The organism is Planctomycetota bacterium, from assembly GCA_033763975.1.
GTDB lineage: Bacteria > Planctomycetota > Phycisphaerae > Phycisphaerales > UBA1924 > RI-211.
In genome coordinates this window covers 1-104,038 of record JANRJM010000004.1, presented here as the reverse complement: position 1 = coordinate 104,038, position 104,038 = coordinate 1, and the positions used below count along the sequence as shown (strand labels likewise).

General features: G+C 71.6%; 83 protein-coding genes. 55 read left to right on the top strand and 28 right to left on the bottom strand.

All coding sequences use genetic code 11. The features are described from left to right. The first annotated feature begins 132 nt into the window (after positions 1 to 132). The 5 genes from SFY69_03285 to SFY69_03265 all read left to right on the top strand — a co-directional run bounded on the left by SFY69_03285 (position 133) and on the right by SFY69_03265 (position 5,986). Entirely contained in the window at positions 133 to 1,203 is a 1,071-nt protein-coding gene (locus SFY69_03285; protein ID MDX2131062.1) for a hypothetical protein, read from the top strand. 388 nt (positions 1,204 to 1,591) lie between these two features. Beyond that, complete coding sequence (locus SFY69_03280; protein ID MDX2131061.1) at positions 1,592 to 2,764, top strand: hypothetical protein; 1,173 nt, start codon at positions 1,592 to 1,594, stop codon at positions 2,762 to 2,764. Between the two features lie 252 nt (positions 2,765 to 3,016). Continuing rightward, complete coding sequence (locus tag SFY69_03275; protein ID MDX2131060.1) at positions 3,017 to 3,313, top strand: cold shock domain-containing protein; 297 nt, start codon at positions 3,017 to 3,019, stop codon at positions 3,311 to 3,313. A 59-nt stretch (positions 3,314 to 3,372) separates the two neighbouring features. Then, the gene (locus tag SFY69_03270; protein MDX2131059.1) at positions 3,373 to 4,245 is read left to right on the top strand and encodes an ATP-binding protein; all 873 of its coding nucleotides are present in this window, start codon (positions 3,373 to 3,375) and stop codon (positions 4,243 to 4,245) included. 19 nt (positions 4,246 to 4,264) lie between these two features. Then, positions 4,265 to 5,986: an ATP-binding protein gene (locus SFY69_03265; GenBank protein ID MDX2131058.1), complete on the top strand. Its 1,722-nt coding sequence runs from the start codon at positions 4,265 to 4,267 to the stop codon at positions 5,984 to 5,986. A gap of 19 nt (positions 5,987 to 6,005) precedes the next feature. On the opposite strand, the gene SFY69_03260 is transcribed toward SFY69_03265, so the two are convergent. Continuing rightward, positions 6,006 to 6,869: a segregation/condensation protein A gene (locus SFY69_03260; GenBank protein MDX2131057.1), complete on the bottom strand. Its 864-nt coding sequence runs from the start codon at positions 6,867 to 6,869 to the stop codon at positions 6,006 to 6,008. A 60-nt stretch (positions 6,870 to 6,929) separates the two neighbouring features. On the opposite strand from SFY69_03260, the gene SFY69_03255 reads away from it, so the two are divergent. Beyond that, positions 6,930 to 7,997, top strand: a complete 1,068-nt coding sequence (locus SFY69_03255) for a KpsF/GutQ family sugar-phosphate isomerase (GenBank protein MDX2131056.1) — start codon at positions 6,930 to 6,932, stop codon at positions 7,995 to 7,997. Further along, on the top strand, positions 7,994 to 11,122 hold the full coding sequence (locus SFY69_03250) for a hypothetical protein (protein MDX2131055.1): 3,129 nt from the start codon (positions 7,994 to 7,996) through the stop codon (positions 11,120 to 11,122). Before SFY69_03255 ends, SFY69_03250 begins: the two co-directional genes overlap by 4 nt. A 9-nt stretch (positions 11,123 to 11,131) precedes the next feature. Here SFY69_03250 and pyk read toward each other — a convergent pair whose 3' ends face one another. Both pyk and SFY69_03240 read right to left on the bottom strand, forming a co-directional pair. Beyond that, entirely contained in the window at positions 11,132 to 12,721 is a 1,590-nt protein-coding gene (gene pyk, locus SFY69_03245) for a pyruvate kinase (GenBank protein MDX2131054.1), read from the bottom strand. Between the two features lie 9 nt (positions 12,722 to 12,730). Beyond that, positions 12,731 to 14,368: an extracellular solute-binding protein gene (locus SFY69_03240; protein MDX2131053.1), complete on the bottom strand. Its 1,638-nt coding sequence runs from the start codon at positions 14,366 to 14,368 to the stop codon at positions 12,731 to 12,733. Positions 14,369 to 14,433: 65 nt separating this feature from the next. Between SFY69_03240 and SFY69_03235 the strand changes: the two genes are divergently transcribed. Both SFY69_03235 and SFY69_03230 read left to right on the top strand, forming a co-directional pair. Continuing rightward, complete coding sequence (locus SFY69_03235) at positions 14,434 to 15,147, top strand: SDR family oxidoreductase (GenBank protein ID MDX2131052.1); 714 nt, start codon at positions 14,434 to 14,436, stop codon at positions 15,145 to 15,147. Positions 15,148 to 15,232: 85 nt separating this feature from the next. Continuing rightward, complete coding sequence (locus SFY69_03230) at positions 15,233 to 16,606, top strand: dicarboxylate/amino acid:cation symporter (protein MDX2131051.1); 1,374 nt, start codon at positions 15,233 to 15,235, stop codon at positions 16,604 to 16,606. Positions 16,607 to 16,615: 9 nt separating this feature from the next. Here SFY69_03230 and aspS read toward each other — a convergent pair whose 3' ends face one another. Both aspS and SFY69_03220 read right to left on the bottom strand, forming a co-directional pair. Then, the gene (aspS, locus tag SFY69_03225; GenBank protein ID MDX2131050.1) at positions 16,616 to 18,472 is read right to left on the bottom strand and encodes an aspartate--tRNA ligase; all 1,857 of its coding nucleotides are present in this window, start codon (positions 18,470 to 18,472) and stop codon (positions 16,616 to 16,618) included. Between the two features lie 43 nt (positions 18,473 to 18,515). Next, entirely contained in the window at positions 18,516 to 18,938 is a 423-nt protein-coding gene (locus SFY69_03220; protein ID MDX2131049.1) for a globin domain-containing protein, read from the bottom strand. A gap of 152 nt (positions 18,939 to 19,090) precedes the next feature. Here SFY69_03220 and SFY69_03215 point away from each other — a divergent pair, with 152 nt between their 5' ends. After that, positions 19,091 to 20,614, top strand: coding sequence for a S41 family peptidase (locus SFY69_03215; protein MDX2131048.1), 1,524 nt, complete (start codon positions 19,091 to 19,093; stop codon positions 20,612 to 20,614). On the opposite strand, the gene SFY69_03210 is transcribed toward SFY69_03215, so the two are convergent. Further along, entirely contained in the window at positions 20,595 to 22,568 is a 1,974-nt protein-coding gene (locus tag SFY69_03210; protein MDX2131047.1) for an OPT/YSL family transporter, read from the bottom strand. The genes SFY69_03215 and SFY69_03210 overlap by 20 nt on opposite strands. A gap of 113 nt (positions 22,569 to 22,681) precedes the next feature. After that, positions 22,682 to 23,887 carry a thiolase family protein gene (locus SFY69_03205; protein MDX2131046.1) on the bottom strand — a complete coding sequence of 402 codons (1,206 nt, stop codon included), beginning with the start codon at positions 23,885 to 23,887 and terminating at the stop codon, positions 22,682 to 22,684. An 88-nt stretch (positions 23,888 to 23,975) separates the two neighbouring features. Between SFY69_03205 and SFY69_03200 the strand changes: the two genes are divergently transcribed. From SFY69_03200 to SFY69_03185, 4 genes are all read left to right on the top strand, one after another. Beyond that, complete coding sequence (locus SFY69_03200) at positions 23,976 to 24,656, top strand: CPBP family intramembrane glutamic endopeptidase (protein ID MDX2131045.1); 681 nt, start codon at positions 23,976 to 23,978, stop codon at positions 24,654 to 24,656. Between the two features lie 69 nt (positions 24,657 to 24,725). Then, a complete protein-coding gene (locus SFY69_03195) occupies positions 24,726 to 26,402 on the top strand; it encodes an MmgE/PrpD family protein (GenBank protein MDX2131044.1) in 1,677 nt (558 codons plus the stop codon). A 74-nt stretch (positions 26,403 to 26,476) separates the two neighbouring features. After that, positions 26,477 to 27,610, top strand: a complete 1,134-nt coding sequence (locus SFY69_03190; GenBank protein ID MDX2131043.1) for an alpha/beta hydrolase — start codon at positions 26,477 to 26,479, stop codon at positions 27,608 to 27,610. Beyond that, the gene (locus tag SFY69_03185; protein MDX2131042.1) at positions 27,607 to 28,410 is read left to right on the top strand and encodes an NAD-dependent deacylase; all 804 of its coding nucleotides are present in this window, start codon (positions 27,607 to 27,609) and stop codon (positions 28,408 to 28,410) included. Before SFY69_03190 ends, SFY69_03185 begins: the two co-directional genes overlap by 4 nt. Here SFY69_03185 and SFY69_03180 read toward each other — a convergent pair. Both SFY69_03180 and SFY69_03175 read right to left on the bottom strand, forming a co-directional pair. Then, complete coding sequence (locus tag SFY69_03180; protein ID MDX2131041.1) at positions 28,407 to 29,336, bottom strand: isocitrate lyase/phosphoenolpyruvate mutase family protein; 930 nt, start codon at positions 29,334 to 29,336, stop codon at positions 28,407 to 28,409. The two genes, SFY69_03185 and SFY69_03180, sit on opposite strands and share 4 nt — an antisense overlap. 72 nt (positions 29,337 to 29,408) lie before the next feature. Further along, complete coding sequence (locus SFY69_03175; GenBank protein ID MDX2131040.1) at positions 29,409 to 30,293, bottom strand: hypothetical protein; 885 nt, start codon at positions 30,291 to 30,293, stop codon at positions 29,409 to 29,411. Positions 30,294 to 30,455: 162 nt separating this feature from the next. Here SFY69_03175 and SFY69_03170 point away from each other — a divergent pair, with 162 nt between their 5' ends. From SFY69_03170 to SFY69_03160, 3 genes are all read left to right on the top strand, one after another. Further along, positions 30,456 to 31,028, top strand: a complete 573-nt coding sequence (locus SFY69_03170) for a hypothetical protein (GenBank protein MDX2131039.1) — start codon at positions 30,456 to 30,458, stop codon at positions 31,026 to 31,028. 90 nt (positions 31,029 to 31,118) lie between these two features. After that, positions 31,119 to 31,910: a TIGR00266 family protein gene (locus SFY69_03165; protein ID MDX2131038.1), complete on the top strand. Its 792-nt coding sequence runs from the start codon at positions 31,119 to 31,121 to the stop codon at positions 31,908 to 31,910. A 98-nt stretch (positions 31,911 to 32,008) separates the two neighbouring features. Continuing rightward, positions 32,009 to 33,202, top strand: a complete 1,194-nt coding sequence (locus SFY69_03160; protein MDX2131037.1) for a citrate/2-methylcitrate synthase — start codon at positions 32,009 to 32,011, stop codon at positions 33,200 to 33,202. A 13-nt stretch (positions 33,203 to 33,215) separates the two neighbouring features. Here the strand turns inward: SFY69_03160 and SFY69_03155 are convergent, their stop codons facing one another. Continuing rightward, positions 33,216 to 35,378 carry a glycosyltransferase gene (locus SFY69_03155; protein ID MDX2131036.1) on the bottom strand — a complete coding sequence of 721 codons (2,163 nt, stop codon included), beginning with the start codon at positions 35,376 to 35,378 and terminating at the stop codon, positions 33,216 to 33,218. Between the two features lie 40 nt (positions 35,379 to 35,418). Then, positions 35,419 to 37,005: a glycosyltransferase gene (locus tag SFY69_03150; protein ID MDX2131035.1), complete on the bottom strand. Its 1,587-nt coding sequence runs from the start codon at positions 37,003 to 37,005 to the stop codon at positions 35,419 to 35,421. A gap of 70 nt (positions 37,006 to 37,075) precedes the next feature. Here SFY69_03150 and SFY69_03145 point away from each other — a divergent pair, with 70 nt between their 5' ends. Both SFY69_03145 and SFY69_03140 read left to right on the top strand, forming a co-directional pair. Beyond that, positions 37,076 to 37,699 (top strand): PH domain-containing protein, encoded by a 624-nt coding sequence (locus SFY69_03145; protein ID MDX2131034.1) that lies wholly within the window; start codon positions 37,076 to 37,078, stop codon positions 37,697 to 37,699. A gap of 50 nt (positions 37,700 to 37,749) precedes the next feature. Continuing rightward, positions 37,750 to 38,052 carry a hypothetical protein gene (locus tag SFY69_03140; protein ID MDX2131033.1) on the top strand — a complete coding sequence of 101 codons (303 nt, stop codon included), beginning with the start codon at positions 37,750 to 37,752 and terminating at the stop codon, positions 38,050 to 38,052. A 162-nt stretch (positions 38,053 to 38,214) separates the two neighbouring features. Here the strand turns inward: SFY69_03140 and tig are convergent, their stop codons facing one another. Beyond that, positions 38,215 to 39,597: a trigger factor gene (gene tig / locus SFY69_03135; GenBank protein ID MDX2131032.1), complete on the bottom strand. Its 1,383-nt coding sequence runs from the start codon at positions 39,595 to 39,597 to the stop codon at positions 38,215 to 38,217. A gap of 195 nt (positions 39,598 to 39,792) precedes the next feature. Between tig and SFY69_03130 the strand changes: the two genes are divergently transcribed. The 9 genes from SFY69_03130 (at position 39,793) to SFY69_03090 (ending at position 49,326) form a co-directional block, all read left to right on the top strand. Next, complete coding sequence (locus tag SFY69_03130) at positions 39,793 to 41,469, top strand: M20/M25/M40 family metallo-hydrolase (protein ID MDX2131031.1); 1,677 nt, start codon at positions 39,793 to 39,795, stop codon at positions 41,467 to 41,469. A gap of 163 nt (positions 41,470 to 41,632) precedes the next feature. Then, positions 41,633 to 43,636: a hypothetical protein gene (locus tag SFY69_03125; protein ID MDX2131030.1), complete on the top strand. Its 2,004-nt coding sequence runs from the start codon at positions 41,633 to 41,635 to the stop codon at positions 43,634 to 43,636. 187 nt (positions 43,637 to 43,823) lie between these two features. Further along, positions 43,824 to 44,234: a hypothetical protein gene (locus tag SFY69_03120; protein MDX2131029.1), complete on the top strand. Its 411-nt coding sequence runs from the start codon at positions 43,824 to 43,826 to the stop codon at positions 44,232 to 44,234. A gap of 186 nt (positions 44,235 to 44,420) precedes the next feature. Beyond that, a complete protein-coding gene (locus SFY69_03115) occupies positions 44,421 to 45,641 on the top strand; it encodes a hypothetical protein (protein MDX2131028.1) in 1,221 nt (406 codons plus the stop codon). Positions 45,642 to 45,669: 28 nt separating this feature from the next. Continuing rightward, on the top strand, positions 45,670 to 46,227 hold the full coding sequence (locus tag SFY69_03110) for a sigma factor (protein MDX2131027.1): 558 nt from the start codon (positions 45,670 to 45,672) through the stop codon (positions 46,225 to 46,227). After that, entirely contained in the window at positions 46,224 to 46,715 is a 492-nt protein-coding gene (locus SFY69_03105) for a hypothetical protein (GenBank protein ID MDX2131026.1), read from the top strand. The genes SFY69_03110 and SFY69_03105 overlap by 4 nt, the downstream gene beginning before the upstream one ends. Before the next feature lie 72 nt (positions 46,716 to 46,787). Then, a complete protein-coding gene (locus tag SFY69_03100; protein MDX2131025.1) occupies positions 46,788 to 47,963 on the top strand; it encodes a saccharopine dehydrogenase C-terminal domain-containing protein in 1,176 nt (391 codons plus the stop codon). A gap of 75 nt (positions 47,964 to 48,038) precedes the next feature. Further along, complete coding sequence (locus SFY69_03095) at positions 48,039 to 48,563, top strand: hypothetical protein (GenBank protein MDX2131024.1); 525 nt, start codon at positions 48,039 to 48,041, stop codon at positions 48,561 to 48,563. Between the two features lie 64 nt (positions 48,564 to 48,627). Further along, positions 48,628 to 49,326, top strand: a complete 699-nt coding sequence (locus SFY69_03090; protein MDX2131023.1) for an OmpH family outer membrane protein — start codon at positions 48,628 to 48,630, stop codon at positions 49,324 to 49,326. On the opposite strand, the gene lipB is transcribed toward SFY69_03090, so the two are convergent. Continuing rightward, a complete protein-coding gene (gene lipB / locus SFY69_03085; GenBank protein ID MDX2131022.1) occupies positions 49,295 to 50,056 on the bottom strand; it encodes a lipoyl(octanoyl) transferase LipB in 762 nt (253 codons plus the stop codon). The genes SFY69_03090 and lipB overlap by 32 nt on opposite strands. Positions 50,057 to 50,092: 36 nt before the next feature. Between lipB and lpxA the strand changes: the two genes are divergently transcribed. From lpxA to SFY69_03050, 7 genes are all read left to right on the top strand, one after another. Beyond that, positions 50,093 to 50,920, top strand: coding sequence for an acyl-ACP--UDP-N-acetylglucosamine O-acyltransferase (gene lpxA / locus SFY69_03080; GenBank protein ID MDX2131021.1), 828 nt, complete (start codon positions 50,093 to 50,095; stop codon positions 50,918 to 50,920). A gap of 48 nt (positions 50,921 to 50,968) precedes the next feature. Beyond that, the gene (locus SFY69_03075) at positions 50,969 to 51,796 is read left to right on the top strand and encodes an MBL fold metallo-hydrolase (protein ID MDX2131020.1); all 828 of its coding nucleotides are present in this window, start codon (positions 50,969 to 50,971) and stop codon (positions 51,794 to 51,796) included. Then, the gene (gene rsfS, locus SFY69_03070) at positions 51,789 to 52,736 is read left to right on the top strand and encodes a ribosome silencing factor (protein MDX2131019.1); all 948 of its coding nucleotides are present in this window, start codon (positions 51,789 to 51,791) and stop codon (positions 52,734 to 52,736) included. The genes SFY69_03075 and rsfS overlap by 8 nt, the downstream gene beginning before the upstream one ends. Before the next feature lie 3 nt (positions 52,737 to 52,739). Next, complete coding sequence (panD, locus tag SFY69_03065) at positions 52,740 to 53,108, top strand: aspartate 1-decarboxylase (protein MDX2131018.1); 369 nt, start codon at positions 52,740 to 52,742, stop codon at positions 53,106 to 53,108. Positions 53,109 to 53,137: 29 nt separating this feature from the next. After that, a complete protein-coding gene (locus SFY69_03060; protein MDX2131017.1) occupies positions 53,138 to 54,352 on the top strand; it encodes a 3-dehydroquinate synthase family protein in 1,215 nt (404 codons plus the stop codon). A gap of 130 nt (positions 54,353 to 54,482) precedes the next feature. Then, on the top strand, positions 54,483 to 56,000 hold the full coding sequence (locus SFY69_03055; protein MDX2131016.1) for an AAA family ATPase: 1,518 nt from the start codon (positions 54,483 to 54,485) through the stop codon (positions 55,998 to 56,000). Positions 56,001 to 56,011: 11 nt separating this feature from the next. Then, the gene (locus SFY69_03050) at positions 56,012 to 57,367 is read left to right on the top strand and encodes a hypothetical protein (GenBank protein ID MDX2131015.1); all 1,356 of its coding nucleotides are present in this window, start codon (positions 56,012 to 56,014) and stop codon (positions 57,365 to 57,367) included. Here SFY69_03050 and clpX read toward each other — a convergent pair whose 3' ends face one another. The 5 genes from clpX to SFY69_03025 form a co-directional block, all read right to left on the bottom strand. Then, positions 57,368 to 58,693 carry an ATP-dependent Clp protease ATP-binding subunit ClpX gene (gene clpX, locus SFY69_03045; protein MDX2131014.1) on the bottom strand — a complete coding sequence of 442 codons (1,326 nt, stop codon included), beginning with the start codon at positions 58,691 to 58,693 and terminating at the stop codon, positions 57,368 to 57,370. Positions 58,694 to 58,799: 106 nt separating this feature from the next. Next, complete coding sequence (locus SFY69_03040; protein ID MDX2131013.1) at positions 58,800 to 59,129, bottom strand: hypothetical protein; 330 nt, start codon at positions 59,127 to 59,129, stop codon at positions 58,800 to 58,802. Then, a complete protein-coding gene (locus SFY69_03035; GenBank protein ID MDX2131012.1) occupies positions 59,126 to 59,875 on the bottom strand; it encodes a hypothetical protein in 750 nt (249 codons plus the stop codon). Before SFY69_03035 ends, SFY69_03040 begins: the two co-directional genes overlap by 4 nt. A gap of 74 nt (positions 59,876 to 59,949) precedes the next feature. Further along, a complete protein-coding gene (locus SFY69_03030) occupies positions 59,950 to 60,663 on the bottom strand; it encodes an HAD hydrolase-like protein (protein ID MDX2131011.1) in 714 nt (237 codons plus the stop codon). Positions 60,664 to 60,693: 30 nt separating this feature from the next. After that, positions 60,694 to 60,993 (bottom strand): acylphosphatase, encoded by a 300-nt coding sequence (locus tag SFY69_03025; GenBank protein MDX2131010.1) that lies wholly within the window; start codon positions 60,991 to 60,993, stop codon positions 60,694 to 60,696. 180 nt (positions 60,994 to 61,173) lie between these two features. On the opposite strand from SFY69_03025, the gene dnaG reads away from it, so the two are divergent. Further along, positions 61,174 to 63,072 carry a DNA primase gene (gene dnaG, locus SFY69_03020; protein MDX2131009.1) on the top strand — a complete coding sequence of 633 codons (1,899 nt, stop codon included), beginning with the start codon at positions 61,174 to 61,176 and terminating at the stop codon, positions 63,070 to 63,072. A gap of 157 nt (positions 63,073 to 63,229) precedes the next feature. Next, a complete protein-coding gene (gene rpoD / locus SFY69_03015; GenBank protein MDX2131008.1) occupies positions 63,230 to 65,266 on the top strand; it encodes an RNA polymerase sigma factor RpoD in 2,037 nt (678 codons plus the stop codon). Here the strand turns inward: rpoD and mnmA are convergent. From mnmA to SFY69_03000, 3 genes are read right to left on the bottom strand one after another with little or no spacing between them, the layout of a single operon-like run. Then, positions 65,260 to 66,438: a tRNA 2-thiouridine(34) synthase MnmA gene (gene mnmA / locus SFY69_03010; GenBank protein MDX2131007.1), complete on the bottom strand. Its 1,179-nt coding sequence runs from the start codon at positions 66,436 to 66,438 to the stop codon at positions 65,260 to 65,262. The genes rpoD and mnmA overlap by 7 nt on opposite strands. 43 nt (positions 66,439 to 66,481) lie before the next feature. Then, positions 66,482 to 67,600, bottom strand: a complete 1,119-nt coding sequence (locus tag SFY69_03005; protein MDX2131006.1) for a hypothetical protein — start codon at positions 67,598 to 67,600, stop codon at positions 66,482 to 66,484. A 9-nt stretch (positions 67,601 to 67,609) separates the two neighbouring features. Next, positions 67,610 to 68,458 carry a phosphoribosylformylglycinamidine synthase subunit PurQ gene (locus tag SFY69_03000; GenBank protein MDX2131005.1) on the bottom strand — a complete coding sequence of 283 codons (849 nt, stop codon included), beginning with the start codon at positions 68,456 to 68,458 and terminating at the stop codon, positions 67,610 to 67,612. Positions 68,459 to 68,507: 49 nt separating this feature from the next. On the opposite strand from SFY69_03000, the gene SFY69_02995 reads away from it, so the two are divergent. Beyond that, positions 68,508 to 69,851, top strand: a complete 1,344-nt coding sequence (locus tag SFY69_02995; protein MDX2131004.1) for a DUF1015 domain-containing protein — start codon at positions 68,508 to 68,510, stop codon at positions 69,849 to 69,851. On the opposite strand, the gene SFY69_02990 is transcribed toward SFY69_02995, so the two are convergent. Both SFY69_02990 and SFY69_02985 read right to left on the bottom strand, forming a co-directional pair. Then, positions 69,832 to 70,383 carry a thioredoxin family protein gene (locus SFY69_02990; GenBank protein MDX2131003.1) on the bottom strand — a complete coding sequence of 184 codons (552 nt, stop codon included), beginning with the start codon at positions 70,381 to 70,383 and terminating at the stop codon, positions 69,832 to 69,834. The two genes, SFY69_02995 and SFY69_02990, sit on opposite strands and share 20 nt — an antisense overlap. 51 nt (positions 70,384 to 70,434) lie before the next feature. Continuing rightward, positions 70,435 to 70,923: an iron-sulfur cluster co-chaperone HscB C-terminal domain-containing protein gene (locus SFY69_02985; GenBank protein MDX2131002.1), complete on the bottom strand. Its 489-nt coding sequence runs from the start codon at positions 70,921 to 70,923 to the stop codon at positions 70,435 to 70,437. Between the two features lie 74 nt (positions 70,924 to 70,997). Here SFY69_02985 and SFY69_02980 point away from each other — a divergent pair, with 74 nt between their 5' ends. From SFY69_02980 to SFY69_02970, 3 genes are all read left to right on the top strand, one after another. Beyond that, a complete protein-coding gene (locus tag SFY69_02980) occupies positions 70,998 to 72,326 on the top strand; it encodes a DUF1080 domain-containing protein (protein ID MDX2131001.1) in 1,329 nt (442 codons plus the stop codon). Positions 72,327 to 72,360: 34 nt separating this feature from the next. Next, a complete protein-coding gene (locus SFY69_02975; GenBank protein MDX2131000.1) occupies positions 72,361 to 73,089 on the top strand; it encodes an amino acid racemase in 729 nt (242 codons plus the stop codon). A gap of 369 nt (positions 73,090 to 73,458) precedes the next feature. Continuing rightward, positions 73,459 to 81,381, top strand: coding sequence for a hypothetical protein (locus tag SFY69_02970; protein MDX2130999.1), 7,923 nt, complete (start codon positions 73,459 to 73,461; stop codon positions 81,379 to 81,381). Between the two features lie 104 nt (positions 81,382 to 81,485). Here SFY69_02970 and SFY69_02965 read toward each other — a convergent pair whose 3' ends face one another. Beyond that, positions 81,486 to 81,989: a rhodanese-like domain-containing protein gene (locus SFY69_02965; protein MDX2130998.1), complete on the bottom strand. Its 504-nt coding sequence runs from the start codon at positions 81,987 to 81,989 to the stop codon at positions 81,486 to 81,488. Between the two features lie 109 nt (positions 81,990 to 82,098). Between SFY69_02965 and SFY69_02960 the strand changes: the two genes are divergently transcribed. The 6 genes from SFY69_02960 (at position 82,099) to SFY69_02935 (ending at position 88,807) form a co-directional block, all read left to right on the top strand. After that, the gene (locus tag SFY69_02960; protein ID MDX2130997.1) at positions 82,099 to 82,989 is read left to right on the top strand and encodes a protein-disulfide reductase DsbD family protein; all 891 of its coding nucleotides are present in this window, start codon (positions 82,099 to 82,101) and stop codon (positions 82,987 to 82,989) included. Between the two features lie 78 nt (positions 82,990 to 83,067). After that, on the top strand, positions 83,068 to 83,835 hold the full coding sequence (locus SFY69_02955; protein MDX2130996.1) for a thioredoxin family protein: 768 nt from the start codon (positions 83,068 to 83,070) through the stop codon (positions 83,833 to 83,835). Positions 83,836 to 83,965: 130 nt separating this feature from the next. Then, positions 83,966 to 86,116, top strand: a complete 2,151-nt coding sequence (locus tag SFY69_02950; protein ID MDX2130995.1) for a site-2 protease family protein — start codon at positions 83,966 to 83,968, stop codon at positions 86,114 to 86,116. Between the two features lie 39 nt (positions 86,117 to 86,155). Next, positions 86,156 to 87,223 carry an alpha/beta hydrolase gene (locus SFY69_02945; protein MDX2130994.1) on the top strand — a complete coding sequence of 356 codons (1,068 nt, stop codon included), beginning with the start codon at positions 86,156 to 86,158 and terminating at the stop codon, positions 87,221 to 87,223. Continuing rightward, entirely contained in the window at positions 87,201 to 88,199 is a 999-nt protein-coding gene (gene deoC / locus SFY69_02940) for a deoxyribose-phosphate aldolase (protein MDX2130993.1), read from the top strand. Before SFY69_02945 ends, deoC begins: the two co-directional genes overlap by 23 nt. 26 nt (positions 88,200 to 88,225) lie before the next feature. Further along, entirely contained in the window at positions 88,226 to 88,807 is a 582-nt protein-coding gene (locus SFY69_02935; GenBank protein MDX2130992.1) for an SIS domain-containing protein, read from the top strand. 48 nt (positions 88,808 to 88,855) lie between these two features. On the opposite strand, the gene SFY69_02930 is transcribed toward SFY69_02935, so the two are convergent. Next, complete coding sequence (locus tag SFY69_02930; GenBank protein MDX2130991.1) at positions 88,856 to 90,106, bottom strand: hypothetical protein; 1,251 nt, start codon at positions 90,104 to 90,106, stop codon at positions 88,856 to 88,858. A gap of 307 nt (positions 90,107 to 90,413) precedes the next feature. Here SFY69_02930 and SFY69_02925 point away from each other — a divergent pair, with 307 nt between their 5' ends. From SFY69_02925 to lptD, 5 genes are all read left to right on the top strand, one after another. Beyond that, entirely contained in the window at positions 90,414 to 91,157 is a 744-nt protein-coding gene (locus SFY69_02925; protein MDX2130990.1) for a hypothetical protein, read from the top strand. 191 nt (positions 91,158 to 91,348) lie between these two features. Beyond that, positions 91,349 to 92,782: a homogentisate 1,2-dioxygenase domain-containing protein gene (locus SFY69_02920; GenBank protein MDX2130989.1), complete on the top strand. Its 1,434-nt coding sequence runs from the start codon at positions 91,349 to 91,351 to the stop codon at positions 92,780 to 92,782. Continuing rightward, entirely contained in the window at positions 92,783 to 93,085 is a 303-nt protein-coding gene (locus tag SFY69_02915) for a DUF4258 domain-containing protein (protein ID MDX2130988.1), read from the top strand. It begins immediately after the preceding gene. Then, a complete protein-coding gene (locus SFY69_02910; protein MDX2130987.1) occupies positions 93,082 to 93,306 on the top strand; it encodes a type II toxin-antitoxin system MqsA family antitoxin in 225 nt (74 codons plus the stop codon). The genes SFY69_02915 and SFY69_02910 overlap by 4 nt, the downstream gene beginning before the upstream one ends. A 94-nt stretch (positions 93,307 to 93,400) precedes the next feature. Beyond that, positions 93,401 to 96,739: an LPS assembly protein LptD gene (gene lptD / locus SFY69_02905; GenBank protein ID MDX2130986.1), complete on the top strand. Its 3,339-nt coding sequence runs from the start codon at positions 93,401 to 93,403 to the stop codon at positions 96,737 to 96,739. Here lptD and SFY69_02900 read toward each other — a convergent pair. From SFY69_02900 to SFY69_02890, 3 genes are all read right to left on the bottom strand, one after another. Further along, complete coding sequence (locus SFY69_02900) at positions 96,736 to 97,692, bottom strand: hypothetical protein (protein ID MDX2130985.1); 957 nt, start codon at positions 97,690 to 97,692, stop codon at positions 96,736 to 96,738. The genes lptD and SFY69_02900 overlap by 4 nt on opposite strands. A gap of 39 nt (positions 97,693 to 97,731) precedes the next feature. Further along, entirely contained in the window at positions 97,732 to 98,292 is a 561-nt protein-coding gene (locus SFY69_02895) for an NADH-quinone oxidoreductase subunit C (protein MDX2130984.1), read from the bottom strand. Positions 98,293 to 98,369: 77 nt separating this feature from the next. Then, complete coding sequence (locus SFY69_02890; protein MDX2130983.1) at positions 98,370 to 98,744, bottom strand: VOC family protein; 375 nt, start codon at positions 98,742 to 98,744, stop codon at positions 98,370 to 98,372. Positions 98,745 to 98,972: 228 nt separating this feature from the next. Here SFY69_02890 and SFY69_02885 point away from each other — a divergent pair, with 228 nt between their 5' ends. The 3 genes from SFY69_02885 to SFY69_02875 form a co-directional block, all read left to right on the top strand. Next, positions 98,973 to 99,737, top strand: coding sequence for a hypothetical protein (locus tag SFY69_02885; GenBank protein ID MDX2130982.1), 765 nt, complete (start codon positions 98,973 to 98,975; stop codon positions 99,735 to 99,737). After that, the gene (locus SFY69_02880; GenBank protein MDX2130981.1) at positions 99,673 to 101,199 is read left to right on the top strand and encodes a DNA polymerase Y family protein; all 1,527 of its coding nucleotides are present in this window, start codon (positions 99,673 to 99,675) and stop codon (positions 101,197 to 101,199) included. Before SFY69_02885 ends, SFY69_02880 begins: the two co-directional genes overlap by 65 nt. Positions 101,200 to 101,211: 12 nt before the next feature. Then, positions 101,212 to 104,038, top strand: a 2,827-nt coding sequence (locus SFY69_02875) for an error-prone DNA polymerase (GenBank protein MDX2130980.1), incomplete at its 3' end; no start/stop codon positions are given.

Sequence of the window (104,038 nt, the reverse complement as noted above, 5' to 3'; positions counted from 1 at the left end):
CCCCCCCCCCCCGCCCCCCCCCCCGCCCCCGCCCCCCCCCCCGCGGCCCCCCCCCCCCCCCCCGGCGCGCCCGATCGCCCTGTGGTGTTGGCTGGCTCCCGTGTCAGCCCGAGGGCGCGCCGAGGGCAGTGTGTGTTCGCCTTCGTCGCAACGATGTGCTGCACAAGAGTGCATGCGGTTGCGCAGCCGGTACCGCAGGAACACGTTCAAGGGTGGGTGGACGGGCGGAGTGCGCTAGGGGCTCAGGTCGGCAACAAGTTCGCTGTTGAAGCGAACTGGAAAGTCAACCTGCGAATCCCGCTTGATCCTTCGACCACAGAGGCACTCGCGCGTGACCTTTCCGAGTTCCCCGATCACCCGCTTCGCGGGCGGCAGCAGAAGATGCGCGACGCGGCAGAAAAGGGAATCGAGACCGCCCGATACCTCGCTGCGGCGGACAACCTGTGGAGAATTGCAAAGGACGAAGCCGGGCCGGACGGCACGCGTTGGCACTCCGGCGGATCGGGCGACGACGCCTGGATGTGGTACCAGACCGAGGTCACGGTTGTGCATGCGGAGCGCCCGCCCCATGGTCGAGACTACCCTGACCTCCGCTTCGAGTACCTGGTCGACATCCTCGACTTCACAACGGGCGGACTCGCAGACTTGCCTCCACGGACGCGCACGTGGCGGGTCACCGAGCACTCCGGAAGTAGTTGGAAGGCGGTGGCCCATGTCGGCGAGCCACCTGTGCAATATACGGCGGTGGGTAGCTGGGATCCCGGCGCCGGTCGAGGCACCGTGCTCGCAGTAACATCTGATACGTCCCGAACCGAGTACTCGGAATGGCGTGAACGGAGCGGATTCTGGACCGCGGGCGTCGTCAAGCAGTCTACCAATGATGGCTATCGCCGAACGGCAACGCTGATCGACATTGGCACGCCGCCGCGGGAGAAAGTCGCGGCGCTCGCTCGAACTCCGACGCCGGGCACCCCCGATGCACTTCTTACGGAGGCGCCGCCGATGACTCTCGTTGATCTTCGCGGCACCGTGCCGTCCGCGATCCGCCACACGCCGGAGGGAATGATACAACTCGACCTCCAGGAGACGCCACAGAGTGCAGCCCGGCGGATGTTCCGCTGGGCTGGGTGGGCGATCGGTGGTTCGCTGACGGCATTGCTCGGCGCGGCGGTCTGGTGGCGTGTTCGTCGAGGGAGTACCTGAAGCCAAGGAGATTCACATGCTTGGTCGTCTCTCGTGTGTTGTGGTGATTGGTACGGCGGGGCTGCTCACTTCCATGGCCTGGGCGCAGTTCTGCTATGTAAACTCCCAGGTACAATGCTGCAGCGTCGTGGCGCCGGGACCCGGCACCCAGCAATGCGGCTCTACAACATGCGTCGACGTGATTCTCATCGATTCGACCATAAACTATGTGCAACCCACATCGTCGAGCGGCCACAAGACAACTGTCGTGCAAGAAACACCGGTCACATGCAAGTGGGAAAAGCGGTACTGTGTCAATGGGGTCTGCAAGCAAGGGCCAAATGAAGAGCTTCAATGCACCCCTTCTCGCCTCGATACGCCGCTTACTGCTTGCCCGTGAGGGGTCGACATGCGCCGGCTCTCCGTCATCCTCTGCTGGCTCACGGGCACGGCGTTCGCCGCGACGGGCTTCGCAAAGTTGATGGACCTCGGCGAGTTCGAGGCCCAGCTCGCGGGCTGGACTTTGCTCAGCGAACCCTCGTTGCGCGCACGCCTTGTCATCGGGCTGCCGGCCATTGAGATCTTGCTCTTCGTGGGCTTTGCATGTTTCCCAGAGAAGCGAGCAGTCTATGCGTGCTGCATGCTCGTGGTTCTGATCACGTTTTCGGCAGCCTACAGCATCGAAGCACTCGGTAGCGGCCCTCCGGACTGTGCGTGCTTTGGGATCTTTTCGCGGCACGTGGCGTTCCAGCACGAAGCCGGATGGGTGATTGCCAGGAACGCATTTCTCGCACTGCCGCCCGCAATGCTGCTGGCGGCCAACAGAGGACGCGGCGGGTTATCGCCTCGGGCCTCGGTCTCGCGCGGCGCGAGGGGATTTTCCGTTCTCGAGATGCTCATTGTGATTGTGGTGGTCGTGGCGCTGCTGGCTATCCTCTTTCCGGTGCTTCGCCACGTGCGTCGATCGGGTCGAGACGCAGGCACGCTCAACAACCTCCGCCAGCACGCGGGCGTGTTCCTCCTCTACAGCGCCGATCATCGCGAGCAGTTCCCATACTTCACGAAGCCGCTGCCCGGCCCCGCCACCCCCCTCGAAGACCCGAGCGGCCGGATCTGGAATGTAGGCTACTTCCACGCACACTTCATGTGGCCCGTAGCACTTTCTCATGGATATTACAACGGAACAACCACACGCGGCAGCATTCGCAGCCCGTTCCGTTCGCCCGAACCGACGTGGGATTATCAGTATCCGTGCGTCTTTATAGCCGACCCGGCTTATTGGAGCACGTTTACGCGCAAGCATCCTCCGGTGCAGTTCCGCGCGGTCAAACTCAGCGAGGTCGCTCACCCGGGATCGAAAGTGCTCATCAGCGACGATGCGCTGTGGAAGTCGACCGAACGCACGTCGCCGCAAGGCGCCGGCGGCTGCGTCGATGGCCACGCCGAGATCATCGCCGTCGGTCGCATGGCACCCTTCTACCGACCCGGCGACACGAGCTTCGAGTATGGCCGGCACATCTCGTCCAATCCGCTGATGCACACCCTCGGGGGCGTCCACGCCGCCGACTTTGGTCCGCGTTAGACGGGGCCGACTGCACGCGGCGGGCGTGGTGAACGCTTAATTCGCGACTACTCGATCGTTTCCGAGGACTGGCAGTCCACAAGGTGTCCCCGGCCACGCATCCAGCCGCGCGCCCGGATTCGAACGGGAACGCGAGTTCGGGAGCTTCGTGCCAATAACCTTGACCGACGCCGCCTGTCGTGGTAACTTGGGTAGAGTTCGCGGTCGTGGCGGGCGGGCGCGGTGCGCTCGCGTTCGCCGGGAGTCCTCGGCATGGACGACCAGGCACCCAAGCCGGATCTGGAAGGCGTCGAGGGCGTCGTGAAGTGGTTCGACCCTCGCAAGGGGTACGGCTTCATTATCGGGCCCGAGGGCCAGGACATTTTCACGCACTACAGCGTGATCCAGGGCGAGGGGTTCCGCGCCCTGAAGGACGGGGCGGCGGTCAACTACGACGCCGTGAAGTCGGACAAGGGCTGGAAGGCGACCCGGGCGGCCCGGATCGAGCGGGTCGAGGTGACCGACGCCGTCAAGCCCACCGGCTATTCCCGCGCGCCGCGGCCTTCCTGACCGGCCTCACAGGCGCCCCGTCCGACGCGTGCCGCGCCCAGGCCCGCAATACTCAGGCCGTGATCTGGGCGGCGGTCTTTACTTTGGGCATGCTGGCGGGCGGGTTGATCGCTGGGCTGACGGCGCGCGCACGCGATCGAGCGGCGCGGGAGCGGTCGCTCGAGGCGGAGCGACGCGCGCAGCACGGCGAACGCCTGGCCGAGTTGGGCGCGATGACCTCCGGGCTCGCGCACGAGATCAAGAACCCGCTCTCGACCATCGGGCTCAACGCGCAGCTCTTGGGCGAGGCGATCGAGGGACTGCCGGACGGGCGGCCCGTGCCCGCCGACGAGCGCCAACGCCTCGTCCGTCGCGTGACGTCGCTGCGGCGCGAGGTCGAACGCCTGCGGGGCATCCTGACCGACTTTCTGTCGTACGCAGGCGAAGTGCGGCCCGATCTCGCCCGTGCCGACCTGAACGGCGTGGTGGAGGAACTGGCCGATTTCTTCCAGCCGCAGGCGCTGCAGCAGGCGGTGCGTTTGCGGACGGACCTCTCGCCCGGGGAGGTGTGGGCGACGATCGACGTGCAACTGGTGAAGCAGGCGGTGCTGAACCTGATGCTGAACGCGGTGCAGGCGATGACGCGGGGCGGGGGCGGGGACGGCGCCCAGGCGGCGGTACGCGAGCTCATCATCCGGACAGAACGGACGCGCGAGGGCCCGTCGTGGCGGGCGCGGGTGCACGTGATCGACACGGGGCCGGGGATCGCGCCCGAGGTGCTGGGCCGCCTGTTCACGCCGTACTTCACCACGAAGGCGGGTGGGAGCGGGCTGGGGCTGGCGACGTCGCGCCGGCTGATCGAGGCGCAGGGCGGGCGGATCGACGTGCACACGGAGCCGGGGAAGGGGACGGACTTCACGGTAACGCTGCCCGGGGCGGAGCCGGCGGGCTAGGCGCCCCGTATCGTCCGGCGTGCTGATCCTCACCGTGCTGCAAGGGCCCGACAAGGGGCGGAAGTACGAACTGCCGGCGCACGAGCCCCAGTTGATCGGGCGGTCGAGCGAGGCGTTGCCGATCTCGGACGACGCGGTGTCGCGTCGGCATGCGGAACTGACGCCCGACGACGGCGGGTGGTACATCCGCGACCTTCAATCGCAGAACGGGACGCACGTGAACGGCGTGCGGATCGCGGACCGGACGCGCCTGCGCGTGGGGGACCAGATCCGCGTGGGGCAGACGCTGTTCGTGTACGGCGTGACGGACAGCACGGACCCGGACGTGGTGCGCGTGGTCGGGCCGTCGCGGATGGACGCGTCGATCGATCGGACGCTTCCGAGCACGACCCCGCCGGGGCTGCTGCTGCCGGGGGGCAACGACGACTCGGTGATCCTGGCCGAGCCCGAGCCGCGTGCGGCGGCGGTGGACCACCTGCGGGTGATCTACCGCCTGACGACGCTGATCACGCGTCCGATGGACCGGCAGGAGCTGTGCCGCGTGGTGCTGGACCTGGTGTTCGCGGAGTTCAAGCCGCAGCGCGGGTGCATCATGCTGGCGGGCGAGACGCCCGACGCGCCGCCGACACCCGCGGCGGTGAAGTACCGCGAGGCGCCGCTGGATCCGGAGGACGCGAAGATCCTCGTGAGCCGCACGATCCTGTTCCACACGCTGACGAAGGGCGAGGGCGTGCTGTCGAGCAACGCGATGAACGACCCGCGCTTCCAGAGCGGGGACAGCGTGCAGCGACTGCACATCCGCTCGGCGATCTGCTCGCCCATCCGGTTTGGCGAGCGGACGTTCGGGGCGATCTACATCGACTCGACGATGGCGAACTACACGTTCACGCCCGAGCAGTTGGCGCTGCTGAACGCGATCGGGCAGCACGTGGGGCTCGCGCTCGCGAACACCGAGGCGCACCAGCAGAAGCTCCAGAGCGAGCGCCTGGCGGCGATCGGCGAGACCGTCGCCTCCCTCTCGCACTCCATCAAGAACATTCTGCAGGGGCTGCGGGGCGGGGCCGACCTGGTCGAGATGGGGCTGCGCAAGGAAGACCTCAAGATCGCGGCGGGCGGGTGGCCCATTCTGCACCGGAATCTCTCGCGCATCATCAGCCTCACCATGAACATGCTCGCGTTCTCGCGCCAGCGACGCGTCGAGGTCGACCTCGCGCCGCTGGGCACGCTCGTGGACGACTGCGTGCAGTTGCTCGAAGGGCAGGCGGCCGCCCGGCAGGTGGCGATCATCTCGGACGTCGATCCCGAGATGCCCCCGGTGCCGATGGACGCCGCGCTGATGCACCAGGCGCTGATGAACCTGCTGACGAACGCGATCGAGGCGTGCCCGCCCGGCGACGGGGCGGTGACGGTGAAGGGGCTGTACCACCCGGGCGGGGGCGGGCGAGCGGCGGAGGCCGAGATCGCGGTGATCGACAACGGGCCGGGCATCCCGGCGAGCAAGCAGCGCTGGATCTTCGAGCCGTTCAACACGACCAAGGGCATCAAGGGCACCGGCCTGGGCCTGGCCGTGGCGAAGCGCGTGGCCGAGGACCACGGCGGGCGCATCGTGCTGGAGAGCACCGAGGGGCGCGGCGCCACGTTCCGGATTCTCATCCCCGCCGACGCCCACGGCATGGGCGATCCGTCGGCGACGGCCGCCTCACGCGGACCGATGTTCCCGGGCGATCTCGGCGGGCGCTAGGCCGGTGCGGCCCGGCACCTCAGGCCCCGGCGGGCGCGTCGGCACCCACGGCGGACGACGCGTCGGCGGGCGGCTCGGGCTCGCGCCGGAACACGACGATGCCGCTGTGCTCGTCCTGGCGCACGCCCGCGCGGCGCGTGCGCACGAGTTCCAGCAGCGCCAGGAAGAGCCCGATCATCTCGCCCCGCGTGCGCCCTTCGAAGAGCGACGCGAGCGCGACGCCCGGGCGGCCCGCGGGGGCGTCGCCGGCGTCGGGCGCCGTGACGCGCGCCAGGATCTCCTCGGCGTGCACCTCGATGGGGGTGTCGTCGTACGTGACCTCGTGGTCGCCCAGGCGTTCGAAGTTCACGGACTCGGCGATGCGCGCGAACGCGTCGGCCAGGTCCATGATGCTCAGGTCGTCGAGGTCGAGGTCCTCGGCCTGCGCCAGGGCGGCGCGCAGGCTCTCGTCGGGCACGTCGACGCCGGTGATCCCGGCGCGTCGACGCCACTCTTCGCCCCGGCGTTCGAGCGCGTCGCCCGCGTCGCGGAATCGCTTGTACTCGATGAGTTGTCGCACGAGGTCGGCGCGCGGGTCATCCTGGCTGGGCGGGGGCGCGTCGCCCGGGCCGGCGGGCGCCTGCCCGGGGCGGTCCTTCGCGAGCACGCGGCTCTTGATCTCCATGAGCGTGGCGGCCATGACGAGGAACTCGCCGGCGACGTCGATGTCGAGGCGCGCGGGCGAGGTCTCGCGCAGGGCGGTGAGGAACGACAGGTACTGCTCCGCGACGCGCGCGATCGGGATGTCGTGGATGTCGACCTCGTCGCGCTTGATGAGGAACAGCAGCAGGTCCAGCGGGCCTTCGAACGCGTCGAGCCGGACTTTGTACTCGTCGATCTGCATGCTCGCCCTCGTGCGACCCCCGTGCCGCGCCCGCCCGCTCCGGGCAGTTTACGCTTGTCCATGACGATGACGGGAGAACCGGCGGCCCACGCCCGCCCGGTGACGGCCTCGGGGGAGATCGAGTTCGCCCGGCGCGTGCTGGAGCACGAGGCCCGGGCGCTGCAGGCGACGGCGGGCGGCCTGGGCGAGGACTTCGCCAGGGCGGTCGGCCTGATCGTGACGTGCGCGGAGCGCGGCGGGACCGTGCTGATCTCGGGGCTGGGCAAGAGCGGGCTGGTGGGCGCGAAGATCTCGGCGACGCTCGCCTCGCTGGGCATCCCCTCGCACGCGGTGCACCCCTCCGAGGCCGCCCACGGCGACCTGGGGCGCTTCCGCCCCACCGACACCGTGATCTGCATTTCCTGCTCGGGCGAGACGGAGGAAGTGGTGGCGCTCGCGGGCATCCTGCGTCAGGACGGGCTGCCGATCATCTCCATCACGTGCGTCGGCGAGCCTGGCGCGCCGAGCACGCTGGAGCGCCTGGCGACGGTCGCGCTGCGCTTGCACACCTCGGGCGAGGCGGGTGCGCCGGAGTTCATCGCGCCCACGAGCTCCACCACCGCGACGATGGCGCTGGGCGATGCCCTCGCGCTGGCCGCGGCGAAGCGTCGCAACTTCACCGACGCCGACTTCGCCCGGCGGCACCCGGGCGGTGCGCTGGGCGAACTGATGCGCCCCGTGACGGACGTCATGCGCTTCGTGGCCGGGAAGAACCTGCCGCTGCTCGCTCGAGGCCTGTCGGTGCGCGATGCGCTCGTGCGGGCGGCGCAGGGCGGGCGGCGCCCGGGCGCGATGCTCATCGTCGACGACGACGGGCGCCTCGCGGGGATCTTCACCGACGGCGACCTGCGCCGGCTGGTGCTGCGCGGGCCGGACGAACTCTCGCGCCCCGTGGGCGAGGTGATGACCGCGTCGCCCCGCACGCTGTCGAGCGTGGCGCTCGTGCGCGACGCCGTCCGCATGTTCCGCGAGTTCCGCCAGGACGAGACGCCGGTGGTTGACGGCGACGGGCGTCCGGTGGGTCTGCTCGACGTGCAGGACCTGATCGCGCTGCGCCTGGTGGCGGACGAGCCCGGGGGCCGCGCGTGACGCCGCACATCCGAGCCTCGGGGCGGGGCGAGCGCCGTGCTGCGCGCCGCGGGTCGGCGCGCAGCACCGGGCTGGGCGTCGCGGCGGGCGTCGGCCTTGTGGTCATCGGCGGGCTGGCGTGGATGGTCGCGCGGTCGCCGTCGGCCGGTGATGCCGATGCCCCCGCGCCGGTAGTGGCGCCGCCGCCGGATGTCCGCGAGTTGGGCACGGGCGGCGGGGCGATCCAGGGCGTGGGCGGCGCGGGCAAGATGTTCTTGCAGGTGGTGGACCCGGGCGACCCGACGCGGATCCAGGCCGAGATCCGCGCGGACCGGTCCGAGCCGCTGGCGCAGCGCCGCGTGCGGATGGAGCGTCCGAGCGCGTGGGTGTATCTGGAGGACGGACGGTCGCTGCTGGTCGAGGGCGAGGCGGGGGAAGCCACCGTGCCGCCCGAAGGCTCGGACGGACGTCCGGACGACGTGGTGCTCACCGGCAGCGTGCGCGTGCGGCTGTACGACGAAGTTCCCGGGTCTGCGCGGCCGGACCCCGCGACTGGCGTCCCGCTGGTGTCGCTCGCGACGGAGCGCCTGCTCGTGGACGCGGAGCGGGGCGAACTGACGATCCCCGGGGAGTTCTCGTTCCGCTCGGCGCGGGCGGATTTCGACGGGTCGGACCTCGTGCTGGTCGTGAACGAAGCCGCGGGAAGGCTGGAGCGGTTGCGCGTGGGCTCGACGCGCGCGCTGGTCTTTCGGCCGGAGGCGGCGTCAGTGGCGGGCGTCGGCACGCCGACAGGCGCGTCGGGAAGCGCCGCGCCGGCCGTGTCGGCTGGCGATGCGCTGGTGCCGGCGGGTTCGGCGCCCGTCGCCGGCGGGGGCCCGTCGCGCGCGCCGGTCGGGCCGGCCCAGAGCGTCGTTGCACAGGGCGGCACGGGCGGCGCGAACGTCGAGACGATCTACCACACGCTCGCGTCCGGGGATGTCCGTATCTCGCGAGGGTCGCAGTCGCTGGCCGCGCCCGCCGCGGAGTTGTTCGTGCGGCTCGTCGACAACGCACTTCCGCCCGACGCGCTGGGGCCCGCCCGCGCGGGCGCGAACGTCGAGCCGGCGCGGCCCAGCGGCACCGCCCCCGCGCCGACGGCTGCTCCGCCGCCGGCGCCAGTTGTCGAAGGCTCTCAGACTCCCGGTGCGATCGCGCGACAGGACGACGAGGCGCCGCCGGACGAGCCTGTGACGATCACGTGGTCCGGGGCACTGGAGATCCGGCCGACGACCGATCCGCCCGGCGCGATGCAGCGCCAGCACGTGTACGTGCGGTGCGCGGCGGAGGTCGCCGGCGGCGTCGTGGCGCGTGACACCGAGGCGGACGTGACCGCGAGCGGGCGGACGCTCGAGTACGGCGCGACTCGGCGCGAGCTGTCGTTGTGGGGGGCCGGCAGTTCGGGCGCGACGCTCGCGGCGCCCGGGCGGGGCGAGGCGAGCGCGTCGCGCTTCGATGTCTCGCTGGCGACGGGGCGGGTGGTCGTGCCGGGCGCGGGCGTGCTGCGGGCCACGGGCGACGCGCCGGCGGCCGGGCTCGCTGGCGCACCGGGCGTGGGGCAGCCCGCGGGCGAGGCGGGCGAAGCGCGGGTGGTGTCGTGGACGACGGAGGCTGTGTTCGAGTTCGCGGTGCGTGACGGCACGATGACACGCGACCTGACGCGCGCCATCCTGACGGGCGATGCGCGGGCGTCGTCGGAGGGCGGGGCGCTGAGCGCGAAGTCGATGACGGCGGAGTTCGCCCCCGACGCCGAGGGCTCGCCCGCGCTGCGGCGCCTGCACGCCGTGGGCGACGCGACGGGCCGCGACGCGGAGGGGGGCGGGGTGCGGGGCGACACGATCGACGCGATCTTCGCGTGGTCGCCCGAGGGCGCGACGCGCCTGCAGCGCGTGGTGGTGGACGGGCGGGCCGAGGGCGTGCAGAAGAACACGCGCCTGGGCGCGGGGCGTATCGAGGCGGAGTTCGAGGCCGACGAGCACGGCGATCCCGTCGCGCGGCGCGTCCTGGGCACCGGGGGCGTGCGCTTCGAGGGCGAGGACGACACGCGCGCGACGGCCCGGCAACTCGACGCCGACCCGTCGCGCCGCCTGGCGACACTCACCGGCGACGCGACGATCTCGCGCGGCGACTCGTCGATCCACAGCGAGCAGTTCACGCTCGACGGCGCGGCGCGCACGCTGCTGGCGTCGGGCCCGGGGTCGCTCACGCACGCGGAAGCATCGGAGACCGGGCCCGTGACGGCCCGGGCCGAGGTCCGCTGGACGCAGCGCCTGCTCTACGACGAGACACTCGCCCGGGCCGAGGTGCACGGCGAGGTCCGCGGCACGCTGACCCGCGGGCGCGACAGCACGGACACGCTCAGCGCGGATCGGGCGGTGCTGCTGATCGACACGACGCCGACGGACGAGGGCTCGCGCCGCACGGTCCGGTCGGTCACGCTCACCAGCGACTCGGGCATGTGCAAGGTCGAGGCGCGCCGCTACGCGCCGGGCGCCGAGCCCCGCACGCTCGAACGCCTGCTGTACCTGGAGGGCGCGGAGATCGTCGCGGACCAGACGCGCGGCACGCTCGACGTGCCCGGCGCGGGCAAGCTGCTGGCGCTCGACCGGTCCGCCGCCGAGGCGACGACGCGCCCCGGCGCGCCGGGGGGCATCGGCGTCGGCCAGCGCGGAACGGCGCTGTTCACGTGGCGGGGCGGGCTGACGCTCGACCGCCCGCGCGGCACCGCGTCGCTGCACGACGACGTGCGCCTCGTGCACCAGCAGGGCGAGGGCGACTCGCGCACCGACCTGCGCTGCGATCGCCTGGACGCACGCTTCCGCGAGCACGCCGACGGCGACGCCCGACCCGCCGACGCGCCCGCGGGCGATCTGCTCGGCGCGGACGCGTCGGGCGCGGTGGTCGTGATGGCGAACGGGCGGCGCCTCGATTGCGGGCAGTTGTCGTACGACGCCCCGACCTCGCTGGTCGACGCGTGGTCGCGCGAGTCGCCGGTGACGCTGACGGACCCGCAGTCCGCGTCGCCCCTGCGGGCCGAGCGGATCAAGTGGTACCTCGACGGCGACCGGATCGAGCTGCTCGGCGTGGGCCCGGTGTCGGCCCCGCGCTGAGCGTGCGGGCTAGGCGAGCAACTGCGTGAAGCCCGTCGCCTCGCCGATCTTGTGGATGGTGAGCGTGTTCGTCTTCTTCGCCTGCCCCAGCGGGCGCCCCGCGAGGAGCACCACCGCGTCGCCCGGCTTGCCGATGCCCTTGGCGACCAGGTACTGGTCCATCGCGGCGTTCCACTCCGAGAGCGTGCCCGTGCCCGGGGGCGTCATGCAGATCGGCGTCACCGAGCGCAGCAGCGCCATGCGCCGGCAGGCGCGGGCGTCGCTCGAGCACGCGATGATCGGGATGTGGAAGCGGTTCTGGCTGAGGTACCGGGCCGTCCCGCCGTTCTCCGACCAGCAGACGACGGCGACGGCCCTGAGGTCGTGCGCGATGGAGTACGCGCCCTGCGCGAGGGCCGCGGTCCCGCGGTGGCTGGCCGTCAGGCGCGTGGGGGCCGCGTGCGGGTCGTTGCGCTCGCGCTGGAGCGTCTCGGCGGCGTCGACGATGCGGGCCATGGTCTCGACGACGAGCGCGGGGTGCCGTCCGGTGGCGGTCTCGGCCGAGAGCATGACGGCGTCCGCGCCGTCGAGGATCGCGTTCGCGACGTCGCTGGCCTCGGCGCGCGTCGGGCTGGCGTTCTCGATCATGGACTCGAGCATCTGCGTCGCGACGATGCAGGGCTTGCCGTAGAGCGCGCACGTCCGCACGATGCGCTTCTGCACCACCGGGACCTGCGCGAGGTCCATTTCGACGCCCAGGTCTCCGCGCGCGACCATGACGGCGTCGGACGCGTCGACGATCGCGTCGAGGTTCGCCACCGCCGCGGGCATCTCGATCTTGGAGACGACGGGGATCCAGGGCCCCTCGCGACGCTCGTACACGCCGTCGAGGTGCGCCTTGAGCGCCCGCACTTCGTCCGCCGTGCGGACGAACGAGAGGGCGAGGAAGTCCAGCCCGTGGCGGACGGCCCACTCGACGCACGCCCAGTCCTGTTCCGTCACCGCGGGGGCCGAGAGCACGCTCTGAGGCAGGTTGATTCCCTTGCCGCTGGTGATCCGCCCCCCCACCGTCACGCGGCAGCGCAGTTCGCCCCGGGCCGGGTTTGATTCGACCGCGAGCATGCGGATGGCGCCGTCGTTGATGAGCACCTTCTGGCCGATTGTCACCTCGTCGACCAGCGCGGGGTACGTGACGGGCAGCACCGGCTCGGGGCCCAGGTCGCCCGCGCGGACGCTCGCGAGATCGACGTTCCGCGAGAAGACCACGTCCTGCCCGACGGCGACGACCACACTGCCCCCGCCCGACGACGACGTTTCGCCCACGCCCGCGGGGATCGTCCCCACGCGGATCTTGGGGCCCTGCAGGTCGCCCAGGCACGCCACCTGCACGCCCATCGACTCGGCGGTCTCTCGCACGGCCTTGAGGCGGCGTTCGTGCGCGTCGAACCCCCCGTGCGAGAAGTTGAACCGGAAGACCGCGACGCCCCCGGCGATGAGCCGCCGGATGGTCTCGGGCGAATCGCTCGCCGGGCCGATCGTGGCGACGATGCTGGCGAGGATGGGCGGCGCGGGCACCTCGCTCGCGAGCGCGACGGCGGCCGGTTCGGGGTGTGTCGGCATGCGCTCCCTCTATCGGCCCGCGCCGGCCCCGGGCTCAACGCCGGTCAGGATCGGGGTGTGAACGGCCTGGGGCCCGCCCGCACGGGGGGACGCCGCCTGCCCCGTCCCGAGCGCGACGACCTCCTGGTACCGTGCACGGAAGAACCGGGTGTACGCGATCTCGCACCGGGCCCGGGCCGCCCGGTCGCGCCACACCGTGCTGATCGCCTTGTAGTTTTCCGGCGTGAAGGCGAGCGGGGCGCCGTCGGGCCCGGGCGTCGTCGGAAAGGCGTAGAACGCCGCTTCCATCGCCGCCAGCCGCGTGGCGTCTGTCGCGGGGTTCGCGCGGGCGGCGAGCAGCGCGGCCCACGCCTCACGCAGCGGCCCGGCGTTGTCGATCGCGAACGCGCCCATCATGATCGGGATCGCCGAACGCCACCCCGCGGGCTTTGCCGTGCTCGCGATCTCGAACGGGTTCACGCCCCGGTCGACGAACGCGTTCGCGTAGCGCTGGTACATCGCGCGGCGCACCGGCATCCGGCGCAGTTCGTTCACTTCGGGGCCCATGGGCTCCCCGCCGGGCCCGCGCGGGTTTGATGCGCCCGCGGGCGTGCCCGTGGCGTGGAACTGCCACAGCGCCTGCCCCTCGTCGCTCAGGCAGAACCGCACGAACCGGCGCGACAGTTCGGGGTTCGGCCCGCCGCGCAGGATCGACACCGGGTCGGCGTCGATGTACGTCTCGCCCGGCGGGTCGACGTATCCCACGCGGCTCTCCGACGGCGGCACGCCGGGGGGCGTCACCGCCTGCGCTTGGCCCCGCCCGTAGAAGTCAATCGCCAGACCCGCCGCCGAATCGCCCTGGCTCACGTCGATCGGAGGCTTGGGCGAGGAGTTCGTGAACGTCCGCGCGTTCGCGCACATCTCTCGCAGCAGCCGCCAGCCGGCGTCCCAGCCCTCGCGGCTCAGGATGGCGTCCAGCGATGTTGCGGCGGACCCGGACTGGCGCGGATCGGCGAAGGTGAGCCGTCCGCGCAGCTCCGGGCGCGCCAAGTCGCGGAACGACGCGGGCTCGGGCAGGCCGAGCTCGCGCAGCACGTCGCGGTTGTAGACGATGCCGAAGCCCGACACCGCGGTGCCGAGCCAGAACTGGTCGGGGTCGTACAGGCGCCCGGCGCCGATGGTGTTCTCGCCGAACCACTCGTCGAGCTGGGCCTGCTCGAAGCCGGCGGGCTCGGACATGGGGATCGATTGGTCCGCGCCGCCGACGCTCACGCGCGTGCCGGTCTTCAGCCGCCCGTGATCGAACGACCCGCCCCCGAACATGATGTCGTACGCGCACGCGCCGGCGGGGCAGGTGGGGTTCTTGGGATCGCTGAAGTCGAAGGCCGAGGCCGCCGCCTGGTAGTGCGCCTCGAGCACCTTGATGATCTCGCTGGTGCCTCCCGGCTGTCGCCAGTCGATGGCAACCGGTGTGCCGAACTCCCGGCGGTGCCAGCGGTCGAAGCCCTTGGAGAACTCGTTCTGAATCTGGGGCACGTGGGGCGTGACGACGACCAGGGTCGGCACATCCGCGCCGCCCACCCTGGGGGCCGCGCGGGGGCGCATCGCGAAGGGCACGCCGAGGATGACCGCGAGGAGGACGAAGATGCCGAGGCGCGATACGGTCACGACGCGATGATAGGAAACCGCGCGAACGCGCGCCCGCCTCGAGGGGCGCGGGGAAGGGGTGCACCATGGCTCTCGCCGCGATCATCACCGGAGCGGGATCGGGCATCGGGCGTCACATCGCGACGCAGTTGGCCGCGAAGGACTACCGGCTGGCGCTCGTCGGCCGGCGCGGGCCGATGCTCGAAGAGACCGCGTCGATGTGCCGGGGAGCCGGGCACGTGTGCATCGCGGCCGACCTGGAAGACCCGCGCGCCTGCGAGGGGGCGGCCGACGAAGCCGTGCGGCAGCTCGGGCGCCTCGACGCGCTGGTCAACAACGCCGGGTGGTCTCCCGCGGCGACCATCCCGCAGACGACGGTCGACATCGCGTCCCGCGTGTTCGCGATCAACGCGATCGCCCCGTGCCTGCTCATCGCGCGCGTGTGGCCGACGCTCGAGCGCCTGGCGCGCGACGAGCGCCGGGGCGGGGTCGTCGTGAACGTCTCGTCGATGGCGACGGTGGACCCCTTCCCGATGCTGTACGCCTACGCCGCGGCGAAGGCGGGCGTGAACTCGCTCGCGCGTTCGGTCGCCATTCAGGGGCGTCCGCTGGGCATCCGCGGGTTCGCGGTGGCGCCGGGCGCGGTCGAGACGGCGCTCCTGCGGACGATCGTGCCCGAGAAGGTCCTGCCCACCTCCAAGACGCTCCGCCCCGAGCGGGTCGCGAACGTCGTGGTCGAGTGCGTGCTGGGCGATCGCGACGGGCAGAACGGCGAGACGATCCTGCTGCCCAGCCCGTGAGGCGCTCGGGTGCGCGCCCCCGCGTGCCCGGGGGAGTTCATGCCGCCGCCCCGGGCCCCCGCGCGCCGTGGTACCGTTCGCCCGCATGCCCAAGCTCGAACTGCACTGGCGGATCCTGATCGCGCTCGTACTGGGCGCGCTCGTCGGCCTGGCCGTCAACCATTGGTGGACCGCCGACACCTGGCGTTCGCTGGGGGTCAACGACGGGGCCGCGTACCTCGCTGGCAAGCCCAGCGACGCGAACTCGGACGCCTCGTTCCTCGCGGGCGTGGCGCGGTTCGCGGCCCAGGGCACGGACTTCATCGGCAAGCTGTTCCTGCGCTGCCTGCGGTTCATCGCGGTGCCCATCGTGCTCTTCTCGCTCATCGCGGCGGTCGCGAGCCTCGGCGACCCGCGCAAGCTCGGTCGCGTGGGGGGCAAGACGATCGGGATCTTCCTGTTCACGGGCTTCACGTCCTCGGTGCTCGGGGTCGCGCTGGCGACGCTCCTGGCGCCCGGCACGCTCGTCGATGAGGCGCTGCGCGAGAACCTCCCGCGCGAGGCCGCGACACGGGCGGCCAGCGCCGGCGCGGGCGCGCAGGACTACAGCGCCTGGCGGATCGTGCTCGACACGATCCCCGAGAACCCGTTCAACGCCATCGCCAACGCGCAGATGCTCCAGGTCGTGGTGCTGTCGATCGTGATCGGCCTGGGCCTGACGCTCGTCGCGGAGTCCAGGTCGCGCCCCGTCATCGCGGTGCTGGAGGGCCTGGCGGAGGCGGTGCTGAAGCTGGTGCAGCTGCTCATGCACGCGGCGCCGTTCGCGGTCTTCGCGCTCATGACGACGATCATCGGCGGGCTGGGGCTGGGGGTTTTCAAGGCCCTGGCGGTGTACTGCGCGGTGGTCGTGCTGGGCCTGGGGCTGATCCTGTTCGTGCTCTACCCGACGCTCACCACGCTGCTCACGCCCCGCGACAACCGGGTGGGGTGGCGCCGGTTCTTCAGGGCGATGGCGCCCGCGCAGCTCTTCGCGTTCTCGAGCTCGTCCTCGGCCGCGACGCTCCCGGTCACGATGCAGTGCTGCCGCGAGCGCCTGGGCGCGTCCGAGGACATCACGAGCTTCGTCTGCTCGCTGGGCGTGTCGTTCAACATGGACGGGACGGCGTTGTACCAGGCGATCGTCGTGACGTTCCTCGCGCAGCTGTACGCCGTCGACATGACCTTCGCCGACACGATGACCGTGGCGCTCATGGCGGCGCTGCTGTCGATCGGCGTGCCGGGGATACCCGGCGGAAGCCTGGTCGTCATGGCGGTGGTGCTCGATTCGATCCGGGTGCCGGTCGACGGGATCGCGATCATCCTCGCGGTGGACCGCGTGCTGGACATGTGCCGCACGGTGATCAACGTCTCGGGCGACGCGATGGGCACCGCGATCGTGGCGGCGAGCGAGGGGAAGCTGCGACAGCCCGCGCTCGAGTGATCCGGGGGTTCAGCGTGCGGGGGGCACGATGCTCGCGATGTGCACGTCGCGGAGCTGGGCCTCGGGCACCGGGCTGGGCGCCCGGGTCATGAGGTCGGCCCCGATCTGCGTCTTGGGGAAGGCGATCACGTCGCGGATGTTGTCGGTCCCGACGAAGTTCATCACCAGCCGATCGAGCCCGAAGGCCACGCCCGCGTGCGGGGGCGCCCCGTACGAGAGGGCTTCCAGCAGGAACGAGAACTTCTCCCTGGCCTGCTCGGGCGTGAGCCCCAGCAGCTTGAAGACCTTGCTCTGCACCGCGCGGTCGTGGATGCGGACGCTGCCGCCCGCGATCTCCTGCCCGTTGAGCACGACGTCGTACCCCGCCGAGACGATCGCCTCGATGGTGACCTCGTCGTTCTCGTCGGCGTCGAGGAAGGCCTGCATCTGCTCGTCGGTCGGGCTGGTGAAGGGGTGGTGCATCGCGACCCACTTGCCGGTGTCCTTGTTCTTCTCGAACATGGGGAAGTCAACGACCCAGAGGAAGTTCCACGGGCCGCCCTCGGCGCCGGAGATCGGCACCACGCCCATGTCGCGCGCCACCTTCTGGCGCAGCTCGCCGATCGCCTTGGTCGCGGTCGAGTAGACGTCCGCCACGAAGAGCACCGTGTCGCCGATCTCGCACCCCAGCAGCGCCAGGAACTCGGCTTTGCGGGGCTCGAGGAACTTGGCGATGCCCGTGTCGAGCTTCGCCTGCCCGCCCTCGCCCGCGATGACCTTCACCACCGCGACCCCGCCCGCGCCGAAGCCCTTCACGAACTCGGTGTAGCCGTCGGTGATCTTGCGCGTGAGCTTCTCGGCCCCGCCCGGCACGCGGATGGCCTTGACGACGCCCCGCTTGCTGTTGAACAGCGGGCGGTCGGCGCCCTTCTCCAGCGCCGCCTTGAAGATGCCGAAGTCCACGGTCCGCGCGAAGTCCGAGATGTCGCGGATCTTCAGCCCGTACCGCGTGTCGGGGCGGTCGATGCCGTAGTCCTCCATGGCGTCGCGGTAGGTCATCCGCTGCATCGGCGGGACGTCGTACCCGGTCATCTCGCCCCAGAGGCGGCGGACGAACCCCTCGACCATCACCATGATCTGCTCGCGCCGCACGAAGCTCATCTCGAGATCGATCTGCGTGAACTCGGCCTGGCGGTCCGCGCGCGGGTCCTCGTCGCGGAAGCAGCGGCAGATCTGCATGTACCGGTCGCACCCCGCCACCATCAGGATCTGCTTGAAGAGCTGCGGGCTCTGGGGCAGCGCGTAGAAGCTCCCCGGCACGTTGCGGTTGGGCACCAGGAACTCGCGCGCCCCCTCGGGCGTGCTCTTGTACAGGATGGGCGTCTCGACCTCCAGGAACCCCTGCTCGTCGAAGTACCGCCTCGTCACCTGGTACACCTTGTGGCGCGCCTGCAAGACCCGCTGCATGCTCGGGCGGCGCAGGTCGATGTACCGGTGCGTCAGGCGGAGCTCCTCGTTGGGGAGCTTCGTCAGGTCGTCGGGCAGGAAAGGCGGGTTGTCCGTCTTGCTCAGCACCTCCAGGCGCGTCACCACGAGCTCGACCTTGCCGGTCGTCAACTTCGGGTTCTCGCCCCCGACGCGCAGGCGGACCGTGCCCTCGACGGCGATGACGTCCTCGTTGCGGAGCTTGTCGGCCGCGTCCATCATCGCCCCGTCGGTGCCGGCCTCGCGGTCGAACACGAGCTGGGTGATCCCGTACCGGTCGCGCAGGTCGATGAAGACGAGGTTCCCGTGGTCGCGGTACGAGTTCACCCAGCCGTTCAGGCGGACGGTGAGCCCGACATCGGCGTCGCGCAGCTGACCACACGTGTGCGTTCGGACAAGCATGGGCCGACTATAGCAACAGGCAATCTCGACGCAGCGAGAGCGTCTACGCCGCCCGGGCCCGCGGCACCGAGCCGCTCAGCATCGCCCCGATCGCCGCGTCGAGCAGTTCCGCCCACGCCCGCTCGACGGGAAGGGACCACGAATCCCCCGAGAGTTCGGCCATCGCCCGCAGCAGTTCGTCCCGACCGGCGCGGTAGTGCCCGGCGCGCGCCCCGGCCCGGTGCGCCCGGCGCCCCAGGTCGGCCAGCGGGCCCGCCACCTTCCCGAACCGGTCCGCGTGCTCCACCACCTGGCGCAGCGTGGCGAACCACCGGGCGTGCAGCGCCGAGGTATCCGCGGGCAGCATCGCCCGCACCTCGGGCGTCGTGTCGCCCAGCCGGCGGACCACCATCGCCACCAGCGCCGGCCCGCAGGGCTCCAGTTCCGCCAGGCTCGCCCGCACCTGTCTCCAGTCTGCCTGAGTCATCGCTCGTCCCTCGTCTCGTCGAGGGGTGGCATCGACTCCCCCGCCCTCCGGGATGACCGGGGGACACGCGGCCGGGCCCGAGCGCCCCGCAGCACGCCGTTCCTGACGGACGTGCCTGTCACGCGGGACGGGCGACGTCGAATAATCCTCCCATGACCATCGCCCGCCGCGGCGTCTTGGGCGCCCTGATCGTCCTCGCCTGCCTGGCCGGCGCGTGCGGCACGCGCCCCGCCCGCACCGATGTCGCCCCCACCCCCGCCCGCCCGCTCTCGGGCGAGTACATCGCGACGCTCCACACGACCTACGTCGGCCCGCTCCGCTTCCGCATGGCCGCCGAACCCACCCCCGACGGGTTCAAGGCCAACACCCCGCCCGGGGTCGCCTGGGACCGCATGGGCGGGCTCGAACGCCTGCTCGGGCCGGTGGTCGCTCCCTACCTCTTCCCTCGCGGCATGATCCTCACCTGGGAATCGGAGCTCCCCACCGACGACGGGCCCGGCCAGGGCTCCATCGGCGTGGGCACCATGGACGTCATGCGCATCCGCACCCGCATGACCTCGATGACCGAGCCCATCGAGGTCCGCTTCCGTGACGGACGCCTCATCGCCCTGCTCACCCTCGAGCGCGAGCCCGCGTCGTGGTCGCCCCCGGACTACCCCGCCCTCGCCGCGAGCATCCGCGAGGCCATGCCCGCGACGCTGTTCAACCCCTCCCTCGCGCGCGGCGCGCAGGTCCGTCGCTACCTCGCCGACCTCGAGCAGTCCGCCGCCCTGGCGCGCGACGACGCCGAGTTCCTGTTCGGGGCGTTTTTCGCGGCCCGGGCCAACCTCAAGATCACCGCGCCCCTGATGTACCCGCGCGACGACGCGCTGTCCCGTGCGCTCTTCGCGGGGCGGGCGGCCACGCCCCAGCCGTACCGCGTCGTGCACGACCCCGCCACCGGCATCTGCACCGTGCAGTTCGACGCGTTCATCGACGACGCGCTGGTCGATCGCGCGTTCCTCGCCGCACTCGCCCCTGCCCCCAAGGCGGTCATCCTGGACCTGCGCAGTTGCAGCGGCGTGGACCTGTCGTCGCTGCGGGCCGCCTCGTGGCTCATCGGCGAGCCCCTCGACGCGGGCGTGTACTTCTCGGGCGCGGCCCGGGATCAGACGCTGGACGAGCGCGGGCGCACGGCCGGATCGATCACGTTCGGCCCGACCGACGCCTCGCCCGATCTCACGGCGCGCCTCGAAACGATGGGGGCCGCCCGCATCACGGTGCAGCCCCGCGAGGGCGCGTTCACCGGGCCGCTCGTGGTGCTGACGTCGTCGCGGACGAGTTCGACGGGCGAGTCGCTGGCGATCGCGCTGGGCGCGTCGCGGGCGATGAAGGTCATCGGGGAGCGCACCGCGGGCAAGCCGCTGCTGGCGCGCGAGGCGGACCTGGGGCAGGGCTGGGCGCTGCGGGTGGCGGGGTACGACTATCTCTCGCCCGACGGCGAGTCGTACACGGGCAACGGCTATTCGCCCGACATCCGCACGTCGCGCGAGGTCGCCCCCCGCCGGGCGACGGGCGTTCTGCGGGCGGCGCTGGGCCTGCCCGAGCAGCCGGACGAGCCCGACACCGGTAGGCCCGGCCCGAGCGAGGTTGGCCCGAGCCGGGCCGGCGCGGCCTCTACAGCAGGAACGCCCTGACCAGCGCGTCGCCGATGCCGACGAGCGCCGCCCCCGCGATGATGCCAGCGCAGATCGGCTCGTGAGTCTTGATCCAGAGCAGGTTCCCCGTCGATTCGGGCTTGCTGTGGTACATGCGGTGGGTCGCCCAGAAGAACATCGCGCCGCAGAACATCGCGAACGACGACTCCGGGGGCACCACCACGCCCAGGCCGATGGCCAGCGGGCTGATCGGGAAACGACCCTTCGACATGGTCCGGATGATCTCGAAGACCAGCCCGGCGACCGCCGCGATGATCATCGACGTGATGATCGAGGGCGTGAGCAGCGTGCCCGTGCCCTCGCCGAAGATGCTGGTGACCAGGTCCGACACACCCTTCCACTGCACCGCGGAGGGGAACGAGAACGTGTCGGAGACCATCTTCTCCTGGATGTTGTCGCCCGGCTCGTACTTGGGCAGGAAGAGCGCGTAGAACAGGGGCGTGGAGGCCAGCGCGCCGGCGATGATGCCGATGCAGTGCCCGATCGCCTGCTGGCGGGGCTTGGCGCCGAGCATGTAGCCCGGCTTGATGTCCATGAGCAGGTTGCTCGCGTTGCTGGCCACCTCGACGCACATGACGCCCGTCATGAGGTTCGTGGGCGGGTGCTTGGGATCGGCGGCGCCGAAGACGAACTGCGGGATCTTGGAGAGCGAGCCCGTCGGCGTGATGCCCGTCATGGCGGTGCTGCTCGCCGCGATGAGCGTGAGGACGATGATGAGCGGGATGGAGAGCGCCCCCAGCCACCACGACACGCCGAACCAGTCGTGCGCCATCCACACGCCCACTCCCCCCACGATCGGCACGCCCACGTACGACACGCGCGAGGGGAGCTCGATGTGCGCCAGCACGTCCGTCGTGCGCTTTGCCTTGCCGGTCAGGCCCTTGAACGCCTCGATGAACACCTGCGGCTTGGCGAACAGCGACACCATGCTCGCGACCACCATGATGGTGATACCCCACCACAGCGACCAGTTGTTGAGGATGTGCGCCCGCCCGAAGACCGCGTCCCCCGCCTCCACGCTGCCCGACCTGGGCTGGATCTCGCCCAGCTTGATCATGAGCGGCGCGACGATCACGAAGTTGATGAACGCCCCGATCAGCATGCTCGACGCCGAGCGGATGCCCATCAGCCCGCCCGCCCCGATCATCGCCAGGTCCAGCGCGGGGTTGATCGCGAGCTGCTTGAACGTCACGTTCGCGATGCGGGGCTCGGCGTTGGTCTTGGCCATCCACGCGTACAGGAAGTCGAGGTTGTGCGGCAAGACGAGCGCACGCTCGAGCCCCATCCACTTCTCCTGGATGAGCTTCATCGTGCTCTCGCCCGAGATGAACGAGATGAACCCCGCGAGCCCCGCGGCGATGCCCAGCGCCTTGGCCTTGAAGAGCCCGACCTTGGCGTCGGCGGTGTAGAGGGTGTCGAGCACCACGCCGCACGCGCGCCCCTCGGGGAAGGGCTGCTGCTCGTCGTTGATGAACCGGCGCTTCATCGGGAACGCGACGAGCACGCCCAGCAGCGAGAGCACGACCATGAAGACCATGAGCTTGGGCCAGGGGATCGTCTCGTTCTGCACCCACATGTACGCGGCGATGCCCGAGATGAGCGGGCCGGTCATGTACCCCGCGGCGGTCGCGATCGACTGCGTGCAGTTGTTCTCGAGGATCGTCATGTCGCGCATCCCGACGCGCGACAGCACCTTGAACATCGCGAACGACAGGATCACGCTCGTCAGCCCGACGCCCAGCGTCCAGCCCGTCCGCGCGCCCACGTACAGATTGGTCGCGGACAGCACCCCGCCGAGCACGAACCCCACGCACGCCGAACGGAGCGTCAACTGGAGCATGTCGCCCCGGTAGACGTTCTCCAGCCACCACCGGTCTTTCTGCTCGCGCGTCCAGGTGCGGACTTGTTCTTCGCTTAACTGCTGGATTGCCATGCGCGAAACCTTACCACAGGTCGAGTCGTCCGTCGATCCGGCCGACCGGCCCGCGCCGTGCGAACGCCCGCGGTACCGAGCCCCGGGACGCCCAGCATTCGGATGCCTCGCCCTTACACCTCGACGACCATCGCCACCGCGTTGCCCCCGCCCAGGCACAGGGCCGCCACGCCGCGCTTCCCGCCGGTGCGGTGCAACTGGTGGATGAGCGTCGTCAGCACGCGGGCGCCCGAGCAGCCGATGGGGTGCCCGAGCGCGACGGCCCCGCCGCAGATGTTCACCTTGTCCTCGGGGATGCCACCCTCCTTCATGTTCTGAAGGGTCTGCGCGGCGAAGGCCTCGTTGAGTTCGAAGAGGTCGATGTCTCCGACCTTGAGCCCGGCCTTGGCGATGACCGCGGGCACGGCGAGCGCGGGCGCGCGGAAGATGTCCTTGGGCGCGACGCCCGAGGTGTGGTACGCGAGGATCCGCGCGATCGGCTTCATGCCCAGCGCCTCGGCGCGGGCCATGCTGGCGACGGCGAGGGCGGCGGCGCCGTCGGAGATCTGGCTCGCGTTGCCGGCGGTGACGGTGCCGTCCTTGGCGTCGAAGACCGGGCGGAGCTTGGCGAGTGATTCGGTCGTGCTCTCCGCGCGGATGCCCTCGTCGGCGCTCACGCCGGGAGACTTCTTGTCGAGGCACTGCTCGCCCGTGAGCGCCACGAGCTCGCCCTTGAACCAGCCGTTCTTGGTGGCCTCGGCGGCGCGCTGGTGGCTGCGGGCGCTCCAGCGGTCCTGGTCGGCGCGGCTCACGTCGTACGCCTTGGCGATGTGGTCGGCGGCGTTGCCCATCGCCCAGCACTCGAACGCGCAGCGCAGCCCGTCGTACTGCATGTGGTCCTCGAACTGCACGGGCCCGAACTTCGGCGCGCCCGCGCCGTCGCGGATGCGGGCGAAGTACGGCGCCTGCGTCATGCTCTCGAACCCGCCCGCGATCACGAGGCTCGCGTCGCCGGCCTTGATGGCGCCGGCGGCCTGCATGACGGCCTGGAGGCCCGAGCCGCAGACCTTGTTGATCGTGACGCACGACTGCGTGTCGGGCATGCCCGCCTTGAGGGCCGCCTGGCGCGCGGGGTTCTGCCCGAGTCCGGCCTGCAGCACGCAGCCCATGATGACCTCGTCGACGGCGCCCTTCTCGGCCTCGCGCTTCAGCGTCGGCTGCTCGGCGAAGAGCCCGCCGATGGCGTACGAGCCCAGCACGGGCGACGGGACGCGGCTCAGCCCGCCGAAGAACCGGCCGATGGGCGTGCGTTTGGCCGCGAGGATTACCGGGATGGTCATGGGCAGCACTCCTGAAAGGGGAGTGTAGGTCGGGGCTCATTTTCGGGCGATCTCGAAACCGCGTGCGCGGCACACCGAACAACGGGACATGGATCCCGGCCCGGATGTGCTCGCGCCTGCCGTATCGCCCCGCGCGGGGCGGGCGGGGCGCCTCGCCAAGTGGGTTGAGTTCATCGCGCTCTTCGCGGTGCTGCCGGGGGTGCTCGCCGCGGGGAGTGTGAAGGCCCTGTGGCTGATGCTCTTCGGCGGAGCCGCGGTGTGTCTCACGCTGCTGCTCACGGACCCGACGTTCGACCGGCGTCAACTCTGGAACGCCCGGGCGGTGCCCGGACGCATCGGGCGGGTGCTGGGGCTGTGGTCGCTGGGCGTGCTCGTGCTCGGGGCGATCGTGCTGATCTTCCAGCCCGGGTGGTTCCTGGCGTTCCCGCGCGAGCGCCCCGCGCTGTGGGCCGCGGTGATGCTGCTGTACCCGATGCTCTCGGTGTTCCCGCAGACGATCGTGTTCCGCACGTTCATCATGCACCGCTACCGGACCATCTTCCCGTCGGACGGCGCGATGCTGTGGGCGAGCGCGCTCGCGTTCGCGTGGGGGCACATCATTTTCCGCAATGAGGTGGCGCTCACGCTCACGCTGGCCGGCGGGCTGATTTTCTCGTACACGTATCAGCAGTCGAGGTCGACCCTGCTGTCGGCGATCGAGCACGCGCTGTACGGGTGCGCGGTCTTCACGCTGGGCCTGGGGCGCCCGCTGTACATGGGCGCGAACTGACCGGCCGCCCGGCGCGGGGCCCGGCCCCCGACCTGCGGACATACCCTGCCTGCCCCGAAAGGAGGCGTCATGTCCGACCCGTTCGTCACCCTCCCCGCCGACACCAACCAGGCGCAGGGACTCGCGCGGTACGCCATCGAGTTCATGTCCGACGACCCCGCGCTGGCGGGCGAGCCGGGCGAGGCGGTGCTGGAGCGCACCGCGCTCTTCTTCACCGACGCCTGCCTGTGCGGGGTCTCGGCGATCGCGCTGGGCACCAACGCGCCGGTGCTGCTGCGCGACGAGGCGCACCTCTACCCCACGCCCCCGTCGGGCACGGGCACGCTCGCGGGCGTGCGCTGGGCGAAGGGGTGCGTCCGGTCGGGCGTGCCCACGTTCGGCTCGCGGACGGACGTGCAGGTCGAGAAGGCGATCGCCGCGAACTGTGCCGCGGTGCGCGAGTGGGACAGCAACGGGACGAACTTCGGGTTCAACCCCGCGCGCGGGCACACCGCCGGCGAGTTCGGGCACAACGACTTCTACAGCGTCGCCCTCGCGGCGGCCCAGCTGCGCGGGATGGACGGGGCCTTCGCCCTGCGGGGCATGGTGCTGCTCGACGAGATCCGCGGGCGCCTGGCCGAGGTCTTCTCGCTCAAGTCGTACAAGATCGACCACGTGCTGCACGGGGCGATCGCGTCGGCGGCGACCTTCGGGGCGATGCTCGGCGCGACCGAGGACCAGATCGAGAGCGCGATCGGCATGGTCGTGGCGCACCATATCCCCTTCCGCGCGATCCGCGCGGGCAAGCAGCTCTCCGACAGCAAGGGCGCGAGCGCCGCGATCAGCACCGAGGCGGCGATCGTCGCGGTGCGCCGGTCGATGATGGGCTTCCTGGGCCCGCGCGACATCTTCCGCAACCCGGAGGCGGTCTTCCGCCTGTTCGAAGGGCCCGGGCAGTTGTTCCGCAAGGTGGAGTCGGCGGGGACGGGCATCCCCGCGCACCGCGAGGGGAACGCGTACGCGTCGCCGTTCGACCTGCACCTGGGCCGCGCGGGCGACGACTTCGCGGTGATGGGCATGCACTTCAAGCTCGGGCTCTACGAGCACCAGTCGGCGGGGGCGCTGCAGGGGCTCATCAACCTGCTCGCGCGTCACCCGCACCTGCTCGAGGACCAGACGGGCGACTGCATCCGCTCGATCGTCGTGCGCGCGTACGAGCCGGCGTTCGGCATCATCGGCGACCCGGCGAAGCGCGACCCCAAGACCCGCCAGTCCGCGGACCACTCGATGCTGTACCTGGTGTGCACGATGCTGCGCAAGGCCCTGGAACTTCGGGCGGCCCGGCGCGACTTCGCGCCGTCGTGGAAGGACCTCATGCTCCTGCCGCACGACTTCGGCCCGCGCGCCCTCAAAGACCCCCTCACGCGCGAGCTGATGGGGAAGATGTCCTTCGAGCACGGCGGCGCCGACTACGACGCGAAGTACCCCGACGGGATCCCGACGTCGATGGTCATCACCGACGAGGAGGGCGAGGCGTTCGACTCCGGGCTGGTGATGTACCCCGGCGGGCACGCGCGCAACGACCTCGGGCCCGACAAGATCGACCTGCACGACATCCTGTCCCACAAGTTCGAGCGCCTCGCCGGGCTGGCGACGGACGAGCCCCGCACGCTCATCGATAGATTCACCGCGCTGCCCAAGGCCGGCGCGGGCGAGGTCGCGCGGCTCATGGACTTCGCGCTCAACCCCGGCGCGCGGTTCGACTGAGCGACGTGACGGCGTGGCGACCCGACGGCTTGGCGCCTTGGCGACGGACGCCCCCCCCGCTACGGTTCTCCGCCATGCGTCCGACGCCGATGCCGCGCGTGCTGTGGGTGCTCCTGGGCGCGGTGCTCGCGCTCGCGTCGGGATGCCGCTCGTCGTACACACGCCTGGTAGACGAGGACTCCATCGGCTCGCTCGCGACGCTGAAGGACGGGTACGTTCGGGCGGCCCGCCGCACCTCGCTCGTGCCGACATCAGGCGTGAGCGGCGCGCCGCTGCGCGTCGCGCTGCACGCGCTGGGCCCGGGCGACCGTTCCACGCTGGTGGTGGCGCTGCACGGGGTGTTCGCCGATTCGGACGCGTGGCGCTTCGTGGCGGGCGACCTGGCCGGCGACCATGACCTGCTCCTCATCGACCTGCCCGGGTGCGGCGCGAGCGACAAGCCCGACCCCGCGGAGGTGCCCGAGACGACCTACACCCTGGCCGACACGACCCGTCGCGTGATGGAGGCGCTGCAACTACACCTGCGCGAGCGCGCCGGGCCGACGCCCCGCGTGGTGCTTCTCGCGCACTCCTACGGCGGGGCGGTGGCCATCCGCATGTTCGGCGACCCCGCGCTGCGCCGGGACTTCCCCGATGTCGTTGCGGCGGTCGAGTCGCTCGCCCTCGTCGCGCCCCTGGACGTCGCGGTCGAGAAGATGCACCCCCTGCTGCTCGAGCTGTCGCGGGTCTCGGGCGTGGAGGTCTGGAGCGCGCGCCGGCTCGGCCTGCTGCGCGAGCGGGTCGCGTCGGGCATGCTCGACAGCTCGTTCCACCCGCACCGGGCGCTCCGCCAAGAGGCGGACACGAAGATCCGCGTGCTCTCCGACGAAGCCTCCCGGCGCTCGATGCAGGCGATGCTCAACCGCGCGGTGCCCTCGCGCGGGATGCGCCCCGACTGGGAGCGCATCGACCCCATCGTCGCGTCGTACCGGCGCGTGGATCGGCCGACGCTCATCATCTGGGGCGTGCACGACGAGGTGCTCCCCGTCTCGATGGGGTACAAGCTCGCCGCCCAGCTCCCCGCGGCCCGCCTCGTCACCGTCGGCGGCGCCATGCACTCGCTCCCCCTCGAGCAGCCCGAGCTGGTCGCGACGCTCGTCCGCGAGTTCCTCGCGGGAAGCACCATCGGCCGGGCCGTGCCCGCGCCCGTCGAGATCCCCGCCCCGTGAACCCGCGCCGCGACGAGCCCGCGCCGCTCGCCCTCCTCGCGCGGCGTCTCCGCGACGCGCGGCGCGTCGTCGCCATCACCGGCGCGGGCGTCTCGGCCGAGTCCGGCCTGCGGACCTTCCGCGGCGCCACCGTCGCCGATCTGCCCGCCGACATGCAGGCCCTGTGGAAGGAGTTCGACCCCGCCTCGCTCGCCACGCCCGAGGCGTTCGACGCCAACCCCGCGATGGTCACGAAGTGGTACGACTGGCGGCGCCTCGGCTGCCTGGCGGCGGAGCCCAACCCCGGGCACGCGGCACTGGCCGAACTCGAACACCAGTTGCACGCCCGGGGCGGAACGCTCACGCTGCTCACGCAGAACGTCGACCGCCTGCATCAGCGGGCCGGCAGCACGAACGTCGTGGAACTGCACGGCTCCATCATCGACTGGCGCTGCACCCGCACAGGCCGGCGCGTCACGCCCGACGCCGCGCCCATGCCCGCGTTTCCGCCGCCGTCGCCGTTTGACCCCGCGGGGCTGCTGCGCCCGGACGTCGTGTGGTTCGGCGAGGCGCTGCCCGAGGACGCGCTCACCCGCGCGGGCGAGGCGGCGGTCGAGTGCGACGTGTTTCTCTCGCTGGGGACGAGCGCCGTCGTGTACCCGGCCGCGGCGTTCAGCCGCCTCGCGTCGTCGCACGGCGCGTTCACCGGCGAGATCAACCTGGAAGCGACGCCGATCTCGAACTCGGTCGACGTGTCGATCCGCGCGCGCACGGGCGACGCGCTGCCGCGAGTCGTGGAACTGGCGTTCGGCGAGGGCTAGCCGGGCGGGTCGCGCCGAGGGGGGCATTCCCAGGGCGTGCCGGGCGTGTAGCCGATGAGGTCGTACAACGCGGCCCGGGTCTGCATGTCGTTGAGCAGACCCTGCGCCGAGCCGTCGCGTTTCAGCGTCTCGAGCGCCCGCGTCACCGCGCCCATCGCGACGCGCAGCAGCGTGACGGGGTAGATCACGATCGAGTATCCCATCGACGCGAACTGCGAGAGCGGGATGATCGGCGTCTTGCCGAACTCGGTCATGTTCGCGAGCACGTACGGGCCCGTTCGCCCGGCGGGGCCCCGAAGCCGTCGCATCGCCTCGGCGAATCGCGCGAACTCCGACGCGTCGGCCAGCCCCTCGGGGAAGATCATGTCCGCGCCGGCCCGGACGTACTCGCCCGCACGCGCGATCGCGGCGTCGAGCCCCTCCACCCCCCGCGCATCGGTGCGGGCGCACACGACGAACCCGGGATCGACGTCGTCGCGCGCCCGGGCGGCCCACTCCACCTTCTCAGCCATGTGGTCGACGGGCACCAGTTCCTTGCCGTCGAGGTGCCCGCACCGCTTCGGGAACTTCTGGTCCTCGAGGTGCAGCCCCGCGCCCCCGGCGCGCGCGTATTCGATCACCGTCCGGCGGACCATCTCCGCCTCGCCGAACCCGGTGTCGGCGTCGGCAAGGACGGGCAGCCCGCTCGCGTCCGACGCCTCTCGGATCGCCCGCGCGAAGTGCTCGAGCGTCAGCAGCCCCACGTCCGGCACGCCGGCCGAGACGCTCGTCGCGGCTCCCGAGATGTAGCACGCGTCGAACCCGGCGCGGGCGATCGCCCGGGCGGCGAGCGCGTTGAACGCGCCGGGCGCGGCGACGCACCCGGCATCCATGAGCGAGCGCAGGCGGTGCCCGGGCGTCGCGACCTCGTGCTGTGGGTTGGGCATGCGCGATGGTACCGCCGGCAACCCGGGGCCGAGAGCCCGGGGCCGGGGAAGCACCCCGTCGGCCGGGAGGGCTCAGCGGGCGCGGTAGTACTCGCGGGCCGCCGCCCGCTGCTGGGGCGTCAGCAGCGCGAAGATCCGGCGGAAGCGCTCGGCCCGGGCGCGAGCGTCGGGCTCCTTCAGCGGGTTCCCGCTCGCCGCGTCCTGCGCGATCGCCCGGATCTTGCTCTCCTGCTCGGCCGTCGCGTTGATGGCCTTGAGGAACGCGTCCATCTGCCCCTGCTTTTCGGCCGCGTTGCTCGCGAGCGAACGCCCGATCTCCTTGAGCAGCAGATGCGTCTCGACCCGGCGTCGGGTGAACTCCGCGCCCACCGCAGCGTCGCGGGGCGTGCCCCGGCCGGCAGGGCCTCGCTCGGGCAGCGAGCGGGCCAGGGCCGCCTCGTACTCGCCCAGGAGTCGCGTGAACTCCGCCCGGTTGGGCTCGGAGAGCACCTCGCCCAGTCGCGAGGCGAGCGAGGGCTCGAGGAGCGACGCCGCGACCTCGCGCGCCTGCATCACGGCGGCGAGAGACTCGCGCGGGTTGCCGCCGCGCAGCGTGCCCTGCAAGCCCAGGAACACTTCCAGGTTGTCGTACAGCACGCGCGAGACTTCCGCTTCGCGCTCGGCGAGCACGCGCTGCACGTCGGCCTTCTCACGCTCCGAGAGTTCGAGCAGATCGATGGCCTCGGCCTCCGGGCGCCGCTCGGTCTCGATCAGTTTGCCCGCCAGGTCGTTCTTCACCAGCGTGCGGGGCGCCTCCTGCGAGACGACTTTGGGACCGCCCAGCGGGTGCGCCTGCTCGGCGGGGGCGTCGGCGGCGGGAGGCGCCGCGGCCGGCTGCGGGGCCTGGCCGGAGGCCATGCCGCCCGTGGCCCCGCCCGAGGCGATCATCAACCCGAGAATCAAACCGCGTGTGCGCATGTTCCGTGCCATAGAACCCCCTCGCGTTGCGTGTCGGCACGTGCGAAACGCCGTACCCACGGGGATATTGCCGTGGCCGGGGGCGAACAACTTACCGGAGCGTGACACGCCGCCCGCGCGGCGCGCGGTATCGTCCGGCAGGTTCGCACAGGAGGCTCTCCCATGTCGACTCGCCAGATGCTCGTGCTCGTGCTGTTCGCGATGGTGCTGCTCGTCTCCGCGGCGTCCAAGCCCGGCGTTCAGCCCGGCGCGGAGACCCCGCCGGTGCTGGGCCTGGCCGGCTCCTTCAGCAAGGTCGACGTGCGTCGGGCCGAACTCGTGACCGACGCGGCACGCTGGGAGGCGGTGTGGAAGGAGCACGCGGGCGACGCGATCGAGAAGACGGCGCATGGGTTCGACATCGTGCCGCAGGTCGACTTCGCGCGGTACGCGGTCCTCTGCCTGTTCGACGGCGCGAGCACGAACACGAGCGGGCTGGAGGTGCTCTCCACGACGCCCGGGCCGGTGATGGTGCGCGTCGGCTTCGTGCGACAGTCGTTCCAGACCGCGTCGGCCCTCGGCGGGGGCGGGGGCGGGGGCGTCGCGACGCGCGCGTACGGCTTTGCGATCATCCCGCGACCCGCGGCGGACGTCGTCGTCGAGGAAAAGACCTACGCCCTCAAGAACGCGGCCCCTACGTGGGTCGAGCGGTTCCGCCTCCCCGCGCCCGCGGCCCCGCGCGGGCCGGGCAAGTAGCCAGCGTCCGGGGTGGAACCCCCGCGCCCGCGCTCCGAACAATGCGCGACGCACTCCGGGGAGACCCCGGCGCGTTGGGGAGCACACGGCATGAGCGCGGACGTGATCGACCATCGGATCGAGGGCGAGGACCTGCAGGCGGTGATCGTGACGCTCGACCCGGGCGAGGCGGTCGTGGCCGAGGCCGGGGCGATGATGTACATGCAGGACGGGATCGAGATGGGCACGTCCCTCTCGATGAAGAAGGACGGGGGCGGGATCTTCGGGCGTCTGTTCGAGGCCGGCAAGCGCCTGGTGACCGGCGACTCGTTCTTCATCACGTTCTTCACGAACAACGGGCGTGCGCGGGCCGACGTCGGGTTCGCCGCGCCCTACCCGGGCAAGATCGTGCCGGTCGAACTCGCGGACTACGGCGGGACGCTCACGTGCCAGAAGGACTCGTTCCTCTGCGCCGCACGGGGCGTAGAGATCGACATCGCCTTCTCCAAGCGCATCGGCGCGGGGCTCTTCGGGGGCGAGGGGTTCATCCTGCAGAAGCTCACGGCGCCCGGCGGGCGCGGGACGGCCTTCCTGCACGCCGGCGGCACGGTCATCCAGTACACGCTGCGTCCGGGCGAGTCGCTCCGCGTCGACACCGGCTGCCTCGTGGCGTTCCAGCCCGGCGTCGACTACGACATCCAGATGGTCCCGGGCATCAAGAACAAGCTCTTCGGGGGGGAGGGGCTGTTCTATGTTCACCTCACCGGCCCCGGCACGGTGTGGCTCCAAACCCTGCCCTTCTCGCGCATGGCCGACCGCATCCTGGCGGCGACCCGCGGCGGGAAGGAAGAGGGCTCCATCCTCGGCGGCATCGGACGCGTGCTCGACGGCGACAACGCCTAGCGCCCGCCCCGCTCCCCGACCGAGCGGTCCCCCGCGCGAGAGACGGCGCGGGACGCCCTGCTATCCTCCCGACTTCCACGCAGCACAAAGGGAGCGCCATGACGCAGGCAGCCGCGGACGCAGCATTCTCGAAGGGCCTCGAGGGGATCATCGCGGGCGAGACCGCCGTCTGCTCGATCGAGCAGGGCGGGCTCTGGTACCGCGGGTACGAGATCCACGACCTGGCCAGGAACGCGACCTTCGAGCAGGTCGCGTTCCTCCTGCTCGAGGGGCGCAAGCCCACCGACGCCGAGCTGCGCCGCTTCACCGCCGAGATCGTCGCCGAGCGCCCGCTGCACCCGAGCGTCACGGCGTTCATCGAGTCCGTCGGCGGGTATCTCGCCTCGGGGCGCGCGGTGCCGATGGACGTGCTGCGCACGGCGGTGTCGATCCTCGGGCACACCGACCCGGACGCGCAGAACAACGCCGCGGACGCGAACCTGCGCAAGGCCAAGCGCCTGCTCGCCAAGATCCCCACGATCATCGGGCACATGCAGAACGTGATCGACGGGCGGGCCATCATCGGGCGCGAGCAGGGGGGCGACCCCGCCCTCTCGCACGCGGCGAACATCCTGTACCTCATGAGCGGGCAGCGCCCCAGCGCGGAGTACGCACGCGTCATCGACGCCTCGCTCATCCTCTACGCCGAGCACGACTTCAACGCGAGCACGTTCACATCGCGCGTCATCGCCGGCACCCTGAGCGACATGCACGGGGCGGTCACCGGCGCGATCGCGGCGCTGAAGGGCCCGCTGCACGGCGGGGCGAACGAGGCCGCCATGGAGATGCTCAAGGAAATCATGCACGACGTCGGCGAAGCCGGCATCGGCACCGACAAGGTCGATCAGTGGATGCAGCGCGCGTTCGACACCAAGCGCAAGCTCATGGGCTTCGGGCACCGCGTGTACAAGAACGGCGACCACCGCGCCCCGATCCTGCACGCCATGGGGCGGGCCGTCGCCGAGAAGGACACCGGCGCGCCCGGCGGTCACGGCGCGCTGCAGTGGTTCCGCCTGGGCGAGCAGGTCCAGAAGATCATGCTCGACAAGAAGAACATCCACCCGAACGTCGACTTCCCCTGCGGGCTCACCTACTTCACGATGGGCATCCCCGTGCCGCAGTACACGCCGATCTTCGTCGCCAGCCGCATCACCGGCTGGGCGGCCCACGTGCTCGAGCAGCACGCGAACAACCGGCTCATCCGCCCCCTGAGCAAGTACACGGGCGAAGCGCCCCGGAAGTGGAACGGCTGAGGCGCGTCGCCCGCTAGCCCCGGCCCTCGACCGCCAGCAGCGCCCGCTTGACCAGCGACCGCACGCCCACCGCGCGCACCAGCGCGTCGGCCCGGTCGGCCAGGCGGTAGCGCAGGTGTGATCGCACCACCTCCGCGGCGGTCGTCGCGGCGTCCATCGAGGGCACCGTCTCGCGCAGCCCCAGCACGATGCGCGCCGTGCGCGACGGCGATGGCGACAGCCCCGCGTGGCGCGCCATCACCGCCGAGCGCAGCACAAAGTCCTCGCGGGGCGTCAGCGAGTTGAACAGCGAGCCCGGGCGCATCCGGTGCCAGATCAGCGGCTCGGGCAGAATCTCCGCGCGGTACCCGTGCCCCGCCAGGCGGCAGCAGATTTCCCAGTCTTCGTACGTGTGCAGCGTCTCGTCGTACCCGCCGATGGCGAGCATCGCATCGCGCCGGACCATGATCATCGCCGACGACGCCACGTTCGCCGCCGGGATGATCTCGCGCGCCAGGCCCAACGGCACGAAGAGCACCTCCGGACGCGCGGGCGACTCGGTGAAGCACGCCATGTGCGTCGAGACGAGGGCCGCGCCCGGCGACAACGCCGCCGCCCGCAGGCACGCCTCGATGAACGTGGGCGCCAGCAGGTCGTCGGCGTCGAGCGTGACGACCCAGTCGCCGCTGGCGGCGTGGATCCCCGCGTTGCGCGCGCCCGGCAGGCCCCGGTTCTCCTGGCGCACCACGCGGCAGCCTTTCGCCTCGGCCCCGCGCAGCACGTCGATCGTGTGCGGATCGGTCGAGCCGTCGTCCACGAGCACGACCTCGTCGGCCCGGCGGGTCTGCGCTTGCACCGACGCGAGCGTCTCGGGCAGCGTCGCGCCGAGGTTGTACACGGGGATGACCACGCTCACGCGCTCGGCCGGGCGAGGATGCGCCGACGAAGCCCCGCTGTTCGCCACGGGTTGCGGCGTCGTGATCAAGGCCGGGCGTGCGGCGAGCAGCGCCGCCGCGTGCCCCTCGGCCGCACGGCGCGGGTCGCACACTTCGCGTACGCGCTCGCGGGCGGCCTCGCCCAGGCGTGTGCGCAGCGCCCGGTCGGCGAGCGCGCGTCCCAGCACCTGCGCGAGGTGCGGGGCGTCGCCCGCGCGGGCGAGCAGGCCCGAACGCCCGTCCTCGATCACCTCGCGCATGCCCCCACCGTCGGACGACACGACGCACGCCCCCTGCGCCATCGCCTCCAGGCACGCGTTGGGGAAGTTGTCCCAGCGCGCCGGGAAGCAGCACACCGCGGCCCGGCGCACGAGATCGAACAACTCGGCCCGCGGGCGGTTGTCCTCGAAGATGAACCGCTCGCGCGGCGCACGCCCCACGACGCGCGACTGCAGGTGCGCACGCATCGGGCGCCCCGCCGGCCCGCAGTCGGTATCGACGCCGACGATGCGCACGCGCAGGTCTACGCCCGATTCGAGCAGGATCTTCGCCGCCCGGATCAGCACGTCCGGCCCCTTGCGGGTCTCGAGCCTCCCGAAGAACAGCACCTCGGGCGTGCCCGTGCCGTCGTGCGCGCAGGGCGCGCCGGGAAGTTCCATCGGGTTGTGCACGACGGCGAGACGGGCGGGGTCGATGGCGTCGCCGAAACCCTCCAGGTTCTGCAGCGCGTCGACGATCGCCCGCGACGGCGCGAGCAGCACGTCGGCGTGGCGGATCGACTCGGCCTCCATGTGCGCGATCATCGCGATGTCGAGCGGGTACGAGTGCTGGGCGTTGATCGAGCGCAGCAGCCCGATTGGGCTGTGCAGCACGACGCCCATGCGGACGCCGGCGTACGCCCCGCCGAGCCGCCTCGCCTGCAGCGCCATGTACGCGTCGCCGTAAAAGTCGTTGAACTCGATGGCGTCGAAGCGGAACTGGTCGTGCAGGCGCGCGAGCCGCCGGTGCACGACGATCGGCCGACGCGTGCACTCCGCGGGGCACTGCGCGAGCGCCTGCCCGAACTCCTCGGACGTCAGGATGTGCGTGCGCACCCCGGGGAACTCGCGCGCGGCGCCACCACGGAGCCCGGGCATGTCATCGACCAGCAGATGAACCTCGTGCCCCGCGTCGTGCAGCGCCCTCGCGAGCAGGGCGGTGGTCGTCCCAACACCCCAGCCCCGGAACGGCGCCAGCTCGCTCGTCACCAAGCAGACGCGCATGGACGCCATCGTAGCGGATGGTGCGGGCCTCCGGGCGATGTCACCCGCGCCGCCTCGCACGCAGCAGTTCGGCGTACAGACGCTCCAGTTCCGCCGCGTGCTCGCCCATGCCCTTGGGCGGCCGCACGCCCCCCCGCAGGCGGTCGACCAGACCGGGCTCGCGGCCGAGCCGCGCCAACGCCGCGGCCAGGGCCCCCGCGTCGTTCCCGCGAAAGAGCAGGGCGTCGACCCCGTCGCGGACCATGTCCGGCACGCCCCCCACCGCCGCGCCGACGACCGCCAGCCCGCAGGCCTGGAACTCCAGCACGGTCTGCGGCCCGTTGTCCCACCACACGCTGGGAACCACGCCGACCTCGCGATCCCGCAGCAGGTCGGGGATCTCGTCGTACCGGTACCCGTGCTCGACCGACAGCCGCGCGAGGCGCGCCCGCAGCCGGCGCAGCGCGGGCTCGATCGGTTCGACCGCCTTGGCCGACACGAGCAGGTCGATCTCGCCCAGCACGCCCGCGTCGCAACGTTCGAGCGCGTCGACCAGGCAGTGCAGCCCCTTGTAGAAGTTGTGATACCCCAGGAACGCCAGCCGAACCGGGCCCGGCCTTCGGGGACGAACCTCCCCGCCCGCGTGCAGGCCCGCGGCCCGGGCCAGGTCGCCCATTCTCGTTCCGATCGGCATCGTGCGCAGCACCCCGCCCGGCACGCCCAGCGCCTCGAACTTCGCACGCACGAAGGGCGAGACGCCCAGCACCGCGTCGCACGACGCGAGCGCCCCCACCATCGCGCGCCGGCGCGCCCCGTACACGTTCTCGGTGCCGGGGTCCCATGGGTCCGGGGTGGGCGTGTTGTCGAGCGGCTCGCGTTCGCCCGGGAGGGGCGGTTCCGCCGCAGGGGCGAGGTGCGGTGCGGGCGCGATCGCCGCGTCGACATCGGCGAGCACCGCCGTCGGTCGCCCCGGCAGTGGCTGCGCGACCGGCTCGGGGGGCGGGATGAACACCCCCCACGCCCGCCGCGGCTTGGCGGGCTCGGGCGCCGGCGCGGGCGCGTGGCGCTCGCGCACGCCGGCCCGGATAAGGCGTTCCTCGGCCGGGTCGCAGACGTCGGCGCACCCGACGCACGCCTGCCCGCCCCGGAAGTTCCGGCAGGGCACGCGCCCCCGCTGCATGAGGTACACCTGGGGGCACACGGTGTGGTAGTTGTGCAGCGAGAACACCACGCAGCCGGCGCCGACGGCGCGCCGCATGGCGTCGACGCTCGCCGCCGACAGTCCCTCGATGTTCTGGAAGTGCACGACGTCCGGGGCGAGCAGCCCGACGAAGCGGGCGAGTTCGCGTTCGAGTTCGGGCGACGCGATCTCGGCCTCGGGGCGGCGGGCCTGGCAGGGCCCGGGCGCGATGACGGGCGAGTTCACCACGTCGAAGACGCGCACGCCCCGGAAGTCGTCCAGGCGTCGGACTTCGCACGGGCCCGTGCCGTTCCCGCGCCGCGTGTACGTGACGCCCGACGAGAGGTAGGCGACCTCGTGCCCGCGCCCGACGAGTTCGAGGGCGAGCTGCTGGCAATAGCCGTTGACCCCCCCGCCGTCGAGCGGCCCGTCCGGCAGCCGTGCCCAGTTCACGAGCAGCACCCGCATGCGGGCCGACTATAGAGACGGGGACGGAAGTTCGAAACGCAAGGCCCCGCCGTCCGATGAAAGAGCATCCATGGTCACCATCCGCTGCGACAAGTGCGATCAGAGCATCCCGGTCGAGACGCCCCTGGCGGGGCTGAAGGTGACCTGCCCGCACTGCGGGGACGTGAACGTGCTGCGGAGCATCACGCCCGCCGCCCCCGTCGACCGCGCGCAGGAGGCCGGCCTGCCCCCCGCCTCGGGCCCCGAGGTGGACGTCCGCGTGGTGCGCCCCTCGCTGTGGCGATCGCGCCCGTTCAGCTTCCTGCTCGCCCTGCTCATGCTGCTGAGCGGGGGGGTGCTGACGGTCGTCTTCCTGGTGTCCGCCGCGATCCCGCTGGCGATCGGCGCGGCTCTGATCGCTCTGCTGGGGTTGGCGGCCCTGGTCTACTGGTGGGTGCTCAGCCTGAACGAGGGGCTGAAGATCACCTCACGCCGGCTGATCGACAGCGAGGGCATCCTGAGCCGCTCAACCAGCGAGATCCTGCACTCCGATATCAAGAACATCCAGATCCGCCAGACGTTCTGGGAACGGATCCTGGGCGTGGGAACGCTGGCGATCTCGAGCGCCGCGGAGAACGAGGACGAGATCGAGATGCGGGGGATCCCGCACCCCGACGAGGTTCGCCGCGTGATCGACTTGTATCGATCTCGCTAGCACGGGTATCATCGCCCCGACGGGCGAAGGCCCACAGAGGAGCGGCACGCGTGACGTGGATGCACCGGGTTCGGCGACGGGCGTTGTGGATCGTGGTGGGCGTGGGCGTCACCGCCCTCGGCGTCATCGCCATGTCCACCATCCCCGTGTGGCCGGTCCTGGGCGTCGCCGTCGCCACCCTCGCGATCGCGCTGGGATCCATCACGCGGTCGGTCTCGCCCAACACCTGCCTGGGCTGCGGGCACAACCTCGCGGGAACCCCCGCGGGCGAGCACGGGCGCATCTGCCCGACCTGCGGGTCGCTCAACGAGCGCCTCGTGGGCGATCTCACGGCCGAATCGGACCGGGCCTGACCGGGCCTGACCGAGCCTGACCGGGCCTGACGCGTCCCGCACGCGCCAGCCGACGCACCCTTTCCCGCGGCCCGAGCGCGATCGCCGCCGCGCCGGGGACTGGCCCGCGCGCGGCGGTTCTGCGATGTCATGGCGGCGCGGGCCGCGCGGCAGGCCCGCCGATCACGCCGGCATGTTCTGCTCGCGCATGAGCTTGTTGAACTCTTCGGCGGGCATCTCGGTGATGGTCGCCTTGTTCAGCAGCATGTCGAGGGTCTTCTGCTCGCGGATCTGCTCGTAGACGTGGGCGAGCTGCCCGTTCTGCACGAGCTCCGCGCGCAGGGCCTCGGGGCGGACGTTGCGCTGGAACGCCATCTGCGCGATGCGCTGGCTCGCCTCGACGTCGTGCACGCTGACGCGCAGTTCCTCGGCGATGCGGTGCAGGATGAAGAACACCTTGAGCTCGCGGGCGGCGTCGCCCGCCGAGGCGGCCCGCAGCGAGGCCATGTGCTCCTCGATCTTCTGCGCGTCCACGCCCCGGTACATGAGCTCCATGCGCCGTCGGGCCAGGTTGCGGTGCGCCTGCTGGGCCGTCAGCCGCTTGGGCAGTTCCATCGTCGTGTGCTCGAGCAGGTGCTTCACGACCTGCTGGTGCATGACGGTCGACTGCTGGATGCGGACGCGCTCGTCCATGCGCGAGCGGATGCGCTCGCGGAGCGACGACTCGTCCTCGAACCCGTACTGCGCGAGGATCTGCGACATCGGCGCGGGGATGATGCGGTCCACCCGCTCGACGTGGAACGTGATGGTGAGCGCCGCGTTGCGGATCCCTTCCACCTCGTGGTTCTCGGGGCCCTTGGACTTGACCGTGAAGTCGTCGCCCGGGGCGGGCGTGCCGAGCTGCGCGTCGAAATCGTCGACCATGATCCCCAGGATCATGCCCTTGCCGCCCGCGGCGGGCAGGGGCTTCTGCACGACGGCGCCCTTCAGGTTGTAGAACTCCGTGCCCTTGTCGTCGGTCATCACCGCGTGCCCGGTGATGTAGTCGCCCGCCTCGGCCCGCTCGCGGGTCTCGAGCGTGCCGTCGTTGATCGCGAGCTTGTCCAGCTCCTGCTGCACCATCTCGTCGGTGATGTTCGTCGTCGGCTTGCGCACCGGGATGGCGTCGAACGAGGGGAGCTGGAACTCCGGCACCACCTCGACCTCCACCTCGAACGCGAAGGGCTTGCCCTCCTCGACGTCGGCCTCGCGCAGCGAGTCCGACGTGGGGTGGGCCACCAGGCGCAGCTTGGCCTGCTCCACCGCCTCGTTGAGCGCCTGCGTCACGAGCTCGGTCTTCGCCTCCTTGCGGAGGGTCGCGCCGAAGCGCTTCTCGATGAGCCAGCGCGGGACGCGCCCCTTGCGGAACCCGGGGAGTTGGGCCTCGACGCTCAGCGTGTCCAGCGAGCCGCGGAGCTTCTCCGTCACCGTCGCCGCGGGGATCTCGATCGACACGCGCTTCGCGCACGGACCCGCGTCCGTTATGGTCACCTTGTTCTGCTGCTCTTCCACGGCGGCTTCGGACATGGTCTTCTCCAACGCTCTCACCCGCGTGCCGACGTGACAGACTGCCTCGTCCGGGCGGAAAGGAAGTGTACACCGCGCCCCGCTCGCCGATCCACGCGTCCGAAAATCCACCCGCCGAGCGGGCCCGTGATGGGCGCACCGCCGGCCGGCGGTATGCTGGTCGCTCGCGGCGTGTCGCCGCCGGAGACCACACCGATGCGTCCCATGTCCCGTGCGCTTGCGCTCGTCGTCCCGTTCGTGCTGGCCCCCACCCTGCACGCCCAGTCCGCCGCCTGGACCGCGGTGCTGGACGGCAAGGAGGCCCCCGCCCCCGCCATCGAGATGGGCGACGACGCGGTGGTCCGTGCCATCCTCGACGAGGGCAAGAACCGCAACCGCGTGATGGACCACCTGACGCACCTCTCGACGGTGATCGGAGCCAGACTCACGGGCTCCACCGCGCTCCAGCAGGCCAACGAATGGGCACGCGACCAGTTCACGTCCTTCGGGCTCTCGAACGCGCGACTCGAACAATGGGGCGAGATCGCCGTGCGCTTTGATCGCGGGCCCTCCTCCGGGCGCCTGCTGCTCCGCCGCGAACGCACCGCCCGCGGCGCCGCGGGCCCGACCGTCGAGTACGAGCCCGTGCGCGACCTCGAACTCAGCTGGCTGGCGTGGCAGGCCGGCACCAACGGCCCCGTGCGCGGGCCCGTCGTGAAAGAGCCCCAGAACGCCGAGGAGTTCCTCGCGGTGCAGCCCCGCCTCAAGGGCGCGTGGGTGCTGCTAAAGGCCCCGCCCCCGATCGGGCAGCGCGGCGTGCGCACCGCGCTGGGCACGCGCTACGAGGTGCGCCGCGACGCGCGACGCAAGGTCGCCGAGGGCGCGGCCCCGTCGTCGCTCAGCGTCGTGGAGCGCATGGCGCTCGAGCCGGTCGCCGGGTACATCTCCACCACGCGCGATGAACGCGTGTGGACCGGCGCGGTCCCCGGCTGGCGCACGCTCGACTTTGACACCATCCCCCGCGACGCGCACGTGGTCATCCGCGGCTCCGACTACGACTTCCTCAACTCGCGCGTCGCCGACGGCGAGCCCATCGAGGCCGAGTTCGACCTCCAGGCGACGTTCACGCGCGGGCCGATCCCGGTGTACAACACGATCGCCGAGATCCCCGGGACGCAGAAGCCCGAAGAGGTGGTGATCATCTCCGCCCACCTCGACAGTTGGAACGGGCCGGGCTCGCAGGGCACTACGGACAACGGCACGGGCAGCGCCGTGACGATCGAGGCCGCCCGCATTCTCATGGCCGTCGGCGCCAAGCCCACGCGGACCATCTGCTTCATCCTGTGGACGGGCGAGGAGCAGGGGCTGCTCGGCGCCCGCGCCTACGTCGAGAAGCACAAGGACGAACTCGACAAGATCTCCGCCGTCTTCGTCGACGACGGCGGGACGAACTCGCAGGGCGGGCTCCCGGCGGCCGAGAACATGGTCGAGATGCTCGCGGCGGCGACCGCCCCCATCAACAACCAGTTCTACAGCGAGACCGACAAGAAACACCTGAACGTCAACGTGCGCAACACCGGCCCGCGCATCGAGTCGCACGGGTCGAGCGACCACGCCGCGTTCAACGCCGTGGGCGTGCCGGGCTTCTTCTGGGACGAGGTCGGACGCGCCGACTACGGGCACGGCTGGCACACGCAGCACGACCGCATCGACTTGGCGATCCCCGAGTACCTGCAGCAATCGGCGACGAACAGCGCGATCGTGGCGTACCGACTGGCGTGCGCACCGACGCTGCTCCCGCGGGCCGAACCGCCCGCGCCGTCGGGCGAACAGCCCCGACGCCGCCGAGGCCAGCCCCAAGGCGAAGCGCCCTCACAGTCGCCGAACCCCTGACCCGCAGGGCCCAAACATTCCCCCGCACGCCGCGGCAAATTCTGGTTTTTCACGAGGCGGCTGTTCCGCCCCGTGAAGTTCGTGGTAACTTGGGGCATCGCCCGCGGCAGGTGGGAGCGTTCGGGCCTCGCCGGAAACGGCGACCACAGGGGAGAGAAACGGGATGGCGATCCGCACCAGGGTTCGTAGTTTGCTCGTTGCCGCCGGCCTCGCGGTGGTCTTGGCCGGCCCGGCGTCGCTCATGCCTCGCGCGTCGGCGCAGGGCGCGCTGACGAGCGAGTTCACGTACCAGGGCGAGCTCCGCAGCGACGGCGTGGCGTTCACCGGGAACGCGGACCTGGAGTTCCGGCTGTTCGACGCATCGGGAGGCGGCGGGCAGATCGGGCCGACGCTGGCGCTCTCGAACACGCCGATCACGGGCGGACAGTTCAGCGTCGTGCTGGACTTTGGCGCGGGGGCGTTCGCCGGACAGCAGCGGTTCCTGGAGATCAGCGTGCGCGTGCCGCCCGGCGCCGGCGCGTTCACGACGCTCGCGCCCCGCACGCCGATGACGGCCACGCCGTACGCGCTGTACGCGCTGAACGGCGTTGCGGGCCCGCAGGGGCCGGCCGGACCGCAGGGGCCCGCGGGCACGGACGGCGCGCCGGGGGCGCCCGGCCCGCAAGGGCCCGCCGGGCCGCAGGGTCCGGCCGGAATGGACGGCGCGGTGGGACCAGCCGGCCCGCAAGGACCGACCGGCCCGCAGGGACCAGCCGGCCCGCAGGGCCCGGCCGGCGCGTCGCCCTGGTCGCTGAACGGGACGACCGCGTACTACACGGCGGGCAAGATCGGCATCGGCACTTCGACGCCGGGCGCGCTGGAACTGATCACCATCCTGACGCCGCAGTTCGTCGCGCTGAACTCGACGACGACCGCGGTGGACGGCACGGGCATTCAGGGGCGCTCGGTCGCGGCGACGGGGTTTGCCACCGGCGTGCTCGGGGAGGTCGTCAGCCCGACCGGCGTGGGGATGTACGGGCTGGCGTCGTCGCTGTCGGGCACATCGGTCGGCATCGTCGGGCAGACGAACAGCCCGAACGGCTTCGGCGTCCGGTCGATCGGCACGCTGCAGATTCAGGGCACGCCGGGCGTCGTCGGGCTTCGGTATCCCGACGGCACGACGCAGTACACGGCACAGGTTGCCGGGCCGCAAGGCCCCGCCGGACCTGCGGGCATGGACGGCGCGACGGGGCCGCGAGGGCCGCAGGGTGAGATCGGGCCCGCTGGGCCTGCCGGACCCGCGGGCTTGGACGGGGCGCCCGGCCCGCAAGGGCCGCAAGGTGAGATTGGGCCCGCTGGGCCGGCTGGACCGCACGGCGAGATCGGGCGCGCGGGGCCCGCTGGGCGTGCTGGCCCCGCTGGCGTGGACGGCGCGGCCGGCCCGCAAGGGCCGCAAGGCGAGATCGGGCCGGCTGGGCCTACCGGGCCCGCGGGCTTGGACGGCGCGCCTGGGCCGCAAGGGCCGCAAGGTGAGACTGGGCCTGCTGGGCCGGCGGGACCGGCGGGCTTGGACGGCGCGCCGGGACCGCAGGGGCCGCAGGGCGCGATCGGACCGGCCGGCCCCGCTGGGCCGCAAGGCGATGTCGGACCGGCCGGCCCCGCTGGGCCGCAAGGTCCGCAGGGCCCCTCGGCGTTGGGCACGCCCGCGTTTGTCGCGGATCAACTGTGGGGCACGCTTGACGGCTCGACGAGCACCGTGAAGTTCCTTCCCACCGCGACGGCCCACGACGCGGCGACGTCCACCGGCACGCTTTCGACGTCGGTGAATCTCAACGCCGGGCAGACGGTGCTCGTCATCGTGACCTGCGGCCTGGGGGCCACGAACGCGAACAGCGGCGGCGTCGAGGGCTTCGCCGTCGCCATTCAAGGCCCGGGCGATGTGTCGCCGGTGCAGATCGGCGGCATCGAGAAGACCATGCTGTGGACGCAGGGGCGCATGAACTCGGTCTCGCGCCAGGCTGTCTTTACCGCCACCACCACCGGCAGCTACACGATCGGCGCGAGCTACGTTCGCGGCGGGCGGGCGAGCTCCACGGGCTGGCCCTCGCCCACCTGGACGTCGACCACGTCGGCCAACGCCCTGCTGAACGGCACCGGCACGATCCTCATCATGCCGTTCAACCCCTGACGTCGCGGGCCGCCGCGTCGCCGGGCCCCGACGTTCCGAAGACGCCACGGGCGGCGTACGGGGGGTACGCAAGATTTTCGTTATTTTGACCCGCGATTTTGGTTGCGCCACCCCGGAAACACGCTTGTGTTCTTGACGGAACTGCTCGCTCGTGCGACCATGCACCCCGTCGTGTGAAGGAGTCTCTATGGCCCGTACCGCTATTGCTGCGCTCGCCCTGGTGACCGGCTCGATCGCCTCGGCCCAGCCCACCATCGACTGGTACACGATCGACGGCGGCGGGGGAACCTCCTCCGGCGCGTCGTTCGTCCTCTCCGGCACCATCGGCCAGCCCGACGCGGGCGTGATGTCCGGCGGGTCGTTCACGCTCACCGGCGGGTTCTGGGTCGGCGGCTCCAACGGCGGGCCGGCGCCGTGCGACCCCGACGTCAACTGCGACGGCAACGTCGACCAGGACGACGTCGCCTGCCTCGTGCAGGCGGTCGCGGGAGAAGGCTCCTGCATCTGTACGGACCCCGATTTCAACCAGGACGGCAACGTCGACCAGGACGACATCGAGGCGCTGACGCAGGTCGTCGCCGGCTCGCCCTGCCCCTAACCCGCGGCCTCCGAGTAGACCTCGCGGGTGCGGGCCCCCCGCCCCCGCCGAAACGAGCTCGATTTCTGCATCGATCATCCTCGCACCCCGGCCCGCGCCGGGGTGTTCTTGTTTTTGTGCGCCGGATCGCGACCTCGGTGACGTCCTTCTCGCACGCCCTTCGACGGCGACACGGAGAAGACCACCATGCGAACCTCTCGCGCCTTGACGCTCGCCGCCGTGTGCGGCCTGGTCCCGGCCCTCTCGCTCCCCGCGCTCGCGCAGCGCGCTCCAGGCACTCCGGCAACGCCGGGGGCGGGCGCTCTTCCCGCCGCTGATCCCGAGCGCCTGTACACGGTGAACTTCCCCGGCGGCGCGGTCGCCGACTACGTCGAGTTGCTGCGTCAGTCCAAGCCCGGCCGGGGCACCAACATCGTGGTGTCGATGGAGGCCGCCCGGGTGCGGCTTGCGCCCATCTCGCTGCGAGACGTCTCGCTCGGCAGCGCGGTGTACGCCATGCACTCCGCGGCGGGCACCGCGGATGGCGAGCTGCGCATCCGACTGCTCGACGACGGCGGGGACGAGTTGTACGGGGTCGACTACTCCGTTCCCATCCGCACGGGCGGCCTCGGCCAGCCGCCGGCGAACTCCCGGAACGCGCCGGACCTGCGGATGGAGGTGCTGTCGCTGCGCCCCGTCACCGACGGCGCCGGGGCGCTGCGGGTCGAGGCGGCACTGACGGGCGTGCAGACCGCGCTCGACCTCGCGCCCGGCGAGCCCGCGGAGATGAAGTTCCACGCGGAGACCGGGCTGCTGATCATCCGCGGCACGCCCGAGCAGTTGCACGCCGCCCAGGAGTGCGTCGGCCGGATGCGCGAGGACATGGAACGCCGCCGGGCGGAGGCACGGGCCCAGGAGCATCCGGAGGCGCAGCTCATCGAGCGCCGGGCGATGCTGCAGAAGGCCGAACTCGAGACACACAAAGCGACGGAGCGCGTCAGGCTCTTGCGGGCGATGCACGATCGGCTGGAGCAGAAGTGGGCGGCGGGCGCGGTGGACGAACCCGCCGTGCAGGAGGTCCGGTCGAAACTCCTCGAGGCGGAGCTCGGCGCGCAGGCGGCGGAGATCGAACAGATGCAGGCCGCGGAACTGTTCGCGCTCATGCAGCGCGAGCGCACCGAGGGCCCGGGCGTCGTCACGATCGCGATGCCCGGGTGGGAGGCAAAGCCGGCGGAGGAACTCGCCTCCGTGCTCACGTCGGCGGGGCGGGCCATGGGCGCCACCGTCGCGCCGGCCGGGGGCGGGGGCCTGCGCATCGAGGGCGCGGGGAGTACCGTTCAGATGCTGGTCTCGATCGCCGAGGAGGTTGCCCGTGCCCGCGGCCTGGCCAAGCCCGATGTCCGCCCCGCGCCCACCGGCGGGCGCTAGCGCGCCACGGATGCCCCGCGTGCCGGCGATGGCGGCGACCCCGCACGATCCCGCGGTCGTGCGGATGCTCACCGAGCGCATCCGCGCGGGCGACGCCGACGCGTTCGAGCGCGTCTATCGCGCGTGGTACGCGCGCGTCGTGGGCCTGGCGCGGGCCTGCACCCGGCGGGACGAGTCGTTCTGTCTCGACATCGCGCAGGACGTCATGCTGCGGGCGGCCCGGTCGATCCCCGTGCTCCCCGACGAGCGCGCCCTGGGCGCCTGGTTCGGGCGGTGCACGCTCAGCGCGTGCGTCGACGCGCTCCGGCGCGACGCGCGGCGCGCGCGGCGCGAACGAGCCGCGGCCATGCCCGGGGGGACGCACGCCGCCGCTCCCGCGGGCGACCACGACGATGGCGAATGGCTGCGCCGATGGTGCGGCGGGCTGGACATGACCGACTTCGACCTGCTGCACGCGGCGGTCGTGCGCGGGGCGACGCTGCGCGAGGCGGGGCTCGCCTCGGGCGTGTCGGAGGGAGCCGCCACGGGACGCGTCCGGCGCGCGATGGCGCGACTGCGCGACGCCGCACGAAGGAGAATGCTGTGAACTTGCACGACGACCTGACGCCAACGGCCCGGGCGCGGCGCGAGGGCGACCTCGCGGCGCTGCGGTCGGTTGTCGAAGCACGCGGCCGGCGCCGACGCCTCGCCCGCGGGGCTGGCGCCTGCGCGATGGCGCTCGCCCTGTGCGCCGGGTGGGTGCTGCTGGCTCGGTCGGCGGGCTCGGCCGGGGCGTCGCGGGCCGAGGTCGTGTTCGGGATCGAGCACAACGCGGGCGCCGAGGCGTCCGCCGCCGCGCGGGAGCACGAGGCCGCCGTGGCCGCGACGGCGCACCGCACGCGCGTGATCGAGGTCGGCACGGACCCGATGATCGTGTCGCGCCTGGCGCCGGCGCGGTTCGCCCCGCCCGTGCAGTTCATCGACGACGATCAGTTCGCGCTCGTCATGGGGAGGGCGCACGAGCCTGTTGGCGTCGTGCGGATCGACGGGCGTGCGACGTGGGAAGGCGAGCTGCCCCGCGTGGCCTTCCGGTAGCGCGCCAGCAGCAGGGCCCGCCGAACGCCCGCCGATACCATGCCTGCCCGGAGCGCCGGGGAGGAGGCTGGCATGGCGAGCGCGATCGTTCTCGGGGCGGGCATGGTCGGGTCCGTCATGGCGGCGGACATGGCGGCCCAGGGGTTCGACACGGCGATCGCCGACGTCCGGCGTGAGAACCTCGACGCCGCATCTGCCCGCGCGGGCGGACGGGTACGCGCGATCCTCGCCGACCTGTCGGACGCGTCGAATGTCCGCCGGGTGGTGGAGCCGTTCGATGTCGTGCTGGGCGCGCTCTCCAGCCGCATCGGCTTCCGGGCGCTGCGCGCCGTGATCGACGCTGGCAAGCCCTACGCCGACATCTCGTTCATGGGCGAGGACTTCACCGAACTGGACGCGCTCGCGAAGGACCGGGGCGTCACCGTCGTGACGGACTGCGGCGTCGCGCCGGGCATGAGCCACATCCTGGCGGCGTACGGCGCCTCCATGCTCTCGCCCTGCGAGGCGATCGAGATCTACGTGGGCGGGCTGCCCCGCGTGCGCACGTGGCCCTACGAGTACAAGGCGGCGTTCTCGCCCGCGGATGTCATCGAGGAATACACGAGGCCCGCGCGCCTGGTCGAGCACGGGGCGGTCGTCGTTCGCCCGGCGCTGAGCGAGCCGGAACTCATGGACTTTGAGGGCGTGGGCACGCTGGAGGCGTTCAACACCGACGGGCTGCGGAGCCTGTGCCGCTCGCTGAGCGTGCCCTTCATGAAGGAGAAGACGCTGCGCTACCCCGGGCACATCGAGCTGATGCGGGTGATGCGCGAAACGGGGCTGTTCGACGAGACGCCGGTCGAGGTGCGGGGCGTGCGGGTCGTGCCGCGAGAACTCACGAGTGCGCTGCTGTTCCCCAAGTGGACGTACGGGCCCGGGGAGGAAGACCTGACGGTGATGCGGGTGACGGCACGGGGTATGCGCGGGCGCGAGCGCGTCACGCTGCGGTGGGACCTGCTCGACTTCTACCACCGCCCCACCCGCGCAACGAGCATGGCGCGCTCGACGGCGTTCCCGTGCACGATCGTCGCGTCGCTCATCGCGTCGGGGCGGTTCGCGAGCCCCGGCGTGAACCCGCCGGAGCGGCTGGCGGCGTTCCCGGACCTTGTTCGGGAACTGCTCGCGCACCTGGAAACCAGGGGCATGCGCTACGTCTTTTCCGAGTCCGCCGCTGCCGAAGCGGCAGGCGCTGTCACGTGGGGAACCTGAGGGCGCATCCGAAATGGTGCGTGCGGCACCGCACCCCGGTCCGGGCGGGCACGTAGGTTGCTTTCCGGGACTCTCATGGCATCCGACCCGAACCAGCTCGTCCTCCTCACCACGACCCGTACCGAGTTCGAGGCCCGGGCCATCGCCGGTGCACTCGAGGCCGAGGGAATCGCCACGCACGTCTTCGCCGCGGCGGCGCAGGGCATCGCCTGGGAGGGCGGCATCGCGAACGCGGTGAAGGTGATGGTGCGGCGCGATGACGCGGCGGTGGCCGACGAGGCCCTGCACCGCGCCCGCCGGGCGTCGCGGGCCATCGACTGGAGCACGGTGGACGTCGGGCTGCCCGAGGACGAGACGGCGGCACGCGTCGCCGACGCGCCGTCCGCGCCGTCGCCCTGGCGGTGGCGCGTCCGCATCGTGGGCATGGTGCTGCTCTCGTCGCCGCTCCTCCTGAACATGATGGGGCAGGGCAACGCGCTCATCGCGCTCGCCGCGGGCGCGATGCTGATCGTGGCGGCGTGGAATCCGCCCGCGCGCGAGGAACCCGTCGTACGGCGCGTGGGCGCACCCGGGCGCCTGGCCGAGGCACGCCGCGGGTAGGGGCGCCCGTCGCGTACACTCCCGCCCTGTACTGGAATGAACCACAAGGCGGGAGGACCGACCCATGAGCTCGTCGATCGTGCAGCGTGCGGAGCGTCTGGCCATCTACGCGGGGATCGTCGCGGCCATCGGGCTGGGGCTCTCCGCGCACGTGCCATCCACGGCCACGGCCCAGAACTCGGGCGCCGCGCCGTCGGGGCAGGTGCGCATCGCCACCGCCGACGTGCTCGGGCTGGTCGATCGCATGATGGCGACGGACCGCTACACGAGCGCGCACCAGACGCAGGTGCAGACGCTGAACAAGACGCTCGAGCCGCTCCAGCAGGAGTTGCAGGCCCTGTCCGCGCGGTACCAGTCGCTCGCGCCCGACAACCCCGAGCGGGCTGAGATCGAGAAGGCCTTCGGCGCCAAGCAGCAGCAACTGCAGGAGAAGAACCAGGACGCGGTCCGTCAGGACCAGATCTTCCGCTCCACCCAGGCCGCGGAGGCCTACCAGGCGGTGATCGCCGCGACGGACCGGACTGCCCGGGAGCTGGGCTATTCGCACGTCATCGCGACGCGCGCGCCCGGCACGCCCGTGCGTGCCGAGACGCTCGGCGGAACGCTGCAGGAACTGCTCGCCCGCCCGCTCGTTCGGGGCGACCAGGGCGATGATCTGACGGACCGCGTGGCCACCGCGCTGCTGCTGCCCCCCGTGACGAAGGCCACCCCCGCGCCGGGCGACGCCGGCGCTACGCCGGGCGCTCCGGGCCAAGGTCGATAGACGCGTCGGCCGCGGCCTGACGCGCCTCGTGCGCGCGGGCGAAGGCGTCCCGAACCCGCGTGCGCAGATTCTCGACGAGCACGTCGCGCACCGCGTCGTCCGGCGGGCACCGCTCGCCGAGTTCGCGGTGCAGGGTCGTGACCGGGCGTCCTGCCAGCCCGCACGGAACGATCAGCGCGAAGTGGTCGAGGTTGGTCCGCACGTTCAGCGCCAGGCCGTGCATGCTGATCCATCGCCGGACGCGCACGCCCATGGCGGCGATCTTGGCGTGCGGGGCGCCGTCGCGCAGGGTCCAGACGCCGGTGGCGCCGGGGTCTTGGGCGGTGGCGACGCCGAAGGCGGCGCAGGTGTCGATGACGCTGGTTTCGAGCAGGCGCATGTAGTTGTGCAGGCCCAGGTTGAGCAGGGTGAGGTCGAGGACGGGGTAGACGACGAGTTGGCCCGGGCCGTGGTAGGTGATGTCCCCGCCCCGGTCGGTTTCCTCGATCGAGACGCCGTGCCGGGCGAGCAGATCGGGAGAGGCGAGGAGATGGTCGCGGGCGCCCGGTCGGCGCGAGATGGTGACGACGGGGTCGTGCTCGACGGTGAGGATGAAGCCGGCCAGGGGCGCGTCGGCTGCCTCGCGGGCGGCGAGCACACGCTCGAGCCTCTCCCGCTGCGCCTCGTACGCCGGTGCGTAGGCCAGGCGTCCCAGGTGCTCGACATGCAGGGCGGGGGAGCGATCCGACACGCCGGATGCTAGCGGCGCGGGGTACACTCCGCGCTCATGTCTGTGACGAGCATTCACCCCAGCGCGATCATCGACCCAGCGTGCGAGATCGGTCCGGGGGTCGAGATCGGGCCGGGGTGCGTGCTGCGGGGCGAGGTTCGTCTCGCCGAGGGCGTGCGCCTGATGGGCATGGTGTACATGCAGGGCCCGGTGCGGGTGGGCCCGCGGACGACGATCTACCCCGGGGTGTGCCTCGGGTTCCCGCCGCAGGACGTCAAGTTCACGCTGGGCATGGCGACGGCGGGCGTCTCGATCGGGGCGGACACGATCCTGCGCGAGCACGTGACGATCCACGCGGCGAGCAAGCCGCCCGAGGCGGGCCCGCCGACCTCGGTGGGCGACCGGTGCTTCTTCATGGCGGGCAGCCACGCGGGGCACGACGTGCAGGTCGGCAACGACGTGGTGCTGGTGAACAACGTGCTGCTGGCGGGGCATGTGCACCTGGCGGATCGGGTGACGGTGGGCGGGGCGAGCGCGATCCATCAGTTCTGTCGCATCGGACGGTTCGCGTTCGTGTCAGGGTTGACGGCGATATCGCGCGATGTCCCGCCGTTCGTCATCGCGGCGGAGCGCAACCTGATGTGGGGGATCAACGCGGTGGGCCTGCGCCGGGCTGGCTTCCCGCGTCCGCACATCACGCTGCTGCGCGAGGCGTACCGCGAGGCGTTCCGCGTGCCGCGCCCGCGCGCCGAGCAGATCGAGGTCCTCCGCACGATCGGCGCCGACTGTCCGCCGGCGATGGAAATGGCCGAGTTCGTCGCGGCGAGCAAGCGCGGCATCGTGGCGTCATCGAAGGTTGGCGAGGACGAGGACGACGCGGGCTAGACCGTGTCCGGCGGTGCGCCTCGTGCGCCCCAGCGGAGTGTGACCCCCGTGCTCGACGAGCCGTCCGACGCCCTGATGCTCCGCGTGCTGGCGAGCGGCTCAGGAGGCAACTGCGCGGTGCTGCGCGTGCCGTGCCCGGGCGGGGCGCGCCTCGTGCTGCTCGACGCGGGGCTCAGCCCGCGCCGGACGCGTGCGCTGCTGGCCGAGTCGGGGCTGTCGGGCGTGCCGATCGCGGCGATCCTGCTGACGCACCTGGATCACGACCACTGGAACGCCGGCTGGGCGAACGCCCTCCCGGGCGGGTGCGAGATGATCGTGCACGCGTCCCATCGCGGGCGGGCCGGACGCGAGGGCGCGCTCTACGGACGCGCGCGCGTCATCGACGCCGATCTCGACGTCTGCGGGCTGCGCGTGCGCGCGGTGCTGGGCGAGCACGACGAACTGGGCGTCGCGGCGTATCGGCTCGACGCGCCCGGGCTGGGGTCGCTCGGCTGGGCGACGGACCTGGGACGCGTGCCGGACGAACTCGTCTCGCTCTTCGCGGGCGTCGACGTGCTGGGCATCGAATCGAACTACTGCCCGCGCATGCAGGCGTCGTCGGACCGCCCGCAGTTCCTGAAGCGGCGCATCACGGGCGGTCGCGGGCACCTGAGCAACGAGGAGTCGGCGGACGCCGCGTCGCGGATCGACCCGCGCGGCGCGCGCGTGCTGCTGCACCTGTCTCGCCAGTGCAACACGCCCCACCTGGCGCGGGCGGCCCATCTGTCGAGCCCGACGCCGGTGACGGTGACATCGCAGCACGCGCCGTCGGCGTGGGTGCGCGTGGGCGACCCGGTGCCGCACCGCGCGCCGCCTACGCTTGCCCCGCATGGCTGACGGACGAACGAAGAAGACGGGTGCTGCTCGCGCCCGTGCCACCTCCCAGAAATCCGGTGCGACGACGGGGGCCCGCAAGAAGACGGGCAAGAAGCCCGCCGCCCCGGGCCCGACCTCGCGCCCGACGAAGAAGAAGGTCGGCGGCGCGGCTCGCCCCGCGCCGAAGCCGAAGGCCGCCCCCGCGGCACGCGGCTCGGCGGCGAGTGGCAAGGCCTCCGACACGACGGCGCCGAACAAGAAAGCGCCGAACAAGAAGGCGCCGGCGAAGCGCCCGGCGAAGTCGGGCGCAACGACGCCCGCGAAGCCGCGGGCGCGCAAGGCCTCCGCGCGCGATGCCGCACGCGCCGCCGAGCGGCTCGAACACGACGCGCCGGAACTTGACGGGCCGGAACTCACCGGGCCGGAACTTGACGGGCCGACTCTCACCGGCGCGGACTCCGACGCGCCCGACCTTCAGGCGCTGAACCTTGACGCGCCCGATCGCCCCCTGCCCGCGCGCGTGGCGTCGGGCGCAGACCCGGCCGCGGCCGGCGCGGGCGACTCGGCGCGCGAGTTCGCGATCGAGACGGCCCGCCTGCTGCACGACGACAAGTGCACGGAGATCGTGGTGCTCGACGTTCGGTCGGCCAGCCCGGTGACGGATTACATCGTGATCGGCTCGGGCACGTCGGACCGGCAGATGCGATCGGTGCTGAAGCACGCCGAGGACCTGGGCGCCGCGCGGGGATACCGGGCGTGGCGCAGCGACGCCGACCAGGGCGGGCGCTGGCTGCTCATGGACTGCGTGGACGTCGTGGTGCACCTCTTCGAGCCCAACACGCGCTCGCACTACGACCTCGAGATGCTCTGGGGCGATGCGCCCCGCGTCGAGTGGGAACGCCCCGACCAGATGCCCCGCGACCGCGCGGGGCTGCGCGTCCGGGCACGGGAGACCGCCTAGCCGATGCTCCGTGAAGTCCTCCACAGCAAAGTCCACCGCGCCACCGTCACCGCGGCCCTGCCCGACTACATCGGCTCCATCACCATCGACGCCGATCTGCTCGACCGCTGCGGCATGCGCGTCAACGACAAGGTGCTCGTCACCAACTGCCGCTCCGGCGAACGCTTCGAGACGTACATCTTCAAGGGCGCACGCGGGTCGGGCGCCATCGAGGTGAACGGGGCGGCGGCGCGCCTCGTCGAGCCCGGCGACCTCGTCATCATCATGCACTTCGCGCTCATGACCGACGACGAGTACGCGTCGCACCGCCCGCGCGTGCTCATCATGGGCGAGAAGAACGCCGTGCGCGAGGTCGTCCGGTACGATCACTGAGCGCCGCAGGGCGGGCGCGGGGGGTCCTCGTGCACATCCACTCACGCCTCCGCGCGGGCGAGCGCGCCGACCCCGCCGCACGTCACGCGACAGGCGACGTCGTCGTGGGCGACGGGCTCGTCGCGTCGCTCGGCTCGCTGGTGCGGGGCGCGGTCGGGCCGGGGGCACGCCGGGCGTTCGTCGTGCTCGACGCCGGGGCGGCCCGCGCGGGGCATGACCCCTGCCCGTCGCTGCGAGCCGCCGGCTTCGAGGTCGTGCACGCCTCGTTCGAGCCCGGCGAAGAGCACAAGTCGCCGGACGCCGCCTTCAAACTGGCCGCCCTGCTCGCCGAGCACCGGTTTGATCGCTGGGACCCGGTCGTCGCCGTGGGCGGGGGCATCACGGGCGACGTCGCCGGGTTCGCGGCGGGGATCTACCGGCGGGGCGTGCCCCTCGTGCAGTGCCCCACCACCTTGCTCGCCATGGTCGACGCCAGCATCGGCGGCAAGACGGGCGTCAACCTCCGGGTGCCCGCGCCCGGCGGGGGCACCCTACTCACGAAGAACATGCTCGGGGTGTTCCACGATCCCGCGCTCGTCGTGATCGACCTGCGCACGCTCGCGACATTGCCGGCGCGCGAACTGCGGGCCGGCCTCGCCGAGTGCGTGAAGCACGCGATGCTCGGCGCGAGCGCCCCGCGCCCGGACGCGGGGCTGACAGACTGGATCCGCACGCACGCGCCGACGCTGGGCGGGATCAACGCGGCCTCTCGCACCGACCTCTTCGCCGAGCTCGTGACGCGCAACGTCACGCTCAAGGCCGGGGTGGTGCTGCACGACCCGCGCGAACTCGCGCCCGACGACGCCGGCGGGCGGGCGCTGCTGAACCTCGGGCACACCTTCGGGCACGCGATCGAGACGCTCGACGGGCTGGCCGACCCCGACGGACGGCCGGTGAAGTTGCTGCACGGCGAGGCGGTGGGCCTCGGACTCATCGCGGCGTCGGCGGCGGGGGCCGCTCTCGGCCTGTGCGGGGCGGAGGTCGAGCGCTGGTCGCGCGACGTGCTCGGGCTCGTCGGCCTGCCCACCCGCATCGGGGGAATGCCCGACAACGGGACGGTTCGAGCGCGCATGGCGCACGACAAGAAGGCCCGTGCGGGCTCGCTGCGCCTGGTGGTTCCGAACGGCATCGGGCGGGCCCGGGTGGTGGTCGACCCGCCCGCAGGGGCGGTCGACACGGGGCTCGACGCCATCCGTTCTTCATGAACGGTGTCTCACGGTCTTTCAAGCGCAAAAGTCACAAGGCCCGATATCCGCAGTGCCGCCCGAAGGCCGGGCGGCGCGGCTTGGGTTTTGGCCGCTTCGAGAGACTGGCCGGAAGGCACGGAGGCTCCCGATGCGGACGATCGCAATCATCAACCAGAAGGGCGGTTGCGGGAAGACGACGACCGCGATCAACCTGGGCGCGATGCTGGCCCGCCGGGGGCGGCGGGTGCTGCTGGTCGACATGGATCCGCAGTCGCATTGTGCCGCGGGGCTGGGCATCCCCGAGAGCCGGCTGGAGCTTGACATCGGCGACGCGATGCTGGGTGCCGGGTCGCGCCCGCTCGACATCTCTCGCCTGCTGTGGCGCGTGGCGCGGAACCTCGACCTGGCCCCGAGCCGGATGAAGCTCGCCGGGCTGGAGGCCTCGCGGGGCGGGCTGGCGGAACTGCCCGACCGCGAGCGCCGGCTGGCGAGCGTCCTGCACGAGTTCCGCCACGACTACGACGTGGTGTGCATCGACTGCCCGCCGTCGATCGGGCTGCTCACGTACAACGCGCTGGCGGCGTCGGACACGGTGCTCATCCCGGTCGAGACGAGCTACTTCTCGCTGCAGGGCGCGACGCGCCAGGTGAACACGGTGCGGACGCTGTCGCGCCGGCTGGGCGTGCAACTGCCCGTGTGGGTGCTCGCGACCATCCACGACCCGGACAACGCCGTCGCCGGCGACCTGCTCGACGAACTGCACCGCCGGTTCAAGGGGCGGGTCGTCCCGCCCGTCATCCGGCGCGACGTCGCGCTGCGCGAGGCGGCGTCGCACGGACAGGCGATCGTCGACTACGCCCCGCACGCGCCCGGCGCGCACGACTACAACGCGCTCGCCCGCTGGGCCATCGAGCACCTGGAAGGACGCGTCGAGCCCGACGCGATCGACGGCGCCGAGCACGACGGCGGCGTGCCCGAGGTCCACGTTCCGCCCGTCAGCCCGCGCGTGCTGGCGACCGGCGCCCGGCCGGGCCCCGATGCCCACCCGGAGCCGGGCGCCGAGCAATCCACGCCCGACCTCAAGCCGGTGAGCCGCGCCGAGGACGTCGCACGGCGCGCGCAGGAGTTCCTGCGCCGGGTGGCGACCGGCGGTCGCACGGCGCCCGCGACGGGCGAAGCGCTGGCCGAATCCGCGCCCGAGTCGGGTCTCCGCGGCGGCGTTCCCTTGCCCGACGTGGCGCCCGCGAGCGCGGGAAGCACGGCGGGCGCGATGGTGGCGGATGCCCCGCGCGCGAGCAGTGTCCTGCGTTTGGTTCCCGACGCTCCCACGCCCGTACGCCGCCCCAGCCCGGATGCTGCCCGCCTGCTGGGCGTGCGGGTGACGAACCAGGGCGTGCTGTTCGTGCAGCCGGGCACGAGCGGGCAGCGGGTGGCGGTCGCGGGGTCGTTCAACAACTGGTCGCCCACCGCGCACCCGATGAGCCTGAACGCGGACCTGGGCGTGTTCGAACTGTGCCTGCGCCTGCCGCCGGGCGCACACCGGTACCGGCTGGTGATCGACGGGCAGTGGTCGGCGGACCCGCACAACAACCACTGCGAACCCAACCCGTTCGGCGAGGCGGACAGCGTGATCGTCGTGAGCGACGCCGCCGCCCGGGCCTCGTGAGGAGTCGTGGCGTGAACCCCACCTTTGCCGACCTGCCGGACGCGCCGGCCCGCGCGGGCGAGTCTGAGTGCGACGCGCTCGCGGACCTGTTCCTGCACCCCGCGCCCGCCGTCCCGCTGCGCCTGGTGAACGACGAGGCTCCCGCGCCCGCGCGGCAGCGCCCGGCGCCCGAACCCGCCCCCCTGCACATCGAGGGGCTCGTGCTCGGGCATCTCCCCGTGCTCGGGGCGGCGTGGGTCACGCAGTACGCCAAGTCGCAGGCCGACGCGGCCCACGCGCCCGTCGCCCTGCTGCGCGTGCAGGGCGGGCAGACGCGCCTGGACCTGGTGATGCCGCGCGGGAGCGAGGCGCGCGTGTCGTCGCGCATCGGCGGGGCCCACTCGCCCGCGGGCACCACGCTCGCGCAGGCCGTCGACGCCGCCGCGTCGCAGTGCGCCCGTTGGGTGCTCCGCGTCGATGAGACCGGCGAGGCCGACTTCGCGCTCACCCCTGGCATCGACTCGCTCACCGTGCTCTGCGGCGCCGACGACCCCGCCGTCGTCTCGACCTATCGCACGATCAAGAACTTCGTCGATCTCGCCGACAGCCGCGAGCACGCCCCCACCTTCCGCCTGGGCCTCATGGGCGCTGACGACGAGCGGGCGGCCGTCGCCGAGCAGAAGGTCGCCCTCGCGACGTCTGTCTTCCTGTCGCGCCCCATCGAGACCGGCTGTCGCGTCGCGAAGGTCGGCGCGTGCACCACGCAGTTGCTCTTCCGGGCCGATGAGACCCACGACGTCGCCACCCTGGTGGGAATGATCACCGGTGCTGACGCGCGGCGCCGCGCTGCCGCTGCCGTCCCGGCACGCGCGGCCGACGCACCCGCGGGGGCACCCCCGTTGGCACCCGCATCCGCTCCATCGGCCACGCTGGCCTCGCCCGCCCCGCCGGCGCCCGAGACCGCGCACGCCTCGCCCGGGCGAACCGGGACGGCTTCGCACGCCCGCGCCGCCGACGCCACCGCGCCGGAATCCGCCGTGCTCGAGCACCTCGGGATTGCGCCGCTCTCCACCGCGTGCCCGGCGGCCCCGGGCGTCTGGCTCGCGTGCGACCAGACCGGCGTGCTGCACCTGGTGGCCCAGGGGCAGGCGTCGCACGAGGCAGGGGTGCGGGGGCTGCTGGCGGCGGCCGCGTGGGCCGACGCGCACGCGCCGCTGCTGGAAGCGGCGCACGCGGGGTCGCTGCGCGACGTCCGCTCGCGCGGCGCCACGCTGCACCTCATCACCACCGACGCACGCGCATGCCGCCCGCTGCTCGACACGGGCGTGCGCGTGCACCTCGCGACGCGCGCGCCGCACGGGGCGTGGGTGTTCGCGCCGCTGAACTAGTTACGCGGATTCCTTGCGAGCCACGCGCAGCTCGGCGAGCGAGCGGCGCCGGTCGACCGCGCTCTCGTCGATCACGAACTCGACGCCCTCGGCGCGGTGCTCGGGCAGCTCGAACATGAGGTCGAGCATGATCTCTTCCATCACGGAGCGCAGCGCGCGGGCGCCGGTGTCGCGCTTCAGGGCCTTCTCGGCGATGCGCCGCAGGGCCGCGGGCGTGAACGAGAGCTTCGCGTTCTCGAGCCCGAAGAGGTGCTCGTACTGGCGCACGATGGCGTTCTTGGGCTCGGTGAGGATGTGGACCAGCGTGTCGACGGTGAGCGGCTCGAGCGGCGCAAGCACGGGCAGTCGCCCGATGAACTCGGGGATCATCCCGTAGTCGACGAGGTCCTCGGGCGTGACCTGCTGCAGCACGCGGCGTGTCTCGCGCACGTCGTCGGCGGTGGAGTGCGAGTCGTGGAAGCCGATGCGGCTCTTGCCCAGGCGCCGGCGGATGATCTCCTCCAGCCCGGTGAACGTCCCGCCGCAGATGAACAGGATGTTCGACGTATCGACCTGGATGTACTGCTGCTCGGGGTGCTTGCGCCCGCCCTGCGGGGGCACGTTGCTCACCGTGCCTTCGAGCATCTTCAGCAGGCTCTGCTGCACGCCCTCGCCCGAGACATCGCGCGTGATCGACACGTTGTTGCTCGTCTTGCCGATCTTGTCGATCTCGTCGACGTAGATGATGCCCCGCTGGGCGGCCTCGAGGTCAAAGTCCGCGCTCTGCAGCAGCTTCAGCAGCAGGTTCTCGACGTCTTCGCCCACGTACCCGGCCTCGGTCAGCGTCGTCGCGTCGCCGATGGCGAAGGGCACCTTCAGCATCCGCGCCAGCGTGCGGGCCAGAAGCGTCTTGCCAGAGCCCGTCGCCCCGATCAGCAGGATGTTGCTCTTGTCGAGCTCGACGCTCCCCGCCTCGGCGGATTCCAGGTGCAGCAGACGCTTGTAGTGGTTGTGCACCGCGACGGCCAGCGCCCGCTTCGCGTGGTCCTGCCCGATCACGTACTGGTCCAGGTACGTCTTGATCTCGCGCGGCGCGGGCACCTCGCGCAGCCAGGTCGTCGCCGAGCTCACCCGCCGGCGTTCCTGGCGGAAGATGTTCTGGCACAGGTCCACGCACGAGGAGCACACGTAGACCTGGTTCGGCCCCTCCACCATCGGGCCGACCTCGCGGCTGGTCTTCCCGCAGAACGAGCACGTCGTCACCTTGCGGGCGCGAAACCCGGCTCCCCCCGTGTCGCCGGTGGTTGTGGGGGGAACGTCGCCGCCGTCCTGCTTGTTCTTCGCCATGGATCCCTCGCCGCGCGGTTCTTCCCGCGCCTACCTCGCAAGTCTATCGGCGTGTCAGGCCCACGTCTGCATCGCGCGTCGACGGACGCCCGTTATCGGCTGTCGGTCACCCGTGCGCGTCCCGCTCGGGGCGATCGTCCCCGCGGGTCGTCGGGCGGGGCTTCCCCGCCATGCGGGCCGCCATGCTCCGCCGGGCCGCGGCGTACTCCTCCTCGGTCATCTTCCCGCTGTCCCGCAGCTCGCGCAGCCCTTCCATCAGCGTCCGTTCCGCCTGGTTCGACCGGTCCGAGGCCAGCGTCCGCCGCCGGATGATCACCACGACCAGGCCCAGCACGACCACGACGCCGATCAGCACGCCCAGCCACAGCAGCAGCGGGCCCACCCCCTCGGCGCGCGGCGCGGGCGGGGTCGCGGCGCTGGTCAGCACGCCGGTCATGCGTTGCCCGAGGCGATCGCCTCGCGGATCGGCACGATCAGCCCCGGCACGACGCGGTGCTCCACCAGATCCTCCCCGGTCTTCGCCAGCTTCGCGAGGATCTCGGGCAGTTCCTTGGTCTCCGTCAGCCCGCCGAACTTCCGCAGGGTGCAGTAGATGCTGATCGGCTCCGAGCCCGGCTCGATGTCGCGCGCCGAGTTCTGCCCGGGGCGCGTCTTGACCTCGAAGTACGCCTCGACGTCGCCCCGCTTGCCCAGCGCCAGGCCGATCAGCGGCTGGCAGTCGATGGGCGTGGTGTTGGGGATGTCGATGAGGGCCGCCAGGGGCGAGCCGGGGATCAGCGCGTCCTGCACGATGGCGTCGTGGTTGCCGTTCGCCGCGAGATCAAATCCGTAGAGCAGTTCGACGTAGTCCACGTCCAGCGGGCTGATGGAGAGGTACGTGGGCGCGATCTCCAGGACCTGCGAGTGCAGCGAGTACCCCTCCTCCATGGTCGGCGGGTTCACCACGCCCGCACGCACCGAGGTGGCGCGCATCGAGAGCCAGCGGTGCGGCATCTGGTCCTGCGGGCTCTCGAGGGCCAGTTCGTCCTTGAACTTGCGGAACCCGGTCATGTGCGGGAACTGCCGACGCACGCGCTCGAACAGGTCGAGCACCGTCTCCCGCGTGCGCGGAAGCTCCATCCGCACGCTCAGCTTGAGGTTCACATAGAAATCGTTGCACAGCGCTCGAAAACTCTCCGCCATCTCGGCACGCTCCGGCCCGTCGGGCGCCTCGCAACCACAAGGGGAACCATAGCGGTGTCCGCGACACCCGTCGATCAACCGACAAGCGCATCAAACGCGCGCAGCACGCGCGAAGTGTCCGACAGGTCCTCGAACACCACGTCCGCGCCCGCTTCGGCAAGCGCGGGGGCGGGCGTCCGCCCGGTCGCCACGCCCAACGCGCGGCAGCCGTGCGCCCGCGCCGCCGCCACGTCGTGCTCGGTGTCCCCCACCACCACCACGCGCGACGCGTCGCACGACGCGCCCCGCACCGCCGCGTACGAGCGCATCCCGCACACCACCAGGTCCGACCGCACCGGCGGGCGCGACACCGACTGGTCTCCCCACGCCCGCACGTCGAACTGACCGACATCGATGCCCGCGGCGTGCAGCTTCATCGTGCCCGTCTCCTCGAAGTTCCCCGTCAGCACGCCCAGGGCCAGGCGCGCGTCGCCGGGGCGGCGCGCCCGCAGCGCGCCCAGCAGGTCGTGCACCCCCGGCAGCGCGCGGGCTGCGCCGGGAAGGGCCATCGCCCGCGCCAACTCGGCGGCGTACGCCGCCCGGAATCGCGCCGCGTCATCGGGCGCGGGCTCGACGCCGTTCGCACGGAACAGGTCGGCGATGATCAGCGGGTCCAGCCGCCCGGCGAACGCGATGCCCTCGGCGTGGAAACCCCCGCCGAAGAGCGCCTCCCCCGCGCGGACCATCGCGCGCATCCCCGCCCCGTTGGTCGTGAGCAGCGTGAGGTCGATGTCGAAGAGCACGAGCACGCGGGCCAAGCCTACGCCGGGCGAGCGGCCCTACCGGCGGATCTCGAACCCCGATTCGTCGGGTGCGAGTTCCGCGTTCTCCCGGCGCTCGGACGCGATGTACCCGGGCGCACCGCCCCGCACCGCGGCCAGGAAGCCCTCCACGTCCGTCGCGGCCCCCTGCGCCTCGAGCGTCACCGTGCCCGCGGGGTCGTTGCGCACCCATCCCGTGATCGGGTGCCCCGAGGCGATCGACCGAACGGTTGCCCGGAACCCCACGCCCTGGACGCGGCCTGAATAGGTCACCCGCGCCCGCGTCAGGTTGCCGCTCCCGCCGTCCCGGTGGGTCATGCGGGAATCGTACGTCCGCGATAACCCGGGCCGACGGGTCGAGAACTCGCGGCTCGGTGCGGCCTGGGGCGCCCATGTCGGCCTTTTGGTTGCCGCAGGCGCGGCGCGTGCTACGGTGAACGTCGCGGCAGGACGACGCGGGCGGGGCCTCGCGTGGTGCCTCGCCGGGGAGCGACACACGTGGCGAACCTCTGGCGCTCCGGGCTGCGCGACACGCGCGACGTCGACCGCGTCAAGGACGCGAGCGACATCGTGCGGATCGTCGGCGAGCGCGTCCAGTTGCGCCCGAAGGGGCGCGAGTTCGTCTGCCTCTGCCCCTTCCACGACGACCACAACCCGTCGATGTACGTCGTGCCCGCGAAGCAGATGTACCACTGCTTCGTGTGCGGCGAGGCGGGCGACGTCATCTCCTTCGTCATGAAGGCCGACTCGATGTCGTTCCGCGAGGCGCTCGAGTATCTCGCGGATCGCGCGGGCATCACGCTGACGAGGGCGTCCGCGCAGGCCGCGGCGCCGGGGGAGCCGACGCGCCGGACGATGCTGGACGCCTCCGCCGAGGCGAGCCGGTTCTTCCGCCAGATTCTCCGCGAGCACGAGCACGGGCGCGAAGCGCGCGAGATGATCGCGCGCCGGGGCATCAGCCCGGCGATGGTCGAGCGGTTCGAGCTGGGCGCCTCGCCCGACCGCTGGGACGGGCTCATCCTGCGTGCCCGCCAGAAGGGCGTCGACGAGGCGTCGCTGCTGGGCGCGGGGCTCATCAAGAGGCGGGAGAGCGCCGAGGGGTGCTACGACCTGTTCCGCCGGCGGCTCATGTTCCCGATCCACAACAAGGCCGGGCAGACCATCGCGTTCGGCGCCCGCAAGCTGCGGGACGAGGACGAGCCGAAGTACCTGAACTCGCCCGACACCCCGCTGTTCGACAAGTCCGCGACGCTGTACGCGCTGCACCTGGCCGGACAGGCGATCCAGCGTGCGCGCACGGCGATCGTGTGCGAGGGGTACACGGACGTGATCGCTTGCCACCAGCACGGGTTCGAGCACGCCGTCGCGACGCTCGGCACGGCGCTGACGCCCGCGCACGCGCGCGAGCTGCGTGCGCGGTGCGATACGGTGATTCTGCTGTTCGACGGTGACGACGCCGGGCAGCGGGCCGCCGACCGGGCGGTGCCGGTCTTCTTCGGCGAGCCGATCGACGTGCGCATCGCCACGCTGCGGAGCGCCACGGACGCGAAGGACCCGGACGAACTGCTGAAGCGCGACGGCGGGGCCGAGGTCTTCCGGCGCGTGCTCGCGTCCTCGCGCGACCTGCTGGAGTACCGGTTCGACCGGGTGCGGGACCGGCTGCGCGGGGCGGGGATGTCGGCCCTGGAGAAGGGCCTGAAAGAAGAGATGGGCAAGCTGGTGGAGATGGGCTGGGAGCAGGCCGACCCGATGCGCCGCGCGCTCATCGAGCGCCGGCTCGCGGAGATCTCGGGGCTGACGCTCGATGTCGTCCGGGCGGTGATGCCGGCGGGGCGGAGCGCGCGCCGGGGCCCGACGCCCGGGCCGGGCGTGGACAGCGCCGCACGCGGGGAGACCGAGCTGGCTCGCCTGCAGCGGGGCACGCTTTCCGCCGCCGAGCACCTGCTGGGGTGCATCCTGTGCCGCGGAAGCCTGTGGGGGGCGCTGGACGAGGCGGGGCGGGCGCTGGTCGTGTCGGCGGCGTATGGTTCCCCGGTGATGGGCGTGCTCGCAGCAACGATCTCGCGTCTGGGCGAGAACGGCGTGGAACCGGACACAAACGCGGTGCTCGGGCAGACCGAGGATGCGTTGGTGCGGGCGTCCGTCGTCGGGCTGATGTCGCGCGTGCACGCCGAAACCGACGGCGACGACGAGCGGCTGCGCCGGCACTTTGATTCGTGCCGCGCGCGGGCTGCGGTCGAGGCGGGACACTTCGAGGTGAAGCCGGGCGACGGCACGGCGCGTGACGCGGCGAGGGATCCGTCGCTGGACGCGGCGATCCGACTCTTGGAATCCACACGCCGCGCTCGGGCGGCGATGGGCGCGGACCGGCGGGTGCTCCCGCGCCCGGGCGGGTGAGGGACGTCGTCCGCGCGACGGGAGCGTGCGGACGTTCGGGAGAGAATGCCCCAGCCGGCAGGATGACCGGACGGGCGAGGTGGTTGTGCCCGAGGGGCGGCGGACAGCGCCCCCGGCTCGCAAGGAGACGCGTGTGTTCGCAGATCTGCATCCCGCGATGACGCAGTTGCTGGACCTGGGCAAGTGCCGTGGCTGGCTGAGCTACGAGGAGCTCAACAACACGCTCCCCGACGAGATGGTCGATCCCGCGCGGATCGACGAGCTGCTGGTGCTGATCGACCGGGCCGGGATCGAGCTGGTCGACGAGCTCGAGTACAAGGCTCGCCTGCACCGCCAGGCGCTGGAGCGCGGCGAGACGCCCGGGGCCCCGCGCGGGTCGCTGCCGATGCTGTTCCGGGCGATGAGCGTCTCGGGGGGCGAGCGCAGCGCCGAGGCGGTGTCGCTCCGCCACGCGCTGCACGCGCCCGCGCCGTCGCCGAGCGCGGCGTGCGAGGTGGACGAGGAAGAGGCCCAGCTCCAGAAGGACCTCGCCGAGGTCGTGACGGAGGAGACCACCGGCAAGCGGATCGACGACCCGGTGCGGATGTACCTGTCGCAGATGGGGACGATCCCGCTGCTGACGCGCGAGGAAGAGATCCGCCTGGCGAAGAAGATCGAAGTGACGCGGATGATCTTCCGCCGGCGCTGCCTCGAGAGCGACTACATCGCGGCGCAGGCGGTCGAGATCCTGAAGATGGTGCACCGGGGCGAGCTGCCGTTCGACCGGACGATGCGGATCTCGACGGCGGACCCGGACGCGAAGTCGAAGATCGCGCGCCGGATCCCGGCGAACCTGCCGACGGTCGAGCGCCTGCTGGAACTGAACCGCGCCGACCACGAGGCGATGCGGGCCGCCGAGCGCGACGGGGACGCCGCCCGCGCGGGCGAGTGCCTGGCGCGCATCCGCGCGCGGCGCCGGCGCATGGCGACGCTGACCGAAGAACTGAGCCTGCGCACGGGGCGCATCATCCCGCTGATGCGCAAGCTCCGGTCGATCTCGAAGAAGATGAACGAGCTCGACGGGGACATCCGCGGCACGAACGACCGGCGCTCGCGCCGGCGCCGGGCGGCGCGGGTGCTGGACCCGGAAGACCTCGCGGTGATGCGCGAGGAGCTCGAGGGGCTGCGCGGGCTGGTGCTCGAATCGCCCGAGGACGCCGCCCGGCGCACCCGCGACCTCAACACCGTCTTCTGGGAGTACGAGCAGGCCAAGCGCGACCTCTCGGGGGGCAACCTCCGCCTGGTGGTCTCGATCGCGAAGAAGTACCGCAACCGGGGGCTCTCGTTCCTGGACGTCATCCAGGAGGGCAACACCGGGCTGATGCGCGCGGTCGACAAGTACGAGTACAAGCGCGGGTACAAGTTCAGCACCTACGCCACGTGGTGGATCCGCCAGGCCATCACCCGCGCAATCGCCGACCACGCCCGCACGATCCGCATCCCCGTGCACATGATCGAGACAATGAGCAAGCTGCGGAACTTCGAGAAGGCGATGCTGCAGGAGAGCGGCGTCGAGCCCACCATCGAAGAACTCGCCGAGCGCGCGGGGATGCCCTCGGCCGAGGTCCGGCGCGTGATGAAGATCAGCCGGCACCCCGTGAGCCTCGACCGCCCCGTCGGCGAGAGCGAGGACAGCTACTTCGGCGACTTCATCGAGGACGAGTCGCAGAGCGCCCCGGGCGACGTCGCCGCCGCGGAGATGCTCAAGAACCGCATCGAGCAGGTCCTCAAGACCCTCACCTACCGCGAGCGCGAGATCATCAAGCTCCGCTACGGCATCGGCGACGGGTACACCTACACCCTCGAAGAAGTCGGTCGCATCTTCAAGGTGACGCGCGAGCGCGTCCGCCAGGTCGAGGCGAAGGCCATCCGCAAGCTCCAGCACCCCGTGCGGGCGCGCAAGCTCCAGGGCTTTGTCGACAGCCGCTCGGCCCGCGACGGACGCCCCGCCGCCGACGCCGCCCCTGCCGCCCGCCCGGCATCGGCGCGAGCGACGGGCGGCCAGCCCCAGCCCCAGGCCCCGGCCAACGGGCACGCGTCACCGGTCGCGCACAACGGGAACGGCGTGAACGGCGTGAACGGGATGAACGGGGCAAACGGCGTGACGCACGATGAATCCGCCACGCTCGAGGCGCCGGCGCTGCACGCTCACTGAGCCGCCCGGGTGCGCCCGATCCAGCCGCCCCCGATGACCGCGTCGTCGTCGGGCGCGTACAGGACGATCGCCTGCCCGGGCGCCACTGCCCGCACCGGACGCTCGAACACCACCTCGAACCGGCCCCGGCGCCCCGAGGGCGTCGGCGCCGCGTCGTCGGGCAGCGCGCGGGCGCGTGCCGGCACGGTCTCGCCGTGCGCGCGGTACTGCGCCACGCAGTCGAACCACTCGTGCTCCACGGGCGCGCCCCCGAGCCAGTTCGCCTCCGACGCCTCGCAGCCCGCGACGAGCAGGTCGTCGGGGGTTCCCAGTCGCACGGTGTTGGTCGCGGGGTCTTTCGACACGACGTACACCGCGTGCCCGAGCGAGACCGACACGCCGCGCCGCTGGCCGATGGTGAAGCGGTGGTGCCCGGCGTGGGCGCCGAGCGTCTCGCCCTGGGCGTTCACCAGCGCGCCCGGGCGCGCGACATCCGGGCGCAGTCGCTCGACGAGCCCGGCGTAGTCGTTGTCGGGCACGAAGCAGATCTCCTGCGAATCGGGCTTGTCGAAGACGGGCAGCCCCCAGGCCCGCGCGAGCTCGCGCACCTCGGGCTTGGGCAGGCCGCCGATCGGGAAGAGCGTGCGCCCCAGGTGCCCGGGCGGGATGCCGAACAGCACGTACGACTGGTCCTTCGCGCGGTCGACGCCCCGGCGCAGACGCCCGCCCTCGATCCGCGCGTAGTGCCCGCTCGCGACAAGATCGGCCCCGATCGAGGCGGCGTACTCGTGCAGCTTGCCGAACTTCAGCCAGTCGTTGCACCGCACGCACGGGTTGGGCGTGCGTCCCGCGGCGTACTCGTCCGCGAAGTAGTCGACGATGCGCCCGAAATCCCTCTTGAAGTTGCACACGTAGAACGACACGCCCAGGCGTGCCGCGACGAGGCGCGCGTCCGACGCGTCGAGGATCGAGCAGCACCCCTGGTGCCCCACCCGCACACCGGCGGGGGGCGTGCCCGGGGCGTCGTCGCACGCGTCGTCGGGCGCGGGCGCGTCGAGCGATTCGCCGGGCGACCCCAGGCGCATGAAGCACCCGACGACGTCGTAGCCCTCGCGCTGCAGCACCGCCGCGGCGACCGACGAATCGACCCCCCCGGACATCGCCACCAGCACCTTGCCGCGCGCGGTACTCACGGGCGATCGTAGGAAATGCGCCGTGCGCCGCCCGCCGAGCGCGCTATGCGCGGTCGTCCGGCTCGGGCGCGAGGTCGTACGCCTCCCCGCCGCTGCCCGGGGCGATGTAGTTCCCCTGGGGTCGGGCGGGGCGGTGCCCGGCGACGGGCGCGGGTTGCGGCGCGTCGCGTGCCTGCCCACCCTCGATGCGCCGCACGATCGCGGCGCTCGACCGCCGGTCGCGGTCCATCGCGCGCGTCGAGTTCGCCCGCGCCCACTGGCACAGGAGCATGAACTGGATCAGCGGCACGACGATGAACCCCACGCACGCCAGGAACAGCCCGCCCGTGATCACGACCGCCGGTCCGATGATGATCATCCGGGCCGTGCCCCGCACCAGCGCCAGCGTGAACAGGAACAGGACGCCCACCGGCACGCTCGCGACCACGACGAACGGCACCGCGCGCAGGCGCGTCGCGAGCGACAGGTCGTTCGCCCAGTCCGCGAGCTGCGCGAAGTACAGCAGCGCCGCGATCATGCCCACGAGCGCGAGCACCAGCACCAGCAGGCCGAGCGCCACCAGCACCGTCGCACTCACGGGCGGCCCGGGAGCGATCACCGGCGCCCCAGCGCCCCCGCCCGCCGCCGCCGCCGCGGCCGCCGCGGCTTGTCGCACCGCGACCCCGTGCAGGACCGTCACCCCCGCGAACAGGATGGTGAACCCGCCCCCCCACATGAACTGCGACACGCGCGCGATCAGCCTGAGCCGTGCCCATTCGCGGACCGGATCGATCGGCGAGGGTGCGCCGAACTCACGCGGCCCGGTGACGTGGTACACCCCCGCCCCCCACGCGCCTGCCCCCAGCGCCGCCAGCCCGAGCGCCGCGAGCAGCAGGGGATTGCCCAGCGACGCCCCGATCGTGGCGAGCAGGCTCGCCACGCAGACGCCCGCGCCGATGATCGCGACGGTGCTCCACAGGGCGAGGCGATCGAGGTACGAGAGCGGCGCCTCGGTCATCCCGCCGCCCGCGTCGCGCCGGATGCGGATGGGCGTCCCGCATTCCGGGCAGCGGTCGCCGGGCTTCAGCCCGCGCAGGTTGTACCCGCAGCGCGCGCACGCGCGATCTTCGCCGATCACCATCGCGCCCGAGACCGCCGAAGGATTGCTGAACGGCGTGCGCACGCCACGCTCCTACCGGACCGCGACGGTCCCGGTTTCGCGCACGAAGTCGGTGCGGCCCATCGCGGCCTCGACGGCGTTGCGGAAGAGCCTTGCGCCCGGCGTCTGCCCGGCCCGGGCCGAGGGGCTCAGGCGTGTCCAGTACGGATGGCGGGTCCAGTCGAGGTAGCGTTCCGGGTGGGGCATCAGCGCGAACACGCGCCCCGAGGCGTCGCACACGCCCGCGACGCGCCCAGCCGAGCCGTTGTAGTTGTCGCGGTAGCGCAGCACCACCTGCCCGCGCCGCTCGAGCTCGCCCAGCGTCGCAGCGCTCTCGGTCACCAGGCGCCCCTCGCCGTGCGCCACGGGCAGCATCGCGACGTCGCGCGCCCACACCTCGTCGGGGAGCGTGAACGCGTCCTTCGCCCACGCGCAGCACGTGTCGGGCTCGACCTCGACGCCCACCCAGCGATCCGTGAAGCGCGCGTCGGTGTTGTCGACCAGCGACAGGCGCGGGCGGGGCGACGCGTCCGGCGGCCAGCGCTCGCCAACCCCTGGCCCCGGCAGCAGCCCGGCCTGCACCATCACCTGAAACCCGTTGCACACCCCGATGACGATCGCCCCGCGCTCCATCGCCTCGCGCAGCGGGCCGTACAGTTTCTCGCGCACGCGCATCGCCAGAATTCGCCCGGACGCGATGTCGTCCCCGTAGCTGAACCCCCCGGGGAAGCCGATAAGGTGCGCACGCTCCACCAGCGACGGGTCGCGCGCGATCGCGTCCACGTGCGCAAGGTCCACCTCGGCGCCGCCCAGCGCGAACGCGCGGCACAACTCCAGATCACAGTTCGTTCCGGCGGCTCGAACGACCAGGGCGCGGGGCATGCCCGATGGTAGCGGCACCCCGCGCACGCCGTGTCGATATCCTGACGCCATGCCCACCATCTTCCCATTCCGCGCGATCACGTACGCCGGAGTCCGCGACGTCTCGAACCTCGTCGCGCCGCCGTACGACGTCCTCGACAAGGGCGGCAAGCAGCGCCTGCTCGACAAGGACCCGCGCAACATCGTCGCCATCGATCTCCCGCACACCCCGGCGAAGGAACTCGGCCCGCCCGCGGCGTACGACGCCGCCGCCCGGGCGCTGCGCGACCTGCTCGGAAACGGCACGCTCCGCGCCGCCGACCAGCCCGTGATCTTCGCCTATCGCCAGACCTTCACGGGCCAGGACGGCGCCACGACCGTCCGTCGCACCGGCATGGCGTGCTGCGTCGAGACGGTGCCCTTCGGCCCGCGGGCGGGCGGCGGGGTGCTCCCGCACGAGGAGACCTTCAGCGGGCCCAAGGAAGATCGCATGGCCCTGATGAAGGCCACGCGCACGCAGCTCTCGCCCATCTTCGGCCTCCACGCCGACGAGCGCGGGCTCGCGACCGCGCTGCTCGCGACCGTCACCTCGTCTCGCGCGCCCGACACCACCGCCACCACCGACGACGCCACCCTGCACGAACTCTGGACCATCACCGATCAGCCCACCATCGAGGCGTACCGCGCGGCCCTCGCGGGCGAGGACGTCTTCATCGCCGACGGGCATCACCGCTACACCACCGGGCTCAACTACCTGCGGGGTCTGGAGGCCGCCGGCCCCGTCGGGCCCGATCACCCCGCCCGCCGGTGCATGATGGTGCTCGTGGGCATGCGCGACCCTGGGCTGGTCATCTGGCCGACGCACCGCGTGCTGGGCGGGATGGCGGGCTACTCGCTCGAGGCGTTCCTGGCGGCGGCCGGCGATCACGTGAAGGCCGAGCCGGTGGCGGGAGACCTGCACGCCGTGCACCGGGCGATGCACGAACGCACGGACCTGGGCGACGAGCGTTTCGCCCTGTGGGACTTCGCGCGTTCGCAGGGCCTGGTCGCGGCGCCCGCGCGGAGCGACGCGCTGGCGAAGCAGTTCCCGCACCGCCCCCGCGCGTGGCGCACGCTCAGCGTCGCGTTCGCGCAGTACGTGCTCGTCGAGGACATCTGCCAGGGCCGGCTCAACGGCGGCAAGCCCGTCAAGTGGGCGTTCCCGCACACGGTGCGCGAGGTCGAGGAAATTGGGCGAGGCCAGGAGACCGGCGCGGGGGGCGGGGCGGGGTTCGCGCAGCTCGCGGTGCTCGTGCGTCCCACGCCGCTCGAAGCGGTCCGTGAGGTGAGCCGCGCGAACGAACTCATGCCCCAGAAGAGCACGTTCTTCTATCCGAAGCTCGCGACAGGGCTCTTCATGAACCCCCTGGAGTAGCGCGCGGTTCCTCGTCCGGGCGGCCCCGCCGGGGCGCCATGTCGATCGGCGGCACGGGCTGGCCGGGGTTCGCGTGCTTCCAGTCCACGATCGGCCCGCTGTGCTCGCCCAGCCACGCGAGGAGCTGCTCCTTCGACCTGGGCGACCCGAGCCGCGACACTTCCTTCCCGTCGCGCAGCAGCACGAGCGTCGGGATCGACGTCACGCGCAGGCGCTCGGCCTCGGGCGGCGGGTTGTTCCGGTCTGTGAAGTCCGCCACCACCGCGTGCGTGTTCTCTCGCACCCACCGCTGCACGCCCGCATCGGCGAGCGCACCGCGCTTGAGCGCCTGGCACGGGCCGCACCATTCCGCCGTCGCGAACACCAGCACCGGCATGCCGGACGCTTCCGCGAGCACCTCGGCCTGCGCCAGCGAGGGCGCTTGCGCGAACACCTCGGGCATCTCGGTCGCGCGCCCCGAAAGCGCGGCGTACCCGACGAACGCCACCCCGGCCATCACCAGCATCCCCAACACGCGTCGTCGGCTCGCCATGTCCGCACTCCGTGCTCTGATCATCGGCCCGCGTACGCCCTCCCCGCACTGCTACCGGGGCCCGGCGTCCAGACGTTCCAGCAGCCGCTCGATGTACCGCCACGCGTTGAGTGTTGTTCGCAGGCGGGCGGCGTCGAGCGCCGGCTCGGCGAACAGCCCCCGCACGACGTCCGAGAATCGGGAACGCTCGGCCATGCCCCAGGCCCGCAGCCGCTCGACCTCGGCCCGGTCCCCCCGCGCCAGCGCCTCCTCGCCCTCCTCGCGCAGTGGCATGAACTCGGCGAGGAACCCGGCGGGCAGCGACTTGTCGCCCGGCGCGACGCCTCCCGCACGCAGGGCCAGCAGCACCTCGGCCCGCGCCAGGGGCGAGGCGAGCGTGGTCCGGGCGGCGTTCAGGGCCGACGACGCGTCGTGCGACTCGTCGCCCGCGAGATCCGGGTGCACCGCCGCGGCCCGCGCGAGATACGCCCGCTCGATCTCGTCGCGCGAGAGGTCGAACCGGGCGGGGAGCCCCAAGACCTTGAACGGGTCGGGCTGCACGGGACACGGTACCCCCGGGCGAGCGTCCGGGAATCGAGTACAGTGTCGGCGAACCCCGTGCCCGGAGAACCCACATGCTCGCCGCCCTGTGCCTCAGCGTTCTGGTGTGCGCCCAGCCGACCGACCTCACGCCCGTGGATCGTGCCGCGGGCTGGCGTGACTACACGGGCGCCGACGCGACCGCGCTGTGGCGTTCGTACCGCGGGGCGTCGTTCCCCGCGAAGGGCTGGGTGAGCGCCGCGGGCGAGCTGCGGCTGTCGAAGAACACCGGCGCGGGCGACATCGTCACCGTCGACCAGTTCCGCGATGTCGAGATGACGTTCGACTTCAAGATGGGCGAGAAGTCCAACTCGGGCATCATGTGGCGTGTGGCCGAGAAGCACGACACGCCCTGGCAGACCGGGCCCGAGTACCAGTTGCTCGACGACGCGGGCTTCGGCGCCAAGCCCACCGACGCGCATGCCGTCGGTGCGCTGTACGACCTGTACCCGCCCGCCGCCGCCAAAGTGGCGCGCCCCGCCGGCGAGTGGAACACGGGTCGTATCCGCTTGCGCAACGGCGTGGTGCAGCACTGGCTGAACGACGTGAAGGTCGTCGAGGCGACGATCTTCGACGACGCCGGGCGCCCCACGCCCGAATGGCTGGCGAAGATCGGGGTGGATGCCAAGGGCGCCGCCGTGGCCGAGGGCGGGAGCAAGTTCAAGGTGTACCCGGGCTTCGGCGTGCAGCCCGCCGGGCACATCGCGATCCAGGACCACGGCGACACCGACCTCGCGCTGCGGAACGTCCGCATCCGCGACCTGGCCGCCGCCCTCCCGGGCGAGGTCCGGCTGTTCAACGGCACGGACCTCACGGGCTGGGTCGGCGTCGCGCGCGACGAGGCGACCAAGACGGACGGGCCGGTCGACACCGGCACGCTCGCGAGCGTGCGCGACGGGGTCATCGTCATCAAGGGCCAGCCGATCGGGTATCTGCGCACGAAGGACACGTACACCAACTACGTGCTCCGCCTCGAGTGGCGCTTCGACCCGTCGAAGGGCGCGGGCAACTCGGGCGTGCTCGTGCGCATGGTGGGCGCCGACAAGGTCTGGCCCAAGAGCGTCGAGGCCCAGCTCCACAGCGGGAACGCGGGAGACTTCTGGAATATCGACAGTTTCACCATGACCACCGACCCGGCGCGCACCAAGGCGCGCAACACGAAGAAGTCGCACGGCGCGGAGCGTCCGCTGGGCGAGTGGAACGAGTACGAGATCATCGTGCACAGGGGCGACGTCGTGCTGAAGGTGAACGGCGAGGAGCTCAACCGGGCGACGAACGTCGAGCAGATCGCCGGGCACATCTGCCTGCAGAGCGAAGGGGCCGAGATCCACATCCGCAACGTGCGCCTGGCCCCGCTCCCGTGAGCGACAAGCCCGGCGCCGCACAGGAGGCGGCGCGATGACCAGCCACATCGGCATCGTGGGAGTCAGCCCAGAGGGGGCCGCGCTCTTTTACCAGCAGCTCACGCGGCACGCGGGGCGGCTGATGAGCCCGACCGAGCAGCCCCGCATCTCGGTGCACAACGAGCCCCTGCACTTCTACCTCGACGCCATCCGTCGCAACGACTGGCACGCGGTGGACCGTCTGCTGCGCCGCTCGGCGGACCTGCTGGCCCGGTGCGGGGCGCAGTTCTGCATCGCGCCCGACAACGCCGTCCAGCACGCCGTCCAGATGGCGGAGGTCAACAGCCCGATCCCGTGGCTGACGATGCCGGACCTGGTGGCGGCGGCGGTGGCCGCGGACGGACGCCGGTGCGTCGGGCTCATCGGCACGAAGTTGATCACGACGGCGTCGACCTACCAGACGCACCTGGGCCTCAAGGGGGTGCAGGTGCTTCCCCCCAAGAACGGCGACGACGACCTGCTCGACGAGGTGATCTTCGGCGAGCTGATCTACGGGCAGATCCGCCCGGAGAGCCGGCTGGCGGTGCTGAAGATCATCGCGTCGCTCGCCGACCGCGGGTGCGAGGCGGTGATCCTCGCGTGCAGCGAGGCCCCGCTGATGGTGACGCGCGACAACTCGCCCCTGCCGGTCTACGACGCGGCGGACATCCTGGCCGAGGCCTCGATCCGCCGGAGCATGACGCGTCGGGCGGAAGATCACCGCCCGGGCGCGCTGGCGTCGTAACGGTTCGCGAAGCGCGTGACGAACCTGCATCGCCGGCGGAACACCCGGTCATGCGACGCGAATGGTGACGCACCAGCGTTCGCCGGGAGGGAGCCCCGGCCGCCGAAAGCCGTTCGCAATGCGTTAGGACGGGAACCGGACTGGACGACACGCGTCGGAAGTCGGTATGCTGGTCGAGTGAGCGTGCGCGTGCTCGAACGATCGGCGTGAGCCGACGTCCGGCGCGACGCCTGCCCAAGGCGCGAACGCGCGGGGAGCACGCGAGCGGAGGGAGGACCCCTGCCGCGGCGCCGCACGCACGACACGTGGCCGATCGTCCCGCCGGAGGAGCCGGCCGACCGCGATCGCCGGAGATTTGTGGAGCCCGACATGAACAGCCGCGATGGTCGCTCGTTCCTTGCCCGCCGCTCGAATCCCGTTGTTCGTGAGCGCCGGCGCGCCCGCTCGCTCGCGGCGCGAGTGGGTCGAGCGCTCGGGCTCAGCGAGCAGCGTCCCGAGGCCGCCGGCGTCGACTCGCTCGAAGCCCGCACGATGCTCGAGGGTTCGTTCGCCACGGCGATCCTCGTGAACCTGGACGGCGGCGGGCGGGGGACCTCGGCCGGGGTCATCAACCCGGCGCAGGCCCCGACCGACAACGACTACTACCGGTTCGTGGCGCCCGCGTCCGACTTCGTCCGAATCCTCGCGGACACGGCGAACGAGTCGCCCGCGAGCACGCTGAACACCCGGGTCACCGTCTTCGACAGCACCTTTACGCAGGTGGCATCGGGCACGAACAACGGCATCCTGACGACCGGGCTGGCGACCGACGGCTGGGCGGGCTTCCATGCGACCTCGGGCGAGACGTACTACGTCGTGGTCTCCAGCGATTACGCGGGGCCGGCCCCGAACCTCACGACCGGCAACACCTTCACGCTCCGCATCTCGGCGCTGTCGAACACCTTCGCGACGGTCCCGGCCGCCTGGTCGGCGACGGCCGAGGGCGTGGCGATCGACCCCGCGACGCCCCCGCCCGCTCCGCTCTCGATCTGGCCGGTGGGCGGATCGCTGGGCGTGCGTCAGGACGACCAGGTGTGGACGTACACCGCGGCCCAGACGAGCCTGGTGACGCTGAACGCGCAGCACAACCGGTACAACCGCCCGTTCCTGCCGGGCAGCACGATCCCCGACCGCCTTGACACGCGCCTGGACGTGTACGACTCGGAGGGCGTGCTGCTGAACGCCGACAGCGACGCGGGGCGCATCAACGACGCGTTCACGACGTTCCTCGCGGAGCAGGGCGAGACGTACTTCATCCGCGTGCGCAGCGATGAGATCCGCCCGCGCAACGCCGGCGACCCCGCGTTCGACGTCACGCTCGCGACGGGCGACTTCTGGCTGGTGGCGGACACGGTCGTCGAGACGATCACGCTGAACTCGGTCACGCGCCGGGGGTCCGACACCGGGGCCTTCGTGGCGACGACCGCGCCGAACGTTCCCCCGCCCATCCCGCGCCCGACGTTCCAGACGCACTCGTACGGGTTCGAGGCCTCGGGCGACGGGCTGGCGATCATCACCGTCACGCCGACGGGCCTGGCGCCGGTGACGGACCCGGCGGTGCGCCTGTTCGACGACGCGGGCAACCTGGTCGCGTACAACGACAACTTCGCCGGGCTGGCGGCGCAGCTCCAGGTGAGCCTCGTGGGGGGCGAGCTGTACTACGTGGTGGTCGACGGGTTCGAGATCAACAGCGCCACGCAGTACATCATCAATGTCGAGGCGAACGTCACCAACGCCGCCGGCGACGACGACCACATCAACTCGCCGGTGCTCGGCGCGAACCCGACGCCCGAGCAGCGCGACGCCGCCCGGCGCATCGCGATGCTCGCGACGGGGCTGACGTTCAGCGGCCCCACGCCGGTGCTCGACGCGAACCAGAACCACATCCGCGACCGGGGCGTGCGGGCGATCGCGAGCGCGACGGGCCGCATCTACGACGCGAACGGGTCGGCGTCGGACGACACCGATCTTTTCCAGTTCACCGCGCCGACGGACATGCTGATCGACTACGCCGGCAACAACGACGACCAGGGCACGTCGCTCTTCGTCGGCGGGGCCTTCCAGGCGGGCAGCAACAACACCCCCTGGCTCACCACCTCGCGCACGCTGACGACCTGGGACGCGGCCGACTGGTGGTACACGGGCGCGCAGTTCTTCGACCAGGCGAACAACGTCACGTACGGGTTCAACGACAACCCCGACACCGCCGGCACCACCCGCGCCGAGATCTACGCCCTGCACGACTACGACCCCGGCACGCCCGGCACCGTGCCGACCGGCATGAGCCGTCGCTGGCTCGTCGTCGGCGGCGACTTCGACCTCGTGGTCCCCGGCCTGCTCGGGCCCGTGACGTTCAAGAACCTCGCCGTGTGGATCCAGGACTTCACGACCGGCCAGTGGGGCTGGGCAAGCCTGGGCGACGTCGACGGCCCGGTCCGCGCGCTCGCGTCGTTCATCCCTGAAGAGACCGTCCCGGGCCTCAACGACCCGGGGCTGGACGTCGACACGAACCGTCCGGAGATCGCCACCAACGCGGTGCCCTACCTCGCCGTGGGCGGCGAGTTCACGACGGTCGACGGGAACGCCGCGGCCAACCTCGCGACGTTCGACGTGGTCAACGGCTGGCTGCCCTTCGGCGCGGGGACCGACGGTCCCGTGTACGCGCTGACGGTTTATGACCCCGCGGACGCCGGCGAGGAGCGCGCCGGGCAGCCCGGCCCGCCCCCGGTCCCGCAGGTCAACGACAGCCGCGACATCCCGCCCTCGCTGTTCATCGGCGGCGACTTCAGCACGATCGACGGGCTGGCGGTGCAGAACCTCGCCTACTACGACGGGGCGTTCATCGACATGGTCTGGGGCGGCCCGGCGGCGGGCGTGCGCACCAACGCCGGGCCCAACGGGCCCGTGCGGGCGCTCACGACCTACGCCGGCTGGGACCCCGACGGGGCGGTCGGGCAGATCGAGGCCCCCGACACCGTGCTCATCATCGGCGGGGAGTTCACGTCCATCGCCGACGGCGAGGGCGGGAACACCCCCGCCGCGAACCTGGCGGCGTGGGGCTTCCTCGGCGCGGCGGCCGGCGGTTCGCGCGACACGCAGCTCGCGAACTTCAACCCGCGCCTCACCTGGGAGCAGGTGGACGCGGGCATCACGGCCCCGAACGCCAACGGCGATCCGGTCGGCGTGTACGCCCTCACGACGTGGGACCCGCCGGACATCAACAACACGACCATCGACCCGGTGCTGGTCGCGGGCGGCGCCTTCAACGCCGGCGGCCTGGACAATCTCGTCGCCTTCGCCGTCGATCCCGCCACCGACGCGCCCATCGGCTTCGGCTGGTTCAACGCCTCCGTGGGCACCAACGGCATCGTGCGCACGCTCACCACGCTCACCGACGCGCAGGAGCCGGGCATCGAAGCCGAGGACCTCAACTCCGGCGACCCGCAGCAGGTCCTCTACGTCGGCGGGGAGTTCACCGAAGTCACCAACGGCGACCTCAACGACCCGGTCCTCGCGGCGAACGTCGCGCAGTTCAGCGCGTTCCACGACGATTTCACGGGGCAGGACTTCTTCTACTTCACCTCGCTCGCCGGCGGCGTGGTGAACACCGATCAGACCATCCCCCCCACCGCGGTCTACGCGCTCTCGGGCTTCGACGACGGCAACCCCCTTGACTGGGACCGGCACGACCGCCCCGCCACCCGCATGGCGATCTCCGTCTCGCCCGCGAGCGGCTCGTTCGCCAACATGCGCGTCCGCGTGTACGACTCGAACTTCAACATCGTGTACGGCTTCGGGCGCCCGGGCAGCGAGACGATCGCCCCGCCCTTCCCCGATCCGGCCGGCATGATCGACCCCTCCCTCGCGGCGCCGGGCCTGGACACCCAGCTCGCCGGCATCACTCTCTGGGGCGGGGAGACCTACTACATCGAGGTCAGCAGCCTCGGCGGCGGCGACGACACGACCACCACGGACCGCGGCGGCACCGGGCGTTACACCCTCAGCGTCATCGTCGACGCGATGCCCGAGGACCTCAACGGCGACGGCGTGCGCGACGACCTCAACGCCCGCGTCTCGGAAGAGACCGACGAGGGCAACTTCACCTCCGCGCTCACCATCACCCTCCCGCTGGGCATCGGCGACAACACGAACTACCGCAACTCCGCCGCCCAGCCCCTCAAGGGCAACATCGCCCGCGTGCAGCAGGTGAACCCGTCCACGGGCAACTCGTTCAACTCGCGCGGCGACGTCGGCACCATCTCCGAGATCGACGACACCGACCTGTACTCGTTCCGCGCCCAGTTCACCGGCTTCGCCGAGATCCGCCTCTCCACCTCGACCATGACCGACGAGTACGGCGAGGCGTACGGCACGGCGTTCCGCGGGCTCGCGAAGCAGACGTTCAACATGTTCGACGGCGCGCTCCGCGTCTTCCGCAACGACTTCGAGCAGATCGCCTACAGCGACGACAACGCCGCCATCACGAGCGACTTCCAGGACGTGCAGTTCGGCGCGGTCGGCGTCTTCCGCTTCACCTCGCGCGATCCGCGCGTCGTCGTCCCGGTCATCGCCGGCAACACGTACTTCGTGCAGGTCGAGAGCGGCGCCCGCTTCGACGACGGCTCGTCCGCCGACCCCAACGCCCGCGTCGAGCGCATCGCGCGCGAGCTCGACATCCGCCAGACCACCGGCGGGTACCAGCTCCTCATCAACGCGATGCCCAACCAGATCAACGACATCGAGAACGGGCAGACCGTCTTCGACGACCACGCGAACTTCAGCGGCGCCGGCCAGAACCTCGCCACCCCGATCGGCATCGGCGATCTCTCCTCGGGCAGCGCCAACGGCACCGCCTCGTTCAGCGGGATCATCAACGACACCCCCTTCAACAACCCCGACGACCAGGACCTCTTCACGTTCATCGCGCCCGGCTCGGGCACGATGCGGATCGACGTCACCCGCGCCACGGGCTCCACGCTTAACCCGGCCGTGCTCCTCTTCCGCACCGCCGATCTCAACAACCCGGTCGCGACCGGCGTGCCGATCTCCGGGGGCGGGTCGCGCATCGACTTCGACGTGCAGAAGGGCGAGGAGTTCTACCTGCTCATCGCCGGCGAAGGCGGGACCGAGGGCGGGTACAACGTCGCGATCACCGGCGTGCCCGAGGTCGACGACTACGCCGACTTCGCCAAGCTCGAGGACGCGCAGACCATCATCCTCCGCGACTTCCTGGGCCTGGGACAGATCTCCGGCAGCATCGAGGAGGCCGGCGACACCGACCTCTTCCGCTTCTCGTTCGAGGACTTCTACAGCTCGCTCACGATCGACGTCACGGCGCTCGATCCCACGCTCGATCCGGTCGTGTCGGTCTACGAGGTGAGCGAAGACCCCAACGCGAACCCGATGCTGCTGCGGATCGCGAACAACGACAACTTCGCCACCGGCTCGACCACCGCGCGCGTGACGTTCCCGATCACCCCGGGGCGCGAGAAGGCGCCGCAGGGCGGCCCGGTCCGCCCGTACCCCTACTACTACGTCGTGGTGCAGGGGGCCAACCCCGCCGCCGACCGGGGCGCGTACACCGTCACGTTCAACTTCCCCGGCACCGACGACCACCCCGACGCGCAGCCCGAGGACGCGCCCACCCCCACCACCGTGGACACCGGCGAGTTCTCGTTCGCCACCCGCGTCGTCGTCGACACGGGCACGGGCCTGGGCAACGCCACCGGGTCGATCGAACGCATCGGCGACTCCGATCTCTTCCAGTTCACCGCGCCCGCCGGCGGGCCCTTCCAGGTCGTCGTGGGGCGCCCGGGCTCCAGCACGCTGCGCACACGCGTCTTCGTGACCGATTCGGCGGGCACCGTCATCGCGAGCGGCACTGGCCAGGACAGCCTCTTCATCACCACCTCGTCCGCGACCGGCACCGCCGTCCGCAACACGACCTACTTCATCTCCGTGCAGGGCTATGAGGACACGGGAACCCCGAACACCGTCACGACGGTGACCGGCGACTACTCGCTCAGCGTGATCGCCCCGCCGATCGACGATCATCCCAACGCCGGCGAGTTCACGCTCGCGACCGGCATGATCTTCAACACCGTGACCGGCGTCGCGCAGGTGGGCGGCAGCACGCCCAACGACCCGCTCAACCCGCGCCTGTCGCCCACGAACGACACCGACCTCTTCACGTTTGTCGCCATCCAGACCGGCGAGCAGCAGATCGTCATCACGCCCTTCCTCGCCGGGGGGAGCATCGCCCCGCGACTGACCGTCTTCAACGCCAGCGGCGTGCAGGTCGGCGAGGTCGCCGCTTCCGCCGCGCTCCAGTCGGTCTCCTTCACCGTGACCGCCGCCGCCGGCACCCGGTTCTACATCCTCGTCAGCGCGGTCACGGGCATCCCCGGCGGAACGCTCGCGGGCGAGTACAGCGTGCAGGTGAACGGCCCGGTTCCCCCGGGCGGCGGCGGCGACGACCCGGCCGAGATCGACTTCAACGCGCCGCTCACGGTCTCTCTGGACCCGCGCACGGGCGACGCCGGGCGCTTCGACCAGATCAGCCCGTCCGGCGATCGTGACCTCTTCACCTTCGTGACCACCGCCGCGGGGCGCGTGTTCGTGCAGGTGATCACGCCGCTGGGCTCGCTGCTCGACGCGTCGGTGCGCGTGGTGAACGCGGTGCCGGTGGACAGCAACGGCAACGGACGCTTCGACGACGACGAACTGGGTGCGGTCACGGTGGCCAACGGCTTCGACGCCGACGGCGTGCCGGGCGTCACCGCCTCCGTCACCTTCACGGGCAGCGCGAACACCCGCTACTGGGTGATCGTGGACGGGCTGGGCGAGTCGGTCGGCTCGTACGAGGTGCAGGTCAACACCCAGCCGCTCACCAACCGCGTCTTCTTCCCCGAGGGCTTCGCGAACACGAACATCCGCGAGTTCCTGTCGATCATCAACCCGAACAGCGCCGCCGCCAACTACACCGTCTACATCCGCTACGAGTGGGGCCAGCTCGAGACGATCATCTCGAGCGGGGTGGTGCAGCCGAACTCGCGCGACGGGCTCACCCTCATCGACGGGCCCTTCTACCAGACCCCCGGGCTCATCCTCGACACCCCGTACTCGATCATCCTGGAGTCCGACCTCCCGCTGGGCGCCACCCTGGCCCACTACGACTTCGGCTCGGCCGTGGGCGATTCCTTCACCGAGACGCTCTCGGCGACGTGGAACTTCGCCCGCGTCGAGCGCAACCCGGGCACGGCCCGCGACTTCATCGTTTTCTACAACCCCAACCCCTTTGACATCAACGTCACGCTCACCGCGTCGCAGAACGGGCAGAGCATCTCCGTCACGCAGCGCTTCGAGGGGCTGCGTCGCGGCGGGTTCTCCATCGATCAGCTCACGCAGTTCCCGCTGGGCACCTTCGGGCTGACGGTGACCGCCGCCGCCGCGAACCCCAGCGACCAGGGCGCGTTCGAGGGCATCGTCGCCTCGCTCTCGCACTACTCGATCTCGGGAGACGCCGCGTACTCGGTCCTGGGCACGCCCGTCACCGCCGACAACCCGCAGGGCGCCGCCCTCCGCGGGGTCATCACCAACATCGCGCAGGGCTCCACCGTTTCGTCCGAGGTCGTCTTCTTCAACCCGGGGAGCACCACCGCGACCGTCTCGCTCACGGGCTCGTACATCCGCCTCAACCTGCCGAGCTTCACCCGCACCATCGACATCGCCCCGCGCTCGCAGGTCGTGCTCTCCGCCGCCACGCTCGGGCTCGTCGCCGACCAGCCCGTCGGCCTGCGCTGGGTCTCCAGCGTGCCGATCAACGCCCTCGGCGGGCAGACGCAGTTCGGCGACGGCGAAGCCACCCAGCCCGCGACCGTCGCGGCACGTCAGTTCTACTTCGGCGATGCTTACATCAACGTCGAGGACGCCGGCCAGCTCTTCTTCGAGACCCTCTTCTTCCATAACCCCACCGCCCTCACCAACACCGTCAGCATCCGCCTGGTGTTCGTCGACGGCAGCGAGTCCACCTTCACCCAGACCATCGCCCCGCGCGGCTTCGCCGAGGTCAAGCTCCACGAGCGCCCCGAGATCGTCCAGCAGCGCGCCGGGCGTCAGTGGTTCGCCGTCGACACCTCCGCCCCGCTGCCCTTCATCGCCACCATGCAGCACTACGACCTGTTCCTGGGCGGCGGGTGGGCGACCAGCGGGCTGCCCTTCGGCATCACCACCTCGCTCAACCGCATCCCGTAGCCCTCAACACCCTCCCACAATGAACCACGCCCGCGGGTCGATCCCCGCGGGCGTTTTTCGTTGGCAGTTGGACCGCCCTGGAGGACGGGCCGCCGGCGCGATCGTCAGTTCGAAGGGGGTGCGTCGCCCGCGGGCGTCGCGGGCGCCTGCGGGCGCTCGACCGGGCCGCCCGCGCGCTCCCATTCCTCCAGCCCGCCGGGCATAAGGCGCACGCCCTCGTACCCGCCGGCGATGAGCCGCTTGGTCATCGCCTTGGCGGGCGCGCTGGCGGGGTTGTTGCCGTAGACGAGGATGACGTCGTGCGAGGCGAGGCGCTCGTCGAAGGGGGCGTCGGACGGAAAATCACTCAGGCGCAGGTTCCGCGCCCCGGGAATGTGGCCGGCGTTGAACTCCCGCGGGGACCGGGGATCGATGATCGCCAACGCACCAGAGTTTCCCGGGCGCGATGCGTCGTCGTAGATACGGCGTGCCTCGGCGATGGTCAGCGGCCGGATATCACGGTCGCTGACGCCCTCGCACCCGATCGCCGACCAAACAGAAAGCCCGGCGAACACCGCCATTCCCATGCGAGACAGGGCGAACGCCGATGAACGGACGGAACGGTTCACTCGTAGCATCATGGGGGAAGATTATCGGTGTCGTTCGGGCGACGCCGATCGAATTGGAGAACGCCGGCCGCCCGGATGCGTGCGATTGAGTCACCGAGCATCATCGTTCGTGCTGGGATCGTTGGTCACACTGACCGGCGGGGGCGGCGCGTCGGCGCAGCCGGGCGATGCGGGGTTCACGCTCGCGGCCCCGCGGGCAACCGCCCGTCTGGTCGCCGAGCACGCGGCGCTGCGGGCGGGTGAGACCGAGTACCTGGCGCTGACGTTCGAGATGGAGCCGGGCTGGCACATGTACTGGCGGTCGCACAACGCGACGGGCATGGGCCCGAAGGTCACCTGGACGCTGCCGAGCGGGTTCGCCGTGGGCGAGGGGCAGTGGCCCACGCCGCGGCGGCAGGTGCTGCCCGGCGACATCCTGGACCACATCTACGAGGACCGGCTGACGATCGTCTTTCCCGTGACGGTGCCGAAAGGGGCGGCGGGCACGACGGCGTCGCTGGCGGCTTCGGTGCGCTGGATGATCTGCTCGGACGAGTGCGTGCTGGAGCGTCAGGACGTGGCTCTGTCGGTCCCGCTCGAGGCCTCGGCGGAGTCGTCGCCGGGCGCGGGCCCGACGGCGCGTGCGCGCTCGGCGGACGCGTCGCTGTTCGACGACGCGCGTCGGGATCGGGCGCGCCCGTGGAGCGAGTCGCGGGGCGTCGTGGGTGTGCGCGCAACGCGCTCGGGCGGCACGGTGCGGGCCGAGTTCCACGCGCCGGGCGCGTCGGGGCTGGAGTTCATCCCGGACGACGCGTGCGCCACGCCGCGTGATCTGGTGGGCCAGGGCGGGGCGACGGGGGAAAAACTGGGCGTGGAGTTCGCGGCGGCACAGGCCGGCGCGACACGGATCGAGGGGATCGTGCGGGTCACGCACCCGTCGCGGGCGCCGGCCTCGTTCCGTGTGGAGCTCGAGGTGCCGGTGGAACGTGGGCCGTCGCCGGAGACATCCGGCGGTCGGTAGTTTTTCGCGAAGTCCGGGTGTGCCGGCTCGCAACACGATCGCGGCGTGGAACGGCCCGCGAAGGTGAGGAGTCCAGCAATGAGAATCGCGAGTGTGGTCGGCGGCGTGACGATCGGCGTGCTGTGCCTGGGCGGCGTGCCCGCGTTCGCGCAGGACGGCAGCCCGATGACGACGAAGCAGCCGGAGAAGACGAAAGAGAAGTCGTACGACCAGGACAAGAAGAAAGACAAGAAGGAGTCGAGCGACAAGATCAACGCGGGGTCGGTCGCGCCGGCCTTCGCCGCCCCTGACACCGACGGCAAGACGCACTCGCTGGCGGAGGCGACCAAGGAAGGCAAGATCGTCGTCCTCCAGTGGTTCAACGCCGGGTGCCCGTGGGTGAAGATGCACTACGGCGCGAAGGCGAACACCTTCAACGACCTGCACGCGAAGTACGCGTCGAAGGGCGTGCAGTTCTACGCGGTGGCGAGCAACGCGCCGGGCACGCAGGGCTCGGGCAAGGATTTCAACGCGAAGGCCAAGACCGACTGGAAGATGCCCTACCCGATCCTGCTGGACGAGTCGGGGACCATCGGCCGCTCGTACAACGCGGCGAACACCCCGCTGATGGTCATCATCGGCAAGGACGGCAAGGTTGCGTACTACGGCGCGATCGACGACGCGTCGGAGACCGACGCGCCGGGCAAGACGAACTACGTGGCCAAGGCGCTGGACGAGATGCTGGCCGGCACGAACGTCACCGTGCCCAGCACGAAGCCCTACGGCTGCTCGGTCAAGTACGCCGAGAAGCCGATGAAGGAGAAGACCTCGCCGACGGAGAAGACCAAGGACGGCGAGAAGAAGTAACCCGCACGCGCGAGGCGTGCTCGAGCAAGTGCGAGCCTGGGTGAGACGCCCGGGCTCGCGTTTTTCCCGAAGATGCCGCGTGCCGCCCCCGTACGATCGCCGGCGTGCGCGGTGCGTGGAGGTAGCGCGGATGGTGCTTGATTTTCTGCTCGTGGCGCTGGGCTTCTGCCTCATCGTGGTCGTGCACGAGCTGGGGCACTTCCTCGCCGCCAAGTGGGCCGGGATCCGCGTGCTGGCGTTCGCCGTGGGCTTCGGGCCGGCGGTGGCGTCGTACCGCAAGGGAGTCGGATTCCGGCTGGGGAGCGGCGAGGCGGATTACGCGGCGTCGCTGCGGAGCGCGGGCGGGTCGCTGCATTCCCCTCCCACGATCCTGCCGGGCATCAGCCCCACGGAGTACCGGCTGAACGCGCTCCCGCTGGGCGGGTACGTGAAGATGCTGGGGCAGGTGGACGCCGACCCCGGGCAGGTGAGCGACGCGCCGGACAGCTACCAGAACGCGCCGATCTGGAAGCGGATGATCGTGATCTCGGCGGGCGTCGTCGCGAACGTCATTCTGGCGGCCTGCCTGTTCGGGATCGTGTTCCTGGTCGGGCTGAACTCGCCCGCGCCGACGATCGGCTATGTGGAGCCGGGCTCGCCCGCGGCGTCGGCCCGTATCATCGACGCGACGGGGCACGACGTCGGTCCGGGGCTGCGCGCCGGCGACCGCGTGACGCGGATGGACGGCTGGCCCGTGCGCCACTTCCAGGACATCGCGTTCGCGAGCGCGCTCGCGAGCCCACGCGCGCCGGTGGACATCTCGTTCGTGCGCGATGGGGTTGCGATGCGCGCGGAGGCCACGCCCCGGATGGGAACGCGCAGCCGCATGCTCGAACTGGGCGTGGCGCCGACGTTCAGCACGCGTCTGGTAGACCCGAAGGCGTCGCGCGCGAGCGAGACCGTCCGGACCGTGCTGCGTGAACGTGGGCTGAACGCGGTCGAGCCCGGCATGACCCTCACGCGGGCGAACGGCCGCGACGTGCGCACGCTGCACGAGTTCGAGGCGCTGGTGCAGGCGTCGAACGGCGGGGCGATCGAGGTTGAGTTCCGCGGCGACGACGGCAGCACCGTGCGTGCGTCGCTGACGCCGCGACCGGAGATGGAGGTCGGGTACATCCCCGACGGGGAGGACGGGGTCGTCGGGGTTGAGCACCTGCTGGGCCTGACGCCGGTGCTGGCGGTGGCGGACGCGGCGCCGGAGGGCACAACGCACGCCGCGGCGGACAAGGGCTTTCAGGACGGGGATGTGATCGCGCGCGTGGGCGAGGCGGAGTATCCGACGCCGGCGGAAGGACGCCGGGCGATCCGGGCCCGGGCCGGTCGGACGGTGGACGTGATCGTGCTGCGGCGGAGCGACGACGGGACGTGGCGCGAGGTGTCGTTGCCGGATGTGCCCGTGAGCCGCGACGGCGGGATCGGGTTCATCATGGGCGACCGCGGGGACGTCAGCACGCTGGTGGGTCGGGCGCCTGAGGAGATTCGTCGGTCGCCGACCGGCGCGGACGGGTACACGCCGCCCGCGGCGGGGATCGTGCCGGCGCCGGGCGTGTCTGTGGTGGCGATCAACGACACGCCGACGCCGAACTTCACGGCCGTACGCGAGGCCCTGCGCGAGGCGACGCGGGGCACGTTCGAACGGGGCGAGGCGTCTACCGGCGAGAGCGCCACGGTGCGCGTGACGTTCCGCCATCCGGTGAACGGCGTGCCGGGCGCGGACGGGCGCACGGAGGTGGTCGAGTGGACGCTGCCGGCCGACGCGGTGCGCACGCTGCACACGCTGCGGTGGTCGTCGCCCCTGCCGCCGGGCCTGTTCGAACAGGAGATGGTCGTCGTGCGCGGCGACGGCCCGGTGGACGCGGTGGGCATCGGCCTGCACGAGACGCACCGCGTGATGCTCTCCACGTATCTCACGTTCGTGCGGATCGCGCAGGGGAGCGTGAAGGTCGAGCACCTGAAGGGCCCCGTGGGCATCGCCCACCTGGGCACGCTGGTGGCCGGGCGGGGGTTCGTGTGGCTGCTGTTCTTCCTGGCGCTGATCAGCATCAACCTGGCGGTGATCAACTTCCTCCCGCTGCCGATCGTGGACGGCGGGCAGTTCCTGTTCCTGCTGTACGAGCAGGTGCGCGGGCGCCCGGCGCCGATCGGGCTGCAGAACGCGCTGACGATCGCCGGGCTGGCGCTGATCGCGTCGGTGTTCCTGTTCGTCACGTTCAATGACGTGCGCAACCTGCTGGGCATGTGAGCGCGGGCGGTCGGTCATCAACCGGGGGGCGTCGGACGCGTGCTTGGCCTGGGTGTGCTGCTTGCGGTCGGGCTGGGGCTGGCGTGGCTGCTCGTCGCGGGCTGGACGATCGCGACGCTGGTGCGGCCGCCGCGTCGGACGTACGCGAGCGCGCTGGCGCGGGGCAGGCCGGGCGATCCGGGAGAACTCGCGCCCGGGCCGCGGGGCGTGCGCGCGTGGCGGTCGTGGACTGTCCGCTGGGGCGGGCTTGATCTGCCGGTGTGGGAGATCGATGGCGACGATCGGGAGGGCCCGGTGGTCGTGCTCACGCACGGCTGGGGCGACTCGCGCATCGGGGCGCTGACGCGGGCGCCGCACGTGCTGGGGCGGGCGTCGTCGGTGGTGATGTGGGACCTGCCCGGGCACGGCGAGGCGCCGGGGCGGTGCACGCTGGGCGAACGCGAGGTCGACGCGCTGCGCGCGGTGCTGGAGGCGCTGGCGTCGCGCGGGCCCGACGCGAGCCCCCCGGTCGTGCTCTTCGGATGGTCGCTGGGGGCGGGGGTGTCGATCGTCGCGGCGGGCGGGGGGCCAACGGGGAGCGCGCGCCGCACGCCGCGGATCGCGGGGGTGATCGCCGAGGCGCCGTACCGCCTGGTGTCGACGCCCGCGCGGGGAATGCTGGTGAGCATGGGGCTGCCCCACCGCGCGACGCTGGGCCCGGCGCTGTGGGCGGTGGGCGTCTGGTGCGGCGCGGGCGCCTCGTGGAAGGGGTTTGACAGGGCAGCGGCGGCGGCGCGGCTGGGCGTGCCCCTCCTGGTGATCCACGGCAGCGACGACGCCATCTGCCCCATCGCCGACGGGCGCGCGATCGCGGCGGCGGCCCCGCACGCGGAGTTCTGCGAAGTTCCCGGCGCGGGGCACAGCGGCATCTGGACCGAGGAATTTCGAGCGACGCTCGCCGCGGGCGCGGTCGGGCGATGGCTCGACATGCTCCGCTCCGGGTTCGTCCACGCGGACGGCGCGGGCGAGCGGCCCGGTCCACCCCCCTTACCCGGCCCGCCCGGCCCGGAAGGCCCGGGGGCGGCGTCTCCGTACCATGCCCCCGATGTCGAGACGCAGCACGGTTGACGCGGTGATGGCGGCGGAGCGGGCCGCGTCGTTCGCCACGCGCTCGCTGAAGGGCGCGACCAAGCGCGCCGGCCTGCGGCTGGCCCTGTCCATGATGGACCTGACAACGCTGGAGGGCAAGGACACGCCGGAGAAGGCGCGCGCCCTGTGCCGCAAGGCCGTGCGCCCGTGGGAACAGGACGAGGCGGTGCTGGGCGAGCGTCTGCCGAGCGCCGCGGCGGTGTGCGTGTACCCGTCGCTGGTGCCGGCGTGCGTCGACGCGCTGCGTGCCGCGCCCGGGGGCGAGCGCGTGAAGATCGCGTCGGTCGCGACGGGTTTTCCGAGCGGGCAGTACCCGCTCGAGGTGCGGCTGGAGGACGTGCGCCGGGCCGTGGCCGACGGGGCGCACGAGATCGACATGGTCATCAGCCGCGGTGCGTTCCTCGCGGGCGATCTGGAGACGGTCGGGTCGGAGATCGTGGCGACGAAGCGGGCCTGTCGTCGGGCCGACGGCACGGGCGCGTCGCTCAAGGTGATCCTGGAGACGGGCGAGTTGGAGACGCTGGACGCGGTGCGGCGGGCGAGCGATCTGGCGCTCGACGCGCTGGCGTCGGCGGAGGATGCGGACGCGGGCACGCACGCCGCGCCGGACTTCATCAAGACCAGCACCGGCAAGGTCACGCCCGCGGCGACCATGCCCGTCACGCTCGTGATGCTCGAGGCCATCCGCGCGCACTTCTTCCGCACCGGGCGGCTGGTCGGCATGAAGCCCGCGGGGGGCATCCGCAGCGCGAAGCAGGCGCTGCACTACCTCGTCATGGTGCGCGAGACGATGAACCTCGGCGTTCCGGGGTTTGAGCACGCGGGCGGGAACCCCTGGCTGACGCCCGAGTACTTCCGCTTCGGCGCCAGCGCCTTGTGCAACGACCTGCTGCGGCAGATCGCGCGCGGGGCGACCGGCTCGTACCACGCGGGGTACGACTTCAGCGAGGCGTAGGCCGGTCCGCAGGGTACAGTGGCGCCATGGCCGACTTTTCTGTACGAGGCTCGTTCGCCGATGCCCAGCGCGTGCTCGCCGCGCTGAGCGCCGATGCCCCGACGCTGGCGCGCATCGACGACGCGGGGGCGGCGCTGGCGCAGTGCATCCGCGCCGGGTCGAAGGTGCTGCTCTGCGGCAACGGGGGATCGCTGTGCGACGCCGCCCACTTCGCGGAGGAACTGACCGGGCGATTCCGGGCCGACCGGCGCCCGCTGCCCGCCATCGCCTGCGCGGACGCGGGGCACATCACGTGCACGGCCAACGACTACGGGTTCGAGAACGTCTTCTCGCGCTGGGTCGAGGCACTCGCCAAGCCCGGCGATGTGCTCGTCGTGCTCTCGACCAGCGGGAACTCGGCGAACATCATCCGGGCGGTCGAGACGGCCCGGGCGCTGCACCTTCCCACCATCGCGCTGCTGGGCAAGGGCGGCGGCAGGCTGGGCGGCCGCTGCACGCACGAGATCATCGTCCCCGGCGAGACGAGCGACCGCATCCAGGAACTGCACATGCTGATCCTGCACGCGTGGGTCGAAGCGATCGAGGCGTCGCTCGGCCCGCCCGCGTGAAAAGGGGCTTGACTGGTCTCGCCGTGCGCGGCGGAGGCGTCGGGCGAGCTAGCGTCGCCGCCGCAGGATCAGGACGGAGCACATCGCGAGGATCGCGACGGGGCCCGGAGCCGGCACCGATCGGAAGAAGATGGTCGTGTTGAGGGATCGGGTGGACACACCGAGGGAATAGATCTCCTGGCCGGACATCGTGACGCCCGCGGCGTCGGGGTCGAGGGCGATGCTCGCCCCGGCGCTGGAGCCCCAGGAAACCGAGCCGATGGTCAGCCAGTAGGTCTGTGCGGCGCTGAGAGTCGCGACGCCGGCGGGAGCGACACCGGGCGTACCGCCGACAAATCCGGGGGGCACCTGCCACGGGCGAGAAACCCAAGCCTCGCCGCCCCGACCGTCGAAGTAGCCTGGGTTGAACGTGGCGCCGTATGGGCGTCCATAGGCCGCGGCGTCGGCGCTGCCGAAGGTGAGCCCCTTCGCGACCCCGGGCGGACCAGCGCCGAGAGGGTTCGTGCTGGCGACCGGGATGAGGCCAACCGAAGTCTCGCGCCAAAGGATCAGGCCGGTGTTGATCGAGCCATTGCCGGCGTTGGTGGTGGTGAAGATGTCGAAGGTGTTCGCCAGGGCGTTGCTGACATCGCCGGTGAGGCTGAACCTGGCCCAGCGTTCACCGCCGAGGCCCTGCGACACCGACACGGGCAGGTCGATCGAGACGGCGCCGGTGTTGAGCGTGCCCAGGTCGGTGAAGGTCGTGGGCGCCGGGCGTCCGACGAACGTTCGCGTGTCGGTGACGCGGGGGTTGAGGGTGACGCGGGTGTTTCGCACGCCCCCGTTGCCGGGAACGGCGGCGTTCGTGCGCCAACTGAGATAGAGCGGATCGTTGCCGGAGGCGGTGTACGTAGCCTGAGTTTGAGGCACGCCCATGGTGCCGAACCAGAACATTTGTGTCCGGTCGGTCGCTGTATTGACTGCGCCGACAGCGTCCATGGTGCGGTACGCGATGATCGAGCCGGAACCGGAGGGTCCGGTGCCGTTCGAGCCTGGGTTGGCGGCGAGCGGGCCGGTGTGGAGAGCGAAGCCGGCCTGACCGCTGTTGTCACCGCCGGCGCCGGCGCTCGTCCAGTCGGTCGCGACGAGATATGCGGTGTAGGAACCGGCGGGCGCGTTGCCCAGATTCACGCCGCCGCTCCAGGTGTCCTGGAGCGGGCCGAATCGGGTGGTGTGCTGGACAGGGAACGTGTGCTGGGCTGCCGCCGGCATCGCGAGCAGCGCGACGGCCGCGAAGGCGGCGGCGTGGGCTGTGGGCATGGAAAGAAGTCTCCTGAAACGGGTCGCGTGCAACATGATACTGCGGGGCTTCGATCCGACAACCGCTTTTCGGGATCGAGACCAGTCGTGCCGAACGCTGGACAGAACCCGCTGCCGAGCAGTTGGCGATCGCTCCAGTGGGGCGGTGCCCCGCAACGTGCAACAGCCATAACCAAAATTGAACACACGAATGCCGCGGCGTGCTGCAACCTCGCAGGGGAATCCACGGTACAGAACATGGGGGCCATTCGGCCGCGCTTTCGCGCTTTTCCTGCCTAGCGATTCGCGGACAATCTGGAGGTGGCTCATGAGGCGTTCGACAGTTCTCGCGTCGGTGGTCGGTCTTGCCTGCATCACGCCGCAGGCACTCTCGGACATCCTGGACCTCGGACTCTGGCGGAGCCTGTCAGCCCGGTCGTCTCTTCAGCCCCCATCGGGGCCGGTGATTCAGGACATCGAGAGCATCTACCTGCCGGAGTACGGCCCGTTCTCGGTCATGGACCTCTCGTACGACTCGATGGTCGAGTTCGACATGCCCGCCGGGCTGGGCGAGAGTTCATCGTTCCACCAGTCGTCGCTCGTCAGCGGCCTGATCACCGGGCGGGGCGGCGGTACGGCGTACGCGAGTACGTCGGCGAACATGCGGGTGCAGTCCTCCGCCGGGGCCGGGCTTGTGTACGGCTTCTCGCTCTCGCAAGCGACGCCGGCGGTGCTCTCCGGATCGATCTCGCTGGACGCCGCGGGGTTCGATCCCGCGCTCTCGGTCGGCACGGCGGACGCGTACCTCTACCGCATCGTGAACGGGCAGGCGGAGTACGCCCTGCAGCTCAGCCTGATGAACGTCGACGATTCGCGCCAGTTCATGCTCAGCACGATTCTGCCCGAGGGCGAGTACCGCCTGGGAATCAGCTCCCTGGTCGCGCTGACGGCCGATGCGCCAGCCGATTCCGGCGACGCGAGCGGGTCGTGGAACGTCACCCTCGCGCTGCCGTCACCGGGCGGCGTGGCGCTGCTGCTACCCCTCGCGCTCGCGAGGGTGCGACGGCGCTGATCGGGGGTTGCGGGACCCGCCCGGGCGGGCGACTCAGGCCTGTGCTCGGGTGCGGAGCGGCGTTCTCGATCCCTTCGGGCCGGGGCGATCCTGCGCAGGGCTCACGCGCGCGGGATCGCACAGTTCGTGGCGGACCTCACCCGCCGGGCCCGGGCGGGTGTCTTCCTACCATTGCAGGAAGGAGGTTCGCCATGCCCTTTTACACCCGGCTCGGCCTGATCCCCCAGAAGCGCCACGTGCAGTTCCGGCGTCCCGACGGGTGCCTGTACTCCGAGGAAGTGTTCGGTACCGAGGGCTTCGTGGGCCCGACGACGACGATGTACCACATTCACCCGCCGACGCAGGTGTACGGGTGGAAGCCTCTGTACTCCACGAAGGTCGAGTACGTCGAGCAGGACATCATGCGGATGCGCCACGTGAAGTCGGCGCCGCTGGCGCCCAAGGGCGACTTCGTGACCGGGCGCGTGGTGCTCTTCGGCAACAGCGACTGCGAGATGGCGGTGTGCAACCCCGCCGAGCAGATGGCCTACCACTACAAGAACGGGCAGGGGGACGAGTGCCTGTTCATCCACTACGGGTCGGGGGTGTGCCACACGATGCTGGGCACGCTGAAGTTCGGGCCGCGGGATTACCTGGTGATCCCCAAGGGCGTGATCTACACGATCGTGTGGGACGCGCGGAAGACGGGCGCGGACGGGAAGCCGGCGGACGGCGGCCCGCCGGTCGAATCGATGCCGTTCGGCAAGGTGCTGCTGATCGAGACGACGAACGGGAGCCACATCGGCCCCCCGCCGCGGTACGTGAGCAAGGCGCACGGGCAGTTCCTGGAGCACGCGCCCTTCTGCGAGCGCGACATCCGCACGCCCGAGACGCCGATGACGTGGGACGAGAAGGGCGAGTTCGAGGTGCGGATCAAGGCGCGCGACCTGGTGCACTCGTACACGTACCACTACCACCCGCTGGACATCGTCGGGTGGGACGGGTGCTACTACCCGTTCATCTTCAACGCGGACGACTTCAGCCCGATCACGGGGAAGCTGCACATGCCGCCCCCGATCCACCAGACGTTCGAGGCGCACAACTTCGTGATCTGCACGTTCGCGCCGCGGATGCTGGACTATCACCCGCAGAGCATCAAGGTGCCGTACAACCACAGCAACCTCGACAGCGACGAGGTGCTGTACTACGTGGACGGGAACTTCGGCAGCCGCAAGGGCATCGAGATCGGCAGCCTGACGCTGCACCCGCAGGGCATCCCGCACGGGCCGCACCCGGGCACGATCGAGGCCAGCCTCGCGGCGACGCACACGCAGGAACTGGCGGTGATGTGCGACACGTTCCGCCCGCTCTTCCCGACGAAGGCGGCCCTGGAGATGGACGACACGAAGTACCCCGCGAGCTGGCAGGGCGAGCACTTCCCCGGGCTGTCGAGCAGGAGCATGCACCTGAACGGCGTGACGGTGCCGGCGGTGCACGCGGCGGCGTTCCCCAGGGAGGTCGCGCCCGTCGCGGTCATCAAGGCCGAGGTCGGCACGACCGTCATCCCCGCGCCGGTGGGGGACGGCGGCAAGGGCGCCGGCACGCCGGCGGTGCCGATGCGCACGGCGAACGTGTGGGCGCCGTAAATGACCGCCGAGCCTGCGCTCGTCTTTCGTGTGCACGCGGTCCAGCAGATGTTCCGCCGCGGAATCAGCGAGGTTGACGTGCGGGACGTCGTTGCGAACGGCACGGTCATCGAGCGGTACCCAGACGACCTCCCGTTCCCTGCTGAGGTACGGCTCGGCTGGGTCGGCGCCGGCCCCGGTGCGACACCGCTCCACATCGTCACCTCCTTTGATGCCACGTCGAATACACTTTTCGTCGTGACGGTGTACCAACCCGACCCGCGCTTGTGGGAAGATGGATTCCGACGCAGAAGAAAGCCATGAACTGCCCCATCTGCAAACACGGCCGGACGCACCCGGGCAAGGTGACCGTCACGCTCGACCGCGGCTCGGCCACGATCGTCTTTCGGAGCGTCCCGGCGGAAGTGTGCGAAAACTGCGGCGAGCAGTTCGTTGACGAGGCGACCACGCGGGAACTTCTCCGGCAAGCCGACGCGTCGGTCAAGGCCGGAGCCGAGATCGAGGTCCGATCATTCGCGGCGTAAGTTGACACGCGCCGCTCGGGGCAAGCCTCCCTCGCCGCAGCGCGATCACCCCGTCGTTTGTGCCCGTGCCCCCGCCCCCGTAGCATGGCCCCCTATGGCACGGACGCGCCGTTGCGGCCCCGATTCCTGGGCCCTGTCTGCCATCCTCGCCGGGGGGGCGTTCGCCCTCGCGCCGCGTGGGGTTGTGCCCCTCGCGTGGTCTCAGCCCGGGCAGCCGGCCGGGGCCGGGCTGTCCCCCGCCGAGGCCGGGGCGGCGTTCGCGCAGACTCGCCTGCCCCTGCCCACCGTGCCCGGCGTGATCCGGCTGCGGGCAAACCGCGTGCATTCCTGGGACGACCAGGGCGTCCGCCGGGTCACGCTCGTCGGCGACGTGCGCGTCGCGCTCGGTGATCGCGAACTGCGGGCGGCCCGGGGGGCGGCGTTCCTTCGCACCGTGGACGGCGCCGGGCAGGGCGCCACCCAGGTCTTTGTCTACCTCGAGGACGTGGGCGATCCGGCGTTGCCCGCCGGCGCCGGGCTGACGGCGGAGCGGCTGCCCGTCCGGGCCATCGTCGCGACCACCGACGCGACGATCGAGGGCGACCTGGTGGTCGACGGGCCTCCGAGCGCCGCCCGCGCGGCCGACGCGCGGGTCGCCGGTGCGGGCGCTGCTGCCCTGGCGGAGTCGCTCTCCCGGGTCGCCGGAGCCGCGCCGCCCCCACCGCCGCCGCTGCCGAGATTCACGCCGCGAACGCCGGGCGAGCGAGCGGTGCCGCCCCGGCGAACAACTGGTCGGGCACCGGCGCCGGAGCGGGTCGCGTCGGGCCCGGAAAGGCGCTCGCCGGAGACGCCGCCGACGACACAGCAGCCACGGACACAGCAGCCAACCACGCGCCAGCCACTGGCGCGGCAGCCCGGGCCGCCGGCACAGCCGAGGTCGCCCGCGGGCGAATCGCCCCGGCCAACACCCGAGGGCCGGCCGTCTACGCCTGCCCCCACGGCACCCGCCCCCGAATCGCCCGGATCTTCCACGCCCGCGCCGCCCCCGCCCGCGCCGCCGCCCACGGGCGCGCCGATCTTCGCGGGCACGGGCGTGCTGACGCTGGCGCCAGGGGACGTCACGATCCAGGCGGGCGCGGACGAGAGCGCCGTCGTTGCGACCGGCGGGGTCACCATCCAGTACGCCGACGCATCGCGCGATCGCGTGGTGCAGTTGACGGCCCGCCGGGCGGTGATCTTTCTCGACCCTGGCTCGGTGCGCGATCTGCTCGCGTTCGACGCGTCGCGCGTGCGGGGGGTCTACCTCGAGGGCGACGTGACGGCGTCGGACGGCACGTACACGGTGCGCGGGCCGCAGGTGTACTACGACCTGCGCGCCAACACCGGCGTGATGCTGGACGCGGTCTTCTCGACGTACGACGAATCGCGCGAGGTGCCGCTGTACGTGCGGGCGAAGACGGTGCGGCAGACGGCGGCGGACACATTCACGGCAGAGCAGGCGGTGTTCACGACGAGCCCGTTCTTCAAGCCCGAGCTGTCGATCGGCGCGTCGAAGGTGACGGTGACCCGCAAAGCCCCGCCGGTGGACACGGGCGCCGACCCCGGCGCGGCGCCGCCCCGCCCGGTGACGTGGATCGAGGCGAGCGACGTGACGGGGCGGTTCCTGGGCGTGCCGTTCGTGTACTGGCCTTCGTACGCGGGCGACCCCGAGAGCCGGATCATCAAGGACTTCCGGGTCGAGAACCGGTCGGGCTCGGGCGCGGCGCTGCTCACGACGGTGAACGCGTACGCGTTGTTCGGGGCGAGCACGCCGCGCAACGTGAGCGTGGACCTGCTCGCGGACTTCTACTTTGAGCGCGGGCCGGGCGTGGGCGTGAAGGCGGCGTGGAACGCGCCGGACTCGCGCGGGAACCTGCTGGCGTACACCGTGCCGATGGACCGCGGGACGGACGTGCTCAAGTCGGGCGCCGAGATCGACCGCGACGAGGAGTTCCGCGGGATCGTGCTGGGCGAGCATCGCCTGAAGCTCGACGAGCAGTGGACGGTCTTGGGCGAACTCGCGTACATCAGCGACGAGGCGTTCGTCGACGCGTTCTTTGAAGACCTGGGCGAGACACGCCGGGAGTTCACGAACCGCGCGGCGGCGCGGCGCCTCGACAGGCACACGGCGTTCTCCGTCGAGATCGAGGGGTCGTTCAACGACTTCCTCGCCAACGAATACCTCCTGCAGAGCCAGGGGTACAGCGTGACGCGCACGCCCGAGATCACGTACGCGCGTCTGGCAGACGACCTGCTCGGGCCCGGGCACCCGGGCCTGCTCACGTGGTTCAGCGAGTACCGCGCCGGACGCCTCGAGATGGCCTTCGACGAGGTGCTGGCGCGCGAGCGCGGGCTCACGAGCAACGCGCTCGCGCAGCGCGGGCAGGGCACCAACGCCGACGAGCGCCTGTCCGACGTGCTCCGCGCGCGCGGGCTGTTCGAGGACGCGGTGTACCGCCTTGACTCGCGCCAGGAACTGTCGCTCCAGACGGACGTGGGCCCGGTCCGCGTGAACCCGTTCATCGTGGGGCGGACGACGCTGTACGACACCGACTTCGAGGCGTACAGCCCCGAGGAGGACGACGCGCTGCGCCTCTGGGGGGCCGCGGGGCTGCGGCTGTCCACGACGCTGCAGCGCGTGTACGACGGGGTGGACGTGCCGCTGCTGGACATCCACCGGGTGCGCCACATCGTGGAGCCGAACGTGACGGTGTGGAGCGCGGGCACGACGGTCGAGCGCGGCGCGATCCCGGTGTACGACGCGGACGTCGAGGACATCCTGGAGGGCACGGTGATCCGCGTGGGGGTGAACCAGCTCTTCCAGACGCAGCGGGGCGGCGAGGGGCGCTGGCACGATGTCGATCTGCTGACGATCAGCACCGACTTCGTGTTCTCCTCGGACGAGACGGGCGCACGCTCGCCCATCGGGCGGTTCTTCGAGTTCCGCCCGGAGTACTCGAACCCGGGCGACTACTTCGTGGTCGACGCGGTGCTGCGGCTGACCGAGGCGGCCAGCCTCACGGGCAGCAGCGTGTACGACCTCGACGAGTCCGAGCAGGCCATGACGAGCGTGGGCGTGCTGGTCCTGCAGGGGTCGGCGTTCACGGCGGCGCTGGACGTGCGTTACCTCAACCCGCAGGACGCGACGTACGTCACGCTCGGGCTCGCGTACGAACTCACGCCCAAGTACTCGGTCACCATCGGGGCCAACTACGACACCGACGAGTCGAAACTGCAGACGATCGCGGCCCTCTTCCAACGCCGCTTCGCCAGCCTCACCGTCGGCGTCGGCGTGTCGTCGAACGAGATCACCGGCGAGACCGGGCTCAGCGTGGTCGTCCGCCCGTACGGGGCGTCGAGCGGGCTGGGCTTCTCGGAGACGGGCGTGTTCGACTCGCGCCTGGGGGGCAACTAGCCGGGGCCGGGAGTGGTGCCGTCGGGCTTGGGGGCGTCGGGCTTGGGGGCGTCGGGCTTGGCGGGCGGCGTCGCCTCGCCGCGCTCGTTCTGGCGCATCTTGGTGGTGTAGTTCGAGTAGGCGTAGAACGCCGCGGCGAGGGGCAGGAAGGCGCGCTCGCCCGCGCGGTTCGAGAGTTCGTCCAGGCTCCGCACGCGGCCCTCGTCGACGTCCTTGCGCAGGTCGATGACCAGGTTGTCGAACGTCGCGATGAGGCTGCCGAACATCTGGTATTGCTCGGGCGTCTTGGGCATGAAGGGGGCGAGGGTGGGTGATTCGGTCGGTGGGACGACGTACCACTTGCCGTCGTCCGCGCGGCGCATCGACATGCCCAGGGGCGGGAGGATCGGCTTGGAATCCCACAGCAGGGCCACGCTGTCGTCGGTGAGGAACGCCGTCGTGAGGCGCTTCTCGCTTTCCTCCGCCCACGCGTAGGGATCGGCGAGCAACTGCTGGATGGCGTCGTTGAACGACGACTGCGCGTTGTCACCCGCGCGGACATTCGCGCGGCGGCGGCGGTTCGTGCCCCCCATCTGCGAGGCCATCTGCGAGAAGAACCCGCCCGAGCGGCCTTCGGCGGCGGCCTTCTCGGCCTCCGCCTTCAACGCCGCGACTTCATCCGGGAACTTCGCCTGCACCGACTCGCCCAGCGCCTGCAGGTTTCCCAGCAGCACGCCCGTGCGGCGCATGAGGCGCCGCATGTCCGGGTTGTCGGCGTACAGGTAATCACCCAGACGCTCGGCACGCCCCTCGCGCACGTCCTTCGAGAACGACGCGATCGTCGCCTCGGGCGTGTCGCGCGGGCCCTCCGACTCGCACGACGCCAGCCCCAGCAGCGCGGCGGCCCCCAGCGCCCACGCGCGACCCAGGGCACGCGGAGACCAACGCAGCGGCGGGAGGTGGGCGGAGATCACACCTCATGCTACGAGCGAAGCGCGCCCCGGTTACGCGCCTCAGGAGGAGCTTCGGTCGACCACGCGGTACTGCTCACGCTCGCCCAGCCCGCGGACGGGGTACTCCTTGCGGAGCGGGAACGCCGGGTAGGCCTCCCAGAGCAGGATGCGGCGCAGGTCCGGATGGTTGCGGAAGCGGACGCCGAACATGTCGAAGACCTCGCGCTCGGTCCACTCGGCCCCGGGCCACAGGTCGGTCACGGAGTCGACTTCCAGGGCGGGGTCGTGCTCGGTGCCGGCGGTCGGGCGCGAGGGATCGAGGAAGACCTTGACGAAGAAGCGGTCGTCGCGCGCGAACGAGATGAGGTTGTAGATGACGGCGAAGCGCCCGAGCATCGCGGCGGGGTAGTTCAGGTAGTCGGCGCCGGCGACGTCGGACAGAAAGTTGTAGTCGCAGCGCGGATCGGCCTTCAGGAAGGCCATCACCTCGTGCAGGTCGGCCGGCTCCACGATGAGCGTCGACTGGCCCCGGAACTCCGTGGCCTTGAAACGCTTGGAAGGAAAGGCGTCCTTCACGACCTTGAACGTGGGATGGTCGAGCGTGGGAGGGGTCTGGGGCATGTCATCCTCGGGGTACGGGCGCGGGGCCACTGTAGGACCGGGGCCCTTGCGAACGAGTGTCGGCGAGGGGACGCGGGTCAGTGCTTCATCGAGGTCCAGAGGCCGATGGCGTTGCCTTCCGGATCGGTGAACCACGCGAAGTGCCCCATGCCGGGCACCTCGGTCTTGGGGATGAGCGTCTTGCCGCCCGACGCCTCGATCTGGGCGAGCGTGCCGGGGATGTCGTCGACCTGCACATAGAAGGTGACGTAGGTGTGCGGCGGATGGCCGAGCGAGTTGATGTGCCCGCCGATGCCATCGGTGGGCTTGGAGGCGAAGGGACCGAGGTTGGTCACCATCCCCATCGTGGGCATCTCGGGGCTGTACTCCCAGCCGAACACGGACGCGTAGAACTTCTTGGTCGACTCGATGTGCTGGCAGCCGATTTCAAAGTGAACCACCGGGGCGGGCATCGGGCTCTCCTTTCGGGCGCAACAGGGATTGTGAGAGACGCGGCGGCACGCGGCCGCTCTGGCGTCGACCGCATCCTACATGAACTCGGGATTCCCGGGGTGACGGCCCAGGACATTGCTCACACGAGTTCACTTGACCCAAACATAATCCGATAGTACCCTATCGGAATGCGAACTTCAAGTCGACCACTTTCGCGTGCCGAAGTGCTCGCGGCGTTGCGTGGCGCGATGGAAGCCGCTGCCGGTTCTGGAGTTGCGCCGGAATCCGGGGCGTACGACGACCCGCGTGGGCTGGGCGTGAGCCCCGGGCTGCACGAGTGGTTCGGCCCGTCGGAGCGGGTGAACGCCGCCCCGCCGCTGGCGGTGCTGATCGATCTGGCGTGGGCGGCGATCGCCGCGGAAAGCGCGGCACGGGCGTCGCACGGGCGGGTGGTGATGTGGGTGGGGCGCGGGGTCTGGCCTTATCCGCACGCGCTGGTGCGGCGGAGCGACGCCGGGGAAGGGCAGGACGATCGGCGGCTGCTGGCGGGGTCGGTGTTCGTGGACGCCTCATCGGCCGCGGACCGCACGTGGGCGACCGAGCAGGCGCTGCGATGTGCGGGGGTCTGCGCGGTGGTGGGCGACGGCTCGGGGCTCACGATGGGCGAGTCGCGCCGGCTGCACCTGGCGGCCCAGGCGGGGGGCGTGCCGGCGCTGCTGGCGCGTCCCGGGCATGAGCGGGCGGTGCTGTCGGCCGGGCAGACGCGGTGGCTCGTGACGCCCCGCGCGGAGCACGACGAGCAGGCGGGGGGCGAGATGCCCGACCGGCTCGCATGGACGGTTGAACTGCTGCGCTGCAAAGGACTGCGGCCTGTGACCGGGGGCGTACGACGGTGGGTCGTGCGTCGGCATGATGGAACGGGTGGAACACGTGCATGGACGGCGTGCGATGGCGATCTGGCTGGCGAGCCTCTCGCTCGACCTGCAACGCCGTCGCGACCGCGGGTCGCGTGAGCGGGCGCGGGAGGGCGAGGCGCTGCTGGTGGTGGGCCAGTCACGCGGGCGCGAGGTGGTCGTGCGGGCGTGCGAGCGCGCGGCGCGGGCGGGCGTGCGCGAGGGGATGGTGCTCGCGCAGGCGCGGGCGCTGGTGCCGCGCGGACGCGTTCGGGTGGAACGGCGTGACGCGGCGCGTGAGCGGGCGGGGGTGCGTGCGCTGGCGGTGTGGGCGGGGCGGTTCTCGCCGAGCGTCGCGGTGGATGCGTTCTCTGATCCGCCGGACGGCTTGCTCGCGGACGTGACGGGGTGCTCGCACCTGTTCGGGGGCGAGGGGGAGATGGCGGCGCGGGTGGTGCGCGACCTGGCCTCGCTGGGGCTGCGGGCGCGTGCGGCGATCGCGGGCAGCTACGGGTGCGCGTGGGCGGTGGCACGCTGCGGGGAGCAGGCGCACGGGGTGGTCGTGCCGGGGGGCGAGCGGGCGGCGTTGGCGCCGCTGCCCGTGCGGGCGCTGCGCGTGGGCGAGGAGATCGCGGCGGGGCTGGACGACGTGGGGCTCGGGCGCATCGGGGACGTGCTGGACCTGCCCCGTTCGACGCTCGCACCGCGGTTCGGCGACGACCTGCTGGTGCAGCTCGACCGGGCGCTGGGGCGGGCGATCGAGACGATCGAGCCGGTGCGGGATGCGCCGGCGCCGGAGGCGTCGCGGATGTTCGACGGGCCGACGAAGGACACGGGGGTGATCGAGCGGACCGTGCGTGAACTGCTGGAGAGGGTGTGCCGCGTGCTGCTGGAGCGGGAGCGCGGCGCGCGGAGTGTCGAGGTGGTGCTGCACCGGTCGGACCTGAAGCCGGAGCGACTGCGGGTGCGGCTTGGTCGTGCGAACCGCGACGTGCGGCACGTGTGGGCGCTGCTCAGGCACCACGTCGAGCGGGCGCACATGGGGTTCGGGGTCGAGGGCGTCGTGGTGCGGGCGCCCTCGACCGGGGTGCTGCGTCACGACCAGTTGACGAGCGGGGCGCTGACGGGCGGCGGGGTGCGGGGCGAGGGTGCGGACCCGCACACGGGGGCGCGCGAGGAACTGCTGGACGTGCTGCGGGCTCGATTGGGCGAGACGGGCGTGCTGTACGCGCACGCCGCGGGGTCGCACGTGCCGGAGCGGGCGTTCCGGACGGCGTGCGGGGCGGACGCGCCGGTCGGTGCGATCACGCGGGGCGATCGACCGACGGTGCTCTTCGAGCCCGCGCGTGCGGCGGAGGCGGTGCTGCTCTCGCCGGACGGCCCGGTGGCGCGTGTGCGGTGGTCGCTCGGCGAGCACGAGGTGCGGGCGTGCGCCGGGCCCGAGCGGATCGAGGGCGAGTGGTGGCGGGGCGAGGCGAGGGGGCGCGAGTACTACCGGGTGCAGGACGCGGACGGGGTGCGGCTGTGGGTGTTCCGGTGCCTGGCGAGCGGGCGGTGGTTCGTGCACGGGGTATGGGCGTAAAGGGAGCGGCACGTGCCGGAGAACGAGTTTCAGAAGGTGAAGCCCCACCCCGCGAAGGCCGCGGGCGCCGATCGCGCCGCGGGCGGTGTGCGCGCGGTGTCGGCGCCGGGGTACTGCGAGTTGGCGGTGACGAGCAACTACACGTTCCTGACCGGCGCGAGTCATCCGGAAGAACTGGTGGAACGGGCGGCGTCGCTGGGGCACGTCGCGGCGGGCATCGCCGACACGAACACGCTGGCGGGGGTGGTGCGGGCGCACGCGGCGGGGAAGGAGGCGGGCATCGCGGTGGCGATCGGATGCCGCGTGGTGATGCAGGATGCGCCGGCGGTGATCGTGTACCCGGCGTCGCGCGCGGGGTACGGGCGGCTGTGCCGCCTGCTGACGCGCGGGAAGCGTCGGGCGCCCAAGGGCGAGTGCCACCTGTCGCTGGATGATCTGCTGGATCATCGCGAGGACTTGCTGGGGATCGTGGAGGCGCCGGAGCGAACCGACGAGTCGTTCGTGGGCACGCTGCGCGTGCTGCGCGAGGCGTTCGACGACGACCGGCTGTCGCTGGCGGTGTCGGTGTGCGGGCGTGCCGAGGATGCGCGCCGGCTGGGGCAGATGCGTGAGATCGGCGCCCGGGCGCGGGTGGCGCTGGTGGGGACCAACCGGGTGCTGTACCACGCGCCGGAGCGCCGGGCGTTGCAGGACGTGCTGACGTGCATCCGGCTGGGGTGCACGATCGAGGAGGCGGGGCTGCGCCTGGAGGCGAACGCGGAGCGGCACCTCAAGGCGGGCGACGAGATGGCGCGGCTGCTGCGCGCGTGCCCGGGCGCGGCGGAGCGGAGCGGAGAGATCGCGTCGCGGGCGTGCGCGTTCAACCTCGACCAGGTGCGGTACGAGTACCCGGCGGAGGCTTGCCCGCCGGGGCTGACGCCGGCGGAGTACCTGGCGCGCGAGGCGTGGGCGGGGGCCGGGGCGCGCTATCCGCGGGGCGTTCCGGAGAAGACGCGCCGGTCGCTGGAGCACGAGCTGGGGCTGATCTCGGAGCTGCGGTACGAGGCGTACTTCCTGACGTGCTACGACATCGTGCGGTTCGCGCGGAAGGCGGGGATCCTGTGCCAGGGGCGGGGCGGGGCGGCGAACTCGGCGGTGTGCTACTGCCTGGGGATCACGGAGGTGGACCCGGCGACGCACAGCCTGCTGTTCGAGCGGTTCGTGAGCCGCGCGCGGGGCGAGCCGCCGGACATCGACATCGACTTCGAGCACGAGCGTCGGGAGGAGGTGCTGCAGTACATCTACGAGACGTACGGGCGTGATCGCGCGGCGCTGACGGCGGAGGTGATCACGTATCGCGGGCGGAGCGCGGTGCGGGAGGTGGGCAAGGCGCTGGGCCTGCCGCCGGACTGCGTGGACGCGCTGGCGAAGAACCTGGACCGGTGGGGCGAGGGGGCGAGCGAGCAGCGGGTGCGGGAGATCGGGCTGAACCCGCGGGACGCGACGATCGCGCGGGTGATCGCGCTGTCCGGGCAGTTGATCGGGTTCCCGCGGCACCTGTCGCAGCACGTGGGCGGGTTCGTCATCACGCAGGGGAGCCTGTGCGACCTGGTGCCGATCGAGAACGCGGCGATGGAGGACCGCACGGTCATCGAGTGGGACAAGGACGACATCGACGCGATGGGCATGCTCAAGATCGACTGCCTGGGTCTGGGGATGCTGACGTGCATCCGCAAGTCGTTCGAGCTGCTGGAGGGGGTGGGCGTGCGGGGGGCGGGCGGTGGGCGGCTGACGATCGCGGACGTGCGGTCGCACGAGCGGTCGGACGACGCGGTGTACGACATGATCTGCCGGGCGGACACGGTGGGCGTGTTCCAGATCGAGAGCCGAGCGCAGATCGCCACGCTGCCACGCATGCAGCCCAAATGCTTTTACGATCTCGTGGTGGAAGTGGCCATCATCCGTCCTGGCCCCATTGTCGGAAAGCTGGTGCATCCCTATTTAAAGCGGCGCAAAAAGCTGGAGGAACCGGAATGCATTCACCCGGCCTTCAAGGATGTGCTGGAGCGGACGCTGGGTGTTCCCTTGTTCCAGGAGCAGGTCCTGCAAATGGCCATGATCATCGCCGACTTCAGCGGCAGCGAAGCCGAAGAACTGCGCCGCGCCATGAGCTTCCACCGCAGTGAAGAACGGATGGAGAAGGCGCTGGCCAGGCTGCGCGCGGCCATGACTGCGCGGAGCGTGGAGCCTGCCATCCAGCAGAGAATCGTTGACAGCATCAAGTCCTTCGCCCTCTACGGGTTTCCCGAAAGCCACGCCATCAGCTTTGCTTTTCTGGCCTATTTCAGCGTGTGGCTGAAGGTGCACCGCCCGGTGGAGTTTTACACGGCCCTGCTCAACTGCCAGCCCATGGGTTTCTACTCCACCTCCACCCTGGTGAGGGATGCCAAGAAGCACGGCCTGCGCATCCTGCCCGTGTGCGTGGTTCATTCCGATCTCAACTGTACCGTGATGTCGGATGACACTCTGCGCCTTGGCCTCAAACAGCTGCGCGGCATCAGCCGTGGCAGCCTGGAGGTGCTCGCCACCCAGCGGGCGCAGGAGCCTTGGGCAGACCTGGACGACCTGCTGCGGCGCTGCCTGCTAAGCCGGGATGAACGTCGTGTGCTCGCGGAAGCGGGCGCGTTCAATGCGCTCGGGCACCATCGCCGCAGCGCCTTGTGGAAGGTGGAGGCCGCGCCCATCGATGACCTGCTCTCGCCTCTGGAGGCCGAAAGTGTCATCCCCCTGCATGCAATGACATCCTTCGAGCGCATGGCCGCGGATTACCGCACCACGAAGCTCACCGTGGGCACGCATC

Coding starts and splice junctions, on each gene's coding strand:
- pyk (MDX2131054.1), bottom strand. CDS start 12,721: ATGCCGACACACCCCGAACCGGCCGCCGTCGCGCTCGCGAGCGAGGTG.
- SFY69_03200 (MDX2131045.1), top strand. CDS start 23,976: ATGGATCCCGGCCCGGATGTGCTCGCGCCTGCCGTATCGCCCCGCGCG.
- SFY69_02890 (MDX2130983.1), bottom strand. CDS start 98,744: ATGCCCGCCCCGGTGGTTCACTTTGAAATCGGCTGCCAGCACATCGAG.
- SFY69_03025 (MDX2131010.1), bottom strand. CDS start 60,993: ATGACCCACCGGGACGGCGGGAGCGGCAACCTGACGCGGGCGCGGGTG.
- SFY69_03230 (MDX2131051.1), top strand. CDS start 15,233: ATGCCCAAGCTCGAACTGCACTGGCGGATCCTGATCGCGCTCGTACTG.
- rsfS (MDX2131019.1), top strand. CDS start 51,789: ATGGCTGACGGACGAACGAAGAAGACGGGTGCTGCTCGCGCCCGTGCC.
- tig (MDX2131032.1), bottom strand. CDS start 39,597: ATGTCCGAAGCCGCCGTGGAAGAGCAGCAGAACAAGGTGACCATAACG.
- SFY69_02975 (MDX2131000.1), top strand. CDS start 72,361: ATGACCAGCCACATCGGCATCGTGGGAGTCAGCCCAGAGGGGGCCGCG.
- SFY69_03175 (MDX2131040.1), bottom strand. CDS start 30,293: ATGCGCACACGCGGTTTGATTCTCGGGTTGATGATCGCCTCGGGCGGG.
- SFY69_03155 (MDX2131036.1), bottom strand. CDS start 35,378: ATGCGCGTCTGCTTGGTGACGAGCGAGCTGGCGCCGTTCCGGGGCTGG.
- SFY69_03035 (MDX2131012.1), bottom strand. CDS start 59,875: ATGGCGGAGAGTTTTCGAGCGCTGTGCAACGATTTCTATGTGAACCTC.
- SFY69_03040 (MDX2131013.1), bottom strand. CDS start 59,129: ATGACCGGCGTGCTGACCAGCGCCGCGACCCCGCCCGCGCCGCGCGCC.
- SFY69_02920 (MDX2130989.1), top strand. CDS start 91,349: ATGCCCTTTTACACCCGGCTCGGCCTGATCCCCCAGAAGCGCCACGTG.
- SFY69_03255 (MDX2131056.1), top strand. CDS start 6,930: ATGACGATGACGGGAGAACCGGCGGCCCACGCCCGCCCGGTGACGGCC.
- SFY69_03275 (MDX2131060.1), top strand. CDS start 3,017: ATGGACGACCAGGCACCCAAGCCGGATCTGGAAGGCGTCGAGGGCGTC.
- SFY69_02885 (MDX2130982.1), top strand. CDS start 98,973: ATGGAAGCCGCTGCCGGTTCTGGAGTTGCGCCGGAATCCGGGGCGTAC.
- SFY69_03000 (MDX2131005.1), bottom strand. CDS start 68,458: ATGCCCCGCGCCCTGGTCGTTCGAGCCGCCGGAACGAACTGTGATCTG.
- SFY69_02880 (MDX2130981.1), top strand. CDS start 99,673: ATGGCGATCTGGCTGGCGAGCCTCTCGCTCGACCTGCAACGCCGTCGC.
- SFY69_03260 (MDX2131057.1), bottom strand. CDS start 6,869: ATGCAGATCGACGAGTACAAAGTCCGGCTCGACGCGTTCGAAGGCCCG.
- SFY69_03220 (MDX2131049.1), bottom strand. CDS start 18,938: ATGACTCAGGCAGACTGGAGACAGGTGCGGGCGAGCCTGGCGGAACTG.
- SFY69_03095 (MDX2131024.1), top strand. CDS start 48,039: ATGGCATCCGACCCGAACCAGCTCGTCCTCCTCACCACGACCCGTACC.
- SFY69_02990 (MDX2131003.1), bottom strand. CDS start 70,383: ATGGCGAGCCGACGACGCGTGTTGGGGATGCTGGTGATGGCCGGGGTG.
- SFY69_03125 (MDX2131030.1), top strand. CDS start 41,633: ATGGCGATCCGCACCAGGGTTCGTAGTTTGCTCGTTGCCGCCGGCCTC.
- deoC (MDX2130993.1), top strand. CDS start 87,201: ATGTCGAGACGCAGCACGGTTGACGCGGTGATGGCGGCGGAGCGGGCC.
- SFY69_02895 (MDX2130984.1), bottom strand. CDS start 98,292: ATGCCCCAGACCCCTCCCACGCTCGACCATCCCACGTTCAAGGTCGTG.
- SFY69_03190 (MDX2131043.1), top strand. CDS start 26,477: ATGCGTCCGACGCCGATGCCGCGCGTGCTGTGGGTGCTCCTGGGCGCG.
- SFY69_03100 (MDX2131025.1), top strand. CDS start 46,788: ATGGCGAGCGCGATCGTTCTCGGGGCGGGCATGGTCGGGTCCGTCATG.
- SFY69_02980 (MDX2131001.1), top strand. CDS start 70,998: ATGCTCGCCGCCCTGTGCCTCAGCGTTCTGGTGTGCGCCCAGCCGACC.
- SFY69_03115 (MDX2131028.1), top strand. CDS start 44,421: ATGCGAACCTCTCGCGCCTTGACGCTCGCCGCCGTGTGCGGCCTGGTC.
- SFY69_03215 (MDX2131048.1), top strand. CDS start 19,091: ATGACCATCGCCCGCCGCGGCGTCTTGGGCGCCCTGATCGTCCTCGCC.
- SFY69_03090 (MDX2131023.1), top strand. CDS start 48,628: ATGAGCTCGTCGATCGTGCAGCGTGCGGAGCGTCTGGCCATCTACGCG.
- SFY69_03180 (MDX2131041.1), bottom strand. CDS start 29,336: ATGCCCAACCCACAGCACGAGGTCGCGACGCCCGGGCACCGCCTGCGC.
- rpoD (MDX2131008.1), top strand. CDS start 63,230: ATGACGCAGTTGCTGGACCTGGGCAAGTGCCGTGGCTGGCTGAGCTAC.
- lpxA (MDX2131021.1), top strand. CDS start 50,093: ATGTCTGTGACGAGCATTCACCCCAGCGCGATCATCGACCCAGCGTGC.
- SFY69_02955 (MDX2130996.1), top strand. CDS start 83,068: ATGAGAATCGCGAGTGTGGTCGGCGGCGTGACGATCGGCGTGCTGTGC.
- SFY69_02915 (MDX2130988.1), top strand. CDS start 92,783: ATGACCGCCGAGCCTGCGCTCGTCTTTCGTGTGCACGCGGTCCAGCAG.
- SFY69_03150 (MDX2131035.1), bottom strand. CDS start 37,005: ATGCGGGTGCTGCTCGTGAACTGGGCACGGCTGCCGGACGGGCCGCTC.
- SFY69_03210 (MDX2131047.1), bottom strand. CDS start 22,568: ATGGCAATCCAGCAGTTAAGCGAAGAACAAGTCCGCACCTGGACGCGC.
- SFY69_03165 (MDX2131038.1), top strand. CDS start 31,119: ATGAGCGCGGACGTGATCGACCATCGGATCGAGGGCGAGGACCTGCAG.
- SFY69_02910 (MDX2130987.1), top strand. CDS start 93,082: ATGAACTGCCCCATCTGCAAACACGGCCGGACGCACCCGGGCAAGGTG.
- clpX (MDX2131014.1), bottom strand. CDS start 58,693: ATGGCGAAGAACAAGCAGGACGGCGGCGACGTTCCCCCCACAACCACC.
- SFY69_03160 (MDX2131037.1), top strand. CDS start 32,009: ATGACGCAGGCAGCCGCGGACGCAGCATTCTCGAAGGGCCTCGAGGGG.
- SFY69_03110 (MDX2131027.1), top strand. CDS start 45,670: ATGGCGGCGACCCCGCACGATCCCGCGGTCGTGCGGATGCTCACCGAG.
- SFY69_03195 (MDX2131044.1), top strand. CDS start 24,726: ATGTCCGACCCGTTCGTCACCCTCCCCGCCGACACCAACCAGGCGCAG.
- SFY69_03280 (MDX2131061.1), top strand. CDS start 1,592: ATGCGCCGGCTCTCCGTCATCCTCTGCTGGCTCACGGGCACGGCGTTC.
- SFY69_02935 (MDX2130992.1), top strand. CDS start 88,226: ATGGCCGACTTTTCTGTACGAGGCTCGTTCGCCGATGCCCAGCGCGTG.
- SFY69_03130 (MDX2131031.1), top strand. CDS start 39,793: ATGCGTCCCATGTCCCGTGCGCTTGCGCTCGTCGTCCCGTTCGTGCTG.
- SFY69_03120 (MDX2131029.1), top strand. CDS start 43,824: ATGGCCCGTACCGCTATTGCTGCGCTCGCCCTGGTGACCGGCTCGATC.
- aspS (MDX2131050.1), bottom strand. CDS start 18,472: ATGCTTGTCCGAACGCACACGTGTGGTCAGCTGCGCGACGCCGATGTC.
- SFY69_02995 (MDX2131004.1), top strand. CDS start 68,508: ATGCCCACCATCTTCCCATTCCGCGCGATCACGTACGCCGGAGTCCGC.
- SFY69_03055 (MDX2131016.1), top strand. CDS start 54,483: ATGCGGACGATCGCAATCATCAACCAGAAGGGCGGTTGCGGGAAGACG.
- SFY69_02970 (MDX2130999.1), top strand. CDS start 73,459: ATGAACAGCCGCGATGGTCGCTCGTTCCTTGCCCGCCGCTCGAATCCC.
- panD (MDX2131018.1), top strand. CDS start 52,740: ATGCTCCGTGAAGTCCTCCACAGCAAAGTCCACCGCGCCACCGTCACC.
- SFY69_02950 (MDX2130995.1), top strand. CDS start 83,966: ATGGTGCTTGATTTTCTGCTCGTGGCGCTGGGCTTCTGCCTCATCGTG.
- SFY69_02930 (MDX2130991.1), bottom strand. CDS start 90,106: ATGCCCACAGCCCACGCCGCCGCCTTCGCGGCCGTCGCGCTGCTCGCG.
- SFY69_03170 (MDX2131039.1), top strand. CDS start 30,456: ATGTCGACTCGCCAGATGCTCGTGCTCGTGCTGTTCGCGATGGTGCTG.
- SFY69_02925 (MDX2130990.1), top strand. CDS start 90,414: ATGAGGCGTTCGACAGTTCTCGCGTCGGTGGTCGGTCTTGCCTGCATC.
- SFY69_03205 (MDX2131046.1), bottom strand. CDS start 23,887: ATGACCATCCCGGTAATCCTCGCGGCCAAACGCACGCCCATCGGCCGG.
- SFY69_03145 (MDX2131034.1), top strand. CDS start 37,076: ATGGTCACCATCCGCTGCGACAAGTGCGATCAGAGCATCCCGGTCGAG.
- lptD (MDX2130986.1), top strand. CDS start 93,401: ATGGCACGGACGCGCCGTTGCGGCCCCGATTCCTGGGCCCTGTCTGCC.
- SFY69_03235 (MDX2131052.1), top strand. CDS start 14,434: ATGGCTCTCGCCGCGATCATCACCGGAGCGGGATCGGGCATCGGGCGT.